Origin of the sequence: Fructilactobacillus myrtifloralis, assembly GCF_024029335.1 — a bacterium.
GTDB lineage: Bacteria > Bacillota > Bacilli > Lactobacillales > Lactobacillaceae > Fructilactobacillus > Fructilactobacillus myrtifloralis.
This window is the reverse complement of the sequence record NZ_CP097116.1, coordinates 1324106-1439448: the sequence shown is the minus strand read 5'-3', so window position 1 is coordinate 1439448 and position 115343 is coordinate 1324106. Positions and strand designations below refer to the sequence as shown.

132 protein-coding genes, 1 tRNA gene and 3 pseudogenes (2 of these 136 running past the window's edge) are annotated in these 115343 nt (G+C 44.8%); 44 read left to right on the top strand and 92 right to left on the bottom strand.

From position 1 onward, the window contains the following. From M3M35_RS07230 to M3M35_RS07400, 27 genes and pseudogenes are all read right to left on the bottom strand, one after another. On the bottom strand, window positions 1–946 hold the 5' portion of the coding sequence (locus tag M3M35_RS07230; protein ID WP_252749969.1) for a terminase TerL endonuclease subunit. Its footprint begins 941 nt before the window's first position; only the first 946 of its 1887 coding nucleotides appear in the window; it begins with the start codon at window positions 944–946; its stop codon lies beyond the left edge, outside the window. Further along, window positions 939–1436 (bottom strand): phage terminase small subunit P27 family, encoded by a 498-nt coding sequence (locus tag M3M35_RS07225; RefSeq protein WP_252749968.1) that lies wholly within the window; start codon window positions 1434–1436, stop codon window positions 939–941. The genes M3M35_RS07230 and M3M35_RS07225 overlap by 8 nt, the downstream gene beginning before the upstream one ends. Before the next feature lie 350 nt (window positions 1437–1786). Beyond that, window positions 1787–2341 carry an HNH endonuclease gene (locus M3M35_RS07220; protein ID WP_252749967.1) on the bottom strand — a complete coding sequence of 185 codons (555 nt, stop codon included), beginning with the start codon at window positions 2339–2341 and terminating at the stop codon, window positions 1787–1789. An 11-nt stretch (window positions 2342–2352) separates the two neighbouring features. Next, on the bottom strand, window positions 2353–2565 hold the full coding sequence (locus M3M35_RS07215) for a hypothetical protein (protein WP_252749966.1): 213 nt from the start codon (window positions 2563–2565) through the stop codon (window positions 2353–2355). A gap of 11 nt (window positions 2566–2576) precedes the next feature. Next, window positions 2577–2957 carry a hypothetical protein gene (locus M3M35_RS07210; protein WP_252749965.1) on the bottom strand — a complete coding sequence of 127 codons (381 nt, stop codon included), beginning with the start codon at window positions 2955–2957 and terminating at the stop codon, window positions 2577–2579. Between the two features lie 314 nt (window positions 2958–3271). Continuing rightward, window positions 3272–3691, bottom strand: coding sequence for an ArpU family phage packaging/lysis transcriptional regulator (locus M3M35_RS07205; protein WP_252749964.1), 420 nt, complete (start codon window positions 3689–3691; stop codon window positions 3272–3274). A 106-nt stretch (window positions 3692–3797) separates the two neighbouring features. Then, complete coding sequence (locus M3M35_RS07200; protein ID WP_252749963.1) at window positions 3798–4061, bottom strand: hypothetical protein; 264 nt, start codon at window positions 4059–4061, stop codon at window positions 3798–3800. Between the two features lie 304 nt (window positions 4062–4365). Continuing rightward, window positions 4366–4668, bottom strand: coding sequence for a hypothetical protein (locus tag M3M35_RS07195; RefSeq protein ID WP_252749962.1), 303 nt, complete (start codon window positions 4666–4668; stop codon window positions 4366–4368). A gap of 248 nt (window positions 4669–4916) precedes the next feature. Then, window positions 4917–5150, bottom strand: a complete 234-nt coding sequence (locus M3M35_RS07190) for a hypothetical protein (protein WP_252749961.1) — start codon at window positions 5148–5150, stop codon at window positions 4917–4919. Beyond that, window positions 5140–5394 carry a bZIP transcription factor gene (locus M3M35_RS07185; RefSeq protein WP_252749960.1) on the bottom strand — a complete coding sequence of 85 codons (255 nt, stop codon included), beginning with the start codon at window positions 5392–5394 and terminating at the stop codon, window positions 5140–5142. The genes M3M35_RS07190 and M3M35_RS07185 overlap by 11 nt, the downstream gene beginning before the upstream one ends. Continuing rightward, window positions 5387–5776 carry a DUF6275 family protein gene (locus M3M35_RS07180; RefSeq protein ID WP_252749959.1) on the bottom strand — a complete coding sequence of 130 codons (390 nt, stop codon included), beginning with the start codon at window positions 5774–5776 and terminating at the stop codon, window positions 5387–5389. Before M3M35_RS07180 ends, M3M35_RS07185 begins: the two co-directional genes overlap by 8 nt. Continuing rightward, window positions 5769–6035, bottom strand: coding sequence for a hypothetical protein (locus M3M35_RS07175; RefSeq protein WP_252749958.1), 267 nt, complete (start codon window positions 6033–6035; stop codon window positions 5769–5771). Before M3M35_RS07175 ends, M3M35_RS07180 begins: the two co-directional genes overlap by 8 nt. A gap of 18 nt (window positions 6036–6053) precedes the next feature. Continuing rightward, a complete protein-coding gene (locus tag M3M35_RS07170) occupies window positions 6054–6287 on the bottom strand; it encodes a hypothetical protein (RefSeq protein ID WP_252749957.1) in 234 nt (77 codons plus the stop codon). Next, window positions 6265–6525, bottom strand: a complete 261-nt coding sequence (locus M3M35_RS07165) for a hypothetical protein (protein WP_252749956.1) — start codon at window positions 6523–6525, stop codon at window positions 6265–6267. The genes M3M35_RS07170 and M3M35_RS07165 overlap by 23 nt, the downstream gene beginning before the upstream one ends. Next, window positions 6518–6787: a hypothetical protein gene (locus M3M35_RS07160; RefSeq protein ID WP_252749955.1), complete on the bottom strand. Its 270-nt coding sequence runs from the start codon at window positions 6785–6787 to the stop codon at window positions 6518–6520. The genes M3M35_RS07165 and M3M35_RS07160 overlap by 8 nt, the downstream gene beginning before the upstream one ends. Then, entirely contained in the window at window positions 6774–7217 is a 444-nt protein-coding gene (locus M3M35_RS07155; RefSeq protein WP_252749954.1) for a helix-turn-helix domain-containing protein, read from the bottom strand. Before M3M35_RS07155 ends, M3M35_RS07160 begins: the two co-directional genes overlap by 14 nt. Before the next feature lie 9 nt (window positions 7218–7226). Further along, window positions 7227–7694, bottom strand: a complete 468-nt coding sequence (locus M3M35_RS07150; protein ID WP_252749953.1) for a hypothetical protein — start codon at window positions 7692–7694, stop codon at window positions 7227–7229. Next, window positions 7687–8164, bottom strand: a pseudogene (locus tag M3M35_RS07145) (SAM-dependent methyltransferase). The gene M3M35_RS07150 and the pseudogene M3M35_RS07145 overlap by 8 nt, the downstream one beginning before the upstream one ends. Next, a complete protein-coding gene (locus M3M35_RS07140) occupies window positions 8161–9120 on the bottom strand; it encodes a DnaD domain protein (RefSeq protein ID WP_252749952.1) in 960 nt (319 codons plus the stop codon). The pseudogene M3M35_RS07145 and the gene M3M35_RS07140 overlap by 4 nt, the downstream one beginning before the upstream one ends. Before the next feature lie 191 nt (window positions 9121–9311). Further along, window positions 9312–9581 (bottom strand): hypothetical protein, encoded by a 270-nt coding sequence (locus tag M3M35_RS07135; protein WP_252749951.1) that lies wholly within the window; start codon window positions 9579–9581, stop codon window positions 9312–9314. Next, window positions 9578–9904, bottom strand: a complete 327-nt coding sequence (locus M3M35_RS07130; protein WP_252749950.1) for a hypothetical protein — start codon at window positions 9902–9904, stop codon at window positions 9578–9580. The genes M3M35_RS07135 and M3M35_RS07130 overlap by 4 nt, the downstream gene beginning before the upstream one ends. A 320-nt stretch (window positions 9905–10224) precedes the next feature. Beyond that, window positions 10225–10365 (bottom strand): hypothetical protein, encoded by a 141-nt coding sequence (locus M3M35_RS07125; RefSeq protein WP_252749949.1) that lies wholly within the window; start codon window positions 10363–10365, stop codon window positions 10225–10227. Window positions 10366–10616: 251 nt separating this feature from the next. Further along, window positions 10617–10832, bottom strand: a complete 216-nt coding sequence (locus M3M35_RS07120) for a DNA-binding protein (protein WP_252749948.1) — start codon at window positions 10830–10832, stop codon at window positions 10617–10619. A 34-nt stretch (window positions 10833–10866) separates the two neighbouring features. Beyond that, window positions 10867–11067, bottom strand: coding sequence for a hypothetical protein (locus tag M3M35_RS07115; RefSeq protein ID WP_252749947.1), 201 nt, complete (start codon window positions 11065–11067; stop codon window positions 10867–10869). 16 nt (window positions 11068–11083) lie between these two features. Next, window positions 11084–11299, bottom strand: a complete 216-nt coding sequence (locus M3M35_RS07110) for a DUF2829 domain-containing protein (protein WP_252749946.1) — start codon at window positions 11297–11299, stop codon at window positions 11084–11086. A 12-nt stretch (window positions 11300–11311) separates the two neighbouring features. Further along, entirely contained in the window at window positions 11312–11539 is a 228-nt protein-coding gene (locus M3M35_RS07105) for a hypothetical protein (protein ID WP_252749945.1), read from the bottom strand. Window positions 11540–11589: 50 nt separating this feature from the next. Then, complete coding sequence (locus M3M35_RS07400) at window positions 11590–11766, bottom strand: helix-turn-helix domain-containing protein (RefSeq protein WP_420842395.1); 177 nt, start codon at window positions 11764–11766, stop codon at window positions 11590–11592. A 205-nt stretch (window positions 11767–11971) separates the two neighbouring features. Here M3M35_RS07400 and M3M35_RS07100 point away from each other — a divergent pair, with 205 nt between their 5' ends. From M3M35_RS07100 to M3M35_RS07085, 4 genes are all read left to right on the top strand, one after another. After that, the gene (locus M3M35_RS07100; RefSeq protein WP_252749944.1) at window positions 11972–12298 is read left to right on the top strand and encodes a helix-turn-helix domain-containing protein; all 327 of its coding nucleotides are present in this window, start codon (window positions 11972–11974) and stop codon (window positions 12296–12298) included. A 17-nt stretch (window positions 12299–12315) separates the two neighbouring features. Continuing rightward, window positions 12316–12705: a hypothetical protein gene (locus tag M3M35_RS07095; protein ID WP_252749943.1), complete on the top strand. Its 390-nt coding sequence runs from the start codon at window positions 12316–12318 to the stop codon at window positions 12703–12705. 45 nt (window positions 12706–12750) lie between these two features. Beyond that, window positions 12751–13497, top strand: coding sequence for a hypothetical protein (locus M3M35_RS07090; RefSeq protein WP_252749942.1), 747 nt, complete (start codon window positions 12751–12753; stop codon window positions 13495–13497). Between the two features lie 97 nt (window positions 13498–13594). Then, window positions 13595–14758: a site-specific integrase gene (locus tag M3M35_RS07085; RefSeq protein WP_252749941.1), complete on the top strand. Its 1164-nt coding sequence runs from the start codon at window positions 13595–13597 to the stop codon at window positions 14756–14758. A 279-nt stretch (window positions 14759–15037) separates the two neighbouring features. Here the strand turns inward: M3M35_RS07085 and M3M35_RS07080 are convergent, their stop codons facing one another. The 14 genes from M3M35_RS07080 to M3M35_RS07015 all read right to left on the bottom strand — a co-directional run bounded on the left by M3M35_RS07080 (window position 15038) and on the right by M3M35_RS07015 (window position 29872). Further along, entirely contained in the window at window positions 15038–16243 is a 1206-nt protein-coding gene (locus tag M3M35_RS07080) for an AbiH family protein (protein ID WP_252749940.1), read from the bottom strand. Between the two features lie 51 nt (window positions 16244–16294). Further along, window positions 16295–17005 carry a hypothetical protein gene (locus M3M35_RS07075; RefSeq protein ID WP_252749939.1) on the bottom strand — a complete coding sequence of 237 codons (711 nt, stop codon included), beginning with the start codon at window positions 17003–17005 and terminating at the stop codon, window positions 16295–16297. Between the two features lie 26 nt (window positions 17006–17031). After that, the gene (locus M3M35_RS07070) at window positions 17032–17607 is read right to left on the bottom strand and encodes a hypothetical protein (protein ID WP_252749938.1); all 576 of its coding nucleotides are present in this window, start codon (window positions 17605–17607) and stop codon (window positions 17032–17034) included. Window positions 17608–18090: 483 nt separating this feature from the next. Continuing rightward, window positions 18091–18621, bottom strand: coding sequence for a 6-phospho-3-hexuloisomerase (gene hxlB / locus M3M35_RS07065; RefSeq protein WP_252749937.1), 531 nt, complete (start codon window positions 18619–18621; stop codon window positions 18091–18093). A gap of 10 nt (window positions 18622–18631) precedes the next feature. Next, window positions 18632–19258 carry a 3-hexulose-6-phosphate synthase gene (hxlA, locus tag M3M35_RS07060; protein WP_252749936.1) on the bottom strand — a complete coding sequence of 209 codons (627 nt, stop codon included), beginning with the start codon at window positions 19256–19258 and terminating at the stop codon, window positions 18632–18634. A 156-nt stretch (window positions 19259–19414) separates the two neighbouring features. Beyond that, window positions 19415–20122, bottom strand: a complete 708-nt coding sequence (locus tag M3M35_RS07055; RefSeq protein WP_252749935.1) for an MIP/aquaporin family protein — start codon at window positions 20120–20122, stop codon at window positions 19415–19417. 4 nt (window positions 20123–20126) lie between these two features. Beyond that, window positions 20127–20912 carry a triose-phosphate isomerase gene (gene tpiA, locus M3M35_RS07050; RefSeq protein WP_252749934.1) on the bottom strand — a complete coding sequence of 262 codons (786 nt, stop codon included), beginning with the start codon at window positions 20910–20912 and terminating at the stop codon, window positions 20127–20129. After that, entirely contained in the window at window positions 20902–22719 is a 1818-nt protein-coding gene (locus M3M35_RS07045) for an FAD-dependent oxidoreductase (protein ID WP_252749933.1), read from the bottom strand. The genes tpiA (M3M35_RS07050) and M3M35_RS07045 overlap by 11 nt, the downstream gene beginning before the upstream one ends. Further along, window positions 22712–24220, bottom strand: a complete 1509-nt coding sequence (glpK, locus tag M3M35_RS07040; protein ID WP_252750719.1) for a glycerol kinase GlpK — start codon at window positions 24218–24220, stop codon at window positions 22712–22714. Before glpK ends, M3M35_RS07045 begins: the two co-directional genes overlap by 8 nt. Window positions 24221–24663: 443 nt before the next feature. Further along, complete coding sequence (gene dld, locus M3M35_RS07035; protein WP_252749932.1) at window positions 24664–26346, bottom strand: D-lactate dehydrogenase; 1683 nt, start codon at window positions 26344–26346, stop codon at window positions 24664–24666. A gap of 212 nt (window positions 26347–26558) precedes the next feature. After that, on the bottom strand, window positions 26559–27785 hold the full coding sequence (locus M3M35_RS07030) for an ArgE/DapE family deacylase (RefSeq protein ID WP_252749931.1): 1227 nt from the start codon (window positions 27783–27785) through the stop codon (window positions 26559–26561). Between the two features lie 22 nt (window positions 27786–27807). Then, on the bottom strand, window positions 27808–28332 hold the full coding sequence (locus tag M3M35_RS07025) for a GNAT family N-acetyltransferase (protein ID WP_252749930.1): 525 nt from the start codon (window positions 28330–28332) through the stop codon (window positions 27808–27810). Between the two features lie 158 nt (window positions 28333–28490). Beyond that, a complete protein-coding gene (locus tag M3M35_RS07020; RefSeq protein ID WP_252749929.1) occupies window positions 28491–29096 on the bottom strand; it encodes a hypothetical protein in 606 nt (201 codons plus the stop codon). Between the two features lie 86 nt (window positions 29097–29182). After that, window positions 29183–29872 carry a type 1 glutamine amidotransferase domain-containing protein gene (locus M3M35_RS07015; protein ID WP_252749928.1) on the bottom strand — a complete coding sequence of 230 codons (690 nt, stop codon included), beginning with the start codon at window positions 29870–29872 and terminating at the stop codon, window positions 29183–29185. A gap of 140 nt (window positions 29873–30012) precedes the next feature. Here M3M35_RS07015 and M3M35_RS07010 point away from each other — a divergent pair, with 140 nt between their 5' ends. Then, complete coding sequence (locus M3M35_RS07010) at window positions 30013–31161, top strand: ArgE/DapE family deacylase (protein ID WP_252749927.1); 1149 nt, start codon at window positions 30013–30015, stop codon at window positions 31159–31161. Window positions 31162–31213: 52 nt separating this feature from the next. On the opposite strand, the gene M3M35_RS07005 is transcribed toward M3M35_RS07010, so the two are convergent. Next, window positions 31214–31513, bottom strand: a complete 300-nt coding sequence (locus tag M3M35_RS07005) for a hypothetical protein (protein WP_252749926.1) — start codon at window positions 31511–31513, stop codon at window positions 31214–31216. A gap of 133 nt (window positions 31514–31646) precedes the next feature. Here M3M35_RS07005 and M3M35_RS07000 point away from each other — a divergent pair, with 133 nt between their 5' ends. Beyond that, window positions 31647–31808 carry a hypothetical protein gene (locus tag M3M35_RS07000; RefSeq protein ID WP_252749925.1) on the top strand — a complete coding sequence of 54 codons (162 nt, stop codon included), beginning with the start codon at window positions 31647–31649 and terminating at the stop codon, window positions 31806–31808. A gap of 237 nt (window positions 31809–32045) precedes the next feature. Then, window positions 32046–39104: a hypothetical protein gene (locus M3M35_RS06995; protein WP_252749924.1), complete on the top strand. Its 7059-nt coding sequence runs from the start codon at window positions 32046–32048 to the stop codon at window positions 39102–39104. Between the two features lie 2876 nt (window positions 39105–41980). Here M3M35_RS06995 and M3M35_RS07395 read toward each other — a convergent pair. Continuing rightward, window positions 41981–42100, bottom strand: a pseudogene (locus tag M3M35_RS07395) (KxYKxGKxW signal peptide domain-containing protein); the annotation flags it as partial. A gap of 188 nt (window positions 42101–42288) precedes the next feature. After that, window positions 42289–42993, bottom strand: coding sequence for an LPXTG cell wall anchor domain-containing protein (locus tag M3M35_RS06990; protein ID WP_252749923.1), 705 nt, complete (start codon window positions 42991–42993; stop codon window positions 42289–42291). Here M3M35_RS06990 and M3M35_RS06985 point away from each other — a divergent pair. The 30 genes from M3M35_RS06985 to M3M35_RS06840 all read left to right on the top strand — a co-directional run bounded on the left by M3M35_RS06985 (window position 42974) and on the right by M3M35_RS06840 (window position 56266). Then, complete coding sequence (locus tag M3M35_RS06985; protein ID WP_252749922.1) at window positions 42974–43141, top strand: hypothetical protein; 168 nt, start codon at window positions 42974–42976, stop codon at window positions 43139–43141. The two genes, M3M35_RS06990 and M3M35_RS06985, sit on opposite strands and share 20 nt — an antisense overlap. Window positions 43142–43309: 168 nt before the next feature. Further along, window positions 43310–43516, top strand: coding sequence for a hypothetical protein (locus tag M3M35_RS06980; protein WP_252749921.1), 207 nt, complete (start codon window positions 43310–43312; stop codon window positions 43514–43516). Window positions 43517–43552: 36 nt separating this feature from the next. Then, a complete protein-coding gene (locus tag M3M35_RS06975; RefSeq protein WP_252749920.1) occupies window positions 43553–43699 on the top strand; it encodes a hypothetical protein in 147 nt (48 codons plus the stop codon). Window positions 43700–43705: 6 nt separating this feature from the next. Further along, a complete protein-coding gene (locus M3M35_RS06970) occupies window positions 43706–43954 on the top strand; it encodes a hypothetical protein (RefSeq protein WP_252749919.1) in 249 nt (82 codons plus the stop codon). A 300-nt stretch (window positions 43955–44254) separates the two neighbouring features. Further along, window positions 44255–44473, top strand: coding sequence for a hypothetical protein (locus tag M3M35_RS06965; protein ID WP_252749918.1), 219 nt, complete (start codon window positions 44255–44257; stop codon window positions 44471–44473). 846 nt (window positions 44474–45319) lie between these two features. Continuing rightward, window positions 45320–45574 carry a hypothetical protein gene (locus tag M3M35_RS06960; RefSeq protein WP_252749917.1) on the top strand — a complete coding sequence of 85 codons (255 nt, stop codon included), beginning with the start codon at window positions 45320–45322 and terminating at the stop codon, window positions 45572–45574. Window positions 45575–45820: 246 nt separating this feature from the next. Next, entirely contained in the window at window positions 45821–46084 is a 264-nt protein-coding gene (locus M3M35_RS06955; protein WP_252749913.1) for a hypothetical protein, read from the top strand. Between the two features lie 9 nt (window positions 46085–46093). Continuing rightward, window positions 46094–46348: a hypothetical protein gene (locus M3M35_RS06950; protein ID WP_252749916.1), complete on the top strand. Its 255-nt coding sequence runs from the start codon at window positions 46094–46096 to the stop codon at window positions 46346–46348. Between the two features lie 246 nt (window positions 46349–46594). Continuing rightward, window positions 46595–46858, top strand: a complete 264-nt coding sequence (locus M3M35_RS06945; RefSeq protein ID WP_252749915.1) for a hypothetical protein — start codon at window positions 46595–46597, stop codon at window positions 46856–46858. Between the two features lie 9 nt (window positions 46859–46867). After that, complete coding sequence (locus tag M3M35_RS06940) at window positions 46868–47119, top strand: hypothetical protein (protein ID WP_252749914.1); 252 nt, start codon at window positions 46868–46870, stop codon at window positions 47117–47119. Window positions 47120–47365: 246 nt separating this feature from the next. After that, window positions 47366–47629, top strand: coding sequence for a hypothetical protein (locus M3M35_RS06935; protein WP_252749913.1), 264 nt, complete (start codon window positions 47366–47368; stop codon window positions 47627–47629). Between the two features lie 9 nt (window positions 47630–47638). After that, window positions 47639–47893: a hypothetical protein gene (locus tag M3M35_RS06930; RefSeq protein WP_252749916.1), complete on the top strand. Its 255-nt coding sequence runs from the start codon at window positions 47639–47641 to the stop codon at window positions 47891–47893. A 246-nt stretch (window positions 47894–48139) separates the two neighbouring features. Next, entirely contained in the window at window positions 48140–48403 is a 264-nt protein-coding gene (locus tag M3M35_RS06925; protein ID WP_252749915.1) for a hypothetical protein, read from the top strand. Window positions 48404–48412: 9 nt separating this feature from the next. After that, a complete protein-coding gene (locus M3M35_RS06920) occupies window positions 48413–48664 on the top strand; it encodes a hypothetical protein (RefSeq protein ID WP_252749914.1) in 252 nt (83 codons plus the stop codon). A 246-nt stretch (window positions 48665–48910) separates the two neighbouring features. Further along, window positions 48911–49174 carry a hypothetical protein gene (locus M3M35_RS06915; protein ID WP_252749913.1) on the top strand — a complete coding sequence of 88 codons (264 nt, stop codon included), beginning with the start codon at window positions 48911–48913 and terminating at the stop codon, window positions 49172–49174. A 9-nt stretch (window positions 49175–49183) separates the two neighbouring features. Next, window positions 49184–49435 (top strand): hypothetical protein, encoded by a 252-nt coding sequence (locus M3M35_RS06910; protein WP_252749912.1) that lies wholly within the window; start codon window positions 49184–49186, stop codon window positions 49433–49435. A 246-nt stretch (window positions 49436–49681) separates the two neighbouring features. Next, on the top strand, window positions 49682–49945 hold the full coding sequence (locus tag M3M35_RS06905; protein WP_252749913.1) for a hypothetical protein: 264 nt from the start codon (window positions 49682–49684) through the stop codon (window positions 49943–49945). Window positions 49946–49954: 9 nt separating this feature from the next. Further along, on the top strand, window positions 49955–50206 hold the full coding sequence (locus M3M35_RS06900; protein WP_252749912.1) for a hypothetical protein: 252 nt from the start codon (window positions 49955–49957) through the stop codon (window positions 50204–50206). 123 nt (window positions 50207–50329) lie between these two features. After that, the gene (locus M3M35_RS06895; protein WP_252749911.1) at window positions 50330–50716 is read left to right on the top strand and encodes a hypothetical protein; all 387 of its coding nucleotides are present in this window, start codon (window positions 50330–50332) and stop codon (window positions 50714–50716) included. Between the two features lie 9 nt (window positions 50717–50725). Beyond that, entirely contained in the window at window positions 50726–50977 is a 252-nt protein-coding gene (locus M3M35_RS06890) for a hypothetical protein (RefSeq protein ID WP_252749910.1), read from the top strand. A 123-nt stretch (window positions 50978–51100) separates the two neighbouring features. After that, the gene (locus M3M35_RS06885; protein WP_252749909.1) at window positions 51101–51487 is read left to right on the top strand and encodes a hypothetical protein; all 387 of its coding nucleotides are present in this window, start codon (window positions 51101–51103) and stop codon (window positions 51485–51487) included. A 9-nt stretch (window positions 51488–51496) separates the two neighbouring features. Next, window positions 51497–51748, top strand: a complete 252-nt coding sequence (locus M3M35_RS06880; protein ID WP_252749908.1) for a hypothetical protein — start codon at window positions 51497–51499, stop codon at window positions 51746–51748. Window positions 51749–51871: 123 nt separating this feature from the next. Beyond that, window positions 51872–52258 carry a hypothetical protein gene (locus tag M3M35_RS06875; RefSeq protein ID WP_252749907.1) on the top strand — a complete coding sequence of 129 codons (387 nt, stop codon included), beginning with the start codon at window positions 51872–51874 and terminating at the stop codon, window positions 52256–52258. Window positions 52259–52297: 39 nt separating this feature from the next. After that, on the top strand, window positions 52298–52522 hold the full coding sequence (locus tag M3M35_RS06870) for a hypothetical protein (RefSeq protein WP_252749906.1): 225 nt from the start codon (window positions 52298–52300) through the stop codon (window positions 52520–52522). A 105-nt stretch (window positions 52523–52627) separates the two neighbouring features. After that, entirely contained in the window at window positions 52628–53032 is a 405-nt protein-coding gene (locus tag M3M35_RS06865) for a hypothetical protein (RefSeq protein ID WP_252749905.1), read from the top strand. Between the two features lie 78 nt (window positions 53033–53110). Then, entirely contained in the window at window positions 53111–53290 is a 180-nt protein-coding gene (locus M3M35_RS06860) for a hypothetical protein (protein WP_252749904.1), read from the top strand. A 147-nt stretch (window positions 53291–53437) separates the two neighbouring features. Continuing rightward, on the top strand, window positions 53438–53665 hold the full coding sequence (locus M3M35_RS06855; protein WP_252749903.1) for a hypothetical protein: 228 nt from the start codon (window positions 53438–53440) through the stop codon (window positions 53663–53665). Window positions 53666–53752: 87 nt separating this feature from the next. Further along, on the top strand, window positions 53753–54064 hold the full coding sequence (locus M3M35_RS06850; RefSeq protein WP_252749902.1) for a hypothetical protein: 312 nt from the start codon (window positions 53753–53755) through the stop codon (window positions 54062–54064). A gap of 525 nt (window positions 54065–54589) precedes the next feature. Further along, entirely contained in the window at window positions 54590–54751 is a 162-nt protein-coding gene (locus M3M35_RS06845) for a hypothetical protein (RefSeq protein WP_252749901.1), read from the top strand. Window positions 54752–56110: 1359 nt separating this feature from the next. Beyond that, window positions 56111–56266, top strand: coding sequence for a hypothetical protein (locus M3M35_RS06840; protein WP_252749900.1), 156 nt, complete (start codon window positions 56111–56113; stop codon window positions 56264–56266). A gap of 86 nt (window positions 56267–56352) precedes the next feature. Here M3M35_RS06840 and M3M35_RS07390 read toward each other — a convergent pair. The 8 genes and pseudogenes from M3M35_RS07390 to secA2 all read right to left on the bottom strand — a co-directional run. Beyond that, window positions 56353–56487 (bottom strand): annotated as a pseudogene (locus M3M35_RS07390) (KxYKxGKxW signal peptide domain-containing protein); the annotation flags it as partial. 100 nt (window positions 56488–56587) lie between these two features. Then, window positions 56588–57454, bottom strand: coding sequence for a hypothetical protein (locus tag M3M35_RS06835; RefSeq protein ID WP_252749899.1), 867 nt, complete (start codon window positions 57452–57454; stop codon window positions 56588–56590). Then, on the bottom strand, window positions 57432–58895 hold the full coding sequence (locus tag M3M35_RS06830; protein WP_252749898.1) for a glycosyltransferase: 1464 nt from the start codon (window positions 58893–58895) through the stop codon (window positions 57432–57434). Before M3M35_RS06830 ends, M3M35_RS06835 begins: the two co-directional genes overlap by 23 nt. Window positions 58896–58913: 18 nt before the next feature. Then, window positions 58914–59675, bottom strand: a complete 762-nt coding sequence (locus M3M35_RS06825) for an accessory Sec system protein Asp3 (protein ID WP_252749897.1) — start codon at window positions 59673–59675, stop codon at window positions 58914–58916. Between the two features lies 1 nt (window position 59676). Then, window positions 59677–61290, bottom strand: a complete 1614-nt coding sequence (gene asp2, locus M3M35_RS06820) for an accessory Sec system protein Asp2 (protein WP_252749896.1) — start codon at window positions 61288–61290, stop codon at window positions 59677–59679. Continuing rightward, on the bottom strand, window positions 61277–62878 hold the full coding sequence (asp1, locus tag M3M35_RS06815) for an accessory Sec system protein Asp1 (protein ID WP_252749895.1): 1602 nt from the start codon (window positions 62876–62878) through the stop codon (window positions 61277–61279). Before asp1 ends, asp2 begins: the two co-directional genes overlap by 14 nt. Before the next feature lie 12 nt (window positions 62879–62890). Further along, complete coding sequence (locus M3M35_RS06810) at window positions 62891–64075, bottom strand: hypothetical protein (RefSeq protein WP_252749894.1); 1185 nt, start codon at window positions 64073–64075, stop codon at window positions 62891–62893. A gap of 80 nt (window positions 64076–64155) precedes the next feature. Then, complete coding sequence (gene secA2, locus M3M35_RS06805) at window positions 64156–66510, bottom strand: accessory Sec system translocase SecA2 (RefSeq protein WP_252749893.1); 2355 nt, start codon at window positions 66508–66510, stop codon at window positions 64156–64158. A gap of 75 nt (window positions 66511–66585) precedes the next feature. Between secA2 and M3M35_RS06800 the strand changes: the two genes are divergently transcribed. After that, a complete protein-coding gene (locus M3M35_RS06800) occupies window positions 66586–66762 on the top strand; it encodes a hypothetical protein (protein ID WP_252749892.1) in 177 nt (58 codons plus the stop codon). 186 nt (window positions 66763–66948) lie between these two features. On the opposite strand, the gene M3M35_RS06795 is transcribed toward M3M35_RS06800, so the two are convergent. From M3M35_RS06795 to cdaA, 12 genes are all read right to left on the bottom strand, one after another. Further along, window positions 66949–68301, bottom strand: a complete 1353-nt coding sequence (locus M3M35_RS06795) for an FAD-dependent oxidoreductase (RefSeq protein ID WP_252749891.1) — start codon at window positions 68299–68301, stop codon at window positions 66949–66951. Window positions 68302–68457: 156 nt separating this feature from the next. Beyond that, window positions 68458–69558, bottom strand: coding sequence for a M24 family metallopeptidase (locus M3M35_RS06790; protein WP_252749890.1), 1101 nt, complete (start codon window positions 69556–69558; stop codon window positions 68458–68460). 85 nt (window positions 69559–69643) lie between these two features. Next, the gene (locus M3M35_RS06785) at window positions 69644–70300 is read right to left on the bottom strand and encodes a class A sortase (RefSeq protein WP_252749889.1); all 657 of its coding nucleotides are present in this window, start codon (window positions 70298–70300) and stop codon (window positions 69644–69646) included. Between the two features lie 81 nt (window positions 70301–70381). Then, window positions 70382–71770, bottom strand: a complete 1389-nt coding sequence (locus M3M35_RS06780; RefSeq protein WP_252750718.1) for an MFS transporter — start codon at window positions 71768–71770, stop codon at window positions 70382–70384. 108 nt (window positions 71771–71878) lie between these two features. Next, window positions 71879–73270, bottom strand: coding sequence for an asparagine--tRNA ligase (gene asnS / locus M3M35_RS06775; RefSeq protein WP_252750717.1), 1392 nt, complete (start codon window positions 73268–73270; stop codon window positions 71879–71881). Between the two features lie 347 nt (window positions 73271–73617). Then, the gene (locus M3M35_RS06770; protein ID WP_252749888.1) at window positions 73618–74667 is read right to left on the bottom strand and encodes a lactonase family protein; all 1050 of its coding nucleotides are present in this window, start codon (window positions 74665–74667) and stop codon (window positions 73618–73620) included. Window positions 74668–74738: 71 nt separating this feature from the next. Next, on the bottom strand, window positions 74739–75053 hold the full coding sequence (locus tag M3M35_RS06765) for a hypothetical protein (protein WP_252749887.1): 315 nt from the start codon (window positions 75051–75053) through the stop codon (window positions 74739–74741). 15 nt (window positions 75054–75068) lie between these two features. Continuing rightward, window positions 75069–75203: a hypothetical protein gene (locus tag M3M35_RS07370; RefSeq protein WP_274706353.1), complete on the bottom strand. Its 135-nt coding sequence runs from the start codon at window positions 75201–75203 to the stop codon at window positions 75069–75071. Window positions 75204–75271: 68 nt separating this feature from the next. Next, entirely contained in the window at window positions 75272–77086 is a 1815-nt protein-coding gene (glmS, locus tag M3M35_RS06760; protein ID WP_252750716.1) for a glutamine--fructose-6-phosphate transaminase (isomerizing), read from the bottom strand. A 161-nt stretch (window positions 77087–77247) separates the two neighbouring features. Next, the gene (glmM, locus tag M3M35_RS06755; protein ID WP_252749886.1) at window positions 77248–78597 is read right to left on the bottom strand and encodes a phosphoglucosamine mutase; all 1350 of its coding nucleotides are present in this window, start codon (window positions 78595–78597) and stop codon (window positions 77248–77250) included. Window positions 78598–78611: 14 nt separating this feature from the next. Next, window positions 78612–79337 carry a CdaR family protein gene (locus tag M3M35_RS06750; RefSeq protein WP_252749885.1) on the bottom strand — a complete coding sequence of 242 codons (726 nt, stop codon included), beginning with the start codon at window positions 79335–79337 and terminating at the stop codon, window positions 78612–78614. Further along, on the bottom strand, window positions 79337–80176 hold the full coding sequence (cdaA, locus tag M3M35_RS06745; RefSeq protein ID WP_274706352.1) for a diadenylate cyclase CdaA: 840 nt from the start codon (window positions 80174–80176) through the stop codon (window positions 79337–79339). Before cdaA ends, M3M35_RS06750 begins: the two co-directional genes overlap by 1 nt. 151 nt (window positions 80177–80327) lie before the next feature. Between cdaA and M3M35_RS06740 the strand changes: the two genes are divergently transcribed. After that, entirely contained in the window at window positions 80328–80975 is a 648-nt protein-coding gene (locus M3M35_RS06740) for a DUF1361 domain-containing protein (protein WP_252749884.1), read from the top strand. A 48-nt stretch (window positions 80976–81023) separates the two neighbouring features. Here M3M35_RS06740 and murB read toward each other — a convergent pair whose 3' ends face one another. Next, entirely contained in the window at window positions 81024–81920 is an 897-nt protein-coding gene (murB, locus tag M3M35_RS06735; RefSeq protein WP_252749883.1) for a UDP-N-acetylmuramate dehydrogenase, read from the bottom strand. 123 nt (window positions 81921–82043) lie between these two features. Here murB and M3M35_RS06730 point away from each other — a divergent pair, with 123 nt between their 5' ends. After that, window positions 82044–82577: a 3'-5' exonuclease gene (locus tag M3M35_RS06730; protein WP_252749882.1), complete on the top strand. Its 534-nt coding sequence runs from the start codon at window positions 82044–82046 to the stop codon at window positions 82575–82577. A gap of 73 nt (window positions 82578–82650) precedes the next feature. Here the strand turns inward: M3M35_RS06730 and M3M35_RS06725 are convergent, their stop codons facing one another. The 11 genes from M3M35_RS06725 to gap all read right to left on the bottom strand — a co-directional run bounded on the left by M3M35_RS06725 (window position 82651) and on the right by gap (window position 93232). Continuing rightward, complete coding sequence (locus M3M35_RS06725) at window positions 82651–83121, bottom strand: GNAT family N-acetyltransferase (protein WP_252749881.1); 471 nt, start codon at window positions 83119–83121, stop codon at window positions 82651–82653. After that, window positions 83114–83590 (bottom strand): tRNA (adenosine(37)-N6)-threonylcarbamoyltransferase complex ATPase subunit type 1 TsaE, encoded by a 477-nt coding sequence (tsaE, locus tag M3M35_RS06720; RefSeq protein WP_252749880.1) that lies wholly within the window; start codon window positions 83588–83590, stop codon window positions 83114–83116. The genes M3M35_RS06725 and tsaE overlap by 8 nt, the downstream gene beginning before the upstream one ends. Before the next feature lie 14 nt (window positions 83591–83604). Beyond that, window positions 83605–84579, bottom strand: coding sequence for a phosphate acetyltransferase (gene pta, locus M3M35_RS06715; protein WP_252749879.1), 975 nt, complete (start codon window positions 84577–84579; stop codon window positions 83605–83607). Between the two features lie 9 nt (window positions 84580–84588). Then, a complete protein-coding gene (locus tag M3M35_RS06710; RefSeq protein ID WP_252749878.1) occupies window positions 84589–85281 on the bottom strand; it encodes a uracil-DNA glycosylase in 693 nt (230 codons plus the stop codon). A gap of 61 nt (window positions 85282–85342) precedes the next feature. Then, entirely contained in the window at window positions 85343–85816 is a 474-nt protein-coding gene (gene smpB, locus M3M35_RS06705) for an SsrA-binding protein SmpB (RefSeq protein WP_252749877.1), read from the bottom strand. An 18-nt stretch (window positions 85817–85834) separates the two neighbouring features. Then, window positions 85835–88141 carry a ribonuclease R gene (rnr, locus tag M3M35_RS06700; protein ID WP_252749876.1) on the bottom strand — a complete coding sequence of 769 codons (2307 nt, stop codon included), beginning with the start codon at window positions 88139–88141 and terminating at the stop codon, window positions 85835–85837. A gap of 100 nt (window positions 88142–88241) precedes the next feature. After that, complete coding sequence (gene secG, locus M3M35_RS06695) at window positions 88242–88478, bottom strand: preprotein translocase subunit SecG (RefSeq protein WP_252749875.1); 237 nt, start codon at window positions 88476–88478, stop codon at window positions 88242–88244. Window positions 88479–88625: 147 nt separating this feature from the next. Then, window positions 88626–89945: a phosphopyruvate hydratase gene (gene eno, locus M3M35_RS06690; protein WP_252749874.1), complete on the bottom strand. Its 1320-nt coding sequence runs from the start codon at window positions 89943–89945 to the stop codon at window positions 88626–88628. 88 nt (window positions 89946–90033) lie between these two features. Beyond that, window positions 90034–90792, bottom strand: a complete 759-nt coding sequence (gene tpiA / locus M3M35_RS06685) for a triose-phosphate isomerase (protein WP_252749873.1) — start codon at window positions 90790–90792, stop codon at window positions 90034–90036. Window positions 90793–90907: 115 nt separating this feature from the next. Next, a complete protein-coding gene (locus M3M35_RS06680; RefSeq protein ID WP_252749872.1) occupies window positions 90908–92125 on the bottom strand; it encodes a phosphoglycerate kinase in 1218 nt (405 codons plus the stop codon). Between the two features lie 102 nt (window positions 92126–92227). Then, a complete protein-coding gene (gap, locus tag M3M35_RS06675; RefSeq protein ID WP_252749871.1) occupies window positions 92228–93232 on the bottom strand; it encodes a type I glyceraldehyde-3-phosphate dehydrogenase in 1005 nt (334 codons plus the stop codon). A gap of 246 nt (window positions 93233–93478) precedes the next feature. Here gap and M3M35_RS06670 point away from each other — a divergent pair. The 4 genes from M3M35_RS06670 to clpP all read left to right on the top strand — a co-directional run bounded on the left by M3M35_RS06670 (window position 93479) and on the right by clpP (window position 96064). Further along, window positions 93479–93550, top strand: a tRNA-Arg gene (locus M3M35_RS06670). A gap of 162 nt (window positions 93551–93712) precedes the next feature. Beyond that, entirely contained in the window at window positions 93713–94531 is an 819-nt protein-coding gene (locus M3M35_RS06665; protein WP_252749870.1) for a HipA family kinase, read from the top strand. After that, complete coding sequence (locus M3M35_RS06660; RefSeq protein WP_252749869.1) at window positions 94521–95327, top strand: DUF3037 domain-containing protein; 807 nt, start codon at window positions 94521–94523, stop codon at window positions 95325–95327. The genes M3M35_RS06665 and M3M35_RS06660 overlap by 11 nt, the downstream gene beginning before the upstream one ends. A 143-nt stretch (window positions 95328–95470) precedes the next feature. Continuing rightward, window positions 95471–96064, top strand: coding sequence for an ATP-dependent Clp endopeptidase proteolytic subunit ClpP (gene clpP / locus M3M35_RS06655; RefSeq protein WP_252749868.1), 594 nt, complete (start codon window positions 95471–95473; stop codon window positions 96062–96064). A 42-nt stretch (window positions 96065–96106) separates the two neighbouring features. Here the strand turns inward: clpP and whiA are convergent, their stop codons facing one another. The 16 genes from whiA to M3M35_RS06575 all read right to left on the bottom strand — a co-directional run. Beyond that, window positions 96107–97039: a DNA-binding protein WhiA gene (gene whiA, locus M3M35_RS06650; RefSeq protein WP_252749867.1), complete on the bottom strand. Its 933-nt coding sequence runs from the start codon at window positions 97037–97039 to the stop codon at window positions 96107–96109. Window positions 97040–97050: 11 nt separating this feature from the next. Continuing rightward, window positions 97051–98058: a gluconeogenesis factor YvcK family protein gene (locus M3M35_RS06645; RefSeq protein WP_252749866.1), complete on the bottom strand. Its 1008-nt coding sequence runs from the start codon at window positions 98056–98058 to the stop codon at window positions 97051–97053. Next, the gene (gene rapZ / locus M3M35_RS06640; protein ID WP_252749865.1) at window positions 98058–98936 is read right to left on the bottom strand and encodes an RNase adapter RapZ; all 879 of its coding nucleotides are present in this window, start codon (window positions 98934–98936) and stop codon (window positions 98058–98060) included. Before rapZ ends, M3M35_RS06645 begins: the two co-directional genes overlap by 1 nt. A gap of 89 nt (window positions 98937–99025) precedes the next feature. After that, window positions 99026–101881: an excinuclease ABC subunit UvrA gene (gene uvrA / locus M3M35_RS06635; protein ID WP_252749864.1), complete on the bottom strand. Its 2856-nt coding sequence runs from the start codon at window positions 101879–101881 to the stop codon at window positions 99026–99028. 20 nt (window positions 101882–101901) lie between these two features. Next, window positions 101902–103908 carry an excinuclease ABC subunit UvrB gene (gene uvrB / locus M3M35_RS06630; protein WP_252749863.1) on the bottom strand — a complete coding sequence of 669 codons (2007 nt, stop codon included), beginning with the start codon at window positions 103906–103908 and terminating at the stop codon, window positions 101902–101904. 158 nt (window positions 103909–104066) lie between these two features. Beyond that, window positions 104067–104996: a thioredoxin-disulfide reductase gene (gene trxB, locus M3M35_RS06625; protein WP_252749862.1), complete on the bottom strand. Its 930-nt coding sequence runs from the start codon at window positions 104994–104996 to the stop codon at window positions 104067–104069. Window positions 104997–105085: 89 nt separating this feature from the next. Then, window positions 105086–106102, bottom strand: coding sequence for an NAD(P)H-dependent glycerol-3-phosphate dehydrogenase (locus M3M35_RS06620; protein WP_252749861.1), 1017 nt, complete (start codon window positions 106100–106102; stop codon window positions 105086–105088). Further along, a complete protein-coding gene (lgt, locus tag M3M35_RS06615) occupies window positions 106103–106933 on the bottom strand; it encodes a prolipoprotein diacylglyceryl transferase (RefSeq protein WP_252749860.1) in 831 nt (276 codons plus the stop codon). A gap of 15 nt (window positions 106934–106948) precedes the next feature. After that, window positions 106949–107908 (bottom strand): HPr(Ser) kinase/phosphatase, encoded by a 960-nt coding sequence (hprK, locus tag M3M35_RS06610; RefSeq protein WP_252749859.1) that lies wholly within the window; start codon window positions 107906–107908, stop codon window positions 106949–106951. A 15-nt stretch (window positions 107909–107923) separates the two neighbouring features. Continuing rightward, window positions 107924–108262, bottom strand: a complete 339-nt coding sequence (locus tag M3M35_RS06605) for a phage holin family protein (protein ID WP_252749858.1) — start codon at window positions 108260–108262, stop codon at window positions 107924–107926. Beyond that, on the bottom strand, window positions 108262–109449 hold the full coding sequence (locus tag M3M35_RS06600) for a PDZ domain-containing protein (RefSeq protein ID WP_252749857.1): 1188 nt from the start codon (window positions 109447–109449) through the stop codon (window positions 108262–108264). The genes M3M35_RS06605 and M3M35_RS06600 overlap by 1 nt, the downstream gene beginning before the upstream one ends. A 2-nt stretch (window positions 109450–109451) precedes the next feature. Next, window positions 109452–110565, bottom strand: a protein-coding gene (prfB, locus tag M3M35_RS06595; protein WP_252749856.1) for a peptide chain release factor 2 whose coding sequence is annotated in 2 segments (ribosomal slippage) — window positions 109452–110492 and window positions 110494–110565 — 1113 coding nt in all. Because the reading frame shifts where the segments join, the coding sequence is not laid out codon by codon here. Between the two features lie 70 nt (window positions 110566–110635). Then, window positions 110636–113002 carry a preprotein translocase subunit SecA gene (gene secA, locus M3M35_RS06590; protein ID WP_252749855.1) on the bottom strand — a complete coding sequence of 789 codons (2367 nt, stop codon included), beginning with the start codon at window positions 113000–113002 and terminating at the stop codon, window positions 110636–110638. 162 nt (window positions 113003–113164) lie between these two features. Further along, window positions 113165–113698, bottom strand: a complete 534-nt coding sequence (locus M3M35_RS06585) for a ribosome hibernation promotion factor (RefSeq protein ID WP_252749854.1) — start codon at window positions 113696–113698, stop codon at window positions 113165–113167. Window positions 113699–113778: 80 nt separating this feature from the next. Further along, on the bottom strand, window positions 113779–114399 hold the full coding sequence (locus tag M3M35_RS06580; protein WP_252749853.1) for a ComF family protein: 621 nt from the start codon (window positions 114397–114399) through the stop codon (window positions 113779–113781). 52 nt (window positions 114400–114451) lie between these two features. Then, window positions 114452–115343, bottom strand: the 3' portion of a protein-coding gene (locus M3M35_RS06575) for an ATP-dependent helicase ComFA (protein ID WP_252749852.1). The gene runs 431 nt beyond the window's last position; only the last 892 of its 1323 coding nucleotides appear in the window; the start codon falls outside the window, past its right edge; it ends in the stop codon at window positions 114452–114454.

Genomic DNA, 115343 nt, shown 5'->3' with positions numbered 1-115343 from the left:
CCGAAACTTCTTCCGGATAAATTTCTTCCGGACTGTCCTGTTGCCACAATAAACAAAGCTGGTCGTCCAGTTCTCGTTCATCATCCTTTTCCATGACCTCAATAAGACCATCTTGTTCTGCATGGAATGGAACAGTTGGATCCTGATAGCAGGTACTAATTTCCACCAGCATGTGATCAGGAACTTTAGACTGACCGGACGTAATTTTGCTAATCCCATCAAACGTCTTCAATTCCCCAATTTCATCTGCAATGGCCAACACAAAATGGTGACTATCAAACCGACCGGATTCTTGAGAAATAGGAATGATTTTGTTGTTGAACTTGGTCTGAATAATTGTCCTGGATTGAATTTTTAGTCCAACCTCATCGGCCCACTGTTTAAATTCAGGAATCGTAATCAACTTTTGTAGCATGATTTTGACGTAGCCGAACAACTTCATCGACTGGTCAAAGTTATTGGCAGACGCCAAAATCTCCTGGTTAAATTTGTCTGCTGCGACAAAAAGGAAGTCATAACAAATTTGAATGGCCATTAGGTAAGTTTTTCCCTGGTCACGAGCAATTGAGTAAACCGTTTTGACAAAGCGCCTTGTACCGGTAGACTTACGAACCCAACCATTCATCTGTGCGAACGTAAATTTTTGCCAATTCATCAATTTCATTGGCTTTCCGGAAGTTGCTTCCGGGCATAATGCTGCAAAGTTGTTAATCCAGGTGGCCTTTTCTTTGTCGTAAGCAAACGGGAAGTCGGGGTCATCTTGCCGTTTCAAATCCTGTAAGAATCTGAAGCAAGCCAACCTAATGTGATAGCCGGCAATTTGTTTTTCATCCAGCACATCAAATGCATACTGAACAGCTGCATCGTTGTATCGTTCCCGAATATCGGAATAATCGTTGGCCCTGTATGCTCCAATGACGTCATGAGATTGAGTTAAATCAACCATCAGTGCCACTACCTTTAATCAGCGAGATGATATTAGATTTTGGCTTGTTACCATCTTCGTCATCGCTTTTGGCACTCTTCAAAATCTCTTCACGTGATTTTGGTGAAAGACCTAACTGATCGGCAATTTGCCGGAACTCCTTTGTAGCATTCCCCAACGCTGTCACAGCTGGGTTTTTATCAAAGTCAGTTTCCTTAATAATCTTTTTTACAGAGTTACCTTTGTCGATGATTGTGACTTCTGTCGTTGCTTTGACCGGCCCAAACTCTGCGATCACTGCATAGCTTTCCCGGATAATTTGATACTGCATACAGAACGATTCAAGTAATGACTGGTCCAAATTATTAAGCAGCTTATTTTCAGTCAACGGATCCCGAAGCCGGCGAAAGAGATTGTAAGCCTCTCCTTTTAAATATTTTGGCGGCTTGATTGGCAACTCATTTTCATTTTTTCGTGGTCGACCAGGACGCCGGCCAGAATTTTTGGCCATAATCATCACTCCTTCCAATGGCTAATTAATTGCCCTAATTATTTCGACAAAAAAAGCCACAATCTGTTTTCAGACCATGGCTTTTTCACGCTACTTGAATTCTCAATGAACCCCTTAACAACAAGCACTCACAAAATCAAAACAACACATAACACAGCGTTGCCAAAATCTACCAATCCGGCTCAGGACCATGTCAAAAAATTTCATCAAAACAAAATTTTGATGCGAGTTGAGCCCAATGTGAGCTTCCCACGAAACCCAAAAATAGGCCGGGGGGGTTATTTCATTTGGCTGGATTTCCTTTGGTGCAAAAGGATGGATGTTTTTTGCTTCCATTGTTTTTAGAGCTCTCAAGCGCTATTGTTACGGTGTTTTTTCAATGCCCCAACATTAATGCCTCGCATTCTTAGTGCTACTTCATTAACATCTGTAACTTCTTTGACCGGTTCGGATGCGTCCTGGCTAGCCAGTCCGTAGTAGTCCTGTTCCCACTTAGTCTTCATCGCATGGCAACGACGACAGATGACAGCAAGGTTAGCTTCGTCTAGTTGCTTTGCTCTGTTAACCTTTCGAGGCACGATGTGATCAACAGTCTTCTGATTGATTGTGTTAATGCCAAGTGCTTTGCAATACTGACAAATGTAATGCTGCTTGCTTCGGACTATCGATGCTAACTGTAACCATTGCTTTGATGAGTAGAAGTTGTAGAACTGCTTCTGCTTTGGATCGTGATTGCGATACTGGTTGTAACGTTGATATCTATCCTGCTTGTTGCGTCCATTAAGCCAACGAGAACGGTTAGCTTCCCAGGTTGCTTCCTCTGATTGATGAAGCTTGCAGAAGTGATAAGGCATCAATGCTAAGTGATGGCATCGAGGATGATGACACATTCTTGCTTTAGGCATGTAGCATCCTCCTAATCATTAAACTTGCTTGATAGGTAACCAATGTCCACCGCAACATTGGTTGGGTCCGACATAATCCATTGGCCCACGATGTCTAACTGATCCCCAGGAGTTACCTGGTACTGTCTGACCTGCTCCATTATGTCGCCGATTAAGTTTAAACAGTTCTTATTTGGATTAGTCCGGTACAGCTGGGTTATCCAATCTTTAGCTTCTTTTGGCATTTAGTCATCCCCTATCTTGGAAATCCTGGAAGCAACATAGTCAATGGTCCAAACGCATCAGCGTCATGAATGATTGTTCTTTTTATTCTGGTAATACAGTTAAGTAGTTTATCCTCTGGAGCTTTCATCAAAGTTCCAGATGTAATGATAAATGACGAGAAGTCCATCCCATCAGGAAACGCCGACATAATGCTTAGGAAGTAATAAGTATATTTAATTGGATGGCTAGCCAGATTGGAAACAAATGAAATTGTGTCGTTACTTAAAGACACATCATTTAATTCGGACCTGCCAACAGGGTTGACTTTCAATAAAGCCATGTACAGTTCTTTAGCAAGGCTTTGAGCAGCATTCTTGTTTTGAGTAACGATTAATCCTTTTAGTTCTTCCACTGCAATCACTCCCAACTAAATTTATACACAAAAAAAGCAACCACCTGAGTGATTGCATAACTTCCGGCCACGTCCCTTGAAGTCCATTATTTTTACGTGGCTTTCGGTTTCGTGACACGAGTGTCTGGGTACGATACACCCAAATCCGTCTCCTGGAGTCGAACCAGAATAAGAACCGTCGACGGATGATGATTAAATTTGAAAAGCCCATCATCATATAAACAAGATGGTAAGAGAAGCGCTCCACACTTTTCTTACAATACTAATTATTGCATGAGTGAATATTAATGAACTCTAACTTTAATCTAATAAAACTATGATTTTTCCACTAACAAATCAAAGCCATAAACAGTAGCAGCATCTGCAAAGTCAACTAAAGCTTCATTTTTCAATTGATAATACCTAGGTAAGCTATAACCAATCTCCTGGGCAATTTTCCAATTTTGTATGTTACTGATGTAGGCTTCTCTGAGAATAGTTTTCTTTTTCGTCTCGAGCGAATCCATGCAGCGAATGATGTTCTTAACTTGCGTTTGGGAATCAAGCATCCGCACGACTAACTCTTCATTGGAATTCCCAACTGGTGCCGATGAGGGCATGTCAGTGATTTCAGGAGAACGAAGTGAAATTGCTGATAAACCTGACTGGAGGACTATTCTTGGCCACACCTTTTTGAAAAAACGTTTTGTTGCTTTGATAGTTGCTTCACGATCAATTTCGGGGATTAAATCCATTCAAAGCCCTCCTTAACGACAATGACGATATGATATACTTTAGTAGTCTAATACAAACGTATGTGCGTATCGCCTGCCATTCTTGGTGGGCTTTTTTTATACATAATTAAAAAGTAACGTTAGGTAATTTTTTTATCATTCCACTATCCATAACTGTCGCTTCCATCAAGTTAACGTGAAAATTAGGCTTAGCATTTCTTTTGCCCCATTCTTCCCTATATAAACGTTCTAATACATCAGGATCATTAAACATCGATGGATTATCGCTTATCCAGCAATAACTATCATTATCAATTTGAAAATAACCTAATGTTTCACCTTGCGTATTTACAAACTCGATGTAATACATTTTTCGCAATGCAACTGCCATTTAATCATCCTTCCAATCTAAACTTATCATCATTTTGTTAGTTAAGAATCATGTGCCACTTTACGTAATCGAAGAACGTTTTTCCAAAAGTGTCGATGAATGACTGCTCAAGACTCGGAGACATTAGGAACCAAAATCTCAGTCCAATCACTCCAACTATTACGATTACCATGATAATGATTTTTAGTTGGATGTGTTACCAAGTGTGGATTACGAATCCAAATACCAAAACTAGCAAAAACAACGAAAATAATAATACGTTAAGCCCTACCCAAATTACTGCCATCTAAATCATCCCTCCTGGTTAAACTAACGAACCAGTTAGCTCCATAACCTTTTCTCTACAAACATTGTTAATTAGTGATAGCAACGCCTGGCATCCATCAGACGTTGTTGGCAGCTTGGCATCAAAATAATCAGTAAACACTGCTTTGATGTTGGCCACCGCTTCTGCAACCGGTGCTTCTTCCGGTTTAGAATGAATAATCTTAATTAGCTGCTTTCCAAATCCTTCCAAGTTATCGAAGTTCAAGTAAATTTGAAGCTTTGAAGAATAGCCATTTATGATTCTGGCCATTCGGTCATTGTGTTGTTTAATCGTCTCCAAAGTCATCACATCCTTTTAACAGTAAGAAATTCAGTTCTTATTTTTGATAATTCTACTAACTACATAAATTGCTGCCACGATTATCATGATTGGAAACCATAGCCACGAATAGGCCATGATGTAGCCAAATAAAATAAATAGGAAAATTATTCCTAAGCATCCGCTACATCCGTTATCAAAGAAATACGACAACACTAATGCTAGTGCCAGCAAACACAATCCAATGATCATTATCCAATCGCCTTTCTTCATGGCTTTCTCCATACCTTAATCTGAACAACAAAAGTTTTAGACCTCTCGCCTGCTATCAATGTAGGTCTAAACCCAACTTTCTCAGATTCCGACCGCTCAACAGACTTTAAAGCCACCTTTTGAATTGTGTATCCATCTTTTTTGAATCGCATAATCGTTTCGTTGAGATAATTCTGAGCATCCTCAAACTCTTGAAAATCAACTGAATAACTAATTTGCTTAAATGTCATTGACGGGCATTTCTCCATGTCCATTTGTATCATCCTCACTTTCCTGAGCATTATCCGGCTTGTTTTTCAACAAAGTTAATTGGGACTTGAGTTCTCGATTTTCTTGCTTCTTTTCGTTCAGTTCCGATTCAAGCGAAACGATTTTTAAAATTTGGTCTGAAATAATTTGACTCAAAGCACTAATGGTCCCACCAACAACCATGCCTGTTACTGGCGTTCCGTCTCCAAAAAAGTTATTACGCATTTTCGTCCTCCAAGATTTTGCGGTCTTTTGCAAGTTCAAGTGAAATTGCTTCATTCTTAGTCTTTTCATAACTGTCGAGGTAAATAGCATTCTTATCGCCATTGAACGTTACTTCAAACAGCCATTTGTTCGAACCCGGAACTCCCAAAACAGCTTTGAAATTCTGCAACGCCTTGCAGCTCCAAATAACAAATGGACGCCCAGTTGCAAGCCCTGATTCTTTGTTCTTAAATGTGCAATAATGCTTCCAAATCTCGTTACTTGCCAGTTGTAAAAAGAAATCCATATCCATGATTAATTCTCCTTTATTTTGTTGAACTTTCATCGATTCAGCTAATTTATCGTAATCTGATGGTTCAATTATTTCTTCCTTTTTAGTCATGGTGTTCATCCCCCGTTAGATGATTTTTAAGTACAAAACCATTTTCCTTAAGGAATTTGACAATATCGCTATAAGCTTTATCCAAAGCTTTTTTGCAAGCTTCAAAAATTTTTTCGTCATCACACTTTTCAAAATTTTCCAATTGTTCATTCATACTCATCTTGTCTTCTTCATCACCGCCAGAGACCAATTCCAGTGATTTATTATAAAAATTAACAATGAATTCTATTTTTGATTTTTCTTTTTCAGTTAGTTTCATCGGTTTCATCCTCTTTCACTAATATCGTGACGGCTTGTCTACATCATCATTCTTTAAGTAGCCATGAATGCTAGAAACGCCAGCATAAGCATGATGCCGCTTTGCCTCATATATCGTTACGCTTGAAGAAAGAACAACATAGTCACCTTTTTCCAAATGTTCCCCCAGAATGATGCATGGCTCTTCTAATTTAGCCAAAACACAATGATGACGTTCTAGCCATTGACGATTAGTTTCGTGTTTTTTTGCCATTGTCATCTAAACTCCTTCCACACATCGGGCAGTAATTGATTCTAACTAAATAGCTTCTTCCATCTTCGCGATCCCATACTTTGAGATTATCTGATTCTCCTTTAAGTATTGGGGCCACTTGAAACATACCGTCATCAGTTACGCCTGAGCCGATAATGTCTATATGAGACAGTTCTATATGAGGAAGTTCTATATGAGGATCGTTGCAGTAAGGACAATCTTTTTGTTCTTTAGTCATTATTTTCATCATCCTTCCTAATTACCGTGGTGATGAGTTTGTCGATATCATCCGCATAGAAAAAGCCACAATAGTCATACCCGTTAAATACCAAGTAATCACCCTTGTGAAGAACCATTCCATGCTCCTTTCTTTCAGGAATAACCAGTGCTCCACCAATAGCTTTGGGCTTATATTCGTCCTTATCAGGATCCCAGTCATTTTCCAACTTAACCAAAGTCAAACCTAATTTTTCAATGTGCTCTCGATTAGTCATTGTCATCTAAACTCCTTCCGCAAATCGGACAGTAGTAAATCCTAGCAGCATCTGGACAAATCATACTTCCCTCGCAAAATGCATAAATGCTGTAACCAAAGATGTCGGTTTCTTTAACGATGTTCATGTTACTTAGGTCGCTAAATGGTTGGAATGGCGAATGGCAGAATCTACACATGCGTTCATTTCCTGATAGCTCTTCATCTGAATAATCGTTAAAGAACCATTCCATAGATTTATGGCCTAAATCAGCAATTGCTTTTAACTCTAACGTTGTAGGTAAAGCATCATGTTCCTCCCATAAGCTAACAATAAACGAAGATGTGCTTTCCCTATTGAACTTATCGCCAATCAGTTTGCCAAATTCCAATTGGGTGAGTCCTAAGCGATTACGAACCGATCTAATTTTGGCACCCGATATTCGTTTCTTAGTCATTACACACTCCTATTTATTTTTGTAATAATCCTCTAAATCTTGACCACTTTTAAACGTCTGTACAAAGCCAATAATCATTCCACTTTTTCTATCTCGTTTGAATAGACCAATATGACAAGCTAGCCCATGATTAGAAGCTTCTTTAACTAATTCATTAGCGTGCTTTTGAGCCTCATCATAACTACGACAAATAAATGTGGAGTCATCGAGTGGCATAATCTTCTTGTCAGAATCGCCGAAAACCATAGCCATTAAAACTAAAACAAGAGCAAAAATGATTGACCAAATAGCAAAGCTAACTAAACATGCAATTAAAATCCAAACGTGGTTACTGACCAAAAAATTTTTAACGATAATTGCAATTGGATGCGCAATGTTTAGCAAGAATCCACAAGCTAGTACAAATACAACATTTTTTATAATTTGCATTCGTCTTCCACTTCCTTGATTCAGTTTGGCTAATCGTTCTTTAGTCATTGTTTTGCTCTCCTTTTAAAAAAATTACCCAACGAGTTTTGCTCCGTCGGTCACCAAATTTAGGTTGTTCTGGAAATAGATTTAAAACGTCTCTCATTGGAATTTGGTGAGTGCTCCATTTGAACACTAGCACCCCCCCCATTTTCTAAAACTCGCCAACATTCGTTGAACCCGGCTGTCAAATCATCCTTCCATGTATCTTTGTTTAGAACCCCGTATTTCTTGGCTAACCAGCTATTTTTGCCAGCTTGTAACAAATGTGGTGGGTCAAAGACCACTAACTTGAATGACTTGTCAGGAAACGGCATGTTGCGAAAATCAGCTACGATGTCCGGACTAACATCGACAATCCGACCTGAATCCAGTACATCATGATAATTACGGATATCCATGTATAATGTGTCCGGATCATGTTTGTTGAACCAAAACATACGGTTTCCGCAGCAAGCGTCTAAAATTGACTTGGTCATTGAGTGTTGACCTCTTTTCCTCGGTTCAGCCTAGCCAACCGCTCTTTAATCATCTGCCGTGCTTCTTTTGACGGCTTTTTCGTACTTCTTTGGTCGTCTGATTGTTTGGCCCACGTAGGCAACGTCTCACGGACGCTCGGCTTGCCACGTTTATGCCATGGCTTGCTTTTGCTAGCTTGACGTTTAGCAGTGACCGGCTTTGACGGATGCTGTTTTTCGTTGTGCTTGGCTGTGTCTGTCATGGCTTCGTCAACAGTTTTAATGCCCTTTTGCTTGTAATTCTGGAACGCCTTATCTAACCAGTAATACAATCCTCCGGCACTTACCTGGCGTTTAGCAGCAGATTCCATCGTGTAAAGCACTAACTCTAATCCAAAGTTGGCCACCCATGATGTAATGGCCTGCTTCATTGGCAGGTTGGGCTTCCGTTCAAAAAATGCTTCGTAGTTGTTTAATGCTTCGTCAACTCCGACTGGGCTTAGTTCCTTATTCCGGGCTTCAGGTTCTGATTCTGGGTCTTGATTTTGAGGTTCAGCATTTTCGGTTGGATTTTGTTGGTCACTAACTAACCCACCAACTAACTTTGTATTGTCTTTAGTTTGTAGTGTTCGATTATCCAACATAGGAAAATCGAACATAGGTGACTCCTGTGTTCGATTTTCAAACATAGGTACATCGGATAATTCCCAATACGACCCCTTGAAGTGGCCGCCGTCATTTCGCTGCCGTTTACGTCTCAGGTAACCGAATTTTTCCAGTTCATTTAGTCCGCTACGGAGAGATGCACGGCCGTCTGAGGCGTGCTTAGCAACTTCTATTTCGTAATACTGCCAATCGTCTGGTTGGGACCACAAGTAGCCAAAAAGGCCGCGAGCTTTCCAGCTCAAACGGTCGTCTTGGACTAATTGATTACTGATCATTGAGTAGCCTTGTTTATACTTCTTAATTCTTGTCATAGTTAATCACCTAAACTAATTTTTTAATTACATGGCTTTCCAAATCTGAATTAGTTCTACCGGCCTTGTTAGATTGCCAGGAGCTTTTTAAGGTAGTAGAATTAAAAGCGTTAAAAGAGCTTAGCCAAAGCTTAGATTCGAGATCGTTCACGCTGCTACGTGAGCGGTCTTTTTTTATACGAGTAAATAACTTAATCATCTTCATCCTCCAAATAAATGCGATCACTCAGACTATCCATTCCGTTCAACTGGTCGTTGGACTTGATGTCTTTCTCCGTGAACACTTCGGCCTTGTCACGATCCAGGGTGTAATTAATTCTGCCGTGGTGTTCATCAATTTTTTGAATGTATACATACGAGCCACCAGGTAGCTGCAGGATGAATTTCTTTGTGTCATCCGCCTTTTCCAGTTCTTCTGGTAAAACTTCCCGGCCTAGTGAAAAGTGAACTGCTTCTGTCATTTGTCTTCTCCTTTTTGCTGTGCTTTCTTAATGATTTTGTCTGCTTCGTTGACTGCTTTGTGTTTGTTGGCTACTTCTTTTACACGATTCTTATCATTTTTGTAGTCTTCATCCGTAATTCCTAATACATCGACTAGAAGTGCAATTACACCCGGCCGAACGTCTCCATACTTAGAAATCTGGGAAATTAAATTAGAAGTCAAATCCAGTGAAAACTCCAATTCTTGCTTATTGCCAATTTCGACACGAGCATAAGATTTTGTCCTATTCTCACCTGGATATGCTTTGACTTCCAAAAATGGTTTTGCTGTTTCATCACTCATTGCTGTGTTCCTCCGTCATCCTCGATAGCGATCACTGACCACACACCGTTCATTTGCTTAAAAATATGAATCTGTTTCACGTTGGAAATAGTGTGAAACATCAATCTTGCTTGCGTATCAGCAGCTTCGAAATTGTCGTAAAGCTTGCTGTAATGCGCTCTTTTTTTACACAAAGTGGCTACCTCTCTATTCGAAAAAGTCTTTGGGCCGTTTAATGAAATGGATAATTCCGGGCCCACCAATGACTCCGATGATTAATCCAAATACAAAGAAAAATGCCTGTCCAACTGTGATTACTGCCATGGTTGTTCCCCCTTTCGTTAATCGCTAATTTTTTCAGCTAGTGTCAAGAAACAATTGCTCTGTGCAAAACGTGGTATATCAATATGATCATTAAGAGCCATTTGTTCAAACAAATCTGCTAGCCACTGTTTTTCTTTTTCGTTGATAGATAATTCCATGTTCATTTCCTCCTAGTGCATTGTGATAAGTGCGATTGCCAGTCCGAATGCAAACCCCATAAAAAATGTGAGTACATAATCTGGAAAGTGGTACGTCATCCGCTTACGTTCTTTCTCATCCATCGTGCTCACCCCCTTTCAGTTGCTTGCGTCGTTGTTTCTCGACGAAGTAAAAAGCATCGATTGAGGCTTGTGGTCATTTGATTAGATCAACGTCCGGTCGCCATTTATTTAGTTGTTTGATTTTGTCCTTAGTGGATAGCAACTTTTCGACTCACCTTATATCCGGACATGAATTTATCTAGGTCGAATTTTTTAAATCGTTCGCCAAACGGCGTTTCGTAAACTTCAACATAATCAACTACCTTATTAGCAAAGGTTGTGTAGCTTTTAATGCCTAGATAAGCCATGGCCTCTTTACGGTTAAAATATCTAGGTTGTAGAAGCAGCTTTAATTGCTGATGCATAAGTTCCGGGATAGTTCCCACAGTAGTTAGCAATCTAATCACCCCGTTTCAAATTTCCTTTGACGTTTAAATAACCACGATCATCGTTGTAGTAGTTATCCAAGCTTCGAACGACTTCGATAGCTTCTGACTTGGTCAGTTGCTGTCGTGCTAAGTAATTGATGATGTGATTTCGGCACATCTGAATGTCATCCGCCGGCCGAGCTGAATCATGAATTTCGTAATCTTTTTTCACTTTACTCACCTCATTCCTATGGTTTCTTCTCGTATAATTCCCAGTCATTAGCTAGGACGTCTTCCGGGGTCGGATGCCAATCTTCCGAACCGTCGTCCTTGAATGGCTCAAGTAGTGTGAATTGGAAGCTTCTATCCGTAGGGTAAATACATGCAAAAACCTGTCCTTTGTATGGTCGAGTAATCCCACACTTCTTTTCCTGAGCTTGCTTTGTTGCTTCGATGATTGTCATTTCTATTACTCCTTAGTGCATTAAACGCAAAAACAGCACTGCCAAAAACATAAAGAAAATACTTACAACTGCATTGGCATATAGTTTCAGTACCCTAGATGAATCCAATTCTTGGATTATCCAATGAGCATTTTTGAACGCCCTTAACAAATCTCGGTTATCTAGCAAAACATTCATTGTTCCAACAAATAGCGCTGCCCAGCACGAGGCTTTTGCTAGCATGTAAATCCATTGATCCATAATTATTTCTCCTTTCTACATTGACGTTTTGTCAATGATTAGGGCAAAAATTAAGAAAACAAGTCCTCAATCGACATTCCCAATTTCTTGGCAATTATGGGTAATTCGTTCACTTTAAAATTTCTTTCGCCCTTTTCACCTCGTGAATACTGTGAAAAGTAGATTCCTAGTGCCCTAGCCATTTCTCTTTGAGAAATCCCTTTGCTTAATCGTTTGTCTTTAAGCAGCTGAATATTGAGCTTTTTTGTATGTGTGATTTTAAAAATCTCCTTTCATCATTGCTAAAACAGCAACGTTTAATATAAAATGATTATATATTGATATTTTAGCAATGTCAATAAATTTAATTGATATTTTAGCAACTTTATCATTGATGATTAGGCAATCATGTTAATATAAATTGTGATAATCGCAATTTATAGGAGACATGAAATGAATCAGAGTAAAACAATAAATATAATTACTAATCTTCTAGAAATAGAAAACATGAGTCAGGCAGAATTAGCGCGCCGTTTAAAAATGGATCCGAGTGTTCTGAACAGAGTGATGAAAGGGAAACGCAAATTAACTGCTGATGAATTAGAGAAACTTGCCGACATTTTCGATGTAACTACCGACTATCTTTTGGGACGAAAAGTCGACTTAGGTGATACGCCAGTTGCTGCTCATATGTTGGATGGACTGACGGATGAGCAAAAGAAAGAAATCAACGATTACATTGAATTCAAAAAAGCGCAGTATAAACGTGATCATCAATAACAAGTAGGTGTTAAGCCATGACAAACATCGAAATTTTAATTTCTCGGCATCCGGAATTAGTTTTTAAATTTGAACGGATGCCAAAAGGCCTATATGGATTGAACATAGGAAATAAAATAATTATCAATAAATCATTAAGTCCGCAGGAACAGTTGCAATGGCTTTATGAAGAGATTGAGCACCATCGGCTATCAGTCGGAGATATTTCTGACTATCAAGACACTAGAAATTTGCATCAAGAATACGTAGCTAGAAAATCTGCCATGCAAAAATGCATACCAAAAAAACTAATTAATCGGGTTCTTAAAATTAGACCTGAGAATGATTTTGAGGTGGCGGATGAACTTGGAATTTCAATTGATTACTTGCACGAAGTAGCCAAGATTTATGGGTTCAGATTTAAATAATTACGTCCAAATCTGATTGACGTTAAAAGCTGTCTGGAGGTTTTTATGTTTTTGAAAATTGTTCTTATTGTTGTCACTTTGCTGGCCCTATTCTTATCAGTTGGAGGATATTTAAACTACAAAGACAATAAATCAAGTAAGCCAAAAGAAGCTAAACAATATAAATGGCTAACAATTATTGCAGCAATAATCGGAGCTATATCCTTAATTTCATTCGTTGCATCATTAGGAAGTTCATCGAACGATAATAAGCCCAAAACTGAAAAAACAACTAAAAAATCAAACTCTAAGGCCAAGGAAGATAAGGAAAAGGAAGAAGCTAAAAAGCTAAAGCTAGAAAGCGATAAGAAAGAGCAGGCAGAAAAACAAGAACAAGCAAAGAAAAAGAAAGCTGAAGACAAAAAATACAAAGAGGAAATGGACAAAAAGGAAGCTGCTGAGGTTAAAAAAGCAAAAGCCAAAAATGATGAAAATAATCTAACTGAGTATGCAAATGCTTTGGGTCAACTTCCTGAAAAGAGTAATGGAGCAATTTCGGATGCTTACGTAGATCCAGAATCTAATCAAACAGTAATTGTTCTTAGCGATGAAGCGCTGGGATTGAATGACAATGAACTGAAAGATGTTTCAAAAGCAGCTTGGGAATTGGCTCAAAATTTAATCGATAACTATAAGTTACGTAATAACAAAAAAGTAAACGCACAAACGGACGTCCTAATCAAAGATACATCTGGAAATGTGATCGCAAAATCAAGTTTCTTTGGCGGATTTAAGTATGTGGCTAACAAGTAATATCAAGTACCCTACTCGGTAGCGATGAGCCGGTTCAACTCCGGCATAGGGCTTTGCTTTGTTCATTCAAAGCATGCAACTGTGAAAGGAGGCAACTTTGGCTACTATTCATCAGTATGAAAAAAATGGAAAAAAGCTCTATGGTTTCAAGGGATTTTTAGGAGTAGAAAAATCAACTGGCAAGAAGCGCAGCATTAGTCGTAATGGTTTCAAAACAAAAAAAGAAGCCAAGTTAGTCTTTGCAAGAATCAAACTACAATTTGACAAAGACAACTTAGCTCCTGTGGATCGAAACGATAAAATAACTTTTGGCGAAGTTTATAATCAATGGTTTCCAATTTATTCTAGCACAGTGCGAATAAGCACATCTTCAAGAGTTGAAGGAATGTTTAAAAACCATATTTTGCCTGAATTTGGCAGCATGTTCATAAAAAACATTACTATCGACCAAATTCAAGCAGCCGTAAATCAATGGTTTGAAATAGCTCCGAAGAGAAATTATAAAAAATGGTATCAGTTAACATCGAGGATTTTCCAGTTCGCAATCAAGCGTCGATACATTGATGCTTTTAATCCTGCTAGTGCCGTTACGTTGCCAAAGGTAAAAATCAATCCAGGAGTTAAGAAACAAAATTTTTGGGACAAGTATCAGTTGCGGAAATTTTTCCAAATTCTGGAGCAAGATGATTCCAAATTTGAACAATATGTATTATTTAGATTACTTGCCTATTCTGGAATAAGACGTGGTGAATGCTTGGCATTAAGTTGGTCTGACATTGATTTTGACAAACAAAGCGTAAATATTAACAAAACCTTGACACAAGGCGAAAAAGGAAAAACGATTGTAGAACCGCCAAAAACTCAGGCTGGCTATCGAGAGATTCCTTTGGACTCAGAAACGCTAAAAATTTTGCAAAACTGGAAAGCAATTTTGAGAAAATCATTGTTTATGAACGGAGTGCCTCTGGATGGAAATACAACTGTTTTCCCAGGTAAATATTTAAAAAAGTACAAATCATTAAATACGCCTGGTAAATGGTTAACAGAAATCATTAGTCATAGCGACTTACCTAAAATCACTGTACACGGATTCCGGAAAAGTTACTGTACTGCCCTTTTCGCTGCTGGTGTCCCAGTTAAGGAAGCGCAACGGCGAATGGGACACGATGACGTAAGAACTACGCTAGATGTCTACACTTACGTAACGAAAGAAACTGTCAATAAGTCGTCCCAGCAGTTTGATAAATACATGCAAAATTAATTTTGAAAAAGTCGGCAAAAAGTCGGCAAAAATAAGTGGCCACTTCTAGAAAAGCCTTATCCATAGGGTTTTATGTATCTATAATTCGAATCCCGCCGACTCCATTAAGTATTTTCATTTAGTGCCATACAGTCTCAAAACACTGCTATAAAGGCATTTTACATTTTCTACATTTCCATTAAATTGCATGCTTTGATAAAAAAAGTCGGTGAAAAGTCGGTAAAAACAAAGCAAATTAAAAGGAGGATGGCATTAGTCATTCTCCTTTTTTGCGTTCTATTATTTTAAAGTTTCTAAATTAATAGCTCTAATTGATTTTTTATCTATATTAAATTGTGTACTAAGTGATTCTTTTATTGATTCACGTAATTCATCTTCTTTATCACTTCCGTCATCACTTTCATCTACATAGTAATAATATCGTACTTTTTTTATCCTCCCAACAGCTTGAGAAATAAATGAATTTATATCAATATCAGAATTAAAATCATGTCCAATAATTGTAATAATACTCTCTGAATCATCAATATTTAAATTCTGAATATAATTAAAATATTTTTTTAATGCCTCTAAAGCTTTTACATGTCCAAAGCCTCTTAAATAATTGATATAGCGATAAATAGAATCATCACTATTTTCATCTTTTTGGAAAGGATTTCTCATTTCCAAAAAATCCCCTAACTGTATAGTATAGTAAGCATAACTTGATTCTGGAGTTTCATTAGAGATGTCTCTCAAAAAAATTGAAACCAAATCATTTTTTGGTATTTTAGAATAGTTTTCATTTCTCCTTGTCCATAAAATAAATCTTTGTATTTCTTTTATTGAAGATAGCAATAATTTATTCAACTCTAATGAATGATCACCGTTTCTTTGAGTATCTAAATTAACGACTTTATTAACATCATTTTCATATAATTTATCCATGTTTTTGCCAAAAATTTTAGCTTTTTTTGCTGAAGAATACCCAAAGACAAAGTCTTCATCTATTGATCCATGAAAATAATTAATTTTACCATATGAAACTCCATATAACGTTTCTAGAGTTTTAGTATAATTAAAGGTTAATATTGAATCTGAATTATTTAAAATATCATTGATTTTATAAAATTCTTTTACTTTAATTTTGTTCTCTTCATTTTTTAAATATTTTCTAAGATTAATTTTCCATCTTTTAATCACAGCATTAAAATTAATAAAGTATTTATATTTATCTAAATTATAATATTCAAAAAACATTGAATCTCTGAGAATTGTTTCCAAATCAAACCAATTGATTCCCAAATTAATTCCATCAATATATTTTTTTGTATCAGCAGTATTTTCATAAATTCGTGAGGTAATTGCTTCTCTTTTCATTCGCTCTAGGATATACCAATCAAAATAGGTAAATTCCTTATCAACAAAATCACTAAAAGATGTTTTCATTCCATGAAATAAATCAAATCCATTTCCAATAATCAATAAATTATTCTCTTTTCCCATCAAATATCCACCTTAAAATATCAAAAAAAGTAATTATATAAATTTAATCATCTAATATGTAATCGGACGGTCATGAACATAATCCCAATCAGGGGTTCCAACAGATTTCTTCTGAATCGTTTCTCCAGTCTTTTTATTTTTTACAATCACTGTATTTTCATCGTCTCCAGAAGTTACCTCATAGTTGTCGTCATCCGTTACATTTCCATCTGAATTATTCTGAGGTTCATTATTAGCACTATCATCGTTACTTTGGTTCGTCATTTCCTTAGAATCATAAACTGGAACGACATCACCATCTGGTCCCATATCCCACAACGTGGTCATCGTCCCCGCTTGTTCCGCTTGAGCTTTTGTAACGTAACTTCTGGTGCCATCCGGGTTTGTTACCAACGCATGGGTTGCGTTCTGAGCATCAATGGCCCGTTTCCGAAATTTTTCCCGATTATATTCGGCTTGTTGCGCGAGCTTTTCTTGATCCGTTGAACGATCGTCATTGGTAGCATCTGATTGCGTCCCAGTAGCAAAATTAGAAGGTTGTGGACTAGCTGGTTCCGTAACCTTCTGCTTTTTAGCTGGTTGAACCGAAGTTTTCTTGCCACTAGCTCTTGTATGCTTCCGCGGTTGCTCGGTAGTTATTTTATGCTCTGAGCGTGCTAACGCATAGCTTCCCAAGATAACTAACAAAATCAATCCCAGCACACCAATGATTATGATTTTGCCTTTCTTTCCCTTGTGATATAAATTAACCCGTTTTTCCATTCCTTAAGTTGCCTCCATCATCAGTTTTAATGTTCGTCGCTTGAATTTGAATTTTCCGGTTGATTCATTTGGTTAATTTTTTCATTTGCCCGCTTTAAATAATCCCGTTGCTCTTCCTGATTCTGCATAAATTCATTTTTTTCGGCTTCAGTTGCTTCCTGACCAGTAGAAACATCAACGATTTTTCCGGTTTCTGGATCAGTCTGGTAACGATTAACAACCGCACATCCAGCTCCAGGTCCACTCAAGGGGTCAGTCGTTTCCCCGTCGTTATTAGTTCCCGTATCCTGATTAACCGTTTGCTGACGAGTTTGGGCGTGCGTCGTTGGGTTCCTAGCATTACCATTCCCACTGTTCTGCCCTTGTTGTCCCCTCGTTGTCGGAGCTCCTTCACTAGTTTCCGAATCACGGGATTCACCCTTATCCCAAACGTGCTGCTTAGATTGCTTGCTGGGCGTTGGTTTTACCGGTTTACTATCATTATGATAACCTGCTTGCGCAATCTCATAGCCCACTAAAAAAGCAACTGGAATAACCAGTAACAATCCTAATAGAAATTTTTTTACGTTTTTTCGGTGCTGTTTTTTTACCCTAGTTTCCATCCTTGAACTCCTTATTTGTTTGCTATGCTCATTCTATCATTGCACACCCGCTTTCCCAATTCGGGCTTAGAAATTAACGTCTGGATCATTTAGTCAATCCAACTACTAGAGTTTAAATTAAACAAGTCTTTAGCCAACGTCATTTTTCACAAAAAGAAAGCCCCACTAACTAACGTCAGTGGGGCTTTCCCAGTTGGTAACAATTCATTCCTGAGTGGCTCAGAAATAGCTTGAGTGCTTCGGATAATGTGAGTGTAAGTGTTCCGATAATTTGAGTACTTCAGATAATGAAAGTTACCATCTAGAATTTTACCATAATTAATGAAAATTCAATAATTATTACATTTAACATTAAATTATAGGATTGGAGTAGCCTTTGTGAATGTATCCATTATCTGTTTGAACTTCTCACCACTAGCATCCTTTCCGTGGCCATAAAAAAACGACTAATCCCAATGATTAATCGTCTTCTTTACGTTTAAATTACTCTAAATTAGCGTGCCGTTTGCGCATCTCTGCTTCAGAAATACCCGCAAAATCCATGTAGGCCAGCGTTAACGCATCCCCAAATAACCACACCGATTGTTCAAATAAACTCCCCATCGGTTGAATTGAGGCTTGCTCTGATCCCACTCGATCCTTGCTCTTACCCGGTAAAATGGTCACTACGTCCGCCAGTTTTGCGAGGGGCGAATCGTTCGTGGTTGACAATAACCACAACTGAGCTCCCACTTGGTGGGCCGTAGTTGCAATGTTGACGGTCCCGGTCGTAGTTCCAGAGGCCGAGGCTACTAGTAACAAGTCCCCCGCTTGAATCGCTGGGGTCGTCGTTTCTCCCACTACATAGGCCGTTTTACCGAGCTGCATTAATCGCATCGCCAGCCCGCGTAACGCCAGTCCGGAGCGGCCACCACCGTAAACAAAGATCCGAGGTGCCTGGTTTAATAAGGTTAATTCGGTCGCTTCAATTGGAACGTCTTGCTGTGCTAATTCGGAAAGAATCGTGTGCCACATACGTGTTCGCCTACTTTAATTTTTCCTTGAATTCAGCAGCTACTTTAGCTGGGTCATCGGTCGTTGCGATTCCCCCACCCACAATCAATAGATCCGGGTTAGCAGCTTTGACTTCATCAACGTTGTCTAACTTAATCCCACCGGCAATGGCTGTCTTGGTCTTCGTTACGTTTTCCTTGATCTTAGCAAACGTAGCAAATGGAGTTTCACCCTTAGCTTGTAGATCATAACCAGTGTGCGTACCGATGTAATCAGCGCCCATTGCGTCAATTTCACGGGCCCGTTTGGCAACGTCAGTTACCCCGATCATGTCGACTAAGATTTCCTTACCGGCATCGTGAGCAGCCTTAACGGCATCCTTGATGGATTGATCCTCAGCTACCCCTAAAATCGTGGTAATGTCAGCACCGTACTTAAAGGCTTGGTCAACTTCGTAGGAAGCCACATCCATAATCTTTAGGTCGGCTAATAAGGTAATGTCTGGAAATTGCTTTCTAATCTTAGCTAAACCTTCCAGACCAAAGTTAATTACCAATGGAGTTCCGTATTCAAAAATATCAATACTGTCCTTGGTTTCATCGATTAACTTAATGGCTCCGTCTACATCTTCTAAATCAATTGCGAGTTGAATTTTCATGAGTTATTCTCCCTTTACTTATTTTTTGTACGTAGACTAACTGTATCATATTATCTGAAATCTTGAAAAATAAAAGCCCACAATTATTGAAATTAAACAGAATTAAGTCCAAAAACATCTCACCAACCGATTAGTTAATGAGATGTTTTATAGATTTCACCTATTTATTTTTAATTCTGGTTTAAGAACAAATTGATTGATCAAAACAGCTACCAATACACCTACAAATGGAGCAAGAAGGTACAACCATATTGATTGTAGTGCTAGTCCGCCAGCAAAAATTGCTGGGAAAAATGACCGAATCGGATTCATTGAAGCCCCAGTTAAGTTCCCACCGACAATTACTAATACAAAAATGGTTAAACCAACGGCGATTGGGGATTGAATTGCATACATATTAGTGCGTGAATGATTTAAAACTAAAATCACTAATAGCAACACGGTTGTCAATAAAACCTCAGTTAAAAAAGCACCAACTGGAGAAAGATTAGGAAAAACTGTTCCTCCTAAATTATTCTTAACTACCATTGTTTGCCAACTTTGTCCCTTATGTTGCAGCAATGATCCATAAGTAACGACAACCGCTAATTCACCTAACAACCCGCCTAGTAATTGTGAGCCAACAAAGATTAAAGCTTCTTTTCCAGACATTCGCTTCGTTAAGTACATCGTCAGTGTTACCACCGGATTAAGATGAGCACCTGAAAGAGGACCGATTACATAAACCAAAACTGCTAAGGTAAACCCCCAGCCAATTGCTGGGCCAAGCAAATCAGGAAATGGCGTTCCAAAAATTAGTAATCCCGTTCCAAAATAAATTAGAAGGCCGGTACCAATCGTCTCACCAAAAATTTTCAGTTTCATCAAATTACTCCTTTTCGACAGCTAAGGCATCATCGATAATCCGCAAAAAATTATCTGCTACTAGCGATGAACGTCCAATTAATAAACCATCAATATTTGGCAATGCAAAGATGGCTTTTGCATTTTCCGGAGTAACTGCTCCCCCATATTGAATTCTAATTTGATTAGCAGCCGCAGATCCAAAAATTACTGTTAATGATTGTCGAATCACCTTTGCAGCATGTTCAATCTCTTTTAAAGTTGGTGTTCGGTCAGAACCAATTGCCCACGCTGGCTCATAGGCAACCACAATTTTACTCGCCCATTTTTTATCAATTCCGGCAAAAGAAATTGCAATTTCAGTCAGTGGCGACATCTCAATGTCGGTAGGATCATAGGTAGAGGTGTCTTCCGAAATAGCCACTAATGGTAACAACCCATTTTTTAAACTAGCAGCTACTTTTAACCCTACCGAACCATTACTTTCTTTAAATAATTTTCTTCGTTCGTAGTGACCAATAATTGAACCTTTAACACCAATATCAACAAGAGCTGCTGGAGAAGTTTCCCCAGTGTAAGAACCTTGATTAACATAAAATAAGTTTTCAGAAAAAATGTCCAAAGGCAGTTGATGATGATTAACGTAATCAACCATTTTTTCTAGATAAACACTTTGCGCCGCCACTCCTACTTGAAGTAAATTTGTCAACGGTAATTTACCCGTGATTGCTTGCAAGAATTCATGAATCTCGCTACGATTTTTATTCATTTTCCAATTAGCTAAAATTAGCGGTAACCGATTACTCATCATTTTGGTTCTCCTTTAATTGCCGTAATTGAATCATGTCACGAATTCGGTAGTATTCAGAGCGCATTACTTGTTCTGTATCAGCATCCCAACCAAGTTGGCGACTCATTTCAGTAATTATCGCCTCCTGAATTTGTTTCGTTCGCGTTGTTGCAAATAACAAATAATTAGTACGGCGTAATAAAAAATCAATTGGTCGTACTACCATTTCATGGTCTAATGAATAACTCAAGACACTGGTTTCCGCCAACGTTAACCCGGGTGCTCGCCAACCGGTTTTGACATAATCAGCAATTTTAAGTGCATTTGAACCAAATAAGGAAGCAATCTTACTAGCATCTTTAGAATTAAGTCCCGTTGTCTCTAAGGTTTTAGCAAAGCGCTCCAAGGTTGATTCAACTTGAGTAGGATCAAAATGTCCTCCAGAAATTTGATACTCTGTGGAGTCAACCAACTTAATTGAATAATTCCAGTGCGCTTGAAAGTATTTCTTCACATGTTCCATTGCCACTTGCGCCATTAGCCGATAATCAGTTAATTTACCTCCTGAAACATTAATCAAACCATCATCAAGTTTAATTTGAAATCCTCGAGAAACTTGGGAAGCACTTTTATCAGGAGATAACATTGATGCTAAATATTGATCTAATTGTTCAATTGAAACTTTATGTTCAAAATACGCTTTAATTTTTTCACTTAATTTCTTAATTTGTGTATCATTAATTTTTTTATTTTGCGTATTACCGTTATAATCTCCGTTCCCAATTAACGGCCTGATGCCAACCCAACTACTTTCTACATCATCTAAGGTAACGTTAGTATCCGGAAAATGTTGGTTAACTGCACTTAGAAGATAATCAACATCAGCTGGTTCCACTTCTGGATTACGATAATCCCCCCGATAATCTGTATCGGTAGTCCCAAAATAAGTTTTTCCAAACCTTGGAATTACAAAAATCATCCGTCCATCATGATGACCTGAATCAAAGTAAACTGTCTCTGGTACGTTTAAGACCTCCTCATCAACAACTAAATGAATCCCTTTGGTTCCCCTAATTTTAGGTTGATGTTGCTGATCCACTAACCGGGCTACTTGATCGAACCACGGTCCTGCGGCATTAATTACCATCTTACTATGAATTTGAACCGAATTTTGGGAAATACCGTCTATTGCAGTTACAATTTTCATATCTCCATCATCTTCAATTTTAGTTGCTTGTAAATGACTAACTGCAATTGCTCCATCATCAAACGCTTGTTTCAGATTATCAATTGTCAATCGCGCATCATTATTTTTATAGTCAAGATAAACTGCCAATGCGGCTAGTTTATCTTGTTTAATTTGAGGCAGGTATTCCTTCGCTCCCTGTGCATTTAAAAGGCGGTGTGCATATGGACTGTTCACAGAAATTCCGGATAATTGATCGTAAATCTCCATTGCCACTTGGGCACTTAAGGGTGTAAAAGTTGCATCATCATCTTTATAAATCGGCATTAACATCTTAGCTGCTCTAGGGATGTGAGGTGCAATCCGTTGCACCCGAGCTCGCTCTTGGACAGTATCCCTAACCACATCGACATCAAAGGTCCTTAAATAACGAATCCCCCCATGCACTAATTTTGTAGATCGACTACTAGTTCCTTCAGCAAAATCTTGCATTTCAATTAAAGCCGTTTTCAAACCAGATCCAGCTGATTGAACTGCAATCCCTGCTCCTGTAATTCCACCACCAATGATAACTACATCAAAATCATTTTGATTTAATTTGGTCACTAAATCATTCCGCCGCTTGAAAGAAAAATTAACCATTTTGGACCTCCGCACTAAAGAATTCTGTTGCCTTAATTGCTTTTTGCCATCCTCGGTATAATCGATTTGCTTCATCTGAGCTTAATTTTGGAGCAAAGTTTTTCGGTTTTCCCTGTAGCTCTTTTAAATCGGCAACATCATTCCAAACCCCAGTTGCTAATCCTGCTAAGTAAGCTGCTCCAATGGAAGTTGTCTCAACGTCATTTGAACGAACCACCTTCTTTTGCAATAAATCAGCTTGAAATTGCATCAAATAATTGTTTAGTGATGCTCCCCCATCAACATGCAACTTGGTTAATGGAATACCGGTATCACTGACCATTGCATCAACCACGTCACGGCTCTGATATGCCAATGATTGTAATGTTGCTTTAACAAAATCAGCTCGGGTAGTTCCTCGTGATAATCCAAAAACTGCGCCGCGCGCTTGTGGATTCCAATACGGAGCCCCAAGCCCCGTAAATGCTGGTACCACATAAACTTCGTCATCACTATTTGATTGTTCGGCCAATGTTTCACTTTCTGAACTTTTATTTACTAGTTTCATTTGATCACGAAGCCATTGAATTGCGGATCCAGATACAAATACCGATCCTTCAAGTGCATATGTAATCTGACCGTTAATTGCATATCCAATTGTGGTTAACAAACCATTCTTACTTTTGTTCTTTTTTTTACCAGTGTTCATCACAATAAAAGATCCCGTTCCATATGTATTTTTAACTGCACCAGGAACCAGTGCCAATTGACCAAATAATGCTCCTTGCTGATCGCCGATTATGCCCGCGATTGGAATTGCAGCACCAAAGAAATGTTCTGGAATTGTTTTACCAAAAACACCGGATGAATCCTTAACTTCAGGTAACATAATACTGGGAATTTGTAAAAGTTCTAGTAACTCCTGACTCCATCGTAATTTATTAATATCAAAAAGCATTGTTCTCGATGCATTGGTATAATCAGTAGCATGAACCAATCCTCCCGTTAATTTCCATAAAAGCCAGCTATCAATTGTCCCAAATAGTAGATCACCAACTTCGGCACGTTGCTGTGCTCCAGAAACTTGATCAAGAATATAGCGTATCTTAGTTGCCGAAAAATAAGCATCAACGATCAACCCAGTTTTTTCCTGAATTAAATCTGTATATCCATCTTGAATCAGTTTTTCAGAAAGCGGCGCCGTCTGCCGCGATTGCCAAACCACAGCGTGATAAATGGGCAAGCCACTATTTCGATCCCAAATAACCGTTGTTTCTCTTTGATTAGTAATTCCAATACCAGAAATTTGCTCTGGATTCAATTTTGCTTTAATTAAAGCGGTTGCCATCACGGCTTGTACTGTCAACCAAATTTCATTTGCATCCTGTTCAACCCAACCTGGTTGTGGATAATACATTGTGATTTCTCTTTGATCGCTAGCAACCGGTTTCCCAGCTTGATCATAAATGATCGCGCGTGCACTAGTTGTTCCTTCATCAATCACTAAAACATATTTTTTCATTGCCACTATCCTTTCTTTTCACAATAATTCCGTTAAAAGGTTAAATTAAACGAAAAATTCACAAAATAAAACAGCTAAACTAGACAAGAAATAACGCGGTTTAAAAGTGTTTGTAAGCATTTCCTTATCTGAGGACTACTATACTAAAATACAGCGTTTTTCACAAGCAATGTATATTTTTCCTAATATAATTAAATATTCACAATGTCTGTCGCGTATAATCATATGATTTCATTTAATTTATAAAGAAAACTCATCCTACAAAAAATAATCATTACCAATCATCTCCGGAACCATTAACTTAAATAGAATACCCACTATCATTGGCTAATTTATCCCATTGAAAAAGCACCTTCGAGTTTAACTAGTTCCATCCAAAACTATTCTCGAAGATGCTTTCATTTAACTATTTAATTATAGATCCCATTTAATAACAAAAATTTTCAATGCCAATTTTTCTTTACTGATGTTAATCCAATTCCAGGATTAAAAGTGTTCGTGGGATCATTTTCTTTGTAGTGCTTTACTAAACTAGCTGGTGCGTGATATAAATGACCAACATTATGTTCTGCTGGATAAATTGCTCCTCGTTCATCAAAAAGCTTTAAAATGGCTTTTTTTAATTCATGACTATCAACCCCTGGTTGTAAAATATAATCCTGATGCATCACATGATCTAAAAAATGGCCATAATACAACTTATATTTAATTTTGTCATCAATTGATTTTGGTAATGTTTCAAACCAATGCTCCTCATTTCGTGGAAGAGCCACGTCCAATGGCAAAATTGCGTTTTTTTCCTTTTGATGAGTTTCTTGATATCTAATTGGTACAGAAGCAGCTACATAGCGATGAATAGCAGCAAGTTTTGCTTCTTTTGTCGTACATTCAAAATATTCCATTTCATTAGCTTTAACAAATTCATTTAAATATTCTTTTGCTTCAAATATTCCAGCATCGGCTACTTTCAATTGTAGATAATGATAATACTTACTTCTAAAATCCTCCATTCTCTTCGGGAGTTGGTTTGGAAATAGAGCACTAGAACGTTGCAACACTCTATCCACAAAATCAGGTTTGAAAGTTGGAATATGATGTAACATTCTTTCTGTAGCAGCACGAAAATTAAATAAGAAAGGTAAAGGTGTCGTTCCCAGATAATCAATTACCATCAAAGAATCTTTACCATATTTCTTAGCCAAATCATAGGCCTCGCGATGCATGTATTCTCCAGAAATTGGCAAATTTTTAAACTTCGTTAAAATATGTCTTCTTAATTTTTCCAACACATCTGGATCATTGGTTCCGATATAAAATACCTGTTCTTTTTGGGGTTTTGGATATGTATCTAAACGAACGGCAAATGCTACTAATTTTCCAGCTGAACCTGAAACTTCATAAAGTTCTTTTGGATCAGCATTGTATCGAGTTGGTTGATCTGAGGCAACGTTTCTAACCCGCTCTTCGTAATCACGATTATGACCAACTCGTTCATCGTTGAACGTAATCTCATGCTCTGAATAATTATGTTTCTCTAAATTAGTTAAAACTTCTTCTGGAGAATGACCTAAATTGATGCCTAAATGATTAACTAATTGTAACTTTCCGTCTTTAGTAATCTGCGCATATAGTGACAATTCGGTATATGCTGGGCCCCGTTGAATCAAGGCTCCACCAGAATTATTATTAATTCCCCCAATTACAGTGGCTCCAATATTTGAAGAACCAATTACCGAATGTGGTTCTCGGTCAACCTTATTTAACCTTGTTTCTAGCTCGTGTAAAGTTGTACCAGGAAACGCAATTACTTGGTGGTTATTATCAATTAATTGCATTCCCTTAATCCGCATAACATTAATTACAATTACATCACGGTCATAATCTACTTGACTAGGTACAGAACCTTCAGTTAATCCCGTATTCGCGGCTTGCATAATGACAATCAGACTATTATCCTGAACAACCTTCAATACCCGCCATAATTCTACCAATGAACCTGGTCTCACTACAGCTAAGGCATTCCCACGACCCGAGCGATATCCTTCCCGATATTTCAATGATTTTCCTTCCGAAGTAATCACATGATGATTCCCAACAACAGTTTTTAAGTCACTTATTACAGTCATTATCTTAATACCCTCCTCTCAATTTAAATTCAGTATAAAGCAAAAATTTAAGAACTGCTATTAACAAAACCTTTAACACTTTAATATTTATCATAATTTGATAAATACATAATTACTATCAAGCAGCATCCCAGCTTACCGTTATCGTAAACCATCCATATTTAAACCATCACAAACAAAAAACCGACCACTACCTCGTGATCGGTTCTAACCTAGTTCAAATATTGGGCGAATAATTTCTCATAAATTTCAATGAAATCAAACCACATTTGCACCGAAGCGGATTCGTTTGTTTGGTGCATTTTGAGCGGGTTACCGGGACCAAACACGGCGTAGTTAGCGCCCTGCAACTCATCGCGTAACAACTCTGAGGCATCCGTTCCGCCCGCCGCACTCAACACTTCCAATTGATCAGTTGAAAATGGATTAAAGCCCTGCTTAGCAAGCATTTCAGCACCTTGTTGCTGTTCTTCCGCCGAATAATGCATCTGCTGCATGTAGGGCGTGGCAATCTTGACAATCTCGTGAATCAACCGTGAATCGGGGTTGGCAACCACCGGCGGAATGTTCATCAACAAATTGACTTGAATTTCCCCTTCGTGATGCGCATTAAAGTCGGCTAACACCGCCTTAAAATCGGCAATTACCGCCTCGTTATCGTACTCCGGTACAATCCGAGTATTGATCTGGGCTTCCGCCTTGGATGGAATCGCGTTGATTTGAATCCCCCCGCGAAATAGGTCAACCGTAAAGGTCGTTTTCCCTAAGACCGAATCAGGGTTGGCAGCGGACGTCTGCTCAATCTTCGTCTTAACGGCTTCTAAAAAGTCCATTAGATTTTGAATGGCGTTAATTCCAAAGTTGGGGCGGGAACTGTGGGCCGCCTTCCCAAGCGAAGTCACCACAAAATCAACTTCCCCCTTGTTAGCGTACACGGTTCGGTACCCCGTCGGTTCAGCAATTAGTAGCGCTGAAGAATCGCGCATCGAACCGTCAGCGTGGAGCTTGCGTGAACCATGCATATCGGCTTCTTCACCGGCCGTTAACACTAGGCGTAGTGTCCCTTGTAAGGGAACCTGATGATCATGAAGGTCAATCATGGCAATCACTAGGGCAGCCACGCCCCCTTTCATATCGGTCACACCACTGCCATAGAACTGGCCATCCTTTTGGACCAGCTCAAACGGGTCGGTGTCCCACTCCGCTTCATCAACCGCAACGGTGTCTAAGTGTCCGCTCACCGTGAACACCGGTTGCTGACCCGTTCCAATTTCGGCAATTAAATTCGCCTGGTGGTTTCCCAGTTCCTGAAGTTCACTGGTAATTCCATGTTCAGCTAATAAGGACTGGAGGTACTGCGCAGCTGCCAATTCATTGCCACCAGTTGTTTTAAACCCGACTAACCGTTCCAGGATTGCTAATTTTGCCTGTCGTTCCATTTCATCCACCTAACCTTGCAACTTATTTTAATTTTTTGACGAGGACCAAATCGGTTTGCGGATCATCCCCCAATTCAAAGGTGTGGGTCGTCGTTTGCCGAAAGCCAATTTCATGATAAAAGGCTTTCGCTTTTTCGTTCTCACTCCAAACTCCCAGCCACATGTAGTCAGCTGCATGAGCCCGTGCTTTTTGCTCCGCAAATTCCAGCAGTTGGGTTCCCAGTCCCTGACGTTTAAAGTCTGGCAGTACGTAAAGCTTTTCTACTTCCATCGACTTGCCATCGTAATCCTCGGTTTGGGCCTCCCCAAAATTAAGTTTCATGTAACCACCAATTTTACCATCGACCACAATAAAGTAAAAGGCACAATTAGATTCCGTTAATTGCTCCTTAATCCGCGCTGGCGAATACTCCTGGTCCAAATAAGCGGCGATGTTAGCATCAGCACTCGATCCACGGTAAGTATCCCAAAACGTATTGACAATTAAATCGTGTAGTTCCGTTACCGTTTGTGAATCGTTAGTTAGGTGTTTAATTTCAGTCGTCATGTGAACTCCAATATTCAACGTAGTCTGTTTGTCAGTAATTTTTGTTAGTATAGCTCATTTTGAATGGAAGTCAAATTAAATTTGGTAGAAAAAAAGCTAAATCCAAACATAATGTTCGGATTTAGCTTGTAAAAATTACCGTTGTGCTTTGCAGTAGCTTATTCTAATTGACTGTTAGCACAGCGCATGACAAACAACGAGAGATCGCCCAGTGACTGCTGTAACTGCTGGGTTTGTTGCGTAATCGTCTGGTGTTGGGTCCCAGTGGGCTGCTCGTCCCCGACTTGTTGTAACTGCGTTGCTAACTGTTGCCATTGCGTCAAAATCGTGTGGTGACGCTGTTGAAACTGGGTTACCAACTGCTCATCGTGGCTCCGATCAGAGGAAACTTCGAGGAGGTTAAAATAGTCCTCATTAAAAGTTAACGTTTTATTGAGATCGTCGTTATAACTTTCAAGTTCGTGTTCCCGTGTCAGTGGTAGCGTCGGAATCTTCCGTCCCACCGTGATTAACTCCCGAGAAATCTCGGAATAACCCTTATACTTTTCTAACCCAAGCGAGGCATCGAAACTGTTACGGCGTTCTGCGCGTAGTTGTGTCCGCAAGTTAGCGACTGACCACAATCCCGTAAAAATAATTCCGGAAAACCCAATTAACGAACTAACAAAGGCTAACCGGTCGCTACTTTGATCGCGTTCCGCATACAGATGAATTCCCCACGTAAAAAAGCTGAGGAATAACAGAATCCAGATCACGGTGGCCACGCGAAGCCCCCAGTTGGTAAGTGCGCGGTGTTGTTGCTTACTCTGTTTGATGGTGAACGGCCCCTTTCTATCGTCCTAATCTCTAACTACGCCTGGAGATTAGTTAATAACTGGTCGGCAACTGCCTGTGGTGACGCCGGATTTTGGCCCGTAATTAACTGACCATCCTGCACCGCGAAACTCTTAAACGGTCGTTCCTTGACAAACTGGGCCCCGTGACTAGTTGCTACTTTTTCGTTTAAAAACGGCACTCGTTTTGAATTCCCGCTCAGTAATTCTTCACTGGTCGTAAAGCCCGTAACCTTTTTTCCGGCAATTAGGTAGTTACCATCCGCTAGCTTAACGTTCAAAAGACCGGCAATCCCGTGGCAAACCGTGCAAAGGTAGCCACCATTGCCATAAACCGTTTTCACCAGTGCCTGTAATTCCAGATTATTAGGAAAATCAAACATCACCCCGTGACCACCGGTAAAGTACAGCGCCACATAATCATCCGGATTAACCTGGTTGGTCTTTAAAGTATTGGCCAACGCTCGCGTTTGATAATCATGCGTTAAGTACGTCCGTAACGTATTGTCATCAACGTAATTGGGCTTCATGCTCCGCGGATCCAACGGTACGTAACCCCCGTTAGGACTAACATAATCGACTGCTAGCCCCGCGGCTTGTACCGTGGCAACAAATTCTGCTGACTCGCCTAACCATAACCCAGTTAGATGATTCGTCCCGGCAAAATTAGCCACGTTTGTTTCAACCACCAAAATCTTTTTTGTCATTCTCCTTGCTCCCTTCCGCTTATCCACCCCCATTCTAACCAATTTAGCCGCTAACAACCAGATTGATTTTAATTAATCGCAACTAAATTGACTTTTCGATGGTTTCGGTTATCCTAGTAGAAAAAGAAAGGACGACTACCATGAACCCAACCGAAAAAATTCAACTGCTGGCGGACTTAGTTGCCATTCAATCCGTCAACGATCACGAAGCGGAGGTCGCCGACTACCTCAGCCAGGTGTTTGCCAAGCACGACATCGCGACCCACCAAATTGAATATGCACCTGGGCGTGCCAATCTGGTGGCGGAAATTGGTCAGGGAAACCCGGTCACCGTTTTTAGTGGCCATGCCGACGTGGTTGCCGCGGGCGGCGACTGGGATACCGATCCATTCGTCCTTACCGAAAAGAATGGCAAACTGTATGGCCGAGGCGCTTGCGATATGAAAAGCAGTCTGGCTGCCATGGTAATCGCCATGATTGACCTTAAAGAGAGTCAGACTCCCCTTCCCGGAACCGTGCGGTTTCTCCTAACGGTTGGTGAAGAAGTCGGTGAATACGGTGCCGAACAGCTCACCAACCAGGGATATATGGACGATGCCACGGCTCTAATCATTGGTGAACCAACTGGCTACCAAATTTGCTATGCGCACAAGGGCTCGCTTGATGTCCAGATTGAAGCCAAGGGCAAGGTGGCTCACAGTTCAATGCCGCAGCTTGGCAATAATGCCGTCCAGAACTTGTTGGAGCTCCTCACAATTATTAACCAACGAATGAGCCAGGTCCACGCCACTGATCCCGCTACTGGCGACTTTTTATTTAATTTTACGGTGTTAAGCGGTGGTGACCAGGTTAATTCCATTCCAGGAACGGCAACGGTCGCTTTAAACGCCCGCACCATCGATGAATTTGATAATGCTGCCGTCCTCGACACCATTCAAAGCGCTGTAAACCAGTTGCAGCACCAAGCTTCGAAGTATCAATTTGACGTACGGGTACTCATGAACTTGCCCCCTGTCGATGGTCAAGCTGAAAATCAACTGGTAAAACGTGGTCAGCAAGTCGGAGAACAGGTTTCGGGACACCCGATTTCAACCTTTGGCGGAACCTATACGACAGATGCCGCCAAATTCTTAGTTAATCAAGCGGCGGACTTCCCCTTTATGATCTTTGGACCCGGCAATCAATCCTTACACAGTGCAAATGAGTACATCGATAAACAAATGTACTTCAACTTCATCGACATTTACCGACAGCTGATGCTTAACAATGGCGTTACCACTAACCACTAAAAAAAGACCCCGTGAAAATCACGAGGTCTTTTTTGCTGCCTAATCAACTGAACTAGCGTTTGCGATGTTTTCTTCTAAGTTGTCTTCCTAGATGAGCTAGGAGTAGCAAGCCCGTGGCACCCGCTGCTCCAAAGCTAACGGCGTGCTCACTTAGGCCACTTTTACGCGCATGCGCTGCCTGCTGATGCTGGTTAGTTGCAGTTGGCTGCTTAGTCTTCGTTGACCGTTGCTGCGTGGTCCCGTTGGTAGCTGGAGTCGACTGCGAACTTTCCAGACTAGCAACGTTCTCCGTCCCACCAGGATGAGCAAGACCGGTAATGGTTTGGGCAACCGGATGATCACTGGCCTGCAAAATCCCATTATCATTATTTTCCCCTGCTTGTGGTTGTGATGCTACTTCGTAATGGCTATTTACAACTCCGGGACGGGATTGTCCACTGGTGGCATCAGTTGGCGTTCCTGGTTGCTGCCGGAGTTGCCCAGCGTTGTTAACTCCAACCGGGTTTACTGACCCACCATCACTTGCAGCAGTTGGTGAGGTGGTTGTGGTACTCGTTTCTGTGGTTTGCTCGGAAGTGGTGCTACTTGTAGACGACGTCCTCTCCGATACAGACCGTGAAGTCGAGGCCGCTGACGAATTAGAGTGAGAAATCGAAGCAGACTTAACTTCTGAATTAAATGCTGATTCACTTAGCGAAATTGACTCATTACCGGATTCGAAAAGTGAAGTTGACGCACTCTCAGATTCGGAAAGCGAAGAATAGTTAGATTCGGAACTCGAATAAGAAGCTGATGTGCTCTCTGAATCCGCTTTCGATTCCGAGTCACTTAACGAATTTGAAATACTCCCCGATTTTGAAAGCGAAGCAGATCTAATCTCAGAATTGGATTCTGAAATTGATGTGCTTTCGGAATCTGCTTTTGATATCGAACCACTTAACGATACTGAAATACTTTCAGACTCTGAAATCGAGGCAGACGTAACTTCGGAGTTGAATTCCGATGATGATGTGCTTTCGGAATCTGCTGTGGATACAGAATCACTTAGCGAAATCGACTCACTAACCGATTCGGAGAATGAAGTTGATTTAACCTCTGAACTAGATTCTGAAGTTGAAACACTCTCGGAACTTTGTTTCGATGCAGAAGTACTTTCTGATTCGAATTTCGACATCGAGTTACTTAACGAAGTTGACGTGCTTCCAGATTCTAAGAGTGAAACAGACTTAACATCCGAATTTGATTCTGAAACTGAAGCACTCTGCGAACTTTGTTTTGATCCCAAGGTGCTTTCGGAATCTGCTTTTGATACAGAGTCACTTAGTGAAGTTAACGTACTTTCTGATTCGGAAAGCAATGTTGACTTAACTTCGGAATTGGATTCTGAAGTTGAAGCACTCTCAGAACTTTGCTTCGATGCTGATATAATTTCTGATTCGGATTTTGAAGTCGATTCACTTAGCGAAGTTGACGTACTACCTGATTCAGAAAGTGAAGTGGATTTAAACTCGGAATTAGATTCTGAAGTTGAACTGCTTTCAGAACTTTGTTTGGAGTCTGAAGTACTTTCTGATTCTGCTTTCGATACTGAATCGCTTAGCGAAGTTGACGTACTTTCAGATTCGGATAGTGAAGTCGATTCAACCTCTGAATTAGAATCTGAAATTGAGACGCTCTCGGAATCTTGTTTAGATGATGAAGTACTTTCTGAGTCCGCTTTGGATACTGAGTCATTTAGCGAAGTTGACGTACTATCTGATTCTGAAAGTGAGGCAGACTTAACTGCCGAATTGGCCTCTGATGTTGAAATACTACCCGATTCTGAAGTACTTTCTGAATCTAATTTAGATATAGAATTGCTTAGCGAAATTGACCCACTAACAGATTCGGAAAGTGATGTTGATGTAACTTCGGAATTAGATTCCGAGGTTGAATTGCTTTCTGAACTTTGTTTGGAGTCAGAAGTACTTTCTGATTCTGCTTTCGATACTGAATCGCTCAAAGATACAGAACTACTATCGGACTCGGAAAGAGAAGTTGAAACACTCTCGGAACTTTGCTTCGATTCTGAGGTGCTTTCTGAATCTGCTGTAGATGTAGATTCACTTAGCGAAGTTGACATACTATCCGATTCTGAAAGTGAGGCAGACTTAACCTCCGAATTGGATTCTGATGTTGAGACGCTCTCGGAACTCTGTTTCGAAGCTGAAATGCTTTCTGATTCTGCTATTGATACAGAATTACTTAACGAAATTGACGTACTTCCAGATTCGGAAAGTGATGTTGATTTAACCTCTGAATTGGATTCTGATGTTGAACTGTTTTCAGAATCTTGTTTCGATGCCGAAGTACTTTCTGATTCGGATTTTGATACAGAATTACTTAATGAAGTTGAAGTACTATCAGACTTGGAAAGTGAAGCAGACTTAACCTCCGAATTAGATTCTGATATTGAGGCGCTCTCGGAACTTTGCTTAGATTCCGAAGTACTTTCGGAATCTGCTTTTGATATTGAATCACTCAAAGATATTGAGGTACTGCCGGATTCGGAAATTGAAACAGACTTAACCTCTGAATTAAATTCTGAGGTCGAGGCACTCGCAGAACTTTGTTTGGAGTCTGAGGTGCTCTCTGAATCTGCTGTAGATGTAGAGTTGCTTAGCGAAGTTGACGTACTCCCCGATTCTGAAAGCGAAGTCGATGTAATTTCGGAATCGGACTCTGAGGTTGAGGTACTCTCAGAATGTTGCTTAGATTCCGAAGTACTTTCGGAATCTGCTTTTGATATTGAAGAACTCAGAGATCCGAATATACTACCAGATTCGGATAGTGAAGTCGATGTAACTTCGGAATTAGATTCTGATGTTGAAATACTACCCGATTCTGAATCACTTTCTGAATTTACTTTAGATACAGAATTGCTTAGCGAAATCGACCCACTAACAGATTCGGAAAGTGATGTTGATGTAACTTCGGAATTGGATTCCGAGGTCCAGGCACTCTCCGAACCTTGTTCAGATGCTGGAGTGCTTGCTGAGCTCTCTTTTGATGCTGAATTACTCAACGATACCGAAGTACTTTCAGACTCGGAAAATGAAACAGACTTAACCTCGGAATTAGATTCTGAAGTTGAATTGCTTTCAGAACTTTGTTTCGACGCTGAAGTACTTTCGAAATCTGATGTAGATGTCGAACCACTTAGTGAAGTTGAATTACTCTCTGATTCTGAAAATGAGGCAGACTCAACATCCGAATTGGATTCTGATGTTGAGACGCTCTCGGAACTTTGTTTTGATCCCGAAGTACTTTCGGAATCTGCTTTTGATATTGAATCGCTTAGAAATACCGAATTACTATCAGATTCGGAGAGTGAAGTCGATTTAATCTCTGAATTAGACTCTGAAATTGAGGTACTCTCGGAACTCTGTTTCGATCCTGAAGTACTTTCAGATTCGGCTTTTGATATTGAATCACTTAGAGATACCGAATTACTATCAGATTCGGAAAGCGAAGTCGATTTAACTTCGGAATTAGATTCTGAAATTGAGGCGCTCTCGGAACTCTGTTTCGAAGCTGAAATGCTTTCTGATTCTGCTATTGATATAGAATTGCTTAGCGAAATTGACGTACTACCCGATTCAGAAAGTGAAGTCGATTTAACCTCGGAATTGGATTCCGAATTTGAAACACTCTCGGAACCCTGTTTCGATGCCGAACTACTTTCTGATTCGGCTTTTGATACAGAATTACTTAGCGAAATTGACGTACTTCCTGATTCAGATAGCGAAGTAGATTTAACTTCGGAATTAGATTCTGAGGTTGAAGCACTCGCAGAACTTTGCTTAGATACTGAGGTGATTTCGGAATCTGCTTTCGATACTGAATCACTCAAAGATACCGAGGTACTACCAGACCCAGATAGCGAAGTAGACTTAACTTCGGAATTAGATTCTGAGGTTGAAGCACTCGCAGAACTTTGCTTAGATACTGAGGTGATTTCGGAATCTGCTTTTGATACTGAGTCATTTAGCGAAGTTGAAGTACTTTCTGATTTAGAAAGTGAAGCAGACTTAACCTCGGAATTGGATTCTGAGGTTGAACTGCTTTCAGAATCTTGTTTCGATGCCGAAGTACTTTCTGATTCTGCTTTCGATACTGAATCACTTAATGAAGTTGAAGTACTATCAGACTTGGAAAGTGAAGCAGACTTAACCTCCGAATTAGATTCTGATGTTGAAGCGCTCTCTGAACTTTGTTTCGATGCCGATGAACTTTCCGAGTCCGCTTTTGATGCAGAATTGCTTAGTGAAGTTGACGTACTATCTGATTCAGAAAGTGAAATAGATTTAACTTCGGAATTGGACTCTGAAGTTGAAACACTCTCAGATCTTTGTTTTGATCCTGAAGTACTTTCAGATTCGGCCTTTGATACCGAGTCACTTAGTGAAACTGAGATACTACCCGATATGGAAAGCGAAGTTGATGTTCTCTCAGAATGTTGCTTCAATTCCGAGGTACTTTCGGAATCTGCTTCTGACGTCGAATCACTTAGCGAAATTGACGTACTTTCTGATTCTACTTTTGATATAGAATTGCTTAGAGAAGTTGAAGTACTTCCGGATTCGGAAAGTGATGTTGATGTAACTTTGGAATTGGATTCTAAGGTTGAGGCACTTTCAGAACTTTGTTTCGATTCTGAAGTGCTTTCAGAATCTGCCTTTGATATTGAATCGCTTAGAGATACCGAATTACTATCAGACTCTGAAAGTGAAGTTGATTTAACCTCTGAATTAGATTCTGAAGTTGAACTGCTTTCAGATTCGGAGAGTGAAGTAGACTTAACATCCGAATTGGATTCTGAAGTAGAAGTGCTTTCCGAATTTTGCTTAGATTCCGAAGTTCTTTCTGAATCTGCCGTGGATATCGAATCACTTAGCGAAGTTGAATTACTCTCTGATTCTGAAAATGAGGCAGATTTAACATCCGAATTAGATTCTGATGTTGAGGCGCTCTCGGAACTCTGTTTCGAAGCTGAAGTACTTTCTGATTCTGATCTTGACGCAGAATTACTTAACGAAGTTGATGTACTACCAGACTCGAAAAGTGAAGCAGACTTAACCTCTGAATTGGATTCTGAGGTCGAAGCACTCTCTGAATCCTGTTTCGATGCCGAAGTACTTTCGGATTCTGATCTTGATATTGAATCGCTCAGAGACACCGAATTACTATCAGACTCGGAAAGTGATGTTGATTTAACCTCTGAATTAGATTCTGAAGTTGAAAAACTCTCGGATCCTTGTTTTGATCCTGAAGTACTTTCAGATTCGGCCTTTGATACCGAATCACTTAGTGAAGCTGAGGTACTATCCGATACGGAAAGCGAAGTTGATGTGCTCTCAGAATGTTGCTTCGATTTCGAGGTACTCTCGGAATCTGCTTCTGACGTCGAGTCACTCAGCGAAGTTGACGTACTACCTAATTCGGAAAGCGAAGCAGACTCAACCTCGGAATTGGATTCTGAGGTCGAAATGCTTTCAGAACTTTGTTTCGATGCTGAATTACTTTCAGAATTTGCTTTTGATATTGAATTACTCAACGATACCGAAGTACTTTCAGAATCGGAAAGTGAAGCAGATTTAACATCAGAATTAGATTCTGATGTTGATGTGCTTTCAGAACTTTGCTTCGAAGTTGATGTACTTTCTGATTCGGATTTTGAAGTCAATTCACTTAGAGAAGTTGATGTACTTCCAGATTTGGATAGTGAAGTTGACTTAACCTCTGAATTGGATTCTGAGGTTGAGGAACTCTCGGAACTTTGCTTAGATCCTAAAGTACTTTCTGATTCGGATTTTGATACAGAATCGCTTAGCGAAGCTGACTTACTACCTGATTCAGAAAGTGAAGTCGATTCAACTTCGGAATTGGATTCTGATGTTGAGGTGCTTTCAGAACTTTGTTTGGAGTCAGAAGTACTTTCTGATTCTGCTTTCGATACTGAATCACTCAAAGATACTGAGGTACTAACAGATCCAGATAGCGAAGTAGATTTAACTTCGGAATTAGATTCAGAGGTTGAAGCACTCGCAGAACTTTGTTTCGATGTCGAAGTAATTTCTGATTCGGCTTTTGATACTGAATCGCTTAGCGAAGTTGACGTACTCCCTGATTCAGATAGCGAAGTAGATTTAACTTTGGAATTAGATTCTGAGGTTGAACTGCTCTCGGAACTTTGTTTGGAGTTAGAAGTGCTTTCTGATTCTGCTTTCGATACTGAATCGCTTAGCGAAGTTGACGTACTTCCTGATTCAGAATGCGATGTGGACTTAACTTCGGAATTGGATTCTGAGGTCGAAGCACTCTCGGAACTCTGTTTCGATGCCGAAGTACTTTCTGATTCTGCTTTTGATACAGAATTGCTTAGCGAAATTGAGGTACTTCTAGATTCGGAAAGTGATGTTAATGTAACTTCAGAATTTGATTCTGATGTTGAGGTACTCTCAGAACTTTGTTTCGATCCTGAAGTACTTTCTGATTCTGATTTTGATACAGAATTGCTTAGCGAAATTGAAGTACTTCCAGATTCGGATAGTGAAGTAGATTTAACCTCTGAATTAGATTCTGATGTTGAAGTACTATCGGAACTTTGTTGCGATTCTGAAGTACTTTCTGAGCTCTCTTTTGATGCTGAATTACTCAACGATACCGAATTACTGCCAGACTTGGAAAGTGAAGTCGATTCAGCTTCTGAGTTAGATTCTGAAGTTGAAACGCTCTCTGAACTCTGTTTCGATTCCGAAGCACTTTCGGATTCTGCTTTTGATACAGAATTGCTTAGCGAAATTGACGTACTTTCAGATTCAGAAAGTGAAGCAGACTTAACCTCCGAATTAGATTCTGATGTTGAGGCGCTCTCTGAACTTTGTTTTGATCCTGAAGTACTTTCGGATTCAGCTTTTGATACAGAATCACTTAGCGAAGTTGAAGTACTCTCCGATTCAGAAAGTGAGGCAGATTTAACCTCTGAATTGGATTCTGAGATAGATGCGCTCTCTGAACTTTGCTTAGATGATGAAGTGCTTTCAGAATCTGTTTTTGATATTGAATCGCTCAAAGATACCGAATTACTGCCAGACTTGGAAAGTGAAGTCGATTCAGCTTCTGAGTTAGATTCTGAAGTAGAGGTGCTCTCTGACCCTTGTCTCGATGCCGAAGCACTTTCTGATTCTGCTTTTGATCCAGAATCACTTAGCGAAGTTGAAGTACTTCCTGATTCAGAAAGTGAAGTCGATTCAACTTCAGAATTGGATTCTGAGGTTGAGGCATTTTCAGAACTTTGTTTCGATGCTGAAGTACTTTCTGAGTCTGCTTTTGATATGGAATTGCTTAGTGAAATTGAGGTACTTCTAGATTCGGAAAGTGATGTTGATGTAACTTTGGAATTGTATTCTGAAGTTGAGGCACTTTCAGAACTTTGTTTTGATCCTGAAGCACTTTCTGAGTCAGCTTTTGATCCAGAATTGCTTTGCGAAATTGAAGTACTTCCTAATCCAGAAAGTGAAGTCGATTTAACATCTGAATTGTATTCTGAAGTTGAAACGCTCTCTGAACTCTGTTTCGATTCCGAAGCACTTTCTGATTCTGCTTTTGATCCAGAATTGCTTAGCGAAATTGACGTACTTTCAGATTCAGAAAGTGAAGTCGATTCAACTTCGGAATTGGACTCTGAAATTGAGACGCTCTCAGAGCTCTGTTTCGATGCCGAAGTGCTTTCTGACCGTTCTTTTGATATCGAGTCACTTAAGGAAGTAGAAGCACTTTCAAAATTAGATTGCGAAACTGAAGCACGGTTAGAAGTGCTTAACGAATCCGAATGCGAGTTACTTTGCGAAGCTGAAGTTGACAGTGAGTCTAACTTACTATGCGAGGCTGATTGGGACTGAGCCGAACTAGTTGCCAACGAATTAGAAAGCACCTTGTTTGCAATCGAAACTGACCGACTAGCCGATCGCCAACTTTGCTGCTGCGCACTCAAACTAAATGAAGCTGAGGCTCCCCCGCTTTGACTCATCCGTCTTGAGGTTGAAAATGAATTAATCCTGCTTTGTTCTAACGAGGAACTTCGCGATTCTGATCCCCGACTATCCGTATTCTCCGATTGTGCATTCATCGAATCCGCTGCAGAAGCAGAAGTACTCATTTGCACCGCTTGACTGGTTGCCAACGACATCGAAAGGCTCGCATTCACTGACCGTCGTGCGGACGTACTCATTGCGTCCATCTGGTTCTGACTACTTAATGACGTTGCTGCCGACAGAGAGGCACTGGTAGCTGCCGCTTGACTAGTCCAATCCGAGGTTGAAGCACTGTCAGAGGCTACTGCCGAATCATAGCTAGATTCACCGGCCCTTGCTGCTAAGACGGATTGGGACTGGCTCTGGTTCGCAGATTGACTACTTGAAGTTGAAGCCGCTGCTGAAGCGCGCATCTCATTGGTACTTGCTTGTGCTGATGCACTAGCCACGTCAGATGCTTCACGACTATCCGAAATGCTTAGCGAAGCGTAGTACAATGCTAAACTTGCGATCAACGATTGATTATAAGCCGTCGAAGCCACCTGTGAAATTGAGGTGGCTACCGAAGCTGGCGTTGAGATCGAGGTACTAGTTGAAGCACTGCTAGATTCCATCAAAGATTGACTAGTTGACGCTGACAATTGTGCACTGCCCCGCAAGGACTGCGAAAGCGAAGTTGCAATCGACTGGGACGTCCGCTTCGACTGTGGGGCCTGATTCCGCGAGTTCACAATCGAATACTCGGTTGAATAGGCATCTGACATGGACATTGAATCAGAAGCCCGACCCCATACCCAAAATGGTAATACATCGTGCTCACTCCGTGATTTAGACACACTATAGCTCGTGGAATTATACGCACTAACCGCCCCACTTGCATCTACGATTGACTGCGACGTGGATTGGGAATGCTGGACCGAAGTTTGAAATGCCTGACTCGTTGCTGTACTAGTTGAATAAAAGGCTGAGTTGGCTTGTAGGTCAAGCGAATCACTGGCCGACGTTAGTTGCGAATCCAATTGGGCTTGTAACGCTTGGGCAGCTTGTAAGCTACTTTGATAACTAGTGCTGGCTTCCTCAGAATACTTCACACTTAGCGATGAACTGATTTCCAGCTGATTATCCCCAAGAAAACTTGAGGTATAGGAGTGTAACCGTGACGTTTGGATGCTCATTGAATTAACAATGGATGCCGACGTCATCAAACTTGGAATATCTAACGATGTATAGGAAATGCTGAAATCAATCGCATGCGAAAGACTCCGTAAGTTACTGAGACTCTCCTGAATCGAATCAGCTTGCGATCCACTCAAAGAAGCCAACTGCGACGGGGTTAACCTTTGCGACTCTGATCCCCAGCTCGTTGACATACTTTCTGATAAAGACGTTGCCAATGAATCATGCAAGCTGCCCGAAGCAGAGGCCGACAGCGACGGGAAATTCAGCACCACTGGTAAGCCCAATACTTTCGAATAAGACTCACTGTTGGCAATGCCGACAACGGCATTATAAGCATTAACCGCATCCTCGAGCGACCGTCTAAACACCCGGTCAATCAAATTATTGCCAAATTGACTGATAATGTAATCGGCAACTCGATTAGCTAAATCCCGACTTTGTACGCCCGCTTGAAAATACATTTCATCCCCCGGGTTAAGCCCATAGTCGGCAGGGTTAATTTGAACCGTAACGTCCTGATTATAATCGGTGGTTGTATAGGCACCCACCAGTTCCCAAGCGCCAGCACCCCCGTTTGCAGTCGGATTCCAAATGTAAAGATTGGAAGTCTGGTTGCCAAAGATGTTAAACCAACCCCGACTGGTTCTAATTTGAATTGAGCCGGAATTACCGTCATAGATGTAATCATTACCACTCAAAACGTTATCAACGTTGGCCGAAATCCCCAGTTCAGCCAAGCTCGAGTTAACTAGCTTTAACGCGTGATCAATTGCATCCATAAAAATATTTACTTGCTTGTTTTCCCCCGCTGGACCAGTCGGAAAATCACTCCGGTTCTCCACAGTTGACGAGTTCGTAACTGCCAATGCTTGTCCATGAAGTTCAGAAGCACTGGTTGAAGCAGCTAGTGAATCAGCTGTTACCAGACTCATGGATTGGTTTTCAGATAACGAGTGCTCAATTTGGGCGTCATTCTGCTCACTCGCAGAAGCTTGCGAAGTTGCACTGCTATCAAATGAACCATCCCGGCTATTCGCTTCTGAATCACTGTGATTAGTAGTATTTGAGACTTCAGAATCACTCACCGACTGCTCAGCAGTTGTACCTGTTGTGGACACTGAATTACTAGTTGCTGGTGCTTCCGACTGTGAACGAGCTGGCTCACTCGTCGAGTTAGTAACGGTCTGATCACTCCTACTTGGCTGCGTGGCTGTCCCTGTGACTTGACTGGTTACTTCCTGACTTGGTTGGTCTGCCAGTTGATTACTTTGGGCTGGTGAAGTTTGGGACTCGCTTGGTTGCTGATCCCCTACTGAAGTTGCTGCACTTTGCGAATCGACCGTTTTTTCAGCAGTCTCCGTTGCAGTCTGGGTACTAACCGAACTAGTTGGGAGGGATGAGCTCGTTGTAGTTGACGAAGCCTCCGATTCTGTTTCTGAATGGGCCGGAATCGTTAAAGAAGTTTCATTAACCAGGACTTGATCTTTATCGGTTAGTTCGCGATTAACGGTCGGAGTAACTTCGGCCATTATGACCGGAGTCCCCAACCAAATCGTGGCGGCAGCTCCGCTAAGCGTAGCTGTGCCTGCAATTAACCAGCGTTTTCCCGATTTATACATCCGATACCGCACTTTTTGATTGTTCGCGAATAATTCATCAAATCGTTGTTGGTTGAAGTTCTTCATAATCCCGCACCCCTTTCTAATTAGCTTTCTGATAATTACCTTAGATTTACTCATTATACGCTATTTTTCGGATAATACAATTATTAAATAAGGATTATCAATCAGCACTAATTATAACAAAAAGAGCCTAGTGAATTAATCACTAGGCTCTTTTGCCTTAAATTAAGTTTTCCCAATCAGATCGGAGATTAGTTTCGAGAATTATCGTCATTATCCTTGTTCCGTTTGAAGAGCAAGAACAACAACAATCCAAGAATTCCGAACCCTGCCAAGGCAAAGGCGATTGGTTCTGCATAATTAGTGTTCTTGTGTTGCTTTTGGTTCATTCTTTGCTTGTTAGCAAAGTCCTTAACCTTCGTCTTCGACGAATGCTTCTTGTGCTTAGTCTTCCGACTCGCATTTTGATTATTTGCATTCGCGTTCGCCGCATTAGCATTGGCTTGTGCGTTAGCATTTGCGTTCGCAGCGTTGGCATTGCCAGCATTATTCTGGTTATTACCACCGTTGTTATTCGTAGCCAACTGTTGCACAGCTGCACCAACCAAGCCTGGAATAATGGCATTTCCATTAACGGCTGCGAGACCTGCTAAGGCTCCGTTCCCAATTACCGGTGCAAATCCGTTACCACCAGCAACGTTGCCGTTGTTTGATTGCGTTGGATTCATATTACCGTTAGTTCCGGTATTTCCGTTATTCCCAGCATTTCCATTGTTAGCAGCATTGTTGTCGTTAACAATTGAACTACTAATTGAACCGGAAATACTTGCAGAGGTTGAAGCACTTGTACTCCGAGAAGCAGCACTAGTTGAACCTGAAGCACTCACACTTGCGTCTGAGATGCTAGTCGATTTGGCTGCTGAATCAGACGTACTAATGATAGCTGATTCACTCATCGACTTACTGCTTGCGTCAGAGTCAATCATCGAGGTACTCATCGAAGCACTCTTCGAAGTAGCGCTAGTTGAAGCACTATCATCACTAGCAGACTTCGAAACAAAGCTAAGTGAAGCTGACCGACTCATACTCATGGAAGTGTATTGAGAAAGACTCGTCGATCTTGAAGCGCTGTAACTTTGTTGTGAAGCAGAGGCACTCGTTGAATCACTTTGTGATCCAGGGTTTGAAGCGTACGTTGAACGGCTTGTCAAATGACTAGTAGAAGCACTAGCAGACAACGATGATGATGTCGAAGCAGAGGTGCTTGCCGAGTTGATGGTAGAAGCACTGACACTCGTCGACGTCTTATCAGACAGACTCGTGGAAGCACTAGCCGATCCACTCATGGAGTTGACCTTGCTTTCTAGTGAACCAGAAGTACTTGCAGAAGTACTCATGGATTTCACAGCCGACATACTTGCTGAAGCGCTGTTTGCTGCTGACATGCTAGTTGAAGCCGAATTAGTACCAGAACCATGAAATGAAACAGAAGCTGATAAGCTCTTGGCCTGTGAGGTGCTCATAGAACTAGAACGACTAGCCCGCTTACTGTTACTGTTAGCAGCACTAGCAGATTCAGAAGCACTCACAGATTCCATGCTACTTGACGTTGAAGCACTCTTCGAGGCAGCCGACGTACTTGCTGAAGCACTATCACTTTGACTAACAATGTCGCGACTCAAGGACCGCATTGCTGAGTCAGACGTGCTGTCAATTACGGAACGACTAACCGACTTACTAGTTGAAGTCGATTCACTCATCGATGCGCTCTTCGAACCACTTACGGAAGTAGCACTCTTCCAAGCACTAAAGTCACTTTCAGACTTCTTGACTTCACTAACTGCAGCGGAAGTACTTGTACTCATAGAAGCTTGTTTTGACAAGAACGTTGAAGTTGAAGCACTTTCACTTTGGTAAGAAATAGAAGCACTTGAAGAATCACTTTGTGAACCTGAGTTTGAAGTGTACTTACCAAAGCTGGCACTTTGACTTGCCGAAGCACTGGCAGACAACGATGACGATGTTGAAGCAGAGTCACTTGCAGATCTAAAGATCGAAATGCTCTTACTCAACGAATCTTGATCAGACAAGATCGTCGAAGCGCTGGCTGAGGTGCTCAAGGAGTCAGCGTTACTTTCCATCGAAGCCGAAGCACTAGCAGAAAGACTCGTTGAAGCAGTAGCGGAACTACTCAAGGAAGCACTGTGAGCTGCTGACATGCTTACTGAAGCGGAGTTCATTCCAGATCCACTAAATGAAACTGAGTTAGACAAGCTCTTAACTGTCGAAGTACTCATCGAAGTTGAGCGACTTGCTTCCTTACTGTTGTTAATTGCCATGCTGTCAGATGCAGATTCGCTATCAACCTTCATACTTGTTGACATTGAAGCGCTCTTGGAAGCAGCCGAGGTACTCAAGGAAGCACTGTCACTTTGACTAACAATCTTGTTACTCAAGGACCGCATTGCTGAAGCAGAAATGCTATTCTCGATCGATTGACTAACTGATTGACTCGTGGAAGTGGAGTTCAGCATGGACGTACTCTTCGAGTTGCTTTGAACTTTAGCTGCATTTGATGCACTAACGTCGCTTTCTGACTTCCAAACATCACTAGCAGAAGCACTCTTACTTTGACTCAGTGAAGTTGAATCAGACAAGCTCGTTGATGCTGAAGCACTCTTCGAAGCTTCCTTCATTGAAGTACTTACAGACATACTTTGTGAGCCTGGCTGTGAATCGTACTTTGAAATGCTTTCACTGTAACTCTTCGAAGCGCTAGCTGATTCACTCGCACTCTTCGAAGCAGAAGCACTAGCAGAGTTAACAGTTGAAGCACTGACACTCATGGAGGTTTCGTCAGATTGACTCGTGGAAGCACTTGCAGAAGCACTCTTTGAGTTTACTTGACTGTCCATTGAGGCCGAAACACTAGCAGAAAGACTGGTTGAAGTCGTTGCTGAACCACTGAGAGAAGCACTCTTCATAGCTGAAGTACTTGCTGATTCAGAATTAGTTCCAGAGCCGCTCTTCGATGCGGAAATCGATTGACTCTTAGCAACTGAAGCGCTCATAGAAGTCGATTGACTAGCATTAACACTTTCGCTAACTGCCTTGTCATTAGAAGTTGATTCACTATCTAATTTCGAACTAATTGATGCTGAAGCACTGTCACTCTGAGCAGAAGTACTTGCTGAAGCTTGGGTACTTTCACTAGCAACGGAGTTGCTCATCGACTTCATAGCAGAATCAGAAGAACTATCCATTGCAGATTGACTTGCTGACTTGCTTGCCGAAGCGCTGGCACTCATCGAAGCACTCATGGAAGCACTGTTAGAAGCGTTACTCATTGATACGCTAGCATCACTAGCGGACTTCGAGTTGGCACTTGCTGAAGCTGACTTGCTAGTACTCATTGACGTTGTGTCTGAGAAGCTCGTTGACTTCGAAGCACTATCAGAAGCGTTGCTCATCGAAGTACTTACAGACATGCTTTGTGAGCCTGGCTGTGAATCGTACTTCGAAATGCTTTCACTGTAACTCATGGAAGCACTTGCTGATTCACTGGCACTCTTCGAAGCAGAAGTACTTGCGGAGTTAACCGTTGAAGTACTGATGCTCATCGATGTTTCGTCAGATTGACTAGCTGAAGCACTTGCAGAAGTACTCTTCGAGTCAGCATCGCTTTGCATTGAAGCAGAAGTACTTGCTGAATCACTAGCAGAAATTGCTGCCGAAGTACTCATTGAGGCACTTTGTGCCGCTGATGTACTTGCTGAGGCTGAGTTGTTACCAGAGCCACTCATTGAAACTGAGTCGGAAAGACTCTTAACAGTTGAAGTACTCATCGAAGCTGATTCGCTAGCTTGCTTACTGTTGCTTGCCAAGTCACTCATGGACTTCGAAGCACTGTCAGAAGCGTTACTCATCGACATTGAAGCACTATCACTCTTAGCAGAAGTACTTGCCGAAGCTTGGGTACTTTCACTAGCAACGGAGTTGCTCATCGACTTCATAGCAGAATCAGAAGAACTGTCCATTGCGGATTGACTTGCTGACTTGCTTGCGGAAGCGCTGGCACTCATCGAAGCACTCATGGAAGCACTGTTAGAAGCGTTACTCATTGATACGCTAGCATCACTAGCGGACTTCGAGTTGGCACTTGCTGAAGCTGACTTGCTGGTGCTCATTGACGTAGCGTCTGAGAAGCTCGTGGACTTCGAAGCACTATCAGAAGCATTGCTCATCGAAGCACTTACAGACATGCTTTGTGAGCCTGGCTGTGAATCGTACTTCGAAATGCTTTCACTGTAACTCATGGAAGCACTTGCTGATTCACTGGCACTCTTCGAAGCAGAAGTACTTGCGGAGTTAACCGTTGAAGTACTGATGCTCATCGATGTTTCGTCAGATTGACTAGCTGAAGCACTTGCAGAAGTACTCTTCGAGTCAGCATCGCTTTGCATTGAAGCAGAAGTACTTGCTGAATCACTAGCAGAAATTGCTGCCGAAGTACTCATTGAGGCACTTTGTGCCGCTGATGTACTTGCTGAGGCTGAGTTGTTACCAGAGCCACTCATTGAAACTGAGTCGGAAAGACTCTTAACAGTTGAAGTACTCATGGAAGCTGATTCGCTAGCTTGCTTACTGTTGCTTGCCAAGTCACTCATGGACTTCGAAGCACTGTCAGAAGCGTTACTCATCGACATTGAAGCACTATCACTCTTAGCAGAAGTACTTGCCGAAGCTTGGGTACTTTCACTAGCAACGGAGTTGCTCATCGACTTCATAGCAGAATCAGAAGAACTGTCCATTGCGGATTGACTTGCTGACTTGCTTGCGGAAGCGCTGGCACTCATCGAAGCACTCATGGAAGCACTGTTAGAAGCGTTACTCATTGATACGCTAGCATCACTAGCGGACTTCGAGTTGGCACTTGCTGAAGCTGACTTGCTGGTGCTCATTGACGTAGCGTCTGAGAAGCTCGTGGACTTCGAAGCACTATCAGAAGCATTGCTCATCGAAGCACTTACTGAATCACTAGCTGATCCTGGAGTTGAGTTGGAAGCATTGCTTTCACTTTGACTCTTCGAAGCGCTAGCTGATGCTGAAGCACTCGTGGAAGCAGAAGTACTTGCGGAGTTAACCGTTGAAGTACTGATGCTCATCGAAGTTTCGTCAGATTGACTAGCTGAAGCACTTGCAGAAGTACTCTTCGAGTCAGCATCGCTTTGCATTGAAGCAGAAGTACTTGCTGAATCACTAGCAGAAATTGCTGCCGAAGTACTCATTGAGGCACTTTGTGCCGCTGATGTACTTGCTGAGGCTGAGTTGTTACCAGAGCCACTCATTGAAACTGAGTCGGAAAGACTCTTAACAGTTGAAGTACTCATCGAAGCTGATTCGCTAGCTTGCTTACTGTTGCTTGCCAAGTCACTCATGGACTTCGAAGCACTGTCAGAAGCGTTACTCATCGACATTGAAGCACTATCACTCTTAGCAGAAGTACTTGCCGAAGCTTGGGTACTTTCACTAGCAACGGAGTTGCTCATCGACTTCATAGCAGAATCAGAAGAACTGTCCATTGCGGATTGACTTGCTGACTTGCTTGCGGAAGCGCTGGCACTCATCGAAGCACTCATGGAAGCACTGTTAGAAGCGTTACTCATTGATACGCTAGCATCACTAGCGGACTTCGAGTTGGCACTTGCTGAAGCTGACTTGCTGGTGCTCATTGACGTAGCGTCTGAGAAGCTCGTGGACTTCGAAGCACTATCAGAAGCATTGCTCATCGAAGCACTTACAGACATGCTTTGTGAGCCTGGCTGTGAATCGTACTTCGAAATGCTTTCACTGTAACTCATGGAAGCACTTGCTGATTCACTGGCACTCTTCGAAGCAGAAGTACTTGCGGAGTTAACCGTTGAAGTACTGATGCTCATCGATGTTTCGTCAGATTGACTAGCTGAAGCACTTGCAGAAGTACTCTTCGAGTCAGCATCGCTTTGCATTGAAGCAGAAGTACTTGCTGAATCACTAGCAGAAATTGCTGCCGAAGTACTCATTGAGGCACTTTGTGCCGCTGATGTACTTGCTGAGGCTGAGTTGTTACCAGAGCCACTCATTGAAACTGAGTCGGAAAGACTCTTAACAGTTGAAGTACTCATGGAAGCTGATTCGCTAGCTTGCTTACTGTTGCTTGCCAAGTCACTCATGGACTTCGAAGCACTGTCAGAAGCGTTACTCATCGACATTGAAGCACTATCACTCTTAGCAGAAGTACTTGCCGAAGCTTGGGTACTTTCACTAGCAACGGAGTTGCTCATCGACTTCATAGCAGAATCAGAAGAACTGTCCATTGCGGATTGACTTGCTGACTTGCTTGCGGAAGCGCTGGCACTCATCGAAGCACTCATGGAAGCACTGTTAGAAGCGTTACTCATTGATACGCTAGCATCACTAGCGGACTTCGAGTTGGCACTTGCTGAAGCTGACTTGCTGGTGCTCATTGACGTAGCGTCTGAGAAGCTCGTGGACTTCGAAGCACTATCAGAAGCATTGCTCATCGAAGCACTTACTGAATCACTAGCTGATCCTGGAGTTGAGTTGGAAGCATTGCTTTCACTTTGACTCTTCGAAGCGCTAGCTGATGCTGAAGCACTCGTGGAAGCAGAAGTACTTGCGGAGTTAACCGTTGAAGTACTGATGCTCATCGAAGTTTCGTCAGATTGACTAGCTGAAGCACTTGCAGAAGTACTCTTCGAGTCAGCATCGCTTTGCATTGAAGCAGAAGTACTTGCTGAATCACTAGCAGAAATTGCTGCCGAAGTACTCATTGAGGCACTTTGTGCCGCTGATGTACTTGCTGAGGCTGAGTTGTTACCAGAGCCACTCATTGAAACTGAGTCGGAAAGACTCTTAACAGTTGAAGTACTCATCGAAGCTGATTCGCTAGCTTGCTTACTGTTGCTTGCCAAGTCACTCATGGACTTCGAAGCACTGTCAGAAGCGTTACTCATCGACATTGAAGCACTATCACTCTTAGCAGAAGTACTTGCCGAAGCTTGGGTACTTTCACTAGCAACGGAGTTGCTCATCGACTTCATAGCAGAATCAGAAGAACTGTCCATTGCGGATTGACTTGCTGACTTGCTTGCGGAAGCGCTGGCACTCATCGAAGCACTCATGGAAGCACTGTTAGAAGCGTTACTCATTGATACGCTAGCATCACTAGCGGACTTCGAGTTGGCACTTGCTGAAGCTGACTTGCTGGTGCTCATTGATGAGGAGTCCGAGGAACTCGTGGACTTCGAAGCACTATCAGAAGCATTGCTCATCGAAGCACTCACTGAATCACTAGCTGATCCTGGAGTTGAGTTGGAAGCATTGCTTTCACTTTGACTCTTCGAAGCGCTAGCTGATGCTGAAGCACTCGTGGAAGCAGAAGTACTTGCGGAGTTAACCGTTGAAGTACTGATGCTCATCGAAGTTTCGTCAGATTGACTAGCTGAAGCACTTGCAGAAGTACTCTTCGAGTCAGCATCGCTTTGCATTGAAGCAGAAGTACTTGCTGAATCACTAGCAGAAATTGCTGCCGAAGTACTCATTGAGGCACTTTGTGCCGCTGATGTACTTGCTGAGGCTGAGTTGTTACCAGAGCCACTCATTGAAACTGAGTCGGAAAGACTCTTAACAGTTGAAGTACTCATCGAAGCTGATTCGCTAGCTTGCTTACTGTTGCTTGCCAAGTCACTCATGGACTTCGAAGCACTGTCAGAAGCGTTACTCATCGACATTGAAGCACTATCACTCTTAGCAGAAGTACTTGCCGAAGCTTGGGTACTTTCACTAGCAACGGAGTTGCTCATCGACTTCATAGCAGAATCAGAAGAACTGTCCATTGCGGATTGACTTGCTGACTTGCTTGCGGAAGCGCTGGCACTCATCGAAGCACTCATGGAAGCACTGTTAGAAGCGTTACTCATTGATACGCTAGCATCACTAGCGGACTTCGAGTTGGCACTTGCTGAAGCTGACTTGCTGGTGCTCATTGATGAGGAGTCCGAGGAACTCGTGGACTTCGAAGCACTATCAGAAGCATTGCTCATCGAAGCACTCACTGAATCACTAGCTGATCCTGGAGTTGAGTTGGAAGCATTGCTTTCACTTTGACTCTTCGAAGCGCTAGCTGATGCTGAAGCACTCGTGGAAGCAGAAGTACTTGCGGAGTTCGCAGTTGAAGTACTGATGCTCATCGAAGTTTCGTCAGATTGACTAGCTGAGGCACTCGTAGACGTGCTCATTGAGTCTGCATCGCTTTGCATTGAAGCTGATTTGCTTGCGGAATCACTGGCAGAAATTGCTGCCGAAGTACTCATTGAAGCACTTTGCTCTGCTGAGTTGCTTGCTGAGGCTGAATCAGTTCCAGATCCACTCGTTGAAACTGAGTCAGAAAGACTCTTAGCTTCAGAATTGCTCGTGGAAGTTGATTCACTAGCTTGCTTACTGTTGCTTGCGAAGTCGCTCGCGGACTTCGAGGCACTATCAGAAGCATTGCTCATTGATGTTGAAGCACTGTCGCTCTTAGCGGAAGTACTTGCGGAAGCACTCGTACTATCACTAGCAACGGAGTTGCTCATTGATTTAGCAGCGGAGTCAGACGTACTGTCCATTGCGGATTGACTGGCTGACTTGCTTGCGGAAGCACTCGTGCTCGTTGAAGTACTCATCGAAGCACTCTTTGAAACTGCACTATCAGAAGCACTAGCATCACTAGTGGATTTCGAGTTCGCACTTGCGGAAGCCGACTTGCTGGCACTCATTGATGAGGAGTCCGAGGAACTCGTGGACTTCGAAGCACTATCAGAAGCATTGCTCATCGAAGCACTCACTGAATCACTAGCTGATCCTGGAGTTGAGTTGGAAGCATTGCTTTCACTTTGACTCTTCGAAGCGCTAGCTGATGCTGAAGCACTCGTGGAAGCAGAAGTACTTGCAGAGTTAACCGTTGAAGTACTGATGCTCATCGAAGTTTCGTCAGATTGACTAGCTGAGGCACTCGTAGACGTGCTCATCGAGTCTGCATCGCTTTGCATTGAAGCTGATTTGCTTGCTGAATCACTGGCAGAAATTGCTGCCGAAGTACTCATTGAAGCACTTTGCTCTGCTGAGTTGCTTGCAGATTCTGAATCAGTTCCAGATCCACTCGTTGAAACTGAGTCAGAAAGACTCTTAGCTTCAGAATTGCTCGTGGAAGTTGATTCACTTGCTTGCTTACTATTGCTTGCGAAGTCGCTCGCGGACTTCGAAGCACTGTCAGAAGCATTGCTCATTGATGTTGAAGCACTGTCGCTCTTAGCGGAAGTACTTGCGGAAGCACTCGTACTGTCACTAGCAACGGAGTTGCTCATTGATTTAGCAGCAGAGTCAGACGTACTGTCCATTGCGGATTGACTTGCTGACTTGCTTGCGGAAGCACTCGTGCTCGTTGAAGTACTCATCGAAGCACTCTTTGAAACTGCACTATCAGAAGCACTAGCATCACTAGTGGATTTCGAGTTCGCACTTGCGGAAGCCGACTTGCTGGCACTCATTGATGAGGAGTCCGAGAAACTCATGGACTTCGAAGCACTATCAGAAGCATTGCTCATCGAAACACTTACTGAATCACTAGCTGATCCTGGAGTTGAGTTGGAAGCATTGCTTTCACTTTGACTCTTCGAAGCGCTAGCTGATGCTGAAGCACTCGTGGAAGCAGAAGTACTTGCGGAGTTCGCAGTTGAGGTACTGATGCTCATCGAAGTTTCGTCAGATTGACTAGCTGAGGAACTCGCAGACGTGCTCATCGAATCTGCATCGCTTTGCATTGAAGCTGATTTGCTGGCAGAGATACTTGCTGAGTCAGCTGCTGAGGTACTCATCGAAGCACTTTGCTCTGCTGATTTGCTTGCTGAGGCTGAATCAGTTCCAGATCCACTCGTTGAAACTGAGTCGGAAAGACTCTTAGCTTCAGAATTGCTCATGGAAGTTGATTCACTAGCTTGCTTACTGTTGCTTGCGAAGTCGCTCGCGGACTTCGAGGCACTATCAGAAGCATTGCTCATTGATGTTGAAGCACTGTCGCTCTTAGCGGAAGTACTTGCGGAAGCACTCGTACTATCACTAGCAACGGAGTTGCTCATTGATTTAGCAGCGGAGTCAGACGTACTGTCCATTGCGGATTGACTTGCTGACTTACTTGCAGATGAACTGGTGCTCATCGACATGCTAGTTGAAGTACTCTTCGAAGCAATACTGTTAGAAGCACTGGCATCACTGGTTGACTTCGAGTTCGCACTTGCGGAAGCCGACTTGCTGGCACTCATTGATGAGGAGTCCGAGGAACTCGTGGACTTCGAAGCACTGTCAGAAGCTTCGCTCATCGACGTACTTACTGAGGTACTCCGAGAACCTGGAGTTGAGTCAGCATTAGAAATGCTTACACTTTGACTCTTCGAAGCACTGGCGGATTCGCTAGCACTCTTAGAAGCGGAAGTACTTGCGGAGTTAGCAGTAGAAGTACTGTTACTCATCGAAGTTTCATCAGACTTACTCGTGGAAGCACTCTTAGACGTGCTCGTCGAGTCAGCTTTACTTTGCATTGAAGCAGAAGTGCTGATGGAATCACTCGTTGACTTCGCAGCTGAAGTACTAGTTGAGGTACTTTGGCTAGCAGAGTTGCTTGCTGATTGTGAGTCCATTCCAGAACCACTCTTCGATACAGATTCTGAAACACTCTTCATTACTGAATCGCTTTCAGAAGTTGAAGCACTCGCAGAAGTGCTTTCGCTAACTGCCTTACTTGTCGAAGCTGAGGCACTAGCGGATTCGGAACTAGTTGAAGCTGAGGCACTATCACTAGCTTCAGAGGTACTCTTCGAAGCACTCATACTGTCACTAGCAATGGAATCACTCATTGATTTAGCTTCTGAATCAGAGATACTGTCCATCCCTGATTGACTAATCGACTTCGAGTTAGAAGCAGATTCAGACAACGATTGACTCGTTGACTTGCTGGCACTATCACTAACCGCTGCGTTGCTCATTGAATCAGCAGCAGAAGCTGACGTGCTCTTGTTTGCTGACTGGCTAGCAGAGTTACTACTTTCAGCCGACATGCTCTTCGAAGCACTGGCTGAGGCACTGGCAGAACTAGCACTCGTAGAAGCACTGGCATCACTCATCGACTTTTCAGCCATGCTTGTAGATGCCGATTGACTTTGACTAGTAGATGCTACCGCCGAATCACTAGCACTTACTGAGGCACTTGCACTAGCAGAATCATTTGTAGGTCCCGTCTTAGAACCACTTAGTGAAGCCGAAACAGATTCATTAGCCGAATCAGAACTAGAGTTAGCAGCGGAAATGCTGAGTTGTGCACTGTTTGAATCGCTGGCACTCGTGGAAGCACTAGCCGCTGTGCTGTCATCAACGTGTTTAACTGAAGATGAATCACTAACGCTGGCACTCATAGAAGAACTGTCAGCAGCCGTTGTGCTGGTTTCAGCACTCGTGGAAGCACTTGTAGAAGCAGAGGCAGAGTTCGTACCAGAACCAACTTCCTTCATGCTGTCACTGATTGAGTTCAATTGACTCAAACTAATGGAAGCAGAAGTTGAGGCTTGCTTGCTTTGACTTTGCGAATCGTTTGCAATTGAAGTTGAAGTCGACTGAGAAGCATTGGTTGAAGCGCTCGCAGAAGCAGATTCGTTAGCAACTCCAGAAGCACTCAGAGAACCAGAAACACTGGCACTAATACTGTTAGCTCCAACGGCACTTAAGGAAGAACTCGTGGAAGCACTGGCTGAGGCCGAACCACTCACGGAAATGCTATCTGAATTGGAGTTTGCAGCCGATGTTGATGCACTCGTTGCTGAGGCTGAAGCCGATTCTTGGTCAGTAAGTGATTGTTGTTCACTATTTGCAAGTGATAACGACCGACTTGCTGAAGCTGAAGTAATGCTTGCCGATTCAACAGAAAGACTCTTTTGACTCAAGCTAATTGACTTCGAGTTTGAAGTTGAAACATTAGAATCACTAGCACTCTTCAAGGAAGCACTTTGTGAAACTGAAGCCTTTTCGGAGTTAATCAACTCTTTGCTCTTAGAAGTACTGTCACTCAAGTACTCAGAAGTTGCGGACGGCATTGAAGTCGAGTATTTAGAAGCGGACGTCGACAGACTATTATCCATGCTTGCGCGTGAGTCAGTAGCACTCGTAGAAATGTAGTTACTGAAAACGTTGCTTGCATTAATACTATTACTGTCACTCAGGGAGTAGCCCAAGCTAAAGTAAGTAGACTTCGAAGCAGAGTTAGATTGTTCAGAAATCGACATACTCTGCCGCTTGCTGTAGGACTGGAAGAATGAATCCGCTTGTGAACGGGAATCTGAAGCGCTCTTAGAATCACTAACGCTCGCATCGTCACTTACTTGACTCCGCGAAAGTGACTGTTCCATTGAGTGTTCAGCGGAAAGACTGCCACTGTTAACTGCTTCACGACTAGTTGAATCAGACGTGTTGGCGCTCACCGAAGCAGAAGTGCTGAGTGAATCACTAACAGAACCAACGCCGGTGGTGCTAGCAGAAGTTGCTGAAGCTGATCGACTAGCGGAAGTTGATTGTTCGTTCAGATCTGACGTGCTCAAACTGCTACTAGTAGAAGCACTCCGTGATTGACTGGAAACTTCGTCCATGTCAGAAACAGACTGACTTGCAGAGGTTGATTGACTCAAGCTAACCGAGTTCGATTGTGAACCCATCCGAGAAGCCCGGGCACTTGCATCACTTTCAACGACGCTATTGTAATTGTGAATAACCTCGCTTTCGGAAAGCGTCAGGCTCTTAGTAATGCTGTAATTTTTCGATTCGTTCATCGAGTTACTCTTTAGGTATGAAGAGTAAGACGAAAAACTGTTACTTGCTGAAGTGGACAGAACGGAAGCCGATTGACTAGCGGATCCACTCATTGATTCTAGAACACCAGCTTCCAGGCTTTGGGAGCGGAGTTTACTAATGTATTCCGAAGTACTAGTTAGCTGACTGTTAGAACCTTCGATACTCGTGGAGTAATCGTTACTCAACTGCCGACTAGTCGATTGACTGGCACTCACACTCTTATCGTAATTCATGCTGGCTTGCGCAGAATCACGTTGGTAGTTAGAAATGCTCTTGTTAACGTTGCTATCAGAAGCGGAAGCGCTAGAAGCTAGGTTGTCAAAATTCGACGTTGAATTTGAAGCACTAACTGATGCAGACTTGCTTGCAGACCGACTAACAGAATCCTGAACGATAATATGGCTATCGTTAATGCTAGTCAACGCACTATTTTCAACGGATGAAAGGTTACTAGCTTGAATGCTAAGAAAATCTTGTTCTGATTTAAATGATCTTTGTTCACTTACGGGAGCACCACCGTTCGGGTACTTAATTTCAAATGAGTTAGCTCCCCGTGAGAGGGCATCCGAAACGAAAGACCATTGGGAATCGTACGAAGTACTGTTAGCATGCGAAGCGGAAGCGCTATCAAGCCACGTTGAGTTTGATTGACTCATACTGTCAAAGCCAAGCTTGCTCCGGCTAGCGGAAGCAGAAGCAGATTTTGATAATGATCCATCTACGCGACTATTAGATTCTGAATAAGAACGGTCCCGATTAGAAACACTGGCGTTATATTGCGAATCCTTAACCTGGCTAGCGCTGGTTGACTTGCTGGCACTAGCAGCTACAGACGCATCATTTAGTTGTGAACCTGAAACAAGCGAAAGTGACTCACTAGCTGATGCCGATTGAGAATCGTAGTCATCGCTAATTGAGTTACTAATGGAATCGATTTCAGAAGTGGTATACGTTGACTTCGACTGACTGTCATTACTTGCGGCGGCCAGTTGGATGTTCATGGACCCATCCACAACTGAAGTTGAAGCAGACCCTACTTCACTAACTTGAGAAGCATCCTGGGTTTCAGCAGCAGTGGTACTTTCGGACTGACTAGCAGTCGTAGAAGTACTTTCCGCACTGTCACTCTTGCTCTCGCTAGTGCTGGAAGTTGACGTCGAGCTGTTAGAAGTTGAATCAGTCGATTCACTCACTGAACTAGTTGATTCGGACGTCGTTGATTCACTGACTGAGCTCGTGCTGTCACTACTAGTATCACTATTAGAAGTTGAAGTCGACGGAATGGTGGCCTTTTGATTACTAATCAACAGGTCACTATTTTCGTCAACTTGTTTGGAGACTTGTTGGGCGGCATCGGCGAACGTCGAGGGCACACCTAAAAACAAACTAGCCGCAAGTCCAGTAACGGTTGCAGTTCCGGCAACCAGCCACCTTCTCCCGGCTTTATACATCCGATAGCGGACTTTTTTATTGTTATCAAAAATAGCCTCGCGACGTTTTTGATTAAATCTACTCATATTTGGGCTCCTTTAATCATTTTGAGTTACTGTAAATTATTAAAAGACATACCTTCTTTATCTTTATAAAACTTGTAACAAAAAAGTTATGTGCAATTATTTAGATATTTACATTATCTGTAATTATCGTAACTTTTTCAAGTGGTAGGTCCTGTTTTTCTAAAATTTTATAATCGTCGGCGGACACTTGCACGGTCTGGATGGTTTTAATTCGATCCGTCAGGATGTCAACCAGGTTGCCACGGACGTGTCCTTGATCATCAAGCGGACTTTCGGCTAACCGTAAAATGTTGTGAGACTTGGTATTGGCAAGTGCAAGCAATTCCACACCCATGTAGTCAATCGTAACCGTATCATCCGCAGTGACAATGCTCTGCAGTTGATCATTGTAAAAGGCATCCAACGAATCATACCGCTTTAAGACCTCATGCGTTTCTGGATCTTCCACCGTCACTAGGTTAATAACCTTTTGATAGAGGTAGTATCGAACCACCGGACGTTGTTGTTGATCATAAAAGACCATTTCTAACATTTCATCTTCCGCATAAAACAGGTTACTGAAGATCGTCCCGTCGTAGGCATACTCTTCAATGTAATCCATCGTGCCATCTGGGTTGGTGTAACGTACATCCTGCGCCGCTCTTCTGGTGTTTGGATAGAGATATTCCTTGCCAATCTCTGAACCATGATCATAGATGGAAATACTCCCATCCTTGTTCACAAACACCTTGTCCCAATAAGGCACCGGCACGTCGTTGAAGAATCGGTATTGACCGGGGTGATACTTCCGGTGGGTTAACCGATCCAAAACGTTAATGCCATTTACGCCGGGTTCCCCAAAATACTTGCCTAACTTCGGCGCCGAAACTAACGAAATCACATTTGGATGCTTGGGATCCGACGCTTGCGCTTTAATTTGTTGCCACTGATTATCGGCGACCACGTTATTTACTAGTACGTAATCCATTGATTAAATCCCTCCATTTATCCGCGGTGATGTGATCTTGAAATTCTGCGACCGATTTACTGGTTGCTGCCTGTAACTTGGAGTAGTTATTCCCCTTCAGTAATTTTTGCAGGGCACCTTGAATTTGTTCAACGTTATAATCATCATCGTCCCGCTTGAGATCGACCAGGTAACCGTTCACCCCATCATGCACTAACTCTTGGGCCCCAAACCGCGCATTGAATGTCACCACTGGCAACCCAGCGTTTAACGCTTCGATGTAAGTGAGCCCAAATCCTTCTGAAAATGAGGTTGAAATGAACGCATCATACTTCGGATAGACATGTTCCAAGTCGTGGGAAAGACCCTTCATGTGAATGTAATCCTCAGCATGGCAGTATTTGATGGTTTGTTCGAGCTTCTTTTGCTCTTCTCCCTGACCGTAAATGTCGAACTGAATTGCCTTCCCCTGGTCGTGCAATTTTGCAACCGCCTTAATCGCCACGTCCACGTGTTTTTCAGCCGCAAGCCGGGAAGCCGTGATGAGTCGGAACGGCTTGTGCGCTTTACGTCCCTGCTGTTTCGTTACCCCGTCACGAACTCCTCCCACTGGGATGGCCGTTACGATGTCCTTGGCACTTGGTTCGTCGACCAACAGATCATCTCGTTGTAATTTAGTCGCCGTTACGACCCGGTCCACCTCATGGATGTGTTCCAACATGTATTCGTAGTGGTCATTCCACAATGGATACTTGGGATCATCCCGATTGGATAACTGGTCGGCGTGCACAATGTAAATGATTTTTGAGTCTGGAATTCGGTCTTCCATGAGAACGTCATCGGCAAATTCACCCCGGTCGATAATGAAATTACTCTTACCGTGGTAAGCCCGGTCAACGTTTTCAAAGAAGTAGCGATGCAGATCGTATAGGTTGCGGAAGAACAAGTGATGACCGTGTTCATTAAACAAATGAATGTTAATCACGTTGGGTCCACGGTGCACATCGTTTTCAATGTGGTACATCACCTTTCGTTCCCCGGTTTTCACCGAATAGAGTTCCACCCGTGAAACGCCAACCTGTAAAATTTGATTGTCCGGGTGTTGCTTATCTGGTCCCTTAAAGAAGTGTTGCACCACGCATATCCCTGAATCGGTGATTAGTTCTTGTTTCCGGTTGGTATTGGTCCCATCAATTACCATGGTCCCTTTGTGCGCTTTGATCCGTTTTTTCAGTCCCGTTTTCAGGTACTCATCACCGAGCACTAGGTATTCCCACAGATTTAACACTTCGTGATCCTTGAGACCCCACCGATCCATGGCCTGGTGTAATTCGGGAACTAGGTTTAAAAATAAAAAGCGAAATGGTAACTTGGCTTGTCTAAACCGGGCAGCGCGGTAAAATTCGGCGTGTTCCACACCTGAATTTCCCATACCCATCGCTTGGTTAATGAAAAAATTCATAGCAATTCCTACTTTCTTTTAATTATCGGACCGTTCCACATCCACTAACAGTTTTTGGGAAATGAGATCCCCACCAATGAGCTGAACTGAGCGTAAGTGAAACTCGGTTTTAAAATCGGTTAACTTCTGCGCTAAATCAGTGGCATCCCAATCGGCGGTGATCCAAATGATGCGATGCGGTTCGAGAGCCTCGTATCCGGATAACGGGGTCGCATCAACAACGCGATTAAAGCTCCGCACAATTACCGTACCCGTCGTGGCCACTGCATCCGTTCGCTTTGGAACGAGGTCGATCGCCGCCATGTCAAACCGCGGTTGAATGGTAAAGGTCTTCCAGATCTGATCTGGAATAATAAACAAGGCCCGAAACTCCAGGTGCTCGTTGTTAAACTTTACCAGCGAAATCTCATAATCAACTTCTTCATCCGTCAACTCAAAGGTTAACTGCTTCGATAGGGACATGGTCTCATTCACCAGTTGATGATGCTGATCATACGTCAACAACATGATCCCCACCGATTCGTCCGGCGTAATCGTTCCGTCTAACAGCAGATGGAATTTTTCCTGGCGGGGCAACTGGGGCAACACTTTACTCCCATAGTGTGGCCCTTGGGCGTCACCAGCTGGAATTTTGGTTTCCCACCAGTGGATTTTCTTGCCTGCCGGTTGCAGTTCATTTTGGTACCGAACGAAGCCGGCCCGATTATAAGCAATTTGGGATCCATATGTATCGGTATTTGGATCAGACGAATCCCAGGTTAACCCATAAATGGTTTCCATATTATGCACCCTTTTTCTGCTTCATGCCTGCCTGTTTCACTTTTTGCGGCTTCTTGCGCCCAAACTGGGACAACAAATACCAGTACTGCCGTTGAAACCACGTCACAATTGGAAGGGTCTGGTCATTGTGCCGCCCTTCAAACCCCTTTGCTAGCAATTTTCCCGTCGGGTTTAGCTGCACAAAGCGCTGGCGAATCCCTTGATAGGCATCCCGGTTATAGTCATCTTGAAACATGTAAGCAATCGCCAACGTGGTGTTTTGCAAGTGACCGTTTTCCAAATTTTTCCAAAAGCGTTGGTCTAGGTCATGACTGGAAGTGTCCGATAAATCTGGTTCAAAGTACAGTTGCATGTCTTCACTCGTGCGAAAGTCATTCGGGCGTTTCACCCGACCGTTCTGCGCAATCGTGCCCAGTTCAGCAAGGGGCTTCCCGAGCACAATCCCAGCTGGATTCAAACGAGCACCATAGTACAACGCACCAAACGTTCCCATTGACATTCCGGCTAGAATTAAATCAGACGGTTTAAAATCAAGGGCGTGCAATTTTTCCTGGATGATCGACACAATTTGGGCTTCAAACTCCTCATCGCCGAGGTAGAAAGCCCCTCCTTCCAACCGCCAGTCAGAAATTAATAAGAAGGGCGCCCCAAAGTTTTCCATCATGCGCCGGCCTTCGTAACCTTCCTTGGTCCGATAACCGGCAAAGTAAACGTTCAACGGTGGTTTTAAGTCCCCTGCATCAAAATAAATTCCTACATTACCATGTAATGCTTGATCTTGCAACACCACATCGTTGGGCATCATTTCTCCATAGGGACCACGGGAACGCCGGACGTGTAAATCACCGACTTGGACGTGTCCCTGCCCCTTTCCGTACAGCAGAGCCTGGAAGAACGATGGGACTTCATTTCCAATCACGTCCAGGCTGTGTTCTAATTGATCGCCAGTCAGAAAAATGGTTTTGATGACCTGCTTCGTTTGTGCATTCGTTTGCGTCAGTTTTAGCCCTAGTTCAGCGCCGTCCTCTATCTGATAATCCAACGACACCTTATCGGCCATTTTAGCGGGTAAGAAAAAGGAATCGTGGGGAGCCGTAATTAATTGCCACGTGTCCGTCGGTTTTAACTCTAAATCGTGATAGACATTGCCCCGCAGTTGAATTGAATTAAGGGCTTCCCAGTTAAAGTGCCAAGCTCGCGGATCAAACCGATACCCATCTGGATCAAAGTAAAAGAAGTGTTGAATCTCCTTCATGAGCTCCTCAGGGGTCTGGCGGTCAGTCACAAACGCGCCCTTCAACGCTAAAATGGAACTGGCGGCTGGACTGAGTTCAAGTTGCTCAGTTAGTAAAATTTGGTTAGCGGGAAGCTGGCTTAAAACGGCTGGATCATCTAACCAGGGGAACCCGGCGTCCAGAATAAACACGGCATTCCGGTACTTCGGATTTAACTTCCCGTTCTCTTTCAGCAACGGCTGATCGGGAAGTGGGGTTTGGTCTGGAGCAACGCTATCACTATGATAATACTGATAGTCATCCGTTAAATATTGGGCAGCTGCCGTGTAATCGGCATTCCCAATGTGAATGACCGCGGTCACAAATTTAGGCCTTGCCATGCTTTAAAACCCCCTTCCAGCGCTCTAAAAGCTGTTCTTGTTCGTATTCTTCCATTAGGTCCACGCTCGCCACAACGGCTTGATTCCAATGATGCAGGTCCTGTAAAAAGTAGTTAAGTTGGTCGGGCAAGTCGGCCAGTTCTTGATTATAAAAACCATTTTCCCCGGTCCGGACTAAATCCGTCGGAGTGGTACTGATAATCGGAACCCCCGCTGAAATGGCCTGAATTTGTTTCTTCAAATCGGCATGGACTCCCATGTCCACAAACAGACGCACCTTTTGAAATAGTTCGGCACTGCTCTGTTCCTGCTCTTTGATAAATTGAATCTGAGTTTGAAATAAACTGGCCCGATAAAAGCGATGGAGATCAGCTTCCGTTAGTTCAACATCATCCTGGATTACTTCATTATCGATGTAATCCAGCCACTCGGACTCCGTTTGAAAGTTCTGGGGTTGGGCCGCATCCGTGTACATAGTGAATTCGTCGCCATTCACATCTACTCCGAGGTGTTGCTGAATCCAGAGGCGTTGGTAGGCTTGCATCAACTGTCGGGAAGCATCATCCCCCGCCACCAGCAGCACAATGTTCTCATCCTGTTGTAATTCGGGTAAGACCCCCTCAACTAGTTGGGAAATCCGGGCTTCCGTCTGGTTGCGTAACTGGAGATAGACAAACTGGGCTTCAAACTCGTTACTTAGGCCGGGGTCAAAACTCGTGGGGTAGGGTTCAATCGCCACCACTTGCTCTAGATCGTCATCATACTCATCCTGAAAGCGTTGGGCGAGTTTTTGACTAGGAAACACCCACTGCGCCTTTGGAAACTGGCGTTTGAGTTGCGCGACTTTGTCCAAATGAACTTCTGGTTCAAGGAGCGCAATCATGTGCTGAGCCGGTAACGATAAATGAAACTGGTCTTCCGCGGCTACACCTGAACGGTAGGCCGCAACCACATGCTCTGGAGTGTGAAAATGCCGTTCGTAGCGTTCCTTAATGATGCTTTGCAAGCTCGGATAGGTCGACAACGAAAACTCGCTTTGAAACGCTGGATCAATCTGAAATTGTTGCGCTTCGTCCATCCAAAAGACCACTTGGTGCAACGGCGTATACCATTCCTGGCGAATAATCTGGTCGGTCACATTCAGCCATACGGTTGTACTCAAGAAACCGGCATCCGAATAGTAATTAATCCGCCGGACGCCATCTGGTTCAAAGTAAACGACCCGCTCCACCTCCAACTGATTGTGAACGGTAATTTCCACCGCCAGTGTGTTGTCCTTGTACAAACAAACTTGATTGTTACTAGGGTTAAAGAAGGGTTCATAGCCAGCTGGAGCCGGAAAGTCGAACACGTTTAACGGCAAGCCTTCGATCGACTCCACGTGCTGTAAGTCGGCAAACACATCCCAGTATGGGATGTCTTGCAACCCAAGTTGTTGGAGATCCCGCTTTAACGTCAGTGATGATTGCACAAAAGCCAGCTCCACTGGTTCTTCAGCCTGCTGTAACATCTTGGCCAGTCCCACTTCCGGTAAATCAGCCAACGGTCGCCCGTGGGCATCCTGAAAGTTCGGAATAATTAATGTCATTAGCGCACCCCCTTAGTTAAAAACTCGATAGCTGTATTTACTGTATAGGGCGTTAATTTGTTCCCACATTCCTTGAATGATGGTAACTAAAATTGCGACGCTCCCAATGTAGACCGTATAGTTAGCGATTCCATGCCACTTGAGTCCGATAATCAACGGAATGATCGCAATGACAACTAAACACAGTCCTCCCCACGTTGCCATGATTAAAAACCACTTCACGAGGTATTCCGTGGTAGCCGTACCAGGGAAAACGTTTAAAATGTATTCGCCGTTCTCTTTCATCTGTTTTGAAAGTCGCAAGGGTTGAACCGTAATGAAACCAAAGATATACGTTAACAGCATGATAATGACCCCGTAGTTAATGATCCCCCACACCGTCTGTTGATCGGTAATCGTGTGGACAAAATCAGAAAAACCACTTGAACGCAACATGCCGTTAGATTCGATCAACTCGTTTGGAATCAAAAACAACGTCGAGGAAAACATAAAGGGCATCGCGCCGGCAACTAAGAGTTTAAAGGGTAAGTACGATTTACTTCCCGTTCCTTCAATGAGCGGTCGTTGCAGTGGGATTCGGAGTTCGATTTGCAAAAGCATCACAAGAATGATAATTACGATGACAGTTACCACCCCAGCTGTAATCAGGTGCGGGATGGTTAAAGGATAGTTCAAATCTTGCCAACCAGCTTGTAACGCTCGTGGTAACCCAATTAAAACTCCAGGGAGAATCAGAACAGAAATCCCACCGAACCCTTTTTCGGTATTAATATTCCCCAGAAAAACCGTTAACATTGCCCCAGCCACTAAAATTAATACAATTCCCAGTTGCGAAACGTCCATGGATAAGGTGTGATTCATGATTACGAGCGGCACTAAAGCCGGTTTGATAAAAATCATTAACTGAATGGCCTGCAAAATGGCCAAAATTAACGTGATGGTTTTTTGAATGTACCCGGTTTGACTCACCGTGAGGCGGTTTACCCAGTCAAAATCAAGGGCGGACACCGCCTGCCAAATAATCAAGCCCATCATGTAGGGACCTAATCCGAGCGAGAGTAACGTGGGGATTTTAAGTTCTCCACCGATGGTTACCCCCAGCATTTGTAAGAAGGTCTGCTTGGACAAGGAAGCCTCGGCTACCGCCGGGTCAATTCCGGGAACAATAATATCTTGTCCAATAATTGAAATAACCAAAATAGACAAGGTACAAATAATGCGGCTAGTCAAAAGATGTTTGCGTAAAAATTTCATTGGTAGTAATCGCTTTCTGTGGTTTAAGGAAATTCAACGTCTACGGTTCCGTCTGGCTGGGGAATCACATCTGAATTAGTTAAATTTCTGACAACTTGCAACTTAATGTGCTCACGCATCGTTTGATAAGCTTTTTGGGCCTCTTTTTGGTATTCAAAAATGGGGTTAACCTGCGCGATGGACCGGCTTTTGGTAACCTGCATTAACATGTCCAACTGGTCAACTTGTTCGACCCAACCCTGATCAACGGCCCGCAAAACGGCGAGCCGTTCAAAGTAAATCCATTGATCTTGATGCGGTAACTGCTGGTGCATGACCTGGAGCCGGTCCTGCATCACCTGCAGTAACACTTTGACCTGTTCCTCATTCGAAAGACCCGACAGATCACGGGACGATTGATAATCCGGATCAACATTTTGATAGATAAACTCGAGTAACGTCTGGGAGTCATCGACCCAATCAGCCCGTTTACTGCCAAAGCCCTGGGCCACGGCTTCAAAGCACATGGTCACCAAGGGATCCAATTGGGTCGCCTGCATGATCCAGTTCCGGGTCTGGTAAATACTTTCCCGTTGAATCCGGGACACTTCCCCGTACTGAAGGGTTTCAAACCGAGCATTGCGTTCTTGGTTGGTTAAAATTTGTTGCGACCGGTTAATGGCATTCCGGAACCGGCCATGGTTACTCAGAGTCTGTTGCTGATCATGTGCATGGCGATGAGCAAAGCGTCGAATTGACTTCGGGGCGTTTTCCGTTACGACCTTATCCTCAAGGGAAACGTAGAAGACACTCTCTCCCGGAGCTCCTTGCCGTCCAGCGCGCCCCCGGAGTTGGTTATCAATCCGCCGGTTTTGCATCCGTTCAGTTCCAAGCACCAAGAGTCCACCTAACTCCTCAACTTCCTTACTGATGTTGATGTCCGTTCCTCGACCGGCCATGGAGGTGGCAACGGTAATGGCGCCCTTTTCACCAGCATGGCGAATAATCTCGGCTTCCTTTACTTCACTGCGCGCGTTCAACAAACTATGGGGAATCCGTTCCTTTAACAATAAGTTTGAATACAGCTCTGAGAGCTCTAAGGAACCCGTTTCAACTAGTACCGGTTGCCCCTTTTGATAGGCCGCTTTCACCACGTCAACCGTCGCTAACAACTTCGCCCGGTTACTGATAAACAGGTGATCGGGAAAGTCCTTGCGAATGTTCGGACGGTTCGTCGGAACTTTGAAAACGGACAGGTTATAGACCTCTAAAAATTCCTTTTTATCGGTGGCCGCGGTCCCGGTCATTCCCGCTAGCTGCTTAAACATCCGGAAGAGGTCTTGATAGGTAATGGTGGCCATCGTCCGTTGCTCGGGAGTAATTTCCACCTGTTCCTTCGCTTCTAACGCTTGGTGCATCCCAGCTTGCATCTTCATGCCGGGGAGTTCCCGCCCATTTTCAGCATCAATTAACACCACTTCGTTGTCTTTAACCACGTAATTCCGTTCCCGTTTTTGAATGTAGTTAGCACGTAACGCTAACACCAGGTGCCGGTATAGATCCGTCCACTCCTGCGTTAGGAGGTTATCAACATCCAGGTATTGTTCCATTTTAACGATTCCCTGGGGGGTAAACCATGCGTTTTTCAGATCATCACTAATTTCATAGTCGTCCTGTTCCTGTAATAACTTAACGACCTGGTCAGCACTTTGGTAGTAATTCGACTGCACCCGGGGAACCCCAGAGATTACCAACGGCGTTTGGGCTGTATCCAATAAGACCGCATCGGCTTCATCAATCAAGGCAAAGTTCAGGGAACGCAAATGTTGTTCTTGTGGTGATTTGGCAAGATTATCAAACAAGTAGTCAAAACCGAGGGTACTATTCGTGGTATAGACAATGTCTGCTTGATAAATGGTGTCCAGATCCCGATCTTCGGGCTTTTGACCTAGTTCGGGAACAGCACTCGCTACCGTTAAGCCGAGCCACCGGTAGAGCTTACCCATGTCATGAGCATCTCGAGCAGCGAGATATTCATTGGCCGTAATTAAGAAGTTCCCACTTCCCATTAGTCCATGAAGGTACATGGGCATCGTGGCCGTGAGCGTCTTTCCTTCCCCCGTTTTCATTTCGGCAATGTTACCATCTTCCATGGCAACGGCTCCTAAGACCTGCACCGGATAGGGGCGCAAACCGAGGACCCGCTCTGCCGCTTCACAAACAACGGCATACGCAGCAGGCAACACCGCTTTTAACCGTTTCTGATCACCGTTAACCTGGTCTTTCAAAATTTGGGTTTGCTGCTGCAGCTCTTCATCTGACATTTGTTGATAGGACTCTGCCAGCATGAGGACTTGCCGCACCGTTTTTTGATAATGCCGTTTTTGCAATACTGCCATTGTGCCCGAGCCTCTTTCATGAATTCATTTAAATTAATTGCGTATCGTTTTTAATAATTATATAATTTAGCTATTATGAAAAACAATGAAAAGTTACTTAACCAAGATTTGAAAAAAAGATTTAAGCACCTCGAGGAAAATCAGCCCGAACCGCAGAAACCGAGTTTGAAAAAAATTCTGCTTAAGGTCCTGATTGGAGCCTTTGCGCTCTGTTTTGTCGCCCTCATTGTCGGCTCGATGTTGAACTTCTAGCCAGCTGGTTATGCCCGCTTTATGGGCGCTTAATCAGATAATTTTACACTGGTTGTTTGTTTATTATTTTAGCACTTCTGTAAATTGGGCTCAATTAAGTCACCATTCCACCGATTATGCTTGACTCCTATGTAAAAGTCAGCACCAGGAAACTCCTGGTGCTGACTTTTTTTAGTTCAATTCCATTTATTCGTCGTCTGCTTGAGCTTGCGCTGCTTGACCTAAAATGTTCAAGTAGTTAAACGGCCGGTCAAACTGTGGTTGGAACAACATATCAACCATTGCTAAATCGTCAATCGTGTTCCGGTTTTGAATCGCAACTGATAGTACGTTTGCTGATTGCGAAACATCGTACATACTTGTTAACGAACCTCCGAGAATCCGCCGAGAGTCGGGATCGTATACTAAAGACATCAAGACTGATTCGGTGGTTAACATAAATTCAGGCCGATAGTTATCTTCGACCAAGACCTGACGAGCTTTAATCCCCTGGGCTTTAGCCGCTGCCATCGTGAGTCCTGTCGAAACGTAAGTCCGGTCATAGAGCTTCAATCCTGAGGATGATTGCGTCCCCATGTACTTGACCTTATCTTCCGTGAGGTTTTCACCCACTAGCAGTCCCTGCCGCACCGCATTCGTTGCTAACGGGATGTAAGCATTTTGGCCGGTGGGATTGTAGTGAACCGCTGCACTGTCTCCGGCGGCAAAAATGTCGCGATTCGAAGCATGCATGTATTCATCCGTGATAATCGCTCCGTTGTCCATCATTTCAACTTTGCCCTTTAAGAGCCCCGTATTCGGTCGGAAGCCAATGCAAAGGATGGCAATGTCAGAGTGAACCCGTTCACCCTTCGCCGTTGTTACCGTAATCCCGTCTTGTTCTTCAACGAACGAGGTCACCTTCGAACCAAGCACGAGGTTTACCCCGTGCTTTTCGTAATCGGCAGCCAGGATATCAGTAAACTTAGCGTCAAAATACTTGTAAAGCACCCGGGTTGCCCCATCAATCAGGTTAACCTGGTAACCTTGTTTAGAATAAGCCTCTGCTAGTTCAGCCCCAATGTACCCAGACCCGATGATGGTAATGGATTTAGCTTTGGGTGCTTCATCAAAGAGCTTCTTGGCGTCGTTCCAGTTCTTACATAAGTAGACCTTGTCGCTTTGGATCCCATCAATAGGTGGAACCACTGGCAGGGACCCCGTGGTCATAATTAGTTTGTCATAAGCAGTTTCGCTGACCTCACCCGTTACGAGGTCCTTGACCGTAACCACTTTTTGGTCAGGATCAATCTCCGTGACCTCATGCTTCATTTGCACGTCGGCCCCCAGGTTTTCTAATTCTTCTGGGCTGGAGTAAAAGAGCCCCTTTGGATCATTATTCTTGATTTCTTTTCCGAGATATAACGCAATTCCACAAGAAAGGAACGAAATGTTATCGTTCTTTTCAAAGACCGTTACTTCGGCGTTGGGATGGGTTGCTAACGTTTGCTTAATGGCGAATGTTCCTGCGTGAGTACAACCAACTACAACTACTTTCATGGATAATCCCTCTTTCAACTTAATTTTTTAACATTGTTTAGCTACCAATATACCATGTTGTGAAAAAAGGTACAATGAAAACGCTTTACTTTTTGGAAAAACTTAATTAATTTAAGTAACTTTCCCACCTCAATCGGGCACTGAGGGCGTTTTCACCTACCGCAACACATCTTGAAGGGTTTTAGTAGTATGTGTAAATGGTTCACAACCAGTGACCGTCACCCGGACACAATCTTCAATCCGGACGCCAGCGACCCCCGGGATATAAATGCCCGGTTCCAGGGAAAAGCACATGTTTTCAGCCAGCTGCAAATCGTTGCCTTCCATGATGGAGGGAAACTCGTGTTCACTCATCCCAATCCCATGCCCTAAGCGGTGAATGAAGTACTGACCGTATCCCGCTTGGTCAATCACATCCCGGGCCACCTGGTCGAGTTCGGCCGCGGTAATTCCGGGACGCACGGCAGCTTGCGCTGCTAATTGGGCGTCTAGACAAACCTGATAAATCGTGCGCAGTTGGTCATCTAGGGTCCCAACCGCCACCGTTCGACTAGCATCACTAATGTAGCCATTGTGTACCGTTCCAAGGTCCAGTAACACCAATTCATGCTCTTGAATCTTAGTCATGCCGGTATCACCATGGGGTTGGGAGGCATGCTTACCGGCTTGAACCAGCGTCGCAAAGCTCATTTCCATCACACCCCGTTGCTTTAACTGATATTCAATTTCCGCGGCAACGGCAGCTTCCGTTTTCCCGGGGGCAATTGTTTTAAACGCCACCTCGAAGGCAAAGTCGGCCTCGCGTCCCGCTGCTCGTAACTGATCAATTTCGTCAGGCGTCTTAATTAAGCGCATCCGTTCAATCGTGGGGGTTAGATCGACACTAAAGTCAGCCTGAGGAAACTGGTCCTGTAAGGCCCGGAGCCGCGCAACCGTCAGCTGTTGTTGCTGGATCCCCCACCGGTTCGGATTCGCAATCCGAGCTCGGATGTGACCAGCCAGCAACTCAAACGGAGCTTCGTGGTCCAAATACCCATAAACGGGAAATTGCCAGCCCGAAGTTTGAATGTCTTCGACTTCAAGCGCGGGGGCAAATATAAACGGTTCCTGATCGGGAAAGACCACGAGGGCCAACACTCGTTCGACCGGATCACTTCCAAAACCGGTGAGGTATTGAATCGTTTCGGGATCGCTAAGATAGGCCACCTCCACGTTTTGTTGTTGCAACTGGGCTTGTAACTGCGCTAATTTTTCCATGGTAGATCCCTCCTATTTGCTCGTATCTTACCACATCTAACCTAAAAAACCATCTTGGATTATGAGGTCCAAGATGGTTTTTTACTTATTCAATTAGACGACCGGTGACAATCAAGCGGTCCGTTTCGCCCGGATTCCCAGAGGCACAGGTAACCAAGGTCAGTAACTTCTGGTTCGGAACGTCGTTTAGTACTGAAACGTCCGTTTCTGGAACGACCTTCGTTTTGATAATCCGATACCGATACGTGTGCTTCCCGTCCGTAATTTTAACTACCTGCCCCCGTTTGGCCTTTGATAACGGTGAAAACAGTACGTTGGGATCCTGCATGTGGTGGCCAGCAAGGGCATAATTACCCGTTCCCAATTTCTGGTTCGGCTTCATCGTCCCCGCCCCAATCGTAAGGTTTTCAGAATTTAGCCCCTTAAAAATCGGTAGGTTAATCTTGACGGACGGAATTTGAATCGAACCAATCGCATTGGTTTTGCGGGCCTTTTCACTCTCTAAAATGGCATTTTCAGAGACCGCCTGCACGTTTTTATAGTCGTAATTTCCCTTCTGTTGCTCGCCCTTACGCACTTCTTGCGGGGAAATCTTAGTCACCTTTTGCTGACTTTGCCACCGAATCCAATAACTTTCCAGTTGGGAGTTAAAAATCAAGGCCAGGCCGACTAACAGTAATAAAACAATTAAAATTCGTTCCGCCCATTTGACCCAGCGACGGGACCGCTTTGGTTGTGCCATTTGGTTGTCCTTTCATACAAAAACAGTCATTGTTACCAATGACTGTAACTTAATTAAGTTAATTTTAGCACATCTGCTCGGTTAGTTAGCATCGTTTGGTTGCGTGGACCGAATCAGAGTCGCAATCACAAACCCCACGATGGCCACCCCAAAGAAGGTCCAGTAAACGGCGTGGAACCCTAGCTGGTTAGCAGCGTGCAAGCCCGCTCCGTGTTCAATCGCGTGACCCGTGAGGTTTACCAAGATCAACGTGGCTACCGCTACTCCGGTTGACCCAAGCACCTGGCGCACCGTTGTGATAACAGCTGTCCCGTGGGACACTAACTGGTTTGGCAGCGAGTTCGCACCTAGGGTAACAGCCGGCATCATTACAAAGGCATTCCCACCTTCGATTAACATGGCGATGCCAATCATTCCCCAGATGTTAAAGATTGGCACCATGGCGAGGATTCCCCAGCCCACAACGATCATGGTCATTCCGACCAACATGGTTGGCTTAAAACCAATCTTATCCGCTAACGTTCCCGTCAAGGGGTTCAGTAAACTTAACAAGGCGGCCCCAGGCACTAAGGCCATCCCCGAAACAAAGGGACTGGCCCCTAAGACTTGTTGGTAGTACAGCGGAAAAATGATGGTAACAACGATTAGCGAAATATACGAAAAGCCGGTCAAAAGCACGGATAAATCGTAGTTAAAACTCTTCATGACCCATAAATCCAACATCGGATTTGCAACGGTTAACTGGCGCCGAACAAAGAAAACTAATAGCAGGATCGAAAGCGCCAAAATTACTAATAAGACCGGCCATTCCGCTCCGGGTTGTCCAGCTTTGGTAATCACGTACAAGAGCCCGATTAACCCGAGCGAGTAAAAGACGGAAACCCAATCCAGTTTCGATGGAACCCGGGGCATCACGTCCCGCATGACAAACAACGAGATCAGCAGGACGAGCGTAATTACCACCATGAAGAAAATGAATAACCCCCGCCAGCTCGTGTAACGGAGCACGATTCCAGAGATAATCGGCCCACAGGCTAACGCCGAACCCATTACCAGTCCGGCCACCCCCATGATGGTCCCCCGCTTTTGTTCCGGGGTGATCTCTAGTAACACGGTCTGATACGAAGGAAACAGGACTCCCACGGCAGCGGCTTCCATAATCCGGCCGAGCATTACCATGTAAAAGTTCGGCCCCCAGAAAATAATGAGGGTCCCTAAATCAAACAGGAGTAAGGCTCCCATAAACAGTTGCTTGAAACTAATGTTGTTTAACAACCACGGGCTAATCGGCATGGTAATGCACATTACGATCATGAATCCCGTGGTAAGCCACTGCACCGTATCGGCTGAGATCAAGAAATACTTCATCAGGGTCGGATAGGCCGTCGATAACGAGGACTGGCTGATCGACATGGTGAAGGTTCCAACTAACATCGTGGCAATAAAGAGCCAGCGCGTTAGTGGTTTCATTTGCGTTGCTGCTTTCACTGTGAACACCCTTTCAAAATTAATGGTTTGCTAATAATCATTATAAACCACCGCGTGGCATAAAAAAAGAACGCATTGACGTTCTTTCCTTTAGAAATTAATGTTTCCTTGAACCCGTGGATAAGGAATTACGTCGCGGATGTTATCCATCCCCGTAACGTACATTAACAGGCGTTCAAACCCAATTCCAAACCCGGAATGCTTGGTCCCACCATACTTACGTAGTTCCAAATACCAATCGTATTCTGCTTCCGGTAACTTAAATTCCTGCATTTTAGCTCTTAAAACGGCCTCGCGTTCTTCTCGCTGACTCCCTCCGACCAGTTCACCAATCCGAGGTACCAGTAAATCAACGGCCGCAACCGTCTTTTCATCTGGATTGTCCCGCATGTAAAAGGCTTTGATTGCGCGGGGATAATCGGTTACAAAGACCGGCCGGTGAAAGACTTGCTCGGCCAAGTACTGTTCGTGTTCGGCCTTTAAATCAACACCCCATTCCACTGGGTATTGAAAGTCAACGTCTGCTTCCTGCAGCAATTCAATTGCCTTAGAATAGGTAATCCGGGCAAACGGTTCCGCAACCGTTTGTTGCAGACGTTCCAAGAGCTGGTGATCAACATGGTCGTTTAAAAATTGTAAGTCGGCTTGGGCATGGTCTAACAGGTACTGCACTACAAACTGGAGTAACCCTTCAATTTCCGTAACCGTTTCCGGTAGCCCCGCAAAGGCCATTTCGGGTTCAATCATCCAAAATTCTGCTGCGTGCCGCTTGGTGTGGGAATCTTCCGCCCGGAAGGTCGGGCCAAACGTGTAAACGTTTCGAAAGGCCAGGGCAAAGGGCTCCACTTGGAGTTGACCACTAACCGTCAAGTTCGTTTCCTGCCCAAAGAAATCTTGGCTAAAGTCCGTGTGACCGTCCTCAGTCTGGGCCGGGTGGTCAGGATTAAGCGTTGTCACTCGAAACATCTCCCCTGCCCCTTCAGTATCACTACTGGTGATGATGGGCGTGTTCACGTACACAAAGTCGTGATGTTGCAGGTATTCATGAATGGCAAAGGCAGCTAGCGACCGAATCTGAAACACCGCGTAGAAGGTGTTAGTCCGAGGCCGTAAGTGCGCAATCGTCCGCAAGTACTCGAGTGAGTGTTTCTTCTTCTGCAGCGGATAATCGGGTGCGGCCACGCCTTCGATGGCAACACTATCGGCGTGAAGTTCAAACGGTTGTTGGGCATCTGGAGTTTCCACTAGTTTCCCGGTAACTTTCACCGTGGAACTAATTGGTAACTTGACCACGTCTTCAAAATTCGCTAACTGATCTCGCTTGGCAATTACCTGCAGGTTCTTAATGTACGAACCATCGTTCACCTCAATAAACGCAATTTTTTTTGAATCCCGAATCGTCCGAATCCAGCCGGAAATGGTTAATGACTGGTCGGTGTGTTCACTGGGACTGGCATATAAGTCTTTAACTAAAACATCCATCGTAATTCCTCCATTACTAGGCGTCTGGTACGCCATTCTAATTCCAAACAAAAAGACCTCATCACTAGGGACGAGGTCTTCGCGGTACCACCCAAATTGTTTTCTCAATTCCTTGAAAAAACCAACTCACTTCGCAATAACGGGCGAAGGCCGGGTCTGGTGCGGTTAGAGCTTACTTCCTTCCGCGCGTAGGTGTTCCCCACAGGGAGTTACGTCGAGCTTCCACCATCCTCGATTCGCTAGGTAACATCCTTTGTAGTTGGCCTACCTCAGACATTTGTTGCTTTTAATATACATTAAGTATCCGATTGGCGCAATTGCTGAAACCAGCACTGTGCGATTCCGATTTATTGTGGTTTTCGGGGCGCCACACAAGTTCCTTCTGGAACCGTAAAGTCCTTTTGGACTAAGGTTAACTTACCAGTCTCTGCATCCCGATGGAACAAGGACGCATTGTCACTGTTTTGGTTAGCCACAATCAAGAACTCTTCGGTTTGGTTAAAGTTGAAGTCCCGTGGGAATTCTCCTTCTGTAGAAACCCGTTGGACTTGCTGTAATTTTCCATCTGGTTGAATTGCAAAGACCACAATGCTGTCATTCCCCCGGTTGGAAACGTACACAAACCGGTGGTCACTAGACAGGTGAATGGCAGCAGCTCCGTTGTGGGCGGTCCAATCGGCTGGAATCGTTGACACGATTTGTTCAATTTCAAACTGAGCCGTTTCTTCGTTGTAGTTCAAGACGGCCACTTCACTACTTAATTCGCCGACGAGATAGGCCTTCCCCATCTCCTCAATGTAGGTGATGTGCCGGGGACCAAAGCCAGGAGCTAAGGTTAAGCCACTAACGAGTTGCAATTTTCCTTCGGGCGTTAAGTCATACAAGAAGATTTGATCCAGCCCTAAATCACAAACCACTAACCGCCCATCAAACGAGATGTCCACGTAGTGGGGGTGAGCCCCGTCGGCTTGTTCGGGTTTGGGGCCAACTTGACCGTGGTCATGCACCCGGTCCGTCGCGGACAGTAACCCCTGTGGCGTAATGGTGAAAATCGTTACGTCCCCGGTGTGGTAATTAGCGGTGTAGACATTTTGCCGTTTTTCATCAACCGTGATGTAGGCGGGACTACTCCCCGCTTCCACGATCTTTTCAATTTCCTTGGCCGGTAAGGTCGTCCCGTCTAAATCAAGGACGCCACCGTGAAGTTCGTCATCTTCCATGACCCGTTCCACCGCATAAATCCGGTGGGCTTTTGATTCAGCCACGTAGGTTGGCGAGCCGGCTTTGGCAACCAACTGTAAGTTTTGTAACGCTGGTTTTTCCGTATCCAATTCAATTTGATAAATTCCCTGACTTTGATTCTTGGTATACGTTCCAATCAGAAATTTTTCGATCATGTCCCTGCCTCCATTTGCTTTTCGTTTATTATCGCACAATCTAAAATGGTGGTAAAGGTAGGAACGCCAATCTACCCGATGTGATTTTCCTTTAAGATTAACTCTACTTCTCGCTCCATTTCGGGAGTCCGCTGCCATTCCTCAAATTCCTGAAAATCTTCGGCTGGCATCGTAAAGTGCTGGTTAATGTAATTTTCATAGTTAATGACGTGCACGGAGTGGGGAATGTTGAGTTGGAGAATCCGAACCCGTTGTAACAGGTGGCGTTCGACCGCTAGTTCCGCACGGCCATTTTGCACCATGTTACTAATCTCTAAGTACTTACTGCCGTCAAGCCGGGTAATCTCTTCAATTAAATCTAACGTTTCATGGCTTTGTTGTGTCATCGTTTGCTCCTCTGGTTACCAATGGCGTTTGTGGACCGTCCGGACACCGCGCCGATCCGCACTCAACTTATTTTGCTGCTCCTTAAACTTTTGCCACGTCGTTTCCTTGCGATCGTGTTTCGTTTGTTTCGTTCGTTTCGTATACTTCATGGTTTCACCTTCTTTAACCCGAGAAAAAAAGAATTGTCTGCACAATTCTTTTTTAATCATCTCATTTATTATTCTACTGTAACACTCTTAGCCAGGTTCCGGGGTAAATCAACGTTCAAGCCCTTATTCAAACTCGTGTAGTAAGCCAAGAGTTGGGCGGGAATGACACTCAATAACGGCGCCAACAGTTCGTCCACGTCTGGAATAACGAACGTATCGTCCGGACGAGCAAGACCCTGACGCACAATTGAGAGGGTCTTAGCGCCCCGTGCGGCCGTTTCTTCGAGGTTACTCCGGGTCAACCCGGCCGTTCCGGCTTGGGTAATAATCCCAATCACAGGAGTTCCCGGTTCAATCAAAGCAATCGTCCCGTGCTTCAGTTCCCCTGATGCGAACCCTTCGGCGTGTACGTACGAAATTTCTTTCAACTTCAAGGCGGCTTCTAGTGAGACCGTGTAGTCAATCCCACGACCAATGTAAAACGCCTGGTTCGCTTGCACAAAGTAATCCTGAGCAATTTGATCAATTTCGTTCTTTTCGTCCACGATACTTTGCATTCCCTGGGCCACTACGGCAAGTTGTCCCTTAAGATCAAAGGTTTGAGCCGCCGCAACTCCTTTGGCTTCCCCAACTGCCTTGGCCAAAATGGCTTCTAGGGCAATTTGGGCAGTGTAGGCCTTGGTGGAGGCCACTGAGATTTCTGGACCGGCCTCTAACAACAAGGTAAAGTCGGATTCTCGAGACAGAGTGGAATTTGCCACGTTGGTAATCGTCAAACTCGGCAGGTTTTGCCGGTTCACGTTCACAAGGACCTGGCGACTGTCAGCCGTTTCTCCACTTTGCGATAAGAAAATGAAGAAGGGTTTTTCGGACAACAAGGGGGTTTCGTAGGCAAATTCAGATGCCACGTGAACTTCCGTTGGAATGCCCGTTAGTTTTTCTAACTGCGCTTTGCCAACTAATCCAGCGTGATAACTCGTTCCAGCCCCCACGATGTAAATCCGGTCGGAATCACGTAGTTTTTCTACCAGTGCCGGCGTAATTACGGGTTGACCAACTTGATCAAGGTACTTCGCTGACAACTTCCGCATTACGTTTGGTTGTTCATCAATTTCTTTTAACATGTAGTATGGGTAAGTTCCCTTGTCAGAAGCAGTTGGATCAACGCTTACTTCAAAGGTTTCACGTTCTACTTCTGCCCCGGTTGGGTCATTAACGATTACCTCGTTTGGTCGAACCACACAAACATCCCCGTCTTGAATTTCCAAGAACGTGTGCGTAACGTCCAGCATCGCAATCGAGTCTGAGCACACCACGTTGCAGCCATCGCCGAGTCCAATCAACATCGGACTCTTGTTTTTAGCCACGTAAATCGTTTCTGGGTCTTCACGATCCATTAACATGAACGCGTACGATGAGTTTTCTAACAGTCCCAACGTTTTATTGAAGGCGTCTTTAGTACTCATCCCATCTTTAACAAACTTATCAATTAACTGGACCACCACTTCGGTATCAGTTTGGCTGTGGAAGTGAACTCCTTGAAGGTATTCATCCTTCAATTCCTGAAAGTTTTCAATCACTCCATTGTGGACCAGGTAAAAACGTTCGTCACTTGAAAACTGCGGGTGCGCATTCTCAATCGTCACGCCCCCGTGCGTTGCCCAGCGGGTATGACCGATGCCGGCCGTCCCCTGAACTTCGGGTCCAATTTTCTTCCGTAAATCAGCAATACTCCCGGTTGTCTTCACTAGGTAGTTTGTTCCATCCGGCTGATCCACAAAAATTCCAGCCGAATCATAGCCCCGGTACTGTAATTTTTCCAGTCCACTTACTAAGATTTCGGTTGCATTTGGATTTCCGGTTACTCCAACCACTCCACACATAATCATTTCCTCATTTCAAATTGGTATAGATGTTTCATTTTTAGTTTAATTTAAGTTACAGGCTATATTTTAGCTTTTTAATTAACCATTGTCAATTAATAACTGGAATTGGTCTACGTCCGAATCTAAAAAAAGAGTGGCCCGTCTGGACCACTCTTTTTTTAGGCTTGATTAGCTTGTTCAACAACCTTCGCAATCCGTTCTGCGTAGGCTTGACTTTCTGCTTCAGTTGGTGCTTCGACCATTACCCGGAGCAATGGTTCCGTCCCACTGGGGCGAACTAAAATCCGACCATTACCGTTCATTTCTGCTTCAACCTTTTCGATCTCTGCTTGAACAGCCGGAGCATCCATCGCATGCTCCTTATCAGCAACGTGGACATTCACGAGGCTTTGGGGATATTTTTGCACCTCCGCTGCTAACTCAGATAGCGGTTTTTGGGTAGCTTGCATGATTGCCATCAACTGCAAGCTGGTTAACATTCCGTCCCCCGTCGTATTAAAGTCTAAAAAGACGATGTGACCGGATTGTTCCCCCCCAAGGTTATAACCGTTCCGGTTCATCTCTTCAACGACGTACCGATCTCCAACCTTGGTCTTAACGCTGTGCATCCCGTGCGCTTCCATGGCCTTGTACATCCCCAGGTTGCTCATTACGGTCGTCACAATCGTATCCTGCTTCAACCGGCCGTGATCATCCATGTACTTACCACAAATGTACATGATTTTATCACCGTCCACGAGGTTCCCCTGTTCGTCGACCGCAATACACCGGTCACCGTCACCATCAAAGGCAATTCCCAGTTGGGCACCCTCGTCAACCACTAACCGTTGCAGTTGTTCTGGATGGGTCGAGCCCACTTGATCATTAATGTTAATCCCGTTGGGCGTGGTGGCCATCGTGGTGAAGTCTAACCCTAGGTCCGCATACAACCGGGGCACTAAGGAACTGGTGGCTCCATTGGCAGCATCCACCACCACCTTCATTCCCGTTAGATTCTCTGGAATCGTTTGGGCTAAAAAGTGGAGGTATTTTTGCCCAGCCTCCGTATAGTTATCGGCGGTTCCTAACCCCGCTGCTGCTGGCCGGGGAAGGTCATCAACCGGATTTTCGAGCATGGCTTCAATGTCTGCTTCGATGTCATCCGAGAGCTTGTAACCATCGCCGCCAAAGAATTTAATCCCGTTGTATTCAGCTGGGTTATGGGAGGCCGTAATCATGACCCCAGCATCAGCCCCTTGGTCTCGCACTAAATAGGCCACTCCCGGGGTAGTCACTACTCCTAACCGTAGAACTTCAATTCCAACTGAGAGTAACCCGGCGACCAACGCCGATTCCAGCATTTGTCCGGAAATCCGGGTATCTCGTGAGACTAAGACCCGCGGTTGGTGCTGTTCTCCACTCCGCTTGGTGAGGGCATAACCCCCCGCGCGGCCCGCGCGAAAGGCTAATTCGGGGGTTAATTCCTGATTGGCAATTCCTCTAATTCCATCCGTTCCAAAATACTTCATCGTTTCTCCTTTAATTATTCAGCTTTATTCTCTAGTTCATTGTTTTTTTCCACCACTAATTTCACTTCAGTGGTCGAGGGTGAGATGATCACGTTCACGGTTTTCCCCTGCGCGTCCACCGCATCAATCACGGTCGTCTGCTTGGTGGATTTCCGGAGTTCCTTTGTCAGGTTGACCTTTGCGAGCACCTTCTCAATGCGCTGCATCTCATCAGCGGGACCGGTGACGCTCACCTTCTGCAGATCCTGGTCGACCCGGGTCACTTTATAGCCAGTGGCAATTTGATTTTTATCGTACTCGACTTCCACCGGAAAAACCTTGGTTTCCCGTTTCTGGATGTTCACGTTAATTTTAGCGGGTTTAATGGTAGCTTTCAAATCCGAGTTCAATCCGGTTTGTTGTAAACGAACCTGGTGCTTCCCCGGTCCTAACTCGCTCAAATCAGCCATGACCTTAAAATTACGGGTGTTAGCGGTCGTTGTAACTAAAGCGGCCGGCCCCTTCAACTGCACTTTAACCTTTTCCGGATAGCCGACCACAAAGTACTTGCTGGAATTAACGTTCAGTTGCAACGGGACTTCAATCTGTTTCGTCGTCGTGGAGGTAAGTTGCTGATTGGCCTGATTATCCCGCGCGTTGGGATTACCCAGTTTCGCCTGGTTAACCACGAAGAACAAGCCCACAGCAATCACAAAGGAAATTAGCAGTGCAAACGCCTTGCTATCAAAAAAACGGTGCATTACTTGCCACCCCCCATGACCTTGCTGAAGAAATCATGCACTTCACCGTGCCACGTTTTCTTCGTGTTCGGTGTTAATAGCTGACTACGCAAGTACTTTAAATAGTCTTCTTGACTCATCCCACGGAGTAATTCGTTGTTTTGGGTCAGAGAAACTTCCCCGGTTTCTTCGGATACCACGATGGTAATGGCATCAGTGACTTCAGACAACCCCACTGCCGCCCGGTGTCTAGTCCCCAGTTCTCGCGGAATCAGGTTACTATCAGAAGGCGGTAGGTAGGCATTGGCCGCCGCAATGCGGTCATCCTTAATGATTACCGCCCCATCGTGGAGCGGCGTGTTGGGAATGAAGATGTTAATCAGGAGCTCACTCGATACATCGGCATCCAGTTGAATCCCCTTTTCAATCCACTCTTCTAACCCCGTTTTCATTTGGAGCGCAATCAAGGCTCCAATCCGCCGCTTTGACAGGTATTGAATTGCCCCATCTAAGGATTGGATTAACTTTTCCGTTCGGGCGTTTGCCTGTTGGGACTGTTTAAACACCGACCGCTGGCCCAGCTTTTCTAGGCCCCGGCGAATCTCTGGTTGAAAAATCACGATACAACCAATGACTCCCCAGTTAATGATTTGATCCAAAATCCACGATGTCATCGTCAGACCGAGGTACCAACTCAAGACCTTGGCAATCACAAGAATCACAATTCCACGCAGTAATTGAATCGACCGGGTGCCCTTTAACAGCATAAACAGTTCGTAAATTAAAATCCACACCACTAAAATATCTAGGACGTTACTCAAATTGTGTAACGTTAGTAGATTACTCCAATTAATTCCCATTCGTTCGCGTTCCTTCCTGCGTCTTTGTAACAATTATAGCACTCCGCTCCCGGTCTTTAATAGGGGGATGAGGAGGGAGCTTAAACATTTTGTTAGTTTTTTTTCGTAAATTGCGGTTTAATGAAAGGAGACTAACTTGAGGTGATTTTATATGACAAACAGTAAAAAATGGCAGGTCCGCTTGTTTTTCGTCGTGTGGCTGGTCTTTATCAAACTCTTCATCAAAGACTCCCTCTTTGGTTTTCTATTATTAAACACGTTCTTAGGGTACCTACCGATTGAAATTAGCTTTCACATTGGTAAACCCCACCAAAACGTCCTCATTTTCTGGGGGCTCACGTTACTGTGGTTACTGTTTTATCCGAATGCCCCTTACATTTTAACAGACTTGTTGCATTTGTCATGGCTCCATCCGAATGATATCAACGGCATGTTGAAGCTCGATGGACACATCTGGTTTCTGTACACCTGTCTGTTAATTAGTGCCCTGACATGCGCGTTTCTTGGGTTTTGGGGCCTCATCCACGTTGCTAAGGCCATCACGGCTAAAATTCACGTCCAAATGGCCTTTACCAACTTCCTAGTAACTACCGGATTGATCTGTTTAAGTTCAATTGGGCTCTACATTGGCCGCTTTTTGCGGGTCCACACCGTGTATTTGATTACCAAACCCAAGTTTTACCTTCACATGTTTGCCAACATGTGGAATCGCGAAATGATTATCTTTGTCGTTCTCATGACCATCATTCAACTCGTCATTTACTGGATTTACACCATCATCCAGGATCCACAATCTTAACCAACCAAAAAGCCCGCGGGTGCACCAAAATGCACCCACGGGCTTTTGTTATTGAGCCCCAATAATTCGGACCTCTGGTTCTAATTTAATTCCAGTCTGAGCAGCTACAGTGGCCTGGACGTGGTGAATGACGTGTAAGTAATCAGTGGCTGTCGCGTGGTCGACGTTGACAATAAAGCCGGCGTGTTTCTTCGAGACCTCGGCCCCCCCAGCGCGGTAACCTTGGAGTCCAGCTTCGTGGATCAATTTCCCGGCGAAATGACCACGAGGTCGCTTAAAGACACTGCCACACGATGGGTATTCCAAGGGTTGTTTAGATTTACGTAGGTAGTTTAAATGATCCATTTCCTGTTGAATCAATGCTTTGACCCCAGGCCGGAGCTGAAAGGTCGCTGCGAGGACAATTGCGTGCTGATCTTGAATCGCGCTGTGCCGGTAGCCAAAGTCCAACTGGTCGTGGGACCACACTTCAATCGTTCCGGCCTGAGTTAAAACGGTGGCAGCGGCTAACACGTAGGCGGTCTCACCACCATACGCGCCGGCGTTCATAAACACCCCGCCCCCAATGCTGCCGGGAATCCCAGCGGCAAACTCCAAGCCGGTGAGTCCCGCTTGTTGGGCGACCTGCGTGGTGGCAATGTAGGCTGCCCCGGCCTGTGCGTTAACTTGCGTGCCGTCGACCGTAATCTGGTTCATGGCCGTTAAAATAATGGTCAACCCACGAATCCCCCCGTCTCTGACAATCAGATTACTGGCATTGCCAAGGACCGTCACGGGTAAATCTTGCTCCTGGGCAATCTGGACCAGGGCCTCCACTTGGGCATTCGTTTCTGGAAAAGCCAAAAAATCAGCTGGTCCGCCCGTTTTCGTCCACGAATAGTGGGCGAGAGGTTCATTTTTCAAAATTTTAAAATCTGTAAATTTAGTGGTTAAATCAACTGTCATTACGCGTTTTCCTTTCAGTCGTCTGCCTTCATTTTACCACGCCCCTGCGGTTAAAACTATCCAAAAAATGATATACTAGGACCATTACTGCTTACGACTAGCGCAATTGGAGGAGGCCCATTCATGAACTTTGTTGCCATTGATTTTGAAACCGCCACAAGTAAACGGGCCAGTGCCTGTTCAGTGGCACTGACGGTGGTCCGTGATGATCAAGTTGTGGACGAATTTTACTCCCTCATTAATCCGGAAACGAGCTTTAACTGGCGCAACGTGCAGGTGCACGGAATTCACCAGCGTGATGTGGCAAAGGCACCCACCTTCCCTGAGGTGTGGGAAATCATCAAACCCTTTTTCCGACCCCACCGGCTCGTGATTGCCCACAATAATCGCTTTGACAATAGTGTGTTAAAAAAGAGCATCGAACGCTATGAACTCCCGGTCCCGCACTACCAAACTTTAGATACCGTTAAAACTTCCCGGAAATTCTACCCGGAATTTCCAAATCACAAACTAAACACCGTTAGTGAACAACTCGGGATTGACTTACAACACCATCACAACGCCCTAGCGGATAGCCAGGCCTGCGCCCAGATTCTCCTGACGGAGGCGCGCCAGTTTGGCGTTCCAGCGCTACAACCCTTCATCACCAACGTCTAATTACGAGCACAACGAAAAAACGACCACTCGCTGACCGATTATCCAGTTAGCGAGTGGTCGTTTTTAGTTAGGTTTAATGTTCCATGGTTAGCAGATCGTGGTCCGTTTGGGTAACGTGAAACCCCTGCCGGTGGTACAACCGGACTGCTCGTTGGTTGTGAACGTTCACGGTCAGCCACAGGTGGTTTAGGTGACTTTGCGTCTGCAACCACTCCACCGCCACGTCCATTAAAGCGGTCCCTAACCCGAGCCCTTGATACGCGGACAGGACCGCAATCCCGAGTTCGCCCCGCTGTGGATCGGTTTCAGTGATTGTCACAAGTCCCACGAGCTTCTCTGCAACCGTCGCCACAACAATCAGGTTGGTACCCGAACTGTTCAGTTGGGTAATCGCCTCAGCTTCCTCCGCTACGGTGGGCGGGTGGCCGTTCGCGTCAATCACCACAAACGCTGATTCGTCCTGCAACTGCGCTCCTAACTGCAACAACGCAGCGGCATCCGTGGCTACTGCTGCCCGTAATCCAACCTCGAAATCTTCAGTCATGGGTTAACTCCCAACCGGGTAAGCCCGTGGTAAACCGGTCTCCTTGGGGAATGAACGTCACCGTCCGGTCGTCTGGACCGACATCATCATGGCGCTGAAACTGAATCCGGAGATAGTCCGTGGGTAATTCATCAGCCGCAAACTGGGACCATTCGACAACGCTGACTCCTGAACCCGCAAAGTATTCGTCGAGCCCTAAGTCAGCGGCACCCCCGGTTTCAAGCCGGTACACGTCCATGTGATACAGGGGCAGGCGTCCGGATTGGTACTCCCGAATAATCGGAAAGCTCGGACTTTTCACGGTTTGCCGAATCCCGAGACCCCGGGCAATTCCCTTCGTAAAGGTGGTTTTCCCCGCTCCAAGATCGCCATCAAGCAGTAACACATCTCCAGCTTGCAGGTGCGAAGCAAGCTGGGCCCCCAGCTGTTCGGTTTGCGCTGCGGACGTAACTTCAATTGTTTCTGCCATTCCGCTCGCCTACTCTATAACGCCTGCGTCGCAGTGATCAGGGCCACTTTATATACATCAGCGGCGCTGCAACCCCGCGAGAGGTCTGAAACCGGTTTATTCAATCCCTGGAGGATTGGTCCAATGGCTTCAAAGTCCCCTAGACGTTGAGCAATCTTGTAACCAATGTTTCCGGATTGTAAATCAGGGAAGACAAAGACCGTCGCAGAGCCAGCAACCTCAGAATCCGGTGCCTTTGCTTTCGCAACGGCTGGAACTAAAGCGGCATCAAACTGTAATTCTCCGTCTAACGGTAACTCCGGAGCTTGTTGGTGGGCTAATTCGGTAGCTTGCTGAACCTTTTCTACCGCATCTCCCTTGGCCGAGCCCTTGGTGGAGAAGCTCAGCATGGCAACCCGTGGGTCAATATCAAACAAATTAGCGGTTTTCGCACTTTCGGTTGCGATTTCGGCAAGTTGTTCGGCCGTTGGCGCAATGTTAATCGCACAATCGGCAAAGATAAACCGGGCATCGTGTTTTTGCATAATGAAAGAACTACTAATTAAATTAACGTCTGGTTTTGTTTTAATAATTTGTAGGGCCGGACGAATCGTGTCCCCCGTTGGATGAATTGCTCCAGAAACCATCCCATCAGCTTGCCCCATGTAGACCATGGTGGTTCCAAAGTAGTTAGGATCCTTGAGCCATTCTAAGGCTTCCATTGCGGAAGTTTTCCCACCACGCCGGTCCACAATGGCTTGCACCATTGCTTCGGTTTGGTCACTATCAATGTTTTGGTAGTCCAAAATTTTGATGCCATCGAGCTTGGCATTGACCTTTTGCGCCGTTTGGGCGATTTCAGCTTCTTGACCCAGCAAGATGGGTTTGGCAACCTCATCCTCTAGTAATTGATGTGCTGCCAGGATGATCCGTTCGTCATTTCCCTCGGGAAAAACGAGTTGGATGTCTTGGCCTTTAACCTTTGTCTTTAAACTTTCAAATAAATCCATGGTTACCTCCTAGTTGGCCATCGTGACCTGTGCTGGTAATTGCCAATCAATGGGCGTTTCACCCATTGCTGTGAGTGCCGCATTCGTCTTCAAAAACGGCCGGGAGCCAAAGAACCCCCGATTCGCTGACAGGGGACTGGGATGCGCGGATTGAATGACCACGTTCGTCGTTTGATCAATCAACTTAATTTTATTGCGAGCTGACCGGCCCCATAGGATAAACACCACGGGTTCCGGTCGTTCGGACAACTTCGCGATTGCATAATCGGTCAGTTGTTCCCAACCATGCCCCTGGTGTGAGTAGGCCTGGCCGTCTCTGACCGTTAAGACAGAATTTAAGAGTAACACGCCCTGGTCAGCCCAGTGTTTTAAATAACCGTGCTGAACTGGTTTAATGCCCAGGTCGTTCTCAAGTTCCTTATAGATGTTTCGCAACGACGGGGGCACCGCCACGTTTGGTTCCACCGCAAAACTCAATCCAATCGCCTGGTGCGGGCCATGATACGGATCTTGTCCCAGAATGACCACCTTGGTGGCCGAAAACGGCGTCCATTCGAATGCCTGAAAGATCCGTTGCATCGCCGGATAGACGGTGTGCGTTTGGTATTCAGACACTAAAAAGCGCCGTAACTCCTGGTAGTACGGTTTTTCAAACTCTGGTTTTAAAATGGGCCACCAATCATTATCAATGAACCGTTTCATTTCCAAGCCTCCCTTCAGCGCTCACCCCCATTATAACAAAAAAAGAACGGTTCCCCGTCCTTTAATAATGTTTCATTACCCGTTCAATTTGCCGTTGCTGATCGCGCCGTTTAATGGTTTCCCGTTTATCGTACGTGTGTTTACCTTTAGCAACTCCAATTAAGACCTTGGCAAAGTTATGCTTTAAATAAACCTTTAACGGTACAATCGTCACCCCTTTGGTCTGAACGGCCGCACTCAACTGCTTAATTTCACGCTTGTGCAGTAATAACTTGCGGGTCCGCAACGGATCGTGATTAAACTGGTTTCCTTCCGTGTACTCATTAATGTGCACGTTCATGAGGAGGGCTTCCCCGTTGCGAACCGAAACAAATCCGTCCTTGAGGTTAATGCGCCGTTCCCGAACCGATTTAATCTCCGTTCCCGTCAGGGCGAGCCCCGCTTCATAGGTTTGCTCAATAAAATAATCATGACGAGCCTTCCGATTCGTGGCCATCACGTTATCGTGATTGGGCTTTTGTTTCGTATGCGCCATTCTCATTCCATCCTTAGTTTATTTCCGTTTTTGAATTGTAAATTGATGCTTGTGATCCTTAGCATTAGCGCCTTTATTAGCAGACTTCGGCGCATGTGATCCCCGGGCCGACTGCTTTTTAAAGTTCTTGCGGTGCGTCCGTTTGGGGAGCAATTCGCTCGTTGGGGTTGCTTCTGGATTAACGATTTCAAAATCAACCGTACTCTGATCGACGTCAACCCCGACACACTTGACCCGCACGTCCTGGCCAATCTTAAAGGTCCGCTTCGTATTGCGCCCCACGAGGGCCATGTACTTTTCCACGTACTCATAGTAATCATCGGTCATTCGACTAATGTGGACCAAGCCCTCAACCGTATTCGGGAGCTCAATAAAGGCGCCAAACTTCAGCACGGAACTAACCACTCCGTCGAATTCTTCCCCGATCTTATTACTCATGTACTCGGCCTTCATCATGGCGTCTACGTCCCGTTCGGTATCAACCGCCCGGCGTTCCGTTTCCGATGAGTGAATGGCCACGTCACTAACCACGTTCGCATAAGTTTGCTTCGTAACGTTATTGATCCCATTGTCTTCATAGTAATGAATCAAGCGGTGAATGAACATGTCCGGATACCGCCGGATGGGTGAGGTGAAGTGGGTGTAGTAATCGGCCCCTAATCCAAAGTGGCCAACGCACTTCTCGTTATACTTCGCCTGTTGCATACTCCGTAGCAACATCACAGAAACCACTGCTTCTTCCGGAGTTCCTTCCACCTTCGACAGGATATTTTGCAACGTCTTTGGTTGCAAATGGTCAGGATCGGCTTTGACGTTAATCCCAAAGGCGGTCAGGAACTCAAAGAAGTCCTTGATCCGAGTCGGATCTGGATTCTCATGGATTCGGTAGATGAACGGCACCTTCGCCTTGTGATAGGTTTCTGCCACCGTTTCGTTGGCCGCCAACATAAATGATTCAATCATGCGTTCAGCCGTCCCTCGCGTCCGGACTTGAATGTCAATGGGATGGCCGGCTTCATCGACAATAATCTTAGCCTCATCATCCGCAAAGTCAATGGCTCCCCGCTGGCGCCGGGCTTTATACAGGATCTGGTGCAATTCGTTCATGGTTTCAAACATGGGAACCAAGCCCGCGTAGTGGGCCCGGGTCTCTGGATCGTGATTTTCCAAGATTTCGTTCACAGCATTGTAAGTCATCCGGGCGGTCGACCGCATCACACTCGGATGAATCCGTGATTTAATCACCTTACCTTGGGGCGTGATTTCCATGTCACAACTCATACAGAGTCGCAGTTCACCCTCGTTTAAAGAACAAATCCCGTTGGACAACCGCCGTGGGAGCATCGGAATCACCCGGTCCGTCAAATAAACCGACGTTCCACGCGTGTAGGCTTCTTGGTCTAACAGACTGCCCTGCTTAACGTAGTGACTAACGTCCGCAATGTGGACCCCTAAGTGGTAATTCCCGTTAGGTAACTTCCATGCCGTAACCGCGTCATCCAAATCCTTGGATTCTTCGGCATCAATCGTCACCAAGTCTTGGTCCGTAATGTCTTCGCGTCCCACCGTTTCTTCTGGGAGGACGTGGTCTGGAATCGCATCAGCCGCTTCTAAGACATCCTCTGGGAATTGTGATGGGACGTCGTTGGCGTACACAATTTGGAGGATGTCAATTCCAGGATCGTCCACACTTCCGATAACCTGTTTGGCTACCCCTACCATGTAATCAGGATGCTTAGCATTGGGATACTCCGTGATGTCGGCTGTCACCACTTCTCCAGGAGTCGGATGGAGTCCCGCATCGGTCACGTAAAATTTCATCCCGGTTAACTTCTTGTCACGGAGTTTAACCTGACCTAAATACCCCTGGTCATCAGCAGTCGTGAAAAATTCTCCAACCACGTGGTCGTAGTGGTGCTCTAAAATATCTACCACTTTCCCTTGGGGTCCCCGATCCGAATTTTTCTGGGCTGGACGGGTGATTTGCATTGCGACCCGGTCAAGGTTCATCGCATTAATCGTGTCATCGGGTGCGATAAAGGCATCTGAAAGTTGTTCGTCGTACGCCACGAACCCAAATCCCTTGGGATTCGAGTGAAAAACCCCCTCGTGGGTAAGTTCACTCGGGTTAATTTTAAAGTTCCCGTCGTTCGTAACCACCACGACCCGATTTCGTTCCAATTCTGCTAGTTCTTGGACAATCAGCTTAAACGCTGCTGAACCATGGTACTTTAATTCATCCGCAATTTTTTCTACGTCAAAGCTGACGTTCGGATGATTGCGGAGCACATCCGCAATTTCTTGTTTTAGTTTATTATCTTGCACGGTAATTTCCTCTTTTTTCTAGTTCAATTTCCCACGCCACGGGAGAATCCCCGTTCGTTTAATATAAAAAAAGCCCCTGTGTAGGCACAGGAGTTTTTAATTAATGTTGAGCCATCCACATTAAAATTAGGGCAATGGCAAAAAATAAAATCCCTAATACGACAGTTACCTTTTGGATAAAAGATTCAAATCCACGTGATTTTGATTCTGAGAACAAATCACTGGCACCGCCGGTAAATGAGGCCATTGCATCATTATTTTTCGATGGTTGCATTAAAACGGCGCCGATAATGAGCACGCTCACAATCCATAGAATAATCATTAAAAAATTAGCCACAAAAATTCCTCCTAGACAGCTATTCACGGTCTAATCATCATATACGTCATTATAACACATTGGCAAGCACTATTCTAACCACAGAGAAGCATTCTCACCAGAAAAAAAGCCGTTAGCACGAATACCAACGACTTTTCTTAGTGATAATTATTTGTTAATGATGTTTTCCCGGGCCGTGTGGTCAAGGTTGTAGAATGAATTGATTCCCTTGTATTGGGCAACGGAACCTAATTGATCTTCGATTCTCATCAATTGGTTGTACTTCGCAATCCGTTCACCACGACTCATGGAACCAGTCTTGATTTGGCCGGCGTTGAGGGCCACTACCAAGTCAGAGATGGTCGTGTCTTCCGTTTCACCAGACCGGTGAGAAATGATGGCCGTGTAACTAGCTTCTTTAGCCATGTTAACCGCGTTCACCGTTTCCGTAAGCGTTCCAATTTGGTTCAACTTGATCAAGATGGAGTTTGCAACGTGCATCTTAATTCCCTTTTCAAGGTATTCAGTGTTCGTTACAAACAAGTCATCACCAACGATTTGAACTTTCTTACCAAGTTCAGCAGTGGCAACCTTCCAGTCTTCCCATTCGTTTTCGTCCAGTGGGTCTTCGATCGAAATGATTGGGTACTTGTCAACTAATGAGTCAAGTAAGGCTACGAATTCAGCAGCTGTGTAGGACTTGCCGTCTCCAACCAAGTCGTACTTCTTCGTTTCCGTGTTGTAGAATTCAGAAGCAGCACAGTCAAAGGCAATGCAGATATCCTTACCTGGTTTGTAGCCAGCTCGTTCGATGGCTTCTACCAAGATTTCAAATGGTTCTTCATTGTTCTTCAAGTCGGGAGCGAATCCACCTTCATCACCAACAGCCGTGGAGTAACCACGTTCGTTGAGGATGGCCTTCAAGTTATGGAAAGTTTCTGAACCCATCCGAACGGCTTCCCGTAAAGTTGGGGCCCCAACTGGCATAATCATGAATTCTTGGAAGTCCACCTTGTTGTTAGCGTGTTTTCCACCGTTAATCACGTTCATCATTGGAGTTGGGAGAACGTGGGCATCAAAACCACCCAAGTAGTTGTACAAAGGAGTTCCCAGTTCGTCGGCAGCAGCACGAGCTACAGCAATTGAAACTGCCAAGATCGCGTTGGCCCCTAACTTAGCTTTGTTAGGAGTACCGTCTAACTTGATCATTGCTTGATCAATGCCTAATTGGTCAGTCACATCGTAACCGATGATTTCTTTCGCAATCTTGTCGTTAACGTTGGCAACGGCTTTCGTTACCCCTTTACCCATGTAACGACTCTTGTCGCCATCGCGTAATTCAACGGCTTCGTGTTCACCAGTTGAGGCTCCAGAAGGAACGATTCCCCGTCCCATGGCACCGTCTTCTGTGTAAACCTCGGCTTCCACCGTTGGATTTCCACGAGAGTCAAGGACTTCGCGTGCGTATACATCAGAAATAATTGACATAATAAATCTCCTTAGTAGTTAGTAAACTATTCTCTATCCACCTAAATTTTACAGTTTTAAAAATCACTTTGCAATCAATTTCACCAATTTAATTGGTGTGGTTGAAATTGGCTAATTGCACGAATTCTTGCGGTGAGAGGCTTGCTTTGCCCGCGAGCACCCCATCGATATCCGGTTGTTTCATCAGTTCGTGAATGTTTTCAGCATTGACACTACCACCGTAAAGAATCCGAACCTGGTTTGCGATTTCATCCGAATAAATGTCCGCAATCGTTTGCCGAATTAGGTAACAACCCTCTTCCGCTGCGTCGGCGGGAGCGGTGTGCCCCGTGCCAATCGCCCAACTAGGTTCGTAGGCGACCACCGCATGCCGCATGTCAGTGGCTGCAACCTGCTGAATGGCGGCCGTCACCTGATTTACCATCCAGGAGATGTGATCACCATTTTCGTAGCGACCCATCGTTTCGTCACAACAAATAATCGGATACATGTGGTTCCGAAACACCGCCTGAACCTTTTTATTGATTAAATCGTTGGTTTCATGAAAGTACTTCCGCCGTTCGGAATGGCCAACGATCACGTATTTAATTCCCATCTCACTAAGCGCCTTCGGACTAACTTCACCCGTAAAGGCCCCTTCGTCTTCATAGTAACAATTTTCCGCGGCCACCTGTAAGGGACTTTCGTTATGCTCCAGCATCGTCTGTAAAAACAACGGGGAAGCTGCTAATACCGTTTCAACCTCGCTCGCCGGGGGAATCTGGTTGTTAATGGTTTCCACAAATTCGGTGGCTGCTTGTAACGATAAGTTCATTTTCCAATTTCCGCCAATAAAGGGAGTTCTCATGTTTTCTTTCTCCTCTCGTTTCCTTAGTTCAATTTTAGCGGAAAACCGGCGAAATAACTAGCAATCACCCCAAAGAAAAAAGACTAACTCGAAATTCGAGTTAGTCTTTGCAAAGTTAATCTTTGTTCGAAACACAAGCAATCCCTGGAAGGGTCTTGCCTTCGAGGTATTCCAAGGAAGCTCCCCCACCAGTTGAGATGTGGGTTAGCTTGTCAGCAACCCCTAACTGCTTTACAGCGGCCGTGGAGTCACCACCACCAACGATGGTCGTAGCATCCTTCAAAGTTCCGAGGAAGCGACCAATGGCCAACGTCCCTTCGGCAAACTTCGGCATTTCAAAGACACCCATTGGGCCGTTCCAAACGACCGTCTTGGCACCTTTAAGCACGTCTTCAAAGAGTTTAATCGACTTTGGACCAATGTCTAAGGCCATCATGCCATCCGGAATCGAGCCATCGACAACTTCCGTTTTAGCGTCATTAGAAAACTTGTCCGCACAAACGGAGTCAACAGGGAGCACAATCTTGTCGCCACCCTTTTTCAAGATTTCCTTGGCAACGTCAATCTTGTCTTTTTCTACCAACGAGTTTCCTACGCCAATTCCCTTAGCAGCGTAGAAGGTGTAGGTCATTCCCCCACCAATAATGATCTTGTCGGCTTTATCTAAGAGGTGATCAATCACACCAATCTTGTCAGAAACTTTGGCTCCCCCAAGAATGGCAACAAAGGGATGTTTTGGATTGTCAACGGCATTCCCGAGGAACTTAATTTCTTTTTCGAGCAAGAAACCAGCGGCAACGGGTTTGCCGGCTTTTTCCATGGCCGTTGCAATTCCAACGTTTGAAGCGTGGCTCCGGTGGGCAGTCCCAAAGGCATCGTTTACAAACACATCGCCAAGTGAAGCCCAGTATTCACCTAAACTAGGATCGTTTTTCGATTCCCGGTTGACTTGCTTACCGTCGATTACATCTTGGTACCGAGTGTTTTCAGCCAGTAAAACTTGGCCATCTTTCATGTTATCAATGGCTTCTTCCAGTTGTGGTCCTTCGTTAACGGGCACAAAGGTTACTGGTTTGCCTAATAACTGGGATAATTTTTCAGCTACCGGACGTAGTGACAGACCCGGCTTGTCATCCTCTGATTTAATCCGACCTAAGTGAGAGAACAAGATGGCTTTGCCACCATGATCAATCACCCATTCGATGGATGGTAAAGCGGCCACAATCCGGTTGTCATCGCCAACCACTCCGTCCTTAATCGGAACGTTAAAGTCGACCCGCATTAATACCTTTTTCCCTTTTAAATCTAAATCATCAATGATTAATTTACTCATGCTATTTCCTCCTTCTTACTTCAGATTAAAGAAAAAGGCGGGGGAGGTTTCCCCTCCTCCGCCTTTTCTCAGCAACATTAAGTTGAGCGACTTATCGTTAAATTACATTGTAGCGAATTTAAGTAAAGTCCGAACCATGTTACAAGTGAAGCCCCATTCGTTATCGTACCAAGCGACCGTCTTAACTAATTGTAAACCATCGTTTTCAACGATTTCAGTTTGGTTAGGATCGAAAATGGAACCGTGGTCATCATCAATGATGTCTGAAGAAACGATAAAGTCATCGTTGTAACCGTAAGCTTCGTTTTCGTGGCTCTTCATGGCATCGTTAACTTCGTCAACCGTAACGTTCTTGTCCAGAACAGATACTAATTCAGTCAAAGAACCGTCAATCGTAGCAACCCGTTGTGCGTGACCCTTCAAAGCACCATCTAATTCTGGGATAACCAAACCAATGGCCTTAGCAGCACCAGAACTGTGAGGAATGGTGTTAACGGCAGCAGAACGGTTGTTAGCAAACTTAGCGCTCCGTGGACCATCTTGCAATGCTTGAGTAGCAGTGTAAGCGTGGACAGTCGTCATGGTACCAACTTTAACACCGAAGTCTTTGTTCAACCAGTAAGCCATTGGTGCTAAACAACTAGTAGTACATGAACCAGCAGAAACGATCTTGTCGTCTTGGCTCAAGACGTCCAAGTTAACCCCTGGAACAACCGTAGTAATGTCACCAGCAGGAGCTGAAATCAAGACCCGCTTAGCACCGGCGTCCAAGTGTGCTTGTGATTTTTCTTTGGAAGTGTAGAATCCAGTACATTCAAGTACGAAGTCAACACCATCGTTCTTAACCCAAGGAATGTTCTTTGCATCACGTTCTGCGTAAACCGGAATGCTCTTACCATCAACGATGATTGAGTCTTCAGTTGATTCCACTTTACCAGGGAAACGACCGTGAACAGAATCATACTTCAATAAGTAAGCTAACATTGAAGGGGTTGTTAAATCATTGATTGCTGCAACTTCGATCCCTTCTGCACCAAGTTCATGAATCCGACGAAATGCAAGACGACCAATTCGTCCGAAACCATTAATACCAATTTTTACAGTCATAATCGGCTTCCTCCTTCAGGAATATCTAAATTTTAATACATAATTATAGTACCACTTTTGTCAGGAAATGTCAGTGATTCCCTTCCCAACCAGGATAGCTTGCTATAACCCGTGTATTAGTAGCCGGTCGCTTGCCAACTACGATTTTTAGTATAGCAAATCGCCTTTTGAATGCAACTAAAACACTTTTAATTTAAGGGTTGATTATTTTGGTGATTTCCGTTAATATAATAAGAGTGTTCTGACGCGCCACTAGTGTAATGGATAGCACGTAAGATTCCGGTTCTTGAGATGGGGGTTCGATTCCCTCGTGGCGCATTGTAAAGCAGGTGACGACGGTCACCTGCTTTTTTATTCATATCTAAGCTTATATAATATCTAATTTTCAAATAAAAGGTATTAGTTTATGCTAAAATAAATCTAACTTTCATCTACTTAATTTAATATATTTTTTAATGAAATTAGTACATATGAAGGGGAGTGATTAATATTATAGAAATAGTTAGTATTAATAAATTAATGAATGCCGGAGTTACAAAACCTGTCTTAGCTTCAGCAAACAACAAAAAATTGTATATTTTAAAAACATTTAATAACTATACTGAAACATATAAATTTGCATTCAATGAGTTAATTTCTAGTAGAATTGCAAAAAAATTAGGACTTCCCATATTAAATTTCGATATAGCCAACCTTTCAAATGAAGCGATTAAGAGTTGCAATGATGAAAAAATAAGTGATTTGAATATATGTAGTGGTCCCTGCTTTGCGGTTGAATATACTAAGGGTATTACTAATATTAATCCACTTCTAATTAGTTCTTCTTCTAATAAAGATGATATCCCCGGTATCTTATTATTTGACGAGTTAATGTTAAATGAGGACAGATATAGTAATCCGGGTAATTTAATATACAATAAAAAAAATAAAAAAATATATATGATAGACCATACACATATAATTAGAAACGGTTTATGGACTAACAGCGAATTAATTCAGGATTCAATAACACCACCCCTTTTAATAGAATTAGAAGGACAAAAATATTTTAGTTACTTAAACCAATATATTCATGGAAATAGTCCATTTGATGGAATATGCCAAAAAATCAATAAATTAAAAGATAATGATTTTGAAAATTTTTTTATTAACATTCCTTCGGAATGGAGTATTCCTCAAAATGAAATAGATCAATGCAAAAAATTTGTTAAATTTAGATTTGCTAATTATAATGGAATCTTAAATCAAATTAGATATGAATTACCAGGATGGAAAGGAGGAGAAAACAATGAAACATAAACTTTATTATTCAATTTTAAAATATACCCCAGATATAATTAGAGATGAATCTCTTAATGTTGGCATTGTTTTTCATTGTCCAGATATCCCTATAAGCAAATTTAAAAAGACTAATAATAAACAAAGAATATATTATTTTGATGATGAATATGATCCCGATTATATAGATATAGTATTTAAATCTTTAAGTTATGAATTTGATAGTGATAATTTAAATTTAGATAATGATGATCGTTTTGAATTTATTAAAAATGACAATTACTTGGAAGAAAAAACAAAACCATATGTTAATGAATTTTGGTTTAGTAAAGTATTTCAAATTGAGATAAGTGAACCTTTAAAAGAAGAGATCAACGATTTAACAAAAACATATTTATATTATGATTCACCTAAAAACCAAAGAATTACTGTTGATAAAGTCAATGCTTTATTAAAAAAGCAGATAAAAAACACTGACGCTCATTTAACTAATGTATATTGTAAAATTTTTTCTAAAAACAATAAAAAACCTGTTTTTACTATAGAAACAAAAAATTCAGTAGTTGCCCCTTTTACTTTTGATTACAAAAAAGATAGTTCTTTAGATAATGCTTTAGAAAAACTTTCCTTTCAAGTAACACATGTAAAAAATAAATTGAAAAATAAGAATATTCAGATAGTTATAAATAATATAGACCTTGATGATTCTAAATATAAGGAAAAAATGAATTTATTAAAGGATGTCTTATCTGAAGACACTGGAATGGAAGTTAAAATTGATACATTAGCTGATTTTTCTGAAAAAATCAAAGAATAAACACATATATTCATTATATTACTACAATTAGAATTTAATTTCTCTCAAGCTCTTTGTTTGACCTTGGTTGACCATCATTGTAAGATGAACTTACGAATTAAAAAATTCCAATTAAACTTAAATAAGAAAGAGAGGATTCAACTATGCCATTAGTTCCAACTGTCGTTGAAAACTCACCTCAAGGTGAACGCGCATATGACATCTACTCACGATTACTAAAAGATCGCATTATCATGCTTTCCGGAGAAATTGAAGACAACATGGCCAACGCCGTGATTGCGCAACTTCTCTTCTTGGATGCCCAAGATTCCGATAAGGACATTTACCTTTACATCAACTCACCCGGTGGTGTGATTACCGCTGGGATGGCCATCTACGATACCATGAACTTCATCAAAGCTGACGTGCAAACGATCGTCATGGGGATGGCTGCTTCCATGGCTAGTGTCCTAGCCACGGCTGGGACCAAGGGGAAACGGTTTGCCCTCCCCCACTCCCAAATCATGATTCACCAACCATCTGGTGGGGCCCAAGGGCAACAAACTGAAATTGAAATTGCTGCCAAGGAAATTCTGCGAGCACGGAAAATGATTAACAAGCTCTTAGCAGAACACTCCGGCCAGCCACTAGAAAAAATCGATCGCGATACGGAACGGGATAATTACCTGACCGCTTCTGAAGCCGTTGATTACGGTTTGATTGATGGCATCATGAAAAACAGTGATGACAAAAAATAACGCGAACTAAAAAACCACGAGCATTAAATGCTCGTGGTTTTTTTATGCTTCCGTACGTAATTTTTCTGCCACCTCGTTCAACTTATGTAACCGGTGGTTAATCCCTGATTTGGAAATTGGGCCATTAGCCACGAGGTTCCCCAGTTCTTTCAGGCTGACCTCCTGGTGTTTTAAGCGGGTTTCTGCCACATCACGGAGTTTGGGCGGTAAGGATTCTAAGCCCACCCGGTCCTGAATCAAATGGATGTTTTCGATTTGCTGGGTCGAAGCGTTGGCCACCTTATTCATATTAGCATTCTCACAGTTAACCAACCGATTGACCGAGTTCCGCATGTCGCGCACGATCCGGATGTCCTCAAACTTCAACATTGCATTCGTGGCCCCAATTAGCTGGAGGAAATCGGCAATCTTTTCGGCTTCCTTCAAATACACGATGTAGCCACTGCGTCGCTTCGTTTGCTTGGCCCCCAAGTGGTACTGATTCATCATCTCGGTCAACATCTCACTGTGATCGGCATAGACCGAGTAAATTTCTAAGTGATAACGCGATGTTTGTGGATTATTCACGGAACCACCGGCTAAAAACGCGCCCCGAAGGTACGAACGCACCTGCAAATCATCTTCTAAAAGTTCAACCGGCACCCGTTCCCGGATTTGGTAGTGATCAAGAATCCCCAGGTCGTCCAGTAACTCCTCCACCTGGTGGCGAACCCGGACGACGTAGAGGTTGTTCTTTTTGAGCTTCATCTTTTTACGCACCACCACGTTCGCCCGAATGTGATAAAACTGCATCAGTAAGCGGTAGATCCGTTGTGCAATCGCCGAGTTTTCCGATTGCACTTCCAGGGATAACTGCTTATTGGAGAGCTTTAAAGTCCCGTTCATGCGAATCAGGGCCATTAGTTCTGCTTTGGCGTTGTTGCGATGAACTTCCAGGCGGGTTAACTCTTTTTTAACGTCACTTGCATACGACATTCGCTTTTCTCCTAGTGGTTAAATTTCGGTTGCCCGAGGAGCCGAATTAGCTCGTCAGAAACTAATTGACCGTTGTGAAAGGCTCCGTGATGCTTTAGTTCCAAGAAATCAGACGAAATCACCCGACACCCAAGGTCCTTAAGCCCCTGGTAATCGTGACGCACCGGTTGGGATTCATCCCCCCAGCGTTGGTGGTCAATGTAGCTCGCGGGGACCGGTTGGTTATTGACTAACACGGTGTCGACAAACTGCTGACCTAACTGGCGGTCTAGCACCCGGACGTGGTCGGCATCCGTAAAGTGATCCGTTTCGCCCTTTTGGGTCATGATGTTACAAATATAAACCACCTCTGCGGGCGTCGCCATGACCGCCTTGCCGACGTTACTAACCATTAAATTAGGCAAGATACTGGTGTACAAACTCCCGGGCCCTAAGACGATTTGATCGGCATTCATAATGGCATCAATTACCGCGGGAACGGCCTGCGGGGTGTGATCATTGGTTGACGCTTCCACCCACACCCGTTTAATCAGCTTTTTAGCTGCCGTAATCTCGGCTTCTCCGGCTAACGTACTACCATCGCTAAACTCGGCGTGCAACACGAGTTCCTCATCACACACCGGATAGACATGCCCGTCCACCCGCATCATCTGGGTTAGCACCTGGACGGCCTCAAAGAAGCCCCCTTCCATTTCTGAAAGCGCGGTGATAATTAGGTTTCCAATCGCGTGTCCCGATAAAAACTTGTCGGAGGATTTAAACCGGTACTGAAAGATATCTAATTCCAATTGCGGTAACGTCGATAACGCCACCAACACGTTCCGGATGTCTCCCGGTGGTAACACGTTAATGTAATTCCGTAAAATCCCGGAGGAGCCGCCATCATCGGCCACCGTTACCACGGCGGTAATGTCAACGTCCCGCTTCTTTAAGTTGCGCAAAATGACGGGCAAGCCCGTTCCCCCACCAATCACAACCATTCGGGGTCGATCAATTCGTTTTGCCACCTTATCTACCATTACGATGCTCCTTTATGCCGTTGAATGTCACGATGCGTTACGTTTACAACGTAGCCGAGTTCCCGTAACTGGTGAGCTAGGCGTTCGGTCATGGCCACCGAGCGGTGTTGTCCCCCGGTACATCCAATCGCGATTGTTTCACTAGCCTTTGAACTTTGTCTAATCTGGGGTAACTCAAACTCCAGCAACGATAAGACCTTGTTAAAGTATTCGTCGGCACTGGGTTGTTGCATCACGTAGTCATAAACCGCCCGATCCTGTCCCGTTTGCTCGCGTAGTTCCGGCAGATAATAGGGATTCGTAAGGAAGCGGACGTCAAAGACCATGTCAGCATCCAGTGGCAAGCCGTGCTTAAACCCAAATGACATTAATTCCACGTGGAATTGTTCAAACTGATGGTGTTCAAAGCGCTGGATAATCTGCGCCCGTAAATCCTGGGGCTTGAGGTTCGTAGTATCAATCACCCAGTTTGCGTGCTTGCGCACCCCTGCTAGCAGCTCCCGTTCCTTTTCGATTCCATCCACAACCCGACCGTTCCGGGCGAGGGGATGGTCCCGGCGACTTTCTTCGTAGCGGGACACTAATTTTTCGGTCGCTGCATCTAAAAAGAGCACCGTCTCGTGGTCGTTTTGACTTTGCGCCATTTTTAATAACGTCTGAACCACTTCTTGACTGGTCTTGGCCGAACGGAGGTCCAACACCACGGCCACCTGGTTAATTTCACTGGACGTCCGCAGTAATTCCGTAAATTTACCCATCAACGCCGTTGGCAGGTTGTCCACGCAAAAATACCCCAAATCTTCAAAGGTTTGTAATGCTTTGGTCTTCCCGGCCCCACTCATTCCAGTTATGACAACTAACTGATCATCTTTTCGCATCGTCCTAGCCTCCAAACTTTGCTTCAGTATAACATACCGGGTGTTTCATCCCTAATTAAAAAGAACCGTCACTGACGATTCTTAGTAAGTTATTTTGCCTGTGCCTGCGTGCGTTTCGTATCACGCGCTAAAATTGGTTTTAAGTATTGCCCCGTATAGCTGGCGGCAACCTGCACAATTTCTTCTGGCGTACCGGTGGCCACAACTTGCCCACCAGCGGCGCCCCCTTCTGGACCCAGGTCGATTACGTGGTCGGCCTGCTTAATCACATCCATGTTATGTTCAATGATTAACACCGTATTGCCTTCGTCAACCAGTGCCTGCAGGACTTGTAGGAGCCGCTTGACGTCGTCGGTATGCAAACCGGTCGTCGGTTCATCCAAAATGTAGAAGTTCTTTCCCGAGGAGCGCTTGTGTAGTTCTGAGGCTAACTTCATCCGCTGGGCTTCTCCTCCCGAGAGGGTCGTCGCCGCTTGACCAAGTTTAACGTAGCCTAAGCCCACGTCCGCGATCGTTTGCAATTTCCGCGTAATCTTCGGAATCGCGGTAAAGAAATCGAGAGCTTCTTGCACCGTCAAATCAAGCACCTCAGCAATGTTTTTGCCTTTGTACTCAACTTGTAACGTTTCAGCGTTATACCGTTTGCCATGGCAAACTTCACAGGGAACGTACACATCCGGTAGGAAATCCATCCCAATCTTAAGGATTCCATCCCCACGACAGGTTTCACACCGGCCCCCCTTGATGTTAAAGCTGAACCGGCCCTTCTGATAGCCCCGGAGCTGCGCTTCGTTGGTTTTAGCGAACAGGTCGCGAATGTCATCAAACACGCCCGTATAGGTCGCCGGGTTACTGCGCGGGGTCCGCCCAATCGGACTTTGATCGATGCTAACTAACTTTTCAATCTGTTGGTAACCGGTAATTGATTTGTACCGGCCTGGTTTGGCCGCGTTGTGGTTTAATTTCTGGGCCAACGCTCGTTTTAAAATGTCGTTTACGAGCGTCGACTTTCCGGAGCCAGAGACCCCCGTCACCACGTTGAACTCTCCAAGTGGAAATTGCACCGTGATGTTTTGGAGGTTATTGGCCCGTGCGCCCTTAATCGTAACCGCTTTTCCAGTTCCCGACCGCCGCCTAAGTGGCACCGGAATAAACTTCTGGCCGGATAAATACTGCCCGGTTAACGAGTTGGGGTTCTGCGCAACTTCCGCCGGCGTACCAGTCGCCATGATGCGCCCCCCGTTTTCTCCGGCTCCGGGACCAACGTCAACCAGGTAATCCGCAGCCAGCATCGTCTCGTGATCGTGTTCCACCACCACGAGGGTGTTGCCCAGGTCCCGCATCTGTTTTAGTGATTTAATTAACCGATCGTTATCGCGCTGGTGCAAGCCAATCGAAGGTTCATCTAGAACGTATAAAATTCCTGATAAATTCGAACCAATCTGGGTGGCAAGCCGAATCCGTTGGGCTTCACCCCCGGACAGTGTGCGTGCGGCCCGGGAAAGCGTCAAATAACTCAAGCCCACGTTCAACAGGAAGTCCAACCGGTCACTAATTTCCTTAATCACCGGTTTGGCAATCGTGGTGGCTTGTTCGCCGAGGGTCACTTGCTGGAAGAAGTTAAATTCATCCGTCAGGTTTTGCTCACAAACTTCCGCAATGCTAAGCCCGTCAACTTTCACTGCCAGAGCCTTCGGATTTAACCGCAAGCCGTGACAAGCCTGACAAGTTAGTTCCCGCATGTACTTGCGCATTTGATCGCGGGTAAAGTCACTACTGGTTTCACGGTACCGGCGCGCAATGTTGGTCATGACTCCTTCAAACGGAACGTCGGCATCCCGGACGCCCCCAAAATCATTTTCATAATGAAAGTGGAACTGTTTGCCGTTGGAACCGTGCAATAACAATTCGCGTTGGGCAGCGGGTAACTTGGCAAACGGGGTATCCAGATCAATCTTAAAGGCCGCCGCCGCTTGTTCTAGTAACGTCGGATAGTATTTCGAACTAATCGGATTCCACGGTTCAATCACCCCTTCCCGGAGGGTTTTAGTTGGATCGGGAATCACGAGGTCCTCATCAACTTCGAGTTTCACCCCGAGGCCATCACACTCAGGACAAGCTCCTAACGGCGAATTAAAGGAAAAGAGCCGCGGTTCTAACTGCCCGACCGTAAAGCCACAGAGCGGACACGAATAGTGTTCGGAAAAGAGCATTGGTTCCCGTTGACCCAAAAAGTCGAGGGTGGCGTACCCATCGCTTAACCGCAGGGCTGTTTCTAATGAATCAGATAACCGAGCGTTAATGCCCGGTTTGACCACGATTCGGTCAATCACAATGCTAATGTCGTGACGCTGATTTTTACTTAATTCCAGTTCGTCATTCACATCGTGTTGTTCTCCATCCACGATGATCCGGACAAACCCTTCCTTTTTGATGCGTTGCAACACCTTTTTGTGCTGACCCCGTTTGGACCGCACAATCGGCGATAAAATCTGGAGCTTGGTGCGTTCCGGCAACTCCATGATTCGATCAATCATCTGATCGACCGATTGACTTTGAATTACGGTCCCATCGTTCGGGCAAACCGGCGTTCCCACTCGGGCCCACAGGAGCCGTAAATAATCATTAATTTCGGTGACGGTTCCCACCGTCGAACGGGGGTTTTTCGACGTCGTCTTTTGGTCAATCGAAATTGCCGGACTCAAGCCGGTAATGGAATCCACGTCTGGTTTATTCATCTGGCCTAAAAACTGGCGCGCATAGGAAGACAAGCTTTCCACGTAGCGCCGTTGGCCTTCCGCATACAACGTATCAAAGGCTAACGAACTCTTTCCCGAACCAGAAAGCCCCGTCATCACGACGAGTTTTTCCTTGGGAATATCAACGTTAACGTCCTTGAGATTATGTTCCCGTGCGCCCCGAATTTTGATCACATCATTAGCCATGGCAGGCACCTCACTTCTTTTTAATCCAGTTCTTTTTTCAGTTTTTTAATGGTATCCCGCAGGTTAGCGGCTTGTTCAAAGTCCAACTGGCGCGCCGCGGTTTCCATCTCATCACTTAGATTTTGCAAGACCGCCCGTTGTTCCTTGGTGGTCATTTGCTCAAAGTCGGATTCCACAAACGGCTTTTCCTTATTATAGTGATCATCTTCCGTTTGCTTATAAGCAGAAATCACCTTTTCAATTGGCTTAATGATTGTATGCGGCGTCTGGTGGTGTTCCTGATTGTACGCAATCTGCTTCGTCCGCCGCCGTTTGGTTTCATCCATCGCCGCCTGCATCGAGTCAGTGATGTGATCGGCGTACATAATTACGTGTCCGTCTTCGTTCCGGGCGGCCCGCCCAATCGTTTGAATTAAAGACCGTTCGTTTCGTAGGAAGCCTTCCTTATCGGCATCCAGAATTGCTACCAGTGAAACCTCTGGAACGTCAATTCCCTCTCGCAACAGGTTAATCCCAATTAAGACATCAAACTTCCCTAACCGTAAGTCCCGTAAAATTCGGGTCCGTTCGAGGGTTTTAATGTCACTGTGCAGGTATTTAACCTTAACCCCCAAATCCTTCAAATAATCGGTCAGGTCTTCCGCCATTTTCTTGGTCAAGGTCGTCACAAAGGTGCGTTGGTTCTTTTTCACCCGGGCATTGATTTCCCCGAGTAAATCATCCATTTGGTCCTTCGTCGGCCGCACTTCCACCGTCGGATCCAGTAAGCCGGTTGGTCGAATAATCTGTTCCACGACCTGGGTACTGTGTTCTAACTCATAGTCACCCGGAGTGGCCGACATGTAAATCACCTGGTGAATGTGGCGTTCAAACTCAGCAAAGTTCAACGGCCGGTTGTCATAGGCACTCGGGAGCCGGAACCCGTAATCGATGAGTTGCTTTTTGCGGGCCCGGTCCCCCTTGAGCATCCCCCGAATTTGCGGCACCGTTTGGTGGGATTCATCAATAAACATCAAGAAGTCCTTGGGAAAGAAGTCCAGGAGTGTGTACGGTGGTTCTCCCGGTTTCCGGCGATCCATGTAACGCGAGTAATTTTCAATCCCGGACGTATAGCCCATTTCACGCATCATTTCTAAGTCATAGGTGGTCCGTTGTTTCAGGCGTTGGGCTTCGAGTAACTTCCCGCCTTGTTCAAGTTTCTTAACCTGGGTTTCCATGTCGGTTTTGATCTCTGGAAGCGCCACTTGCATAATTTCATCGTTCGTTAAAAAGTGGGTTGCCGGGAACAGCGTTACGGTTTCTGGTTCCCCAATCACTTCTCCCGTAAGGGTATTAACTTCGGTAATCTTGTCAATTTCATCACCAAAGAATTCAATCCGGTAGGCATTCTGGGTTCCAGAGGCTGGGAACACCTCGACCGTATCCCCGTGCACCCGAAACCGACCCCGGTCAAAATCAATGTCGTTACGCTGAAACTGGATGTTAACGAGCTTGCGCAACAAAACATCGCGCTCCATTTCGTCACCGACCCGCAAAGAAACGGTATGATTTTGGTACTCTTCTGGATTCCCTAGTCCAAAAATGGAGGAAACGGACGCCACCACAATCACGTCATTTCGTGACAACAGGGCACTTGTGGCCGCGTGGCGTAACTGATCAATCTCGTCGTTAATGGAAGCATCCTTTTCAATGTACGTATCACTCGACGGCACGTATGCTTCCGGTTGATAAAAATCATAGTAACTAACAAAGTATTCAACCGCGTTATGCGGGAAAAACTTTTTCAACTCGTTATAGAGCTGGCCAGCTAACGTTTTGTTGTGCGCCAACACGAGCGTGGGCTTGTTTTGATCCCGAATGATGTTCGCCATGGTGAACGTTTTCCCGGTTCCCGTGGCCCCTAAGAGGGTTTGTTCCTTATCGCCGGCCGCCACGCCGGCATCAATTTTTTTAATGGCGGTCGGTTGGTCTCCAGTTGGTTGGTAGCTGGACACCAAGTCAAATTTTTTCTGTGTTTTTGTAACCATGTTTGTCCTCTTTTACCTGGTTTTAATTCAGAATGGAAAGCGTCCCCACCGAGCTCCAATAGCCGGTGACAGCGCGCTTCAGTCTGTTCCATCTTAGCACACGAACATACTTTCGCCAAATAAAAAAAGAAGCACCGCAAAGTCCTTCTTTTCTTAGATTATTTACTTTTAACGGATTCCACGTAGTCAAAGACCGCTTGTCCAGCGACGCCTCCATCACCAACGGCTGTGGTAATTTGACGCAGGTGCTTTTTCCGAACGTCTCCGACCGCGAAGATTCCTGGGACGGCAGTTTCCATCTGATCGTTGGTCACAATCCAGCCCTGCTCGTCCGTAATTCCAAGGTGGCTAAAGGCTCCGGTAATCGGTAAAATCCCGACGTAGATAAAGATCCCCGCCGTTGGAAATTCACTGGTTTCCCCAGTTTGGTTATTCTTGAGGGCCACGCCGGAGACCTTTTGGTCGTTACCCAGAATCTCAGTCACATTCGTATTCCAAATAAAGTCAATGTTATCGCGCGCAAAGGCCCGTTCTTGGAGGATTTTTTGGGCCCGGAGTGTATCCCGGCGGTGAATTACCGTCACTTTTTTGGCTAGGTTAGCCAGGTAGGTCGCTTCTTCAATGGCAGAGTCACCACCACCGACAACGACGACGTCTTCGTTCTTAAAGAAAGCCCCGTCACAAACGGCACAGTAAGAAACCCCCCGGCCACCGTATTGCTCTTCACCAGGAACCCCTAGCTTCCGGTATTCGGAACCAGACCCAATGATGACTGCTGGAGCTTCAAATTCATCATCGGCGGTTTTAACCAGTTTCCGGTCTCCATCCACCTGTACGTCCTGAACTTCACCATAGGCGTATTCCACCCCAAATTGGGTGCTACTTTCGTACATTTTTTCCGATAGATCCGGTCCTAAGATTGATTTAAAACCGGGGTAGTTTTCGATTTCGGCCGTATTATTCATCTGGCCACCGTAGACACCCCGATCGAGCATCAGAACTGATAGTTCCGCCCGAGAAGCGTAGAGAGCCGCTGTCATCCCGGCTGGACCGGCTCCAATTACAATTACATCATATTTTTTGGTCATTTTTTCCACCTCGTTTATGGTTCATCATTTGCTAGGCTTAGCATAACATACTTACTTAAAGTTAGTAATAATTTTGCTCACGAACCCAATTAACCGTTTTCGGCTTGTCCTTCACGGGTCATGAGGTGGTGAATGGCAGTTTCCACCGTTTCTTCTTGTTCTAACACCGCATGAATTGCTTCGGTAATCGGCATCGAAATCCCAGTGGTTTGTGCTAACTCATAGGCCGATTGACTGGTGGCAATCCCTTCAATCACCATGCCCATGTTCGCAACCACGTCCGCTAGGGGCACTCCTTGGCCCAGTTGGTAGCCGGCCCGATAGTTCCGCGAATTCGTACTGGTAGCCGTAACAATCACATCCCCCATCCCGGATAACCCCGCGAAAGTCAGCGGATTGGCGCCAAAACTAACTCCCAACCGGGAGATTTCAGCCACGCCCCGGGTCATTAACGCTGCCCGGGCGTTGTCACCATATCCGAGGCCAGCCAAGGCTCCAGAAGCGAGCGCAATGATGTTTTTCAAAGCACCCCCAAATTCAACCCCAATCACATCGGCGTTGGTATAGACCCGAAAGTAGTCATTCATAAAGAGGTGTTGGAACCGTTGCGCCGCATCAAAATCATCGCTAGCAACCGTAACCAAGGTCGGATCGTGCTTAACCACCCCTTCGGCATGGCTTGGACCCGAAATCACAGAGATGCTAGTCCGGTGCTCGGGACTAATCGTCTCCGCCAAGATTTGGGAGACCCGCAGGTGCGTTGTAGTTTCTAACCCCTTGCTCCCGTGAATCAGCGCTGGTCGCTGACCTAGCTTGGCTAAAATCCGATCAACCTCCGTGGCCACAGCCCGCGTCGCCTGGGCAGGAACAATGAACAGGATCTCGGTGGCCCCCGTTAGGACGGTCTCTAGATCAGTCGAAGCGCGGAGGTTTTCTGGAAAGGTGTAATTTTGAATGTAGGCACGATTCGTGTGCTTTTGATTTAACTCATCGGCTTGGGCCGCACTGCGCGTCCATAGTTGCACTTCGTGTCCATTTTCATTCAAGATCGCCGCTAACATGCTTCCCCATGAACCGGCGCCTAACACGGCAATTTTTTCTGTCATTTAACTATCTCCTTTAGCGTTAACTACGTCGTACCACGGTAAGTTTGCATCATGGCGCCGCCGATAAATGATCGTGAGCATGGCCCCCACGCAGAGGAGGACTGACAGAACCTGTGAAATCCGCCAGGGACCTAACATCAGGCTGTCCGTCCGCATCCCTTCGGTGAAAAATCGGCCGTAGGAATACCACATTACGTAAGTTAGAAAAAGCTCGCCCCGTTTAAAACAACGCGGAGCGTGGCGCATGGTCATTAATAAGGCAAAGCCCACTAAATCCCACACGGATTCATACAAAAAAGTGGGTTGCCGGTACGCGCCCCCGATCAACATTTGTTGCATCATCCAGGTGGGCAGATGCAGTTGCGCCAGGAAGTGGTGCGTGGTTACTGCCCCGTATGCTTCCTGATTCATAAAGTTCCCCCACCGCCCAATTCCTTGGGCCATGATTACTGTAGGGGCGGCAATATCAAAGACCTGCCAGAGGGATAACCCATGGCGCCGGCAGAACCACCAAATAAAGAGCCCTGCTCCTAACAAGGCTCCGTAGATGGCAATCCCGCCATCCCAAATTGCGATGATTTCGCCCGGATGCTTGGCGTAGTAATCCCAACGGAAAACGACGTAATACAACCGTGCCGACACAATGGCCACCGGAATGGCCCCTAAGATGAGATTATAAACTACGTCTTCATTGAGCCCCTGGCGACGAACCTCCCGCATCGCTAGTCCGACTGCAATTAACACCGCGCTAGCGATGATGAGCCCATACCAGCGGACGGTCAACGGTCCGAACTGCAGGGCGATGGGATTTAAAGCACCAATTACAAACATGTTACTTCGTCCTCCCTACTGGCCTTCGTCGTGTTGTTGTGGTGACTGGGGCTGGCTGTGATCTTTGATCAGACCATTCAGTTCGTCGTCAAACATTTTGGTGGCGTTGTATCCCATGGAGTTTGCCCGGAAGTTCATGGCGGCCGTTTCAATGATGATCGCCAAGTTCCGACCAGGCTTAACCGGAATGTCTAACTGTTTAACTTCCACATCAAAAATTTGTTGGTGGGCATTCCCAGTTCCTAAGCGATCATACTTCTTCCCCTTTTCCCAGACATCAAGGTGAATGATGAGATCAATCCGGGTTTCCGACCGAACCGCTCCCGTTCCAAAGAGGGTCATCACGTCAATGATCCCGATTCCCCGAATCTCTAGGAGATGGCTCAGAATCTGGGGCGCTTGCCCGATTAATTCCTGTTCGTCTTGCTGGTGCACTTCCACTCGGTCATCGGCAATCAGCCGGTGCCCACGTTTGACCAGTTCGAGCGCCGTTTCGCTCTTCCCGATGCCAGAGTCGCCGGTAATCAATACCCCGACCCCGTAGACCTCGACCAACACCCCGTGAATTGATTGCCGGGGCGCCAGTTTTTCTTCGAGGTAGTCGGTCATGTTACTTAAGACCCGCGAGGTATTCAGCTTGGACTCCAAAATCGGAATGTGGGCGGCCTTCGCTGCCTTCACCAGTTCGATTGGGGGTTCAATGTCAGTGGAAACCACAAAGGCTGGCGTGTCTGGTTGACACATTTTCGTCATGTACTCCTGTAGTTCGGCCTCCTCGAGGTGCTTAGCAAAGGAGGTTTCCGTAATTCCCAGTAACTGAATTCGTTCCGACGGATAGTACGCAAAGTACCCGGTTAGTTCCAACCCCGGTCGTGAAATGTCACTCGTGGTAATCGGTCGATCTAAATCATCTGCCCCCGAAAATACACTTAAATGCGTGTTATCAACTAGTTCTTTGACACTCACACTTCTCATGGAAATCCTCCTCGGCTACACGTTTGGCGTAATAAAGTAGTTACAAATTGACATTAACAACGAAATGACCAATACCATTCCAAATGACGAAAAACTCATCATTGGGCCGACTAAAAAGGCGGTTAATTCCAAGATTAACGCATTTAAAACCAGGTTAAATAACCCGAAGGTCAAAATGTTAATCGGTAAAAATAACAGCGACAATAGCGGCTTAATCAAAACCTGTAACAACGTTAAAACCGCAGCGGCCCCGAGGGCAACTTCCCAGCTACTAATGTAAAACGAAGCCGAAAAAATGGTTGAAAACGCCACTAATAAAATGAAGTTGATGATCCAACGACTAAGTACTCTCATTAATTTCCTCCTGTTTCTGAACTGGGAAAGGTTACAATCCCAATTTCGTGGGGCGTGCCCGCGTAGATGGCCGAATCTTTGAGTTCTAACTGCCCGGCCTGATTCTTTACTTTCAAATGGCAAAACGTGGGACTACTTTGCAGGGCTTGATACAGTTGCGTTTCGTTGCGAACTGGCTGTCCATTCACTTCCAAAATCAAGTCCCCGGCTTGCAGGTGCATTTTGCTAGCGGGGGTGTTGGGTTTCACGGCTAGAATACGAATTCCATCAACCGCCTGTTCAACTTGCTGGTTGGAAGCACGCTTGTCGACCCGGTGGTAGTGATACAACACCAATCCGTAAGCCAAGAGAATTACAACAATCGCCACAACCTCAAACCAAAGGTTCTTCCAGAGGAAGGCATCAATAGTTAACCCTAAACTTAACCAGGCTAACCAACCCGTGGCATTCGCCATTCGTTTTAAGATCGTGGCCGACATGTCACTGCTGAATTTGAACCGGTAACCAATTAAGAATGGCACCACTAGGATCGTCACCTTGCTCCCAAATAACCGAAAGACCGGCCAGAAGGGACTATTAGCAACAAATAATTGCCCGGGAACCAAGAAAACCAAGGGAAACACGGTGAACTTACTAAACAGATACGATGCAACCCGATTTCCCCGGATGTTTTTCTTTAGAACCGGAGAGGTTACCGAGTTCCGGTTAAACTTCAAGAAGAGGTACTGGAGCACCAGCATCACCGTTAACAGTTCCAAGAAGTTCATCCCAACCGGCATGGTGTTTTGCAGGGTTAACCGAAAGTCCCCGTCTAACACGTGCGTATAAAAATTGTTCCCAAAGAGCAGGATCAACAGCATCGAAACGCCCATTCCGGCAAACGGAACCATGAATCCGGGAATAATCAGCATGAGCGCGATCAACACTTCGTATACAAAGATCCACGCGTAGGAAACTTCAATCCCAAAGGCAAACGAGAGCAAAGACCCCACGATTCCCAGACCCAGGGTTGCTATCAAAAAAGTTCGAAGCTCACTGTGTTTGGGGTTGATGGCGGTATCATACAAGTTGCGTTCCCGTTTGACCCGCACGTGGTGATCGATCAGCGTGCGCACGATTCCCAGCCAAAAGGCCGGCATGATGAAGAAAAATAAAATGTTAAATTCTAACTGTTGCATAATTGCCATCCTTATTCGTTATTCTGTTGCAACTTCCACTGCAAGTAATCACTAATAAATGGATTCAAATCACCATCCATTACGGCCTTCCCGTTCGCGGTTTCGTGGCCCGTCCGGTGATCCTTAACCATTGTATACGGATGAAAAACGTAAGAGCGAATCTGCGATCCCCAGCCAATCTCTAACTGGGTGCCCGCCAGTTTAGCTTTTTCTTCCGCCTTCTTTTGTTCTTCGCGTTCGTACAACTTTGATTTTAACATATTCAACGCCGTAACTCGGTTCTGAAGTTGAGATCGTTGCGCCTGACTGGCCGTGACAATGCCAGTTGGCAAGTGGGTGATTCGGACCGCAGAGGACGTCTTATTAATGTGCTGTCCCCCGGCCCCACTAGAACGAAAGACATCAACCCGGAGGTCATCCGGATTAATGTTAACTTCCACGCTGTCATCTAGTTCTGGCATCACGTCCACCGACGCAAACGACGTGTGGCGCCGACCGGCCGAGTCAAACGGGGATAATCGAACTAACCGGTGAATCCCCTTTTCCGCTTGTAAGTAACCGTAGGCATTTTCCCCGCGCACCGTCAACGTCACACTACTGAGCCCAGCCACTTCACCCGGTTGATAGTCGTCCACCTCCACCTGAAAGTGGTTTTGTTCCGCCCAGCGGTTATACATCCGCAGGAGCATCTCCGCCCAGTCCTCGGCTTCGGTGCCCCCGGCTCCGGGATGGATTTCCACAATCGCGTTATTGTGGTCGTATTTCCCGTTTAAGAGCAGGTTTAACTGGTAGCTTTCCAGGTCTTGTTCCGTCTGGGCCAGGTCCTGTTCAAAGGCTTGGTGTAACTCCGGATCATCTGCTTCCGTCAACAACTCCAAACTCACCGCTAGATTCTCCGCTGCTTCCTGTAGGTCGTGAAAGCGATCGTACTTTTGTTTCAAGTGGTTGGTCGTTTCAATCACCGCTTTAGCCGCCGATTGGTCATCCCAAAAACCCGGTTGAGCCATCTTTGCCTCGTTAATACTAATGTCTTCGTTCAACTGGTCGAGGTCAAAGAGACCTCCCAAAGTTACTAATGGCGTCGTTGATTTTCGCCACTTTGGCTTTTGCTGTACTTAATTCCATCTGCATCTACTCCTTGTTTGCATCGTCTTTGATTCGAAAAAACGAAGAACCGCAGTCCTTCGTTTTTTGGTTATCTTTGAATGTTTTGGCGAATTTCTGCTTTCATAAAGAGTCGGGTCACGTCATAGTCAATGTCCGCAACCATTTCTTCAAACATCCGGAACCCTTCCCGTTGGTATTCAACGAGCGGGTTTAATTGACCGTAACCACGGAGCCCAATCGCTTCTCGTAGTTGGTCCATGGCGTCAATGTGATTCGTCCAGTGGTCATCGACCACCCGTAAAATAACCACCTTTTCAAATTCCAGTAACTGACTCGGATCTGGGAATTGTTGGGCCTTTTCATCGTAGGCATTGCGGGCCAACTGGGTCAAGTAATCCTTGATTTCCGTTGCGCTCTTACCTTCTAAGTCGTCAATGCTAATTTCATTGGGACTTACCAGACAACTAGCGGCAAAATCAACAATCGTATCCAAATGCCAATCCTTAGGGTCCCCCTGGGTATGCAGGGAAACAATCCGGTCAATCGTGCGTTCGACCATTGGCATAATTACCCAACGTAGGGACTGATTTTCTTCAATTACCCGGTTTCGTTCGCCGTAAATCACGTCCCGTTGTTCTGACATCACGTTGTCATACTTCAACACGTTCTTTCGCGAATCATAGTTATTTCCTTCAACCCGCTTTTGGGCAGATTCGACCTGTTTGGTAATCATCCGACTTCTGATTACGGCATCGTCGTCTTCCACTTTAAGGGTGTTTAGGACGTTCTTGATTCGTTCCGAACCAAACCGCCGCATCAAATCATCTTCCAGTGACAGATAGAATTGGGAATAACCGGGGTCACCTTGCCGCCCGGCCCGGCCCCGGAGTTGGTTATCAATTCGCCGCGATTCATGCCGTTCGGTCCCAATTACGGCCAGTCCACCAACGCCAACGACCCCGGGTCCGAGTTTAATATCGGTTCCCCGCCCGGCCATGTTAGTGGCAATCGTAACGGCACCCTTTTGCCCGGCATTCGCCACGATGTCTGCTTCCTTAGCGTGGTTTTTGGCATTCAAAACCACGTGGGGAACGTGTTCTTGGTCTAACCGGTTGGAGAGGTATTCAGACGTTTCCACTGCCACAGTCCCCAACAGGATTGGTTGTCCCCGTTTGTGGAGGGCTTTAACCTTCGCAATCACCGCATCAAACTTGGATTGAAGGGTGGGATATAACACATCTGGTTCGTCAACCCGAACCACCGGCTTGTTGGTCGGAATGCTGACCACGTTCATGTTATAAATTTCCCGGAATTCTTCTTGTTCGGTCTTGGCCGTTCCCGTCATCCCGGCTAACTTACTGTACCGCCGGAAAAGGTTTTGGTACGTGATGTTGGCCATCGTCTTACTTTCCTCTTGGATGGTCACGCCTTCCTTCGCTTCTAAGGCCTGGTGCAGACCGTCCGAGAACCGCCGACCTTCCATGATCCGCCCGGTAAAGGAGTCCACGATGAGCACTTCGTCATCCTTCACCACGTAATCCTTATCCCGTTCCATGACGTAGTTAGCCCGTAAGGCCTGGTCAATGTGGTGGGTCAAAGCCGTGTTATCAGTGTCATAAATGTTCTTTAAGTTGAAGAACTGATCGGCCTTTTGGATCCCCTGTTCGGTTAACGAAACCGTCTTGGTTTCCAAATCGACCTTGAAATCATCCTTCGCCGTCAGGGTCTTGGCAAAGCGATCGGCCTGCCGGTACAGTTCGTTAGCTCCCTGAGCTTGCCCAGAGATAATCAACGGTGTCCGCGCCTCATCGATTAAAATTGAATCTACTTCATCAACTAACGCAAAGTTTAAGGGGCGTTGCACCCGGTCTTCTTTGTAAACCACCATGTTATCGCGCAGGTAGTCAAACCCAATTTCACTGTTAGTGGAGTACGTAATGTCAGCGTTGTAGGCCGCCCGCTTTTCCTCGGGATTCTTTTCGGCAGTATTTACCCCCACCGAAAGTCCTAACCAGTTGTACAGTTCTCCCATCTGTTCAGCATCCCGGGCTGATAGGTATTCGTTAACCGTAACCACGTGAACCCCTTTGCCTGATAAAGCATTCAGGTAAACCGGCATCGTGGCCGTCAGGGTTTTCCCTTCCCCGGTTTTCATTTCAGCAATGTTTCCTTCATGGAGCACAATTCCCCCCATGATTTGTACCCGGAACGGGGTCATTCCTAAGACCCGGCGGGCTCCCTCACGGACGACCGCAAAGGCTTCGGGCAGTAAGTCATCTAAACTAGCCCCTTGTTGGTAGCGTTCTTTGAATTCTGGGGTTTTAGCCTGTAAGTCGGCATCACTCAGGTTGCGATATTCTTCTGAATAAGCGCTCACTTGGTCGGCAAGCTGGCCCAGTTGTTTGATGCGCCGCTTATCGCTTTCGACCCATTTTTTTAATACGTTCGTTGCCATGCTTTAAATCTCCTCATTGTTTCCATTTGAATTTCTTGTAAACGGTTGTCTAGATACTTTTAATTTTAACATTTTCCCACTTTAATTAAAATCAGTTTAATTACGCTTAGAAAAGGAAAGCTCCCAAAAATAAGTTTTTGAGAGCTCTTCGACTACCAAGCATTAACTTTCCGTCGTAATCTGACCGTAGTGAACATCGTTACGCCGGTAAATGATGTTAATCGTTTCGTTATTAATGTCTTTGTATACGTAAAAATCATGATTCAGTAAGTTCATTTGCAAAATCGCGGTTTCTGAATCCATTTGCTTTAACGGAATCCGTTTTTTTCGGACCACATCAAGGGTGACCGCCGGAGTCTCCTCCGGTTTGAACAGGGGCTTGTGGCCGACCTGTTCGGCGTGGTGGTTAACGTTCGTGCGGTACCGCTTAATTTGGTCCATGATTTGAGCCACCGCATTTGCAACGCTCGTCTTGAGTTGGTTGCTCGTTGCTTCTCCGCGGAGTAATAAAAATGGAAAGATAATCGTAATTTCAGCCTTAATCAGTTGATCCGGATACCCAACTAAATTAACGTGTGCTACCGCATCGACGCCCTCTGCTAGTTCCGCATTAAGCTGTTCGACCTGCTGCTCAATTGTTTGCCGTACCTCAGGGGTAACATCGACGTCATCGCCACGAACATTAAATGATAACATAATCCGGATCTCCTTTTTTGCCTACCACTATTTCACACTCAACCTTTATTATAGTTAATATGCACTCAAATAACAATTAATTACCGGGCTACCGTCACACTCCGAACTTGTCGCACCCCGACTGCCAAAAGTAACCGTTGAGCCTGGTGGAGGGTTTGTCCCGTTGTATACACGTCATCGACCAAGCAGACGCGGGCCCCCGAGAGTTGCGCTTTAGTGTTTGGATTAAGGGCAAAGGGTTGCCAGTCCGCTAATCGTTGGCGGCGGGTTTGTTGGTGTTGACTCACCAGTTTCGGCTTGGCCGTGAGCGCGGGGACGAAAGCGACGTCCGTTAACCACCCAGTTACCTGATTAAACTTCCGCAGCGCTAGCTGCTTAGGGGCCAGTGGGACCGGCACGATTAACTCCTGCTCGCGTTGACACGCCTGGACGAGCGCTGCTTTCACAAGCGAACGCAGGGCATAATCGCCCTGAAATTTATACCGCTCTAAGTAGGTTTGCATTAGGCCGTGATACGGATACAGCGCCTGGTTTACTAACGGGACTGCCTCCCTGCGGTTCCATTCCTGACAATCCCGACACCGACTCGTCGTGGCTTGAAACCGACCACATTGCGGGCACTGGGGACCGGTCGGGCGGGCGAAAAGGCGCTCGCACTTCGCACATAATTCTGGAGCCTGATACGGTCTGAAACTAAGCAAAAACGAGATTGGTAACTGCTGCCGTAGGGGTTGTGCACACCACAAACACTGCTCACGCATGGGAGTGAGCTCTCCGATTCATCTGGGCAATTTGGTGTCTCGCTTGAATAACATTGGTGGTATAGGCTGCCACGATGCAATCCACGGTCCCCGTCGGCCGGGTCGCTTTCCGCCCAACCCGACCGGCCATTTGCACGAGCGAGGCCACCGAAAAGACCCGGTCGTCGCCTCCTAAAATAATCACATCAATCCCGGGAAAGGTTACGCCCCGTTCCAAAATGGTCGTGGTCACTAAAAACAAAACCTCCCGCTGTCGCATTTTATTCACCTTCGCAATCCGTGCTTCATCACCCGCGTAGACAGTTTCCCACTGCACCCGATTTTCAAACCACTTAGCTAGGTAGCCATCAATCACCGCCAGGTCCCGAATCCGGGGCACAAACAGCAAAAAGGGTTGCTGGGCCTGCACTTTCTGCTGGACCAACCGCTTTAAAATCCTTGGTAAGCGGCCGCGGTCTAGCTGGTGACGCCAGCGGTAGGCCAACCGCCACCGCAATTGGGGTAACGGAAACCCATGGAACCGACGCGGTAAGTAGGCAATGCGCCCGCGATACTCCCGTTGCAACTGGCGACTAGGCGTTGCCGTCATCAACAATAACGCGCCCTGTGGTTTCACCGCTCGCTGGGTGGCCATCGCCAAAGTGGGATTACCGGCATAGGGAAACGCATCTACTTCGTCTAGGATTAACACATCGAACGCGGCCTGAAAGCGCAACAACTGATGAGTCGTACAGATGGTTAGTTGCCGATACGAGTATGGTGTTTGTTGTTGCCCATGCAAGAGCACCATCGGAATGGTGGGAAATGCCGCCTGGTAGCGCGGAAAGAGTTCTAAACAAACATCGACCCGGGGCGAGGCAATCGCCACTCGTAAACCCTGCTCC

Bases quoted from the DNA above. Each gene is read 5' to 3' on its own strand.
- M3M35_RS07205 (WP_252749964.1), bottom strand. From the start codon at position 3,691: ATGGATTTAATCCCCGAAATTGATCGTGAAGCAACTATCAAAGCAACA.
- M3M35_RS07160 (WP_252749955.1), bottom strand. From the start codon at position 6,787: ATGACAATGACTAATCGAGAGCACATTGAAAAATTAGGTTTGACTTTG.
- M3M35_RS06780 (WP_252750718.1), bottom strand. From the start codon at position 71,770: ATGAAACCACTAACGCGCTGGCTCTTTATTGCCACGATGTTAGTTGGA.
- M3M35_RS07015 (WP_252749928.1), bottom strand. From the start codon at position 29,872: ATGACAAAAAAGATTTTGGTGGTTGAAACAAACGTGGCTAATTTTGCC.
- hprK (WP_252749859.1), bottom strand. From the start codon at position 107,908: ATGAGAAGTGTGAGTGTCAAAGAACTAGTTGATAACACGCATTTAAGT.
- smpB (WP_252749877.1), bottom strand. From the start codon at position 85,816: ATGGCGCATACGAAACAAAAGCCCAATCACGATAACGTGATGGCCACG.
- M3M35_RS07105 (WP_252749945.1), bottom strand. From the start codon at position 11,539: ATGGATCAATGGATTTACATGCTAGCAAAAGCCTCGTGCTGGGCAGCG.
- uvrA (WP_252749864.1), bottom strand. From the start codon at position 101,881: ATGGCTAATGATGTGATCAAAATTCGGGGCGCACGGGAACATAATCTC.
- hxlB (WP_252749937.1), bottom strand. From the start codon at position 18,621: ATGTGGCACACGATTCTTTCCGAATTAGCACAGCAAGACGTTCCAATT.
- M3M35_RS06870 (WP_252749906.1), top strand. From the start codon at position 52,298: ATGCTAGTTGAAGTACTCTTCGAAGCAATACTGTTAGAAGCACTGGCA.
- M3M35_RS07220 (WP_252749967.1), bottom strand. From the start codon at position 2,341: ATGCCTAAAGCAAGAATGTGTCATCATCCTCGATGCCATCACTTAGCA.
- M3M35_RS06800 (WP_252749892.1), top strand. From the start codon at position 66,586: ATGAAAAACAATGAAAAGTTACTTAACCAAGATTTGAAAAAAAGATTT.
- M3M35_RS07215 (WP_252749966.1), bottom strand. From the start codon at position 2,565: ATGCCAAAAGAAGCTAAAGATTGGATAACCCAGCTGTACCGGACTAAT.
- M3M35_RS06835 (WP_252749899.1), bottom strand. From the start codon at position 57,454: ATGGATTACGTACTAGTAAATAACGTGGTCGCCGATAATCAGTGGCAA.
- M3M35_RS06710 (WP_252749878.1), bottom strand. From the start codon at position 85,281: ATGAAACGGTTCATTGATAATGATTGGTGGCCCATTTTAAAACCAGAG.
- M3M35_RS06765 (WP_252749887.1), bottom strand. From the start codon at position 75,053: ATGACACAACAAAGCCATGAAACGTTAGATTTAATTGAAGAGATTACC.
- secA2 (WP_252749893.1), bottom strand. From the start codon at position 66,510: ATGGCAGTATTGCAAAAACGGCATTATCAAAAAACGGTGCGGCAAGTC.
- M3M35_RS07225 (WP_252749968.1), bottom strand. From the start codon at position 1,436: ATGGCCAAAAATTCTGGCCGGCGTCCTGGTCGACCACGAAAAAATGAA.
- clpP (WP_252749868.1), top strand. From the start codon at position 95,471: ATGCCATTAGTTCCAACTGTCGTTGAAAACTCACCTCAAGGTGAACGC.
- M3M35_RS07170 (WP_252749957.1), bottom strand. From the start codon at position 6,287: ATGGCAAAAAAACACGAAACTAATCGTCAATGGCTAGAACGTCATCAT.
- secA (WP_252749855.1), bottom strand. From the start codon at position 113,002: ATGGCAACGAACGTATTAAAAAAATGGGTCGAAAGCGATAAGCGGCGC.
- whiA (WP_252749867.1), bottom strand. From the start codon at position 97,039: ATGTCGTATGCAAGTGACGTTAAAAAAGAGTTAACCCGCCTGGAAGTT.
- M3M35_RS07055 (WP_252749935.1), bottom strand. From the start codon at position 20,122: ATGAAACTGAAAATTTTTGGTGAGACGATTGGTACCGGCCTTCTAATT.
- M3M35_RS06790 (WP_252749890.1), bottom strand. From the start codon at position 69,558: ATGGAAAAATTAGCGCAGTTACAAGCCCAGTTGCAACAACAAAACGTG.
- cdaA (WP_274706352.1), bottom strand. From the start codon at position 80,176: ATGGGAATTAATTGGAGTAATCTACTAACGTTACACAATTTGAGTAAC.
- gap (WP_252749871.1), bottom strand. From the start codon at position 93,232: ATGACTGTAAAAATTGGTATTAATGGTTTCGGACGAATTGGTCGTCTT.
- M3M35_RS07100 (WP_252749944.1), top strand. From the start codon at position 11,972: ATGAATCAGAGTAAAACAATAAATATAATTACTAATCTTCTAGAAATA.
- M3M35_RS06740 (WP_252749884.1), top strand. From the start codon at position 80,328: ATGACAAACAGTAAAAAATGGCAGGTCCGCTTGTTTTTCGTCGTGTGG.
- M3M35_RS07175 (WP_252749958.1), bottom strand. From the start codon at position 6,035: ATGAAACTAACTGAAAAAGAAAAATCAAAAATAGAATTCATTGTTAAT.
- M3M35_RS06970 (WP_252749919.1), top strand. From the start codon at position 43,706: ATGTCGCGACTCAAGGACCGCATTGCTGAGTCAGACGTGCTGTCAATT.
- M3M35_RS07045 (WP_252749933.1), bottom strand. From the start codon at position 22,719: ATGGTTAATTTTTCTTTCAAGCGGCGGAATGATTTAGTGACCAAATTA.
- M3M35_RS06855 (WP_252749903.1), top strand. From the start codon at position 53,438: ATGCTGAGTTGTGCACTGTTTGAATCGCTGGCACTCGTGGAAGCACTA.
- M3M35_RS07095 (WP_252749943.1), top strand. From the start codon at position 12,316: ATGACAAACATCGAAATTTTAATTTCTCGGCATCCGGAATTAGTTTTT.
- M3M35_RS07140 (WP_252749952.1), bottom strand. From the start codon at position 9,120: ATGACAAGAATTAAGAAGTATAAACAAGGCTACTCAATGATCAGTAAT.
- M3M35_RS06730 (WP_252749882.1), top strand. From the start codon at position 82,044: ATGAACTTTGTTGCCATTGATTTTGAAACCGCCACAAGTAAACGGGCC.
- glpK (WP_252750719.1), bottom strand. From the start codon at position 24,220: ATGAAAAAATATGTTTTAGTGATTGATGAAGGAACAACTAGTGCACGC.
- M3M35_RS07190 (WP_252749961.1), bottom strand. From the start codon at position 5,150: ATGACATTTAAGCAAATTAGTTATTCAGTTGATTTTCAAGAGTTTGAG.
- tpiA (WP_252749873.1), bottom strand. From the start codon at position 90,792: ATGAGAACTCCCTTTATTGGCGGAAATTGGAAAATGAACTTATCGTTA.
- M3M35_RS06825 (WP_252749897.1), bottom strand. From the start codon at position 59,675: ATGGAAACCATTTATGGGTTAACCTGGGATTCGTCTGATCCAAATACC.
- M3M35_RS07080 (WP_252749940.1), bottom strand. From the start codon at position 16,243: ATGGGAAAAGAGAATAATTTATTGATTATTGGAAATGGATTTGATTTA.
- M3M35_RS07370 (WP_274706353.1), bottom strand. From the start codon at position 75,203: ATGAAGTATACGAAACGAACGAAACAAACGAAACACGATCGCAAGGAA.
- M3M35_RS06620 (WP_252749861.1), bottom strand. From the start codon at position 106,102: ATGACAGAAAAAATTGCCGTGTTAGGCGCCGGTTCATGGGGAAGCATG.
- M3M35_RS07125 (WP_252749949.1), bottom strand. From the start codon at position 10,365: ATGGAATTATCTATCAACGAAAAAGAAAAACAGTGGCTAGCAGATTTG.
- tsaE (WP_252749880.1), bottom strand. From the start codon at position 83,590: ATGGCAGAAACAATTGAAGTTACGTCCGCAGCGCAAACCGAACAGCTG.
- asp1 (WP_252749895.1), bottom strand. From the start codon at position 62,878: ATGACATTAATTATTCCGAACTTTCAGGATGCCCACGGGCGACCGTTG.
- M3M35_RS07150 (WP_252749953.1), bottom strand. From the start codon at position 7,694: ATGACTAAAGAACGATTAGCCAAACTGAATCAAGGAAGTGGAAGACGA.
- M3M35_RS07090 (WP_252749942.1), top strand. From the start codon at position 12,751: ATGTTTTTGAAAATTGTTCTTATTGTTGTCACTTTGCTGGCCCTATTC.
- M3M35_RS06785 (WP_252749889.1), bottom strand. From the start codon at position 70,300: ATGGCACAACCAAAGCGGTCCCGTCGCTGGGTCAAATGGGCGGAACGA.
- M3M35_RS06965 (WP_252749918.1), top strand. From the start codon at position 44,255: ATGCTTACTGAAGCGGAGTTCATTCCAGATCCACTAAATGAAACTGAG.
- M3M35_RS07165 (WP_252749956.1), bottom strand. From the start codon at position 6,525: ATGACTAAAGAACAAAAAGATTGTCCTTACTGCAACGATCCTCATATA.
- M3M35_RS07180 (WP_252749959.1), bottom strand. From the start codon at position 5,776: ATGACTAAAAAGGAAGAAATAATTGAACCATCAGATTACGATAAATTA.
- M3M35_RS07075 (WP_252749939.1), bottom strand. From the start codon at position 17,005: ATGGAAAAACGGGTTAATTTATATCACAAGGGAAAGAAAGGCAAAATC.
- rapZ (WP_252749865.1), bottom strand. From the start codon at position 98,936: ATGCGAAAAGATGATCAGTTAGTTGTCATAACTGGAATGAGTGGGGCC.
- dld (WP_252749932.1), bottom strand. From the start codon at position 26,346: ATGACTGTAATAAGTGACTTAAAAACTGTTGTTGGGAATCATCATGTG.
- M3M35_RS06645 (WP_252749866.1), bottom strand. From the start codon at position 98,058: ATGGTAGATAAGGTGGCAAAACGAATTGATCGACCCCGAATGGTTGTG.
- M3M35_RS06600 (WP_252749857.1), bottom strand. From the start codon at position 109,449: ATGGCAATTATGCAACAGTTAGAATTTAACATTTTATTTTTCTTCATC.
- tpiA (WP_252749934.1), bottom strand. From the start codon at position 20,912: ATGATGAGTAATCGGTTACCGCTAATTTTAGCTAATTGGAAAATGAAT.
- M3M35_RS06990 (WP_252749923.1), bottom strand. From the start codon at position 42,993: ATGAGTGAATCAGCTATCATTAGTACGTCTGATTCAGCAGCCAAATCG.
- M3M35_RS07200 (WP_252749963.1), bottom strand. From the start codon at position 4,061: ATGGCAGTTGCATTGCGAAAAATGTATTACATCGAGTTTGTAAATACG.
- M3M35_RS06830 (WP_252749898.1), bottom strand. From the start codon at position 58,895: ATGAATTTTTTCATTAACCAAGCGATGGGTATGGGAAATTCAGGTGTG.
- M3M35_RS06585 (WP_252749854.1), bottom strand. From the start codon at position 113,698: ATGTTATCATTTAATGTTCGTGGCGATGACGTCGATGTTACCCCTGAG.
- M3M35_RS07185 (WP_252749960.1), bottom strand. From the start codon at position 5,394: ATGCGTAATAACTTTTTTGGAGACGGAACGCCAGTAACAGGCATGGTT.
- pta (WP_252749879.1), bottom strand. From the start codon at position 84,579: ATGGATTTATTTGAAAGTTTAAAGACAAAGGTTAAAGGCCAAGACATC.
- M3M35_RS06985 (WP_252749922.1), top strand. From the start codon at position 42,974: ATGATAGCTGATTCACTCATCGACTTACTGCTTGCGTCAGAGTCAATC.
- M3M35_RS07120 (WP_252749948.1), bottom strand. From the start codon at position 10,832: ATGCATCAGCAATTAAAGCTGCTTCTACAACCTAGATATTTTAACCGT.
- trxB (WP_252749862.1), bottom strand. From the start codon at position 104,996: ATGACCAAAAAATATGATGTAATTGTAATTGGAGCCGGTCCAGCCGGG.
- M3M35_RS07025 (WP_252749930.1), bottom strand. From the start codon at position 28,332: ATGACGACTGAAATTAAACACCTAACTAACGATTCACAAACGGTAACG.
- asnS (WP_252750717.1), bottom strand. From the start codon at position 73,270: ATGGATGTTTTAGTTAAAGACTTATATGCCAGTCCCAGTGAACACACC.
- M3M35_RS06750 (WP_252749885.1), bottom strand. From the start codon at position 79,337: ATGCACCGTTTTTTTGATAGCAAGGCGTTTGCACTGCTAATTTCCTTT.
- eno (WP_252749874.1), bottom strand. From the start codon at position 89,945: ATGTCAATTATTTCTGATGTATACGCACGCGAAGTCCTTGACTCTCGT.
- M3M35_RS06660 (WP_252749869.1), top strand. From the start codon at position 94,521: ATGAAACATAAACTTTATTATTCAATTTTAAAATATACCCCAGATATA.
- lgt (WP_252749860.1), bottom strand. From the start codon at position 106,933: ATGTTTGTAATTGGTGCTTTAAATCCCATCGCCCTGCAGTTCGGACCG.
- M3M35_RS06725 (WP_252749881.1), bottom strand. From the start codon at position 83,121: ATGACTGAAGATTTCGAGGTTGGATTACGGGCAGCAGTAGCCACGGAT.
- M3M35_RS07155 (WP_252749954.1), bottom strand. From the start codon at position 7,217: ATGACTAAGAAACGAATATCGGGTGCCAAAATTAGATCGGTTCGTAAT.
- glmS (WP_252750716.1), bottom strand. From the start codon at position 77,086: ATGTGTGGAGTGGTTGGAGTAACCGGAAATCCAAATGCAACCGAAATC.
- M3M35_RS06680 (WP_252749872.1), bottom strand. From the start codon at position 92,125: ATGAGTAAATTAATCATTGATGATTTAGATTTAAAAGGGAAAAAGGTA.
- M3M35_RS06605 (WP_252749858.1), bottom strand. From the start codon at position 108,262: ATGAGAGTACTTAGTCGTTGGATCATCAACTTCATTTTATTAGTGGCG.
- M3M35_RS07130 (WP_252749950.1), bottom strand. From the start codon at position 9,904: ATGAGTGATGAAACAGCAAAACCATTTTTGGAAGTCAAAGCATATCCA.
- M3M35_RS07110 (WP_252749946.1), bottom strand. From the start codon at position 11,299: ATGACAATCATCGAAGCAACAAAGCAAGCTCAGGAAAAGAAGTGTGGG.
- M3M35_RS07135 (WP_252749951.1), bottom strand. From the start codon at position 9,581: ATGACAGAAGCAGTTCACTTTTCACTAGGCCGGGAAGTTTTACCAGAA.
- asp2 (WP_252749896.1), bottom strand. From the start codon at position 61,290: ATGGCAAGGCCTAAATTTGTGACCGCGGTCATTCACATTGGGAATGCC.
- hxlA (WP_252749936.1), bottom strand. From the start codon at position 19,258: ATGAAAATTCAACTCGCAATTGATTTAGAAGATGTAGACGGAGCCATT.
- M3M35_RS07030 (WP_252749931.1), bottom strand. From the start codon at position 27,785: ATGGAACGACAGGCAAAATTAGCAATCCTGGAACGGTTAGTCGGGTTT.
- murB (WP_252749883.1), bottom strand. From the start codon at position 81,920: ATGACAGTTGATTTAACCACTAAATTTACAGATTTTAAAATTTTGAAA.
- M3M35_RS07070 (WP_252749938.1), bottom strand. From the start codon at position 17,607: ATGGAAACTAGGGTAAAAAAACAGCACCGAAAAAACGTAAAAAAATTT.
- uvrB (WP_252749863.1), bottom strand. From the start codon at position 103,908: ATGGTTACAAAAACACAGAAAAAATTTGACTTGGTGTCCAGCTACCAA.
- M3M35_RS06770 (WP_252749888.1), bottom strand. From the start codon at position 74,667: ATGATCGAAAAATTTCTGATTGGAACGTATACCAAGAATCAAAGTCAG.
- M3M35_RS06795 (WP_252749891.1), bottom strand. From the start codon at position 68,301: ATGAAAGTAGTTGTAGTTGGTTGTACTCACGCAGGAACATTCGCCATT.
- glmM (WP_252749886.1), bottom strand. From the start codon at position 78,597: ATGAAGTATTTTGGAACGGATGGAATTAGAGGAATTGCCAATCAGGAA.
- M3M35_RS07010 (WP_252749927.1), top strand. From the start codon at position 30,013: ATGAACCCAACCGAAAAAATTCAACTGCTGGCGGACTTAGTTGCCATT.